We start from the raw sequence: 115343 nt of genomic DNA, 5'->3' as shown, positions 1-115343 counted from the left end.
GCCAGCTGGAGCCGTTTGTGGCGGTGTTCCCATCCCTGCTCCGCTGCTATTACACCAGTTACCACGGTGCGAACGTTTGTCCACACGACCTGAGTTTACATAGGAGTTAATATCATTGCCGACTGCGGAAGTCGGACGGTTAGGTCCCCCCCATCCATTACGGCCGGTATCAATTAACATGCCGAGCGAGCTTGGCCAGCCTGCATTGACAAAATCTCTATGCAAGGACTCTGCGAAATCCGATTCATCGAAATTAGGATTCCATTCGTAGAATTTGGACGATTTGATCGGCTGCCCGCCAATATTCAGGTTGGGATCAGGCAGATTCGGTTCTGTCAACGGTGAAGTATTGGCTGTATTCGTGATAAAGCCATCCACACTGGACAAACCTTTGCTAGTATCTTTGAAGATAGTGGTAAACAGAGATACCGTTGCTGCACGGTTGTTATCCCAACCTAACCAGCCAGAGTGACCGATATCCACGTATTTGTACACATTCGGAATCTCGTTCAGCTTATTCATTGTGTATTTAACGCCAGCCTCATAAATTCCTGTAGATTTGGCTTGTCCACATTGGGGAGTATCCAGATTGGTTACCAGATTTGGCAAACTGTCCGGTTCAATGATCGCTACGATGCGAATATCCTTATATTTGGGATTCGCAAAAATAGAAGCGATTTTGTCAATATAATCCTTTTTGTACGTTTCCAGACCTGCCTGAGTCAACGGCAATTCACCATTGGAAGCCAAGGCATGACAATCTCGTCCGGGCAGATCATACACAATGAATTCCGCAGTAATCGGCATGTTGCCTTTCTTTTGCGCCAATACTTGGTCCAAATGCGCTTCCAAGCCAAGCTTGCCCCCACCACCGTTAATAGCAGCAATACGATCAAGCCATACGGCTGTCGGGAACGTTTTGACCGTTTGCATTTTTGCCTTCAGGTTCGCATCTGTAACCTTGGCAATCGATGTGTCGACACTAGCCGCATAATCAGGGTTAACATATTTTGTCGCTCCTTGGTAAGGATTATCGACATGGGATTCTGCATGTATTTTATCCGTAAATCCTGCACCTGGTAGAAAGCTGCTTGCGACGAGTGATAGCGCAAAAGCATACTTCATTCCTTTACGAAGCACTTGCTTTGTTTTCAATTGCTTCACCTATCTTTCCGTAGATTTTGTTAATCTTCCTATGTCGGCACCTGATTGTTATATGATTAAATGTGTGTTACGCCTACTCTCTTTCCACAAAAAAGTGGCGTTCATAGCTGTAAAAGGTAAGCGCTTTCTATTTGTTCATACGCTTACATTTTCCCCTTTTTGTCACCTCCTATGTTAGATTATAGTGAGCTGGAAATCTCCTGTAAATTGAATAAATTAAGGAGTACATTTATTAATTAGGGCTATGAATTGCCACAACGACGGTTCGGGAAGGCCTCTTTTTTTCTACGATCCGTTCTATCTTTTGTTGAACTTCCCTACTATGATAAGCTCTCAGCGGATTCAAGGTCGACAGTCAAAAAGTCGAATCCTAAAAACAAGACTGTATTCTTTAATTTCCGTCAGCCCAAATCGACAATGATAAACCTCACGTTACTAGCTACGCTAAAATCGTTAAAACTATCGACAGCAAAAAGAGTGTTCCAGGCCTACGGCCATGAAAACACCCTTTTATCGTTGTACAGTCCACCTCTGCTCATAAACAGGTCCATAGAATGAGCGTTACTGCGATTGTACCAAGTAGCTGTTACGCCTTGCTGTTCTGTACTTTTTCGCGATCCTTGCCTTTGTCGGATTGTCCTGCATTTTTATTGGCGGCATCCCGATCCAGTTGCATTTCTTCAACCGTCTTCACCTTAAGTCGTGCTGCTCCCTCATAAGGCCGGGTTGGAATCAGATCGCCTGCAGCCAAACGTTGGCGCGCCTCGACAATCGCTGCTCCGTATTGCGGCAACCATGCTTCCTGTGCCACCAGCATTTCATCGACCATCTGCCAAATTTCTTTCGGATTACACACCGCGCCCACTAACGGGTCCATCATAAACGCTTGGCGCAGCAGCTTATCGTCACCATGTACAGCCGCTTCGACAGCCAAACGTTGGACGGAAATACTAACATTGCACACGGCAGCAGGACCGAGCGGCAGTTCTCCAACTTGCGGCATAGAAATGCCGTTCCGATCCACATATCCAGGAGCTTCAATAATCGCATCGTCCGGTAAGTTGGAAATTACACCGTTATTCACGACATTAAAGTGCCCCCGATATACACGCCCTGTTTCCAGGCTTTCGATAATGTATGAGCCGTGCTCTTCACCGCGATTTTCCGTCTTGTACTCCAGTGGGTCTTCCTTCATCCAGTTGGGGAAATCTGTTTCAAACCAGTTGCGTCCTTCCGTACATACACGCAGATAGCCGCCTGTCTCTCCGTTGATCCAGCTCCCCAGATCAATCCAGTCCAGAATTTCGCTCGGACGCTTCCGATACCAAGGCACATATTCACTAAGATGACCATTCGATTCTGTGCTGTAGTAGCCAAAACGACGAAGCATATCGATGCGTACCTTTTCAGTGCGGCTAAATTCAGGATGTTGTTCAAAAGCCTCCAGCAGCCCTGCTGTCAAATCCTTGCCTTTATGCGATGCCTGGACGTACCATGTTTGGTGATTGATTCCGGCGCATACAATGTCCACATCCTGCTTCTCCAGACCGTACACCTCGGCAATTTGGTGATGCCCATTCTGAACGCCATGACATAGACCAACCGTACGCACACCCCCGTACTTGTTGCAGGCCCAGGTCATCATCGCCATGGGATTCGAGTAGTTCAGCAATAGTACATCCGGTGCACTTAGCTCGCGGATATCCTTACAAATCTCCAGTATTTCAGCGATACCACGCTGACCATACATGATGCCTCCTGCACATAGTGTATCGCCCACGCATTGATCCACACCGTATTTTAGCGGAATATCCACATCGATCGCAAAGGCTTCCAGACCGCCGACACGGATTGTACAAATGACATATTTGGCATCCTTCAAAGCTACTTTTCGATCCGTAGAGGACTGTATTTGTATGGACAAACCATTTTCACGAATATCCCGCTGGCACAGTTCAGTAACCATATCCAGATTGTGCTGACTGATATCCGTAAAAGCTACTTCAATATCGTTAAACTCCGGTACCGATAACAGATCTCGCAAAATTCCACGGGTAAAACCGATGCTTCCTGCTCCAATAAAAGCTACTTTAAATGACACGGCATTCAACCTCCGGTAATTAGAATTGTAATATACCGTCATTGTAGCAACATGCCAGTAGAAAGCGTTATCAAAATCATGACCAGATTCGTACTTAAGTGTCAAAAATCCTAACTTTCGCATCAACAGATACTGCTTGCCTTGACGATAGCTGCGAATGCTACTTCTATTGCTGTATAATGAGTAGAGTATCTAAATATTCCCAAAGGAGCAGGACATGTCAAACCGTAAATGGACATTTATCCTTATCCCCGTCTTGCTGCTATTTGGCTGGCTGTTGTTTCAGTTCACTCTGTCTTCTTTTCAAATTCATCAATTTGCTGAACAATTGAAGGCGGTTTCACCAAAAGACAGGGGTTCCGATACCAAAGTGGTATTGATATCACAAGAGTTAGATAATTATTACTGGCGGTCCATCGAACAAGGAGCTCGAAAGGAAGCGAAGCAGTACGGTATGCGGCTCGATTATATCGGACCAGACCGCATTAATCCGTCCGAGCAGATCAAATTGCTGGACAAAGCCATCGCCAGTAAGGCGGATGCCATTTTAGTACAAGGGATAAATGATCCGGAGTATCGCCGGTTAATCAACAAAGCGGCCGGACTTGGCATACCTGTCATCACGATCGATACGGATGAGCCGGACTCCCGGAGGCTGGCTTACGTCGGAACGGATAATGAAGGAGCAGGAAAACAGATGGGCGTGCTGTTGGCGAAGGCTTCTGGAGAGCATGGCGACATTGGAGTGATGATCAGCAACGAGCGCGTTGAGAATCAGCGACTCAGGCTTGCCGGCTTTCGTTCCGTGATCAGCCGCTATCCCAATCTCCACATTGTGGAGATTCGCTCCTCCAATATTTCACGGCTTCAGGCAGCCCAGCAAGCTCAGAACATGCTCACCCGGTATCCGCAAATCCGCTACATGGTCGGATTCAGTGCGCTGGACGGCCTTGGCATTCTGGAGGCTTCAGAACGGCGCGGAGCGCAAAACTTACAAATTTTTGCTTTTGACGATATGGCCGAAACTTTGAAAGCTATCAAAGATCGCAAAATCGAACTGACCATTGTGCAACAGCCAGAGGAAATGGGGGCCAAGGCCATAAAATTGCTAAATGATTATCTAAAGGGGAGCCATCCTCAGGAATTAACATACACCAGAGTATATGAAGTGCATGCAGATACTTCCGACGACAAGTCCGGAGATGACAGACGATGACGATCAGAAAGAAGCTGCTTCTGTTCATCCCTCTTTTAGTTGTGTTTGCCAATATCATCGCTTATTTTGTATTCCAAAGCGGAAAGGTCGTACAACAAAGCTACGATGAAATGCTTGGCCGCATTCTTCTCATCGAGCAAACCTCCGAAGCGGCGGAGAGCAACTTAAATCTCCTATATGCCTTTCTACTCAATCCAAGAGGCGATAAGAGTGTGCAGGGACCGACAGAATACCAATTAAAGCAGTTGAAAGGCAAAATACAGGATGTCTCCGACTCGACCGACCCTTCTTTCGCCGAGGAGGACTACGTGAATCTGTTGTCCACATTTCTGGAACAGAAACAAGCCGCCGTTCTGGATGCAAAGGCACAAGAGCCTCAATCGGCTTTTGAACATTATATTGAAGCGGAAAAAACCGTCAGCTATATTCATGAGGAGGGGCAGCGACTGATCGATGCTGAACTGGCTTATTACCGGCCGATCATCGAGAACATTCGGAACAAGAATGAGCAAATGAATGGATTGGGAGTGGCATTGTTCGGCATGAACGCGCTGATGGGGGTTTTGCTAGCAATCTGGGTCTCGCGCAGCATTACCGTTCCTGTCGGCAAACTTGTCGGACTCGCCAAGCGGATTGCCACAGGTGATCTGGATATCAAGCCCCAACCGCGGCGGGATGACGAACTAGGCGTATTGGCAGACGCCATTTCGCAAATGTCTGCTGACTTGAGCATCCTCATCGAAAAGGATAAACAGAGTCTGGAAATGCAGCGGCTTGTAAAGGAGCTAGAGCTGCTGGCCCTGCAAAATCAAATTAACCCACACTTTTTATTCAATACCTTAAATGTGCTCTCCAAACTGGCGATCCTGGAAGGGGCGGAGAAGACCAGCGACCTGATCGTTTCGCTGTCCAATCTATTACGGTACAGTCTGCAAAAGCTGGACAAACCTGTAACGCTCAAGGAAGAACTGGATCATATAGGCGAATATGTAACCATCCAGCAGGCACGTTTCCGGGACCGAATTCGCTTTGATCTTCACTTTGACGCCTCTGTACTACAGCAGCAGATTCCGGCCCTGACGATCCAGCCGTTGATTGAAAACGCCTTTCTTCATGGTGTGGCAGATATGGAAAACGGAGCTATTATCACATTGATGCTGTCGAGAGTTGACCAGGATGTGCAAATCGAAATTTCAGACAATGGAAAAGGCATGGCGGAGGAAACCCGACTGTCCGTGCTTCGTCTTGAGGGCAGAGCTGAAAGCAGTAGTTCAACGGGACTTGGAATGCAGAACGTGTTTAGGCGGTTGCAGTTATTCTACGGAAAAGAAGGAATGGTTGAAATCAGTAGCAGTACCGGACGAGGTACTACCATAACAATACGAATTCCAGTCAAGCAGGAGAGTGAGCAGACGAATGTATCGGTTGTTAATCGCGGATGACGAGGCTTTGGAAAGGGAAGGACTGGAATTAACAGTGGAACGAGCGATGCCAGGGGTATTCCGGTTTATTCATGCCGGCAATGGCCGCATGGCAATCGAATGTGCGGAGGAACACCGTCCCCATATTGCCATTATGGATATCAATATGCCCGGAATCGACGGGCTTGAGGCGCTTCGTGAATTAAAGGAACGTCTTCCCGATACCCGATTTGTGCTCGTCACTGCCTATGATTATTTTGCCTATGCCCAAGAGGCGCTCTCTTTGGGCGTAAAAGAATATATTCTGAAGCCGGCAAAGCGAGAACTCATCATCGGCACACTGAAACGACTGATTGAAGAAATTGAGTGCGAGAAGCGGACACGTACGGAAGAATTGGAACTTAGGCACAAAATTTCACAGCTAATGCCGCTCGCGGAAAATGAGCTGGCCCTAATGCTTATGGTCGACCAGACGGTGGATTCGAGTGCTTCCCAGCTGTCGGAATGGCTGGACTTCCCTCTTGATCAGGGAAGCGCCATCATTACCGCCTTTGACGGATATACGGACGAGCAGGATAAAAAGAAAATTTACGACCATTTTCGAAGCTATGTAAAAACACATGGTCCAAATTCCATTGTAAGCTCCTTGATTGACCATCATGTAGCCGCTTTTTTACAAAAGCCGTCTACTACCAGCCAAGACGACTGGCGGCAACTGATTAAACACCTTGTTCAGCAGCTCTCCGAGCTTGCTCACCAGCAATTTGGCATCAAGGCGGCTATTGGAATCGGATCGCTGCATAGCGGCGAGGAAGGACTTCGCAAGTCCTATTTCGAAGCCGTTTTTGCCTCTACCCTACGCAAGCGCGATGGAGGTTATTGCTACTTTGACGAACTAAAGTCGTCAGAGACTGGAAATGCGTCCGTGCCTGCCGTCAAAGCGGAGAAAGGAATGCTTCAGCAAACGTACGTCATATCAGCACTGCAACGGATACGCGAACAGCGAGAGGTTCAAACACACACTATGCTGGGCAGGGCAAAAATGTATATTGAGGAACGGTTTAACGATGATCTTTCACTGGAAGAAGTGGCTGATTTCGTCCATTTGAATCCTCACTACTTCAGCAAAATCTTCAAGCAGGAATACGGAGAAACGTTCATCGACTTCGTAACCCGGCTAAGGATTGATAAAGCTATTGCTCTGATCAAGGAGGGCAACCTTGCGCTTAAGGAAATCAGCTTTGAAGTGGGTTATAAGGACCCGAACTATTTTAGCCGCGTCTTTAAGAAGATAACGGGCGTTCCTCCTACAGAGTTCAAAGGCCAAAAATAGCAGAAATTCATCCATGTCGACCCTCGACATGGATTTTTTTAAGCTCAAATGACAAGGTAATGCTAGCTTCGGTCCCTTCATCTCTAATTCGGGAATCGAAGTCAAAATCGTGCATGAAAAGGTCCGTTTATTGAAGACGATCACCGACCTTTCTTTTGAAGGTGCGTGTTATACTTCTCCTCGAAGAACGGAATGAGGTTCTAGGAATCTGAGGGGAGATGATCATATGGGAGTAATCATCCATAATGAAAGCGCTAAACAGAAAGCGCTTCAATCAGAAAAACCCAGTATGCTGTTTGTGACATTGGTGTCCATCGTAGCTGCTCTTGGAGGCATACTGTTCGGTTTTGATATCGCGGTTGTTTCGGGGGCAGTTGAATTCCTACAGCAGCGTTTTTCGCTGAGCGAATTTCAGGTTGGATGGGCGGTGTCGAGTCTGATTGTAGGGAGTGTTACAGGAGCGGCTCTCTCTGGCTACATGAGTGAAAGGATCGGCAGAAAAAAGGTATTGCTGGCTGCCGGATTTTTATTCGTTGTCGGCTCGATTTGCTCTGCGATTCAAGATTCGTTCACCGGGTATGTTATCTTTCGCATGATCGGCGGCGTCGGCATAGGAATCACTTCCACCATTTGTCCGGTGTATAACGCAGAGATCGCTCCCGCCAAATACCGAGGCCGTTTGGTTGCTTTAAATCAGCTGGCCATCGTAACGGGCATTTTCCTGGTTTATTTTCAAAATTCGTGGATCGTCAGCTTGGGGGATGAAGCCTGGGGTGTTTCAACCGCCTGGCGTTGGATGTTCGGAGTGGGAGCCGTTCCCGGACTAATCTTTATGCTCTTGATGCTCTTCATACCTGAAAGCCCGAGATGGCTGATCAAACAGAATCGACCTTATGAAGCGTTGCCGATTCTGCTAAAAATTCACGGTGAAGAAGCCGCTAAGCAGGAAGTGCGTGATATCAAGGAATCGTTCAAAAATGAAAACAACTCATTCAAACAATTGTTCACGCCCGGTATTCGGGTCGCTCTCTTTATCGGTATTGCGCTCGCTGTTATGCAGCATATCACCGGCATCAATGCCATTTTGTATTATGCGCCAGTTATATTTAAAGGAATGGGACTCGGTACGGATGCTTCTTTGACCCAGACTATCTGGATCGGGTTGATCAATGTGTTGTTTACCATCGTGTCCGTCTGGCTGATCGACAAAGCGGGACGAAAAGTCCTATTGATGATCGGCACCTCGTTAATGACCCTCTGTTTGATCATTATTGGAGCCGCATTCAAAATGGGGTTAACCACCGGACCACTCGTGCTAATCATGATATTAATCTACGTGGCCTCTTACGCTATATCGCTTGGACCAATCGTATGGGTTATGATCTCGGAGATCTTTCCAAACCGCATTCGCGGCAAAGCAGTCGCCATTGCTTCGATGGCATTATGGGCCGGCGATTATCTGGTGTCCCAGGCATTCCCTCCCCTGCTGGGTTCAGCCGGTCCGTCCAGTACCTTTTGGATATTCGGAGCCATTTCGTTGTTCGTCGTAGTCTTTATATGGCGCCAGGTTCCCGAAACCAAGGGGAGATCACTTGAACAGATGGAAAATATGTGGCTCGGAAAATGACACTATTTTAGCTCTCAAGAAGCCCCACACGTGTTATAATGCTTGAAATCACACAGCCTCTGAGTTCATACCGACCTAATCGGTAAGGGTTCAGAGGCTTCTTGTTATTAGCTCCCTCCCCCCTCCTCCCCATAGTTCCTCACATCGCGCTCGACGGCAGAGCGGTATTCAACAGGGGTTTGACCTGTGTGCTTTTTGAACAACATGTGGAAATACTGTCTACTGGCGACGCCAACATAATCAGCAATTTCTTGTATAGGAATGTCCGTTTGCTGAAGCAGCATACAGGCCTTGTCCATTCGCAGCATCGTTAAATATGCGGTAAGCGTTAGCCCTGTATGTTTTTTGAAAATTCGATGCAAATACCCCGGGTGCAGATTGACGGCCGCGGCCATGTCCTTGACTGCAATATCCCGATCATAGTTCAGATGAAGAAATTCAATGCATCGCTTGATGTACAAATCTGTTTGCTGCGTATTGCTGCGCTCTGCTTCTTCCCGCAGACGTGCAATTCGTACGAGCAATTGCATAAAAAGCATTTCTGCCATGGCACCTGGCTGTTCTTTACGTTGATCCAGCTCCAGCACGAGACTTTTCAGCGCATAATATACCTCTTCCGGGTCTGATAGCACCAGATACGGGAATGGACGTGACATAAAGGCCGTAAGCTCCTGTTCCTCTGCTGCTATTTGTTGGATAGACGGGCCTACCCTCACTCCTTCCTTAAAGCCAAACTCTACATTCAGCATCCGGCACGGTTGTTCTCCTTCCACCACCAACCGATGTGGGACACCTGCGTCCAGCATAATAAACTCGCCTTTGCGAAGTGTAATGCTCTCTTCCGTATCTTCTCCGGTTTGTACATCTACCCTGCACAAGCCGGAAATCATATACATGATCTCAGTGGAATGATGATCGTGATAAGACATCGTATAGTCACGCCATTGCTTGTAATAGTAAGCAAAAAAACGGGGAATATAATCCCCGTCCCGCAACCCTGGCTCAAACAGGCTTCCGTTCATCCCCGCACCTCCGCGAAATAGATCAAGCTAATATGGCAACGTATATTACATTACGTAATCCTTTACTCTGTGTAAACCATAGTTGAAATAGGGGCCATTGTAAATAAAAATACAAACCTGACGAGCCAAGCTCATACGGAACTAGTCTCATTATGCCGGATTTACCTATTAGGCTTCCGTTGTGCAAACTCTTGTAACATCCCTCTTATTTGTTCTACCAATATAGCAAGTGCTTTCTTAGGTAAACCTGTGTCTAAGTATATTTCGATGTTGCATACCCGTAAAAAAGGCATATTTAGAAAAGGAGTATCAAGGAGTCCTTTCTAAATATGCCTGTAGATCTGATCGAGCCAGCTTACGAGCTTTGTTTTCTTAACTGACCATAATATAAATCACTATAAAATCCTTTGTGAGCCAGCAACTCCTCATGAGAGCCTTGCTCGTCCAGACGGCCGTCCTTTAAGACCAAAATCCGGTCAGCCCGACGTATGGTATTTAACCGATGCGCAATGACAAAACTTGTACGCCCCTGCATGAGCCGTTCCAGTCCTTCCTGGATTTTCATCTCGGTGATGGTGTCAATGCTGCTGGTCGCCTCGTCGAGGACCAGGATGGAAGGGTTGGCCAAGATCGCACGAGCAATCGCCAGCAGCTGTTTTTGACCTTGGCTGATACCGCTGCCGTTCGCTTCCAGCACCTTGTCGTATCCGTCCTTCATCCGCATGATAAAGGAGTGGGCATTAGCCAGCTTCGATGCCTGTTCAACCTCCTCATCGGTGGCTTCCAGCCTGCCGAAGTGGATATTTTCGCGAATGGTCCCTTGAAACAGGAAGGTGTCCTGTAGCACAAATGCCATATGGGAACGCAAGCTTTCACGTTCTATGGTCGTAATGTCGCGCCCATCCAGCGTAATCGTTCCCTTATCTGGGCTATAGAATCTGGAAAGAAGCTGGATCAGTGTCGTTTTTCCTGCTCCAGTCGGACCGACCAGCGCGATCATTTCACCTGGTTCAGCTTCAAAAGAGATGGCTTCCAGCGTAGCGCTTCCCTCATCATAACCAAAGGAAACATCCGTAAACCGTACAGCTCCCTCTACATGCTTCAACTTGACTGCGCCGTGTTCATCCTTGGACTCTTCATCTTCGTCCAATATTTCAAATACGCGCTCAGCTCCGGCAATAGCGGATAACAGTGTATTCCACTGGTTAGCCAAATCGTTCAGCGGTCTAGTGAACTGGCGAGCATATTCTACAAATACGATAATCGTCCCGATAGTAATCGAGCCGTGAATGGCCAAAATTCCACCGATCCCTGCTACAATGGCAAAGCTAAGATTATTCAGTCCGTTCATCAGCTTGGGGATAAAGCCAGAAATCGTTTGCGCCCAGAAGCCCGACAGCCGAATACGATCATTACGCTCACGAAAACCACGGATGACTCTTTTTTCCTGTGAAAATGCTTTAATAATCTGCTGACCAGACAGCGTTTCTTCAATGTATCCGTTCAGTTCGCCCAAGTTTTTCTGTTTTTCCTTATATAAAGGCCCGGTGCGGCGTGTAATCCAGCGCATTCCGGCTGACATTAACGGCACCACGATAAAGGTTAGCAAAGTCATTAGCGGGCTTAACCACAGCATCACCGTGAGTGTACCGATCAGCGTCAATATACTGGAAAAAATTTGAATGGCCGAGCTGTTCAGCGTAGAGCTGACATTTTCGATATCATTGGTCAGACGGCTCATGATTTCTCCCTGCTGACGTTTGCCGTAGAAAGGGATAGGGAGTCGATGCAAATGTGAAAACAGATCGAAACGCATGCGGTACACCGTCTCTTGAGCAATCTCAATCATCCAGATATTTTGCAGCCAGGAGGTCAGCGAATTCAGCAGATACACAGCCGCTAATCCGAGGAGAAAATAAATCCATGTGCGCCCACCCGGACCTTCGAGAAAATCATCCACCGCTACGCCGACCAAATATGGTCCCAGCAACGACAGCCCGGAGCTGAGCAACACCATGAACAATACCAGCATTAGCTTGGCCTTGCGACGGGCCAGATAAGCCCAAATTCGCCCTACCGTGCCAGACCAGTTCTTCGCTTTGGCCTTGCGTCGTCCTTTAGCACCTGCCGGGTTTCGCAGTACACCGGATTCCGGTGTAGGTTGACGGAATGGTTCAATGAGTTCCTTGAGCATGCGACTCCTCCTTTCCGTATTGTGATTTATAGATACGTCGATACAGTTCTGAGCTGTTCATGAGATGCTCATGATCTCCGCTAGCGATCAGGCGTCCCTCATCCAGCAGTAAAATCTGATCTGCGGATGCCGTCGAGCTGATCTTCTGCGTAATGAGAAATGTCGTACAGGACAGGCCATCGAGTGCATTCAGCAATGCTGTTTCCGTCCCCACATCCAGCGCGCTTGTGCTGTCGTCCAGAATCAGCACCGCGGGCTGGCGCACCAGTGCGCGGGCAATCGAAAGCCGCTGCTTCTGTCCGCCGGACAGATTCACGCCACGCTGCCCGAGCATGGTGTCATAGCCTTGCGGCAAGCGTTCAATCATAGGATGGATTTGTGCCATGCGTGCGGCTTCCTGAATCTGCTCCAGGCTAGCATTTTCCAGCCCCCAAGCAATATTATCCCTGATCGAGCCTGTGAATAGCAGTACCTCTTGAGGGACATAACCAATCGCCTCACGGAGAATGGACCCATCCAGTTCACGAGCGTCCTTTCCGTCAAAGCGGACATAACCTTCATCTTCTTCATACAGACGTGTAATCAACTGCACAAGTGAGGATTTGCCCGAACCAGTAGCCCCCATAATAGCGATCCGCTCGCCCGGCCGTGCCCTAAAGGAGATATCCTTTAATACAGCCAAATCACTGCCCGGATAATGAAAGCTCACCCCATCCATTTCCACCTGTCCCTCAATCCGTGTGTTAGGTGTTGGAACAGCCTCCAACTCGCGCCCCTCTTCATTAGGCGTTTCCAAAACCTCTCGAATCCGCCCTGTGGATGCAGTTGCCCGGGAAAATACTACCACGATACCGGACAAGGCAGACAAAGCTCCAATTGTCCGCAAAGAATAATTGACGACTGCAACCACCTGTCCTACACTGGCATCTCCAGTGGAGATTTGAGCGCGCCCAAACCAAAGCACTGCAATAATCCCTACATTCATCGTAAATAAAATGAACGGCATTGTCGTTTCTGTCCAGCGTAGAGCGGACACCGTCCCTTTCATCAACTCGCTTCCGTAATGGGCAAAGCGTTCAATTTCATGCCGCATCCGCACAAAAACCCGAATAAGCCGAATGCCTGTCAGATTCTCCTGGATTACTCCATTAACATCATCCAAGCGCCGCTGAACACCCTTAAACAAAGTGACCGTCCTCCGCATCATTACAAGCACAAATACGAACAACACCGGAGCCATAACCGCCAGCAGCAGCCCAAGCCTAAAATGTACAACCAAGGCCATTACAATACTGCCGATGACCACCAGCGGAACCCGTGTCATAAATCGCAAGCTCATAAACACCGTATCTTGTACTTGCGTGACATCTCCCGTCAGGCGGGTAATCAACGACGAAGTAGCAAACCGTTTGAACACTGGATAAGAAAAGGATTGCACCTTTTGATACAGCTTTTCCCGCACATCATAGCCAAACCCCTGACTTGCATGCGATGCAAAAAAGGAGCTGGATATTCCCGCCACAAAAGCGATAACGGCACTGCCCACCAGTACACCGCCCCACAACCAGACGACAGGCAAATCCTGCTGCCGAATGCCCTCATCTATGATTTTGGAGATCAAATACGGCTGCGATAACTCTACCGTCAGTTCCAGCAACATCATCACGAGCGCCGCGATAGCTGGAACCCGATATTTTTTTAGAAAAGAGAACATCATTCCCACAAGCATTCCTCCAATTGCCCATAGCCGTCCTTCCAGATCAGCGCCTAATCGTTGTATGAATTCAACATGGGCGTAATACCATATACGCACTTTATATAGCACTATATTTTATTATACCCTTCTGAACGGCTTCGTTTAACCAGCAAATTGGAGACTCCAGCGAAAAAGACACAAAAAAAGAGAGCTCGTAAAATACAGCTCTCTTTCAAAAACGCGAAATTCAAATCAGACTTTCTCGACCCGTACATGTTGGTAAAAAGCCTGCCCGCCAAATACATTGACACCAAAATGCCCTGCGGCAAACGTATCATCTTCCAGGTCAATTACTTGTTCATCATCTATCTCTATACGCAGGCGTAATCCTTCTGCCTGGATTTTGACAGCATAGGTTACTCCCGGCAATACAAATCTTGGAACCTTAGCAAGCACCTGCTGCTGCTCAAATCGACCCTCTTTTTTATAAAAAAGACGAATCGATTTCATGTTCGGGTCCAAATTGAAATAATAGCCACTCGACCCGTCCGCGTTGGCACGGAAAATCAAGGAGCCAGCACTCCCATTCCCATCCAGCTTCATCTCAGCCCTATACGTAAAATCTTTCGCCTGCTCAGACGCCATATAATTTGCATCGCTGATATAGCTTCCGCGTATACCATCTGCCGTCACCATCCAGCGGGATGCAGCGACATCCGGCTCCCAACCTGAAAGGTTGGTATAAAACATCCCTCCATACACAGTAACCGAGGTACTTGCTCTCACCGTATCCCCCGTGACGGTGGCTGTAACAACAGCTTCTCCAGGGGAAAGTGCCTCCACGGTCGCAAAGCCCTCATTGCACGGGATTACCTTGACGACTGCAGAGTTGCTGGATTCCCAATTCAGCAAATGTTCTTTTTCCACAGAATTCTCCACACTCGCATACAGACGTTTCGATTGTCCTTCCGCAAGCTCCAATTGGGTGTAATCCATCATCAGTCTGATGAGTGAAGCCTCTGTAGCCCTCCAGCTATTGCGTAGCGCATACACATGAAGAGAAACCACTTTCACCTCACCACCTTGAGTAAACAAGCTCATCCCTCTACGTGCCGAATCTGGAAGAATGATATTGGAAAATACGACTTCCCCATGGTTACCAAACACCTCAACTGAAGATTCGTCCACAAATATACGCATTTGAATTCGATTCCTGGACGGTGCCAGCGATGCTTCATGAAGCGTTGAAAACAAGGTAGAGAAATCAGTAAGTCCTGATTCAGCACGGTTTACAAACATCTGTTGAACGTCTGTTTTATAGCCGACTACCGTTCTTTGCTCACCGCCTTCTCGTACATAAAACCCAAAAGTCGATGCCCTCCCAACGGAAGGGAATTCGAACTCCGCTTCAATCTCATAGGCACCCGCCTTCAAACCTTCCAGTATATTCGGAGAGGATTCCGTGATACGCTCATGTATTAGCGAAAATAAATGAGAACGCAGCGAAGTCAGCTCGGCTATCGGATGCTGTATCAAACGGATGCCTTCACGGGTTGTTTTTAGCGATAACTCGCGTGGGATGCTGAGCTGTCCCTTCCAGGGAGCAGTCGGAAAGCTGAACGGATAGTCCCAATTCGTCATCCATGCCAGCATAATACGCCGCCCGCCGGGCACATTAAAGAAAGACATCGAGGCATAGAACTCTTTTCCCCAATCGGTTTTAAGCACCTTCCCTGGTGAAAGATCATTTTTAAACTTCCCGTCAGCCGTCACTTCACCGATAAAATATTCCGCATCTGAGCCTTGAGTGTTCGTGCTGGCTCCGGTGCTAATCATCAAAACCCATTTATAGGTATTTTTTTCATCTACCGCCAGCCGAAATAAATCCGGACATTCCCATACCCCTCCGCGTATATACTCGCCATAACCAAAGTTATCCGTCCAGTTCCAATCTATCAGGTTGGTGGAAGTAAAAAAACGAATATGATCTCCTCCGGACACCACCATGATCCAGCGCTGATAGGCTTCGTCCCATACTACTTTCGGATCACGAAAATCCCAGTTGCCGGGATCATTTTCTTTTTGGCCCGGATTCTCTATTACAATCGAGCGGTCTACTGGGTATTGCCATGTCCGTCCCCGATCTGTGCTGTAAGCAAGGCCAATTCTCTGGTTTCCCCTGGGCTGATCGGGATTATAGGAGGTGTAATAAGCAATCAGCCCTTTCCCGCCATAGTTGGTGAACAAGCCGGAAGTATTAGTGAGATCAGCTACAGCCGAACCAGACCAGATATGGCCTAAATCATTCCACTTTAATGCCAAAGGAAGCCTTCTCCAATTCAGCAAATCCATACTAACCGCATGTGCCCATTGTCCACCATCCTGATGGAACAGGTGATATTCTCCCTCGAAATATACCAATCCGTTCGGATCGCTGGCTGAACCTCTGGCAGGGGAATAATGATACTGCGGACGATATTTTTCGGTATAGTAATTCGAGATAGAGGTAAGGTAGAAATCCTGAAAATAAGCCGTCCCCCCAATTGCCTTCATACCTGTAAAACCACAGGAATAACTGCTATCTACGATGTCCATCGCCGCAGATGTGTAGCCGTCCACAAACACGCGAATCCGCTCTCCGTGTGCAATGATTTCCAAACTGTGTTTACTGCCCGATGTATCCGGATACGTCATCGCCGAGCTTGTAATCAACGTTCCGTTCGCTTTTCTCAGATGTACCCGGACCTGATGATTCTCTCCTTGCACAGAAGCAATATAACCCTCTGTTCCCACTTGATTCCCTCTGAAAAATAGTCCTGCTTCCATGCCCGGTTGGGAAGAATTCAGCGACACACTGCCTTCCAGCACCAGGTCAGCAGCTGCGGCACCGTATATTTTGAGCGCACCTTCCATACTGGTTCCCTCGGCTCTCTGCCCTTTTAGGTCCGGTTGCCATTTCCCACGGGTCAAAAGCAGTTCACCTGCATTCGTATCCATATCACTGACTTGAATGTTTTGAAATAAAGCCGATCCATTCCAGACATTCAATCCCAAATATCCTGAGGCATACGTCGTATCGACCACATCTATAATCGGGTGATATCCTTCATCCCAGTATACTTTAAGCTGCGAGCCTTCTACCTTCACCTTGAGATGATAAATATCTCCTTCTTGTAATTCCACTGGCCGTTCCTCTTTGAGCCTTTCAATATCTCCAGCAGCATCGCGTAATCGTAATAATCCAGCAGCTGGCACGATTTGAAGCATATAGGAAGACCATCCGTCCCCGCTGGAACGGAATACTAGGGCAGCATCTGCCTGTATGTCTGTGACCATCACATCCGCTTCAAAAGTAAAATCCTGTGATGTGGTTCCAGACATAGCCATCACGTTTTCCCGTGGCTCCGATCTTAGCAAAAGTCCCTGAGCGTTATCCTCTATGCGTCCCTTCCCTTTAATCTGCCAGTCCGTCAGGTTCGTTCGCGTGTTTGTGAGCTCTATCCTCATCGCCAATTTCCTACCTTCCAGTCGGATTATGAAGAAAATCTCATTTCAGCGCATAAAGCTCCAGTGAAAATAAAGTGACCTGCTCTTCCGCTGAGCATATTTCAAGACCCTTAGCTTCTCTATTAGGAAATATTAAATCAGTAATGACTACCTGTCCGCGATTGAAAAACACTTCAATAGACGAGCGATCCACATAGAGGCGGATGTCCATTCGATCTGGCAAGATTCCTAGTGAGGCCCCATGTCTGCCTGCAAAATCTTCATGAAAATCCGAACAACCTGACCGTGTCCGGTCCACGTATACTTCCTGCGTGGCAGAAGTATAACCGACGAGTGTCTCTTGTTCATGTTCATCCGATACCCGCACCTTAAAGCCAAAGTCTCCGGCGGTTGCAAATTCAGCCACAAGTTCGTAGCAATCCAGTTGCAAGGCAGATAATGCGTTCTGCACTTCCTCACTAGATGGCTCTGTGAGTGACAGGACAGGAGTTCTTAATCCGTCCAGTTCCCGAACAGGGCGCTGAATAAGTGCAACTGTGCCCTTTCTCGTTTCCAGTGCGAGTTCACGCGGAATGGACATGGCACCTCTCCAGCGTTCCGTCGGTGTCTGATTGGCATATCTCCAGTTGCTCATCCAGCCCATAAACAGGCGTCGTCCGTCCTCTGCCGGAATACCCGACCAGCACACACCTGCGTAGTTATCTCTGCCATAATCGAGCCAGCGGACTTTTTCACTTTCCACATCTGCCACAAATGTCGTCCCATCAAATTCACCCGTAAAATACTGTGTTCTGGACCCTTCCCGAATCTCCGGATTATCCCCAATACTTACGAGCATAACCCACTTTACCTGTGACCTCTCCCCATCAACCCATAATGGAAATAAATCCGGACATTCCCACACCCCGTCATGGCTACCGATGCCGTGTCCAAATTCACTGGCAAACACCCATTCCTTCAGATTCGGAGAATGATAGATGCGAACCGTCTGACCGCAGGCCAGCACCATCACCCACTGCTCTGTAGGCTCATGCCAGAACACTTTGGGGTCGCGAAAATCAATGCAATGCTCATCTTCCAGCACAGGGTTGCCCGCATATTTAATCCAGCTTTCACCTGAATCTGTACTATAGGCGAGGCTCTGGTATTGGCGTATCTGATCCGTGTTTGGAAGCGAATAATGATGTGTGTAAATAGCTACCAAACCCGGCTTACCTTCAAAAAAACCGGACGTATCCCGCTCATCCACCACGGCGCTCCCGGAAAAAATCGTTCCTAGCCCATCCGGCTCCAAAGCAATCGGCTGCTCTTCCCAGTTCACCAAGTCAGTACTGACCGCATGCCCCCAATGCATAGGCCCCCACGTTGTGCCGAATGGATGATGCTGATAAAACAAATGATAACGTCCTTCAAAATAAACCATTCCGTTCGGATCATTCATCCATCCGTTTTTCGGTGAAAAGTGATAGGATGGGCGGTATTTCTCTTGCCTAACAACGTTCATATATTCCATCTCCCTCGAAAAAAGAATCATTTACTTGCGTTTCTGTCATAGCCCGCCTGTTTGATTTGTAACCATTCCTGTAATCCCAGACTATTCAGCTCCTGCAAATATTCCGGCCACTCCTCTTCGACCTTGCCATTCTGGTACCATTCCGTACGTTTGCGGAGAACATAGGCGAATAGATCGGTTTCAATGGTCGATAAGCGGTCCAGCTCATCTATAGAAAAAAACACTTTAGGGTAATTATGATCTGCTTGCATATGGGGAACCATCACCTTTTTGAGCAAACCCAATCGCCATGTGGCATCTTCTGGCTGGGTTGTGTATTTTCCGTAGTATTCATCCAATACAGCTAACGGTCCGCCAATGTTCGTCTTTTGTCTAATTTCCACCGGAGCCGAGCCTTCCAGCGGGAGATGCTTCAACATTCCCTTTGCCGCATCATACTCAAAGATATTTTTCTGTTTGGTATCCCCGTAAGTTCCCCAGTTGTTCTGTATGGACTGGATCGGATCATACAGCTGATCAATCCACTTGGCGGTCGCCTCCAGCTTCTTATTAGCACTGGTAATCACCATGCGCCCGCGATCGAAGCCAATGCCATTCGTCCGTGTGACATTTACATGTCCATTCGGTCCAGCCAGCGGCGGCATGAGATCGTATTTTTTATTTGGGCCTGTAATATTGGCCTTATCCCATGTAAAGTACAGACCATAGCGGTGATCCTTCCCTTTGGCTAGATAAGTGTTCCAATCCTGCTGGGAAGACTCTATGTCCACCAATCCCTCTTTGTATAAATCATGAATATATTTGACAGCTTCCTTATATCCGTTATCGGCTGCCGTAAATACGACTTTCCCATCATTGGTCACCACTGTATGATCCCAGTTCTCTCCCAGCCCAAAGGACCCATATAAAAAGGCCAAATCCTCGCCGCCAGGCTTATCGATAAACGATAATGGAATCTCGTCCGCCTGCCCGTTGCCATTGGGATCTTTGGTTTTAAAAGCAATTAAGACCTGCTTCAGCTCCTCGGTCGTTGTTGGCATGGACAAGCCCAGCTTGTTCAGCCACTCCACATTAATCCACGGCAAATCATCTACGGACTGGATTGCTTCTTTTCCTGTTCCCAATTCTTCAATCCACGGAAAGGAATAAATATGTCCATCCGGTGCAGTCAACATCGCTTTATATTCCGGTGATTGCTCCAATACCTTTTTAAAATTCGGCATATGCTGTTCAATCAAATCCTCCACCGGAATAATGACACCGTCTTTGGCCAGCTTGAGCAAATCGTAATCCGAGTAGCCCGCGTCGAACACCGCATCCGGCAAATCACCGCTGGCAATGGCCAGATTTCTCTTTTCCACAAACTGGTCACTGGTAAAGTTCTTCCAACGAATATGAATGCCCGTTTTTTCTTCCAGCCGTTTGTTGATCAGCTTGTCGTTCGGGTCTGCCGGAGCGAGTGGAGAACTTTGGGTTATAAAGTTAAGCGTCACTTTTCCATTCACATCTGTTGCATCGGTCTCATTAGAGGAATTGCTGCTGCCGCAGCCGGAAAGAACTAAGATCGCCGCCAGTGCGGCAAATGAGGCAGTTTTGACTGTTTTCATCTGGATGACCTCCATCGGATAAAGGTAAAATGCACGTGTAGCAGTGTGCGGCATCTTTTATTTTAAAGAGCCGACCATAACACCCTTTTCAAAATACTTTTGGAAAAAGGGATACATCACAAGTAGTGGAAGACTGGAGATGACAATCGATGAATATTTGATCATTTCCGAAAGACGTTTTAGTTCTGCCATCGCTAATTGATCACTAATCATGCCAGGCATCGTCTGGTTTTGGATCAGGATCGATCTCAGCACCAATTGAAGTGGATGCAGCTGTGCATTATCCAGATAAATCATGGCATCAAAATAAGAATTCCACTGACCAACAAAGGCATATAGCGCAATGACAAAGATAATGGGTTTGGACAGCGGCAGCACAATTCTAAAAAATATCGTCCAGTCTGAGGCCCCGTCCACGTTGGCAGCCTCTTTTAATTCATTAGGTACACCTTTAAAGAACGTTCGCGCCAAAATCAGATCCCACACATTGATCGCACCGGGAAGAAGAATAGCCCACACGGTATCCAGCATCCCTAAATTTTTGACCAGCAGGTACGTTGGAATCAGACCTCCACTAAAAAACATGGTGATGATAAACAATGTCATAAAGAAATTTCGCCCCACCAGACTGTTCACTGATAAGGCATAGCCAGCACAAATCGAAACGGTCACAGAAATCAAGGCAAAACACGAAGAATAGAAGACCGAATTGGCAAATCCACGAAGCATGGCTGGGTTGGACAAAATTTTCCGATACCCCTCCACACTCCAATCCGAAATACGGAAGGATAGCCCTTTGCTTAACAAAACGGTCGGGTCCATAAACGAAGCAATCACGATATAACCCAAGGGAACTACGATAATCAGTACAGCCAGAGTGAGCACAATATAATTCACGCCTAGGATGAAGCGGTCCAGATTGGAATGTTTGACATGCATAAAGAGGCTCCTTTCCTAATAAAGCCCTTCTCCCTCATTGAGCTTCTTGACGATAAAGTTAACGGTCAGCAGCAAAACCACATTAATCACCGAATTGAACAGCCCGACCGCCGCTGAATAAGCATAATTGCCGGATTGCAAGCCGACTTTATACACATAGGTAGGAATAATTTCAGAAGTAGGCAAATTCATGGAGGTCTGCATGAGATACGCTTTCTCAAACCCGATCGACATAATTCCTCCTGCAGCCAGGATAAAAACAATCGCCATAATGGGTTTAATGGTTGGCAAATCAATATGCCATATACGCTGAAGCAGGTTGGCTCCGTCCAGACTTGCTGCATTATGCAGCTCGGGATCAACATTAGCGAGCGCAGCTACATAAATGATTGAAGACCACCCCGCCCCTTGCCAAATTCCAGACAGGATATAAATCCAGCGGAAATATTCAGGCTCTGTCATAAAGATCACAGGGTTGCCGGTCACCGATGTAATGATTTGATTCAGGGGTCCTGTCGGAGACAAGAAAATAAACAGCATACCCACAATGACAACGACAGAGATAAAATTAGGGGCGTACAAAACAAGCTGGATATTCTTTTTCAATCCCGCCTTGCGGATTTGATTCAGCATGAGCGCCAACAGGATTGGTACAGGAAACCCGAGTACAAGTCCATAAAAGCTCAGTTTCAGCGTATTGAAGAAAATATCCGTAAAATTAGGTGAGTCTAAAAATTTAGTGAAGTATTTCAATCCAACCCAGTCACTTCCCCAAATCCCCTTGAGCGGGCTAAAATCCTTGAATGCAATAATCGCCCCGTACATCGGAACATACTTGAAAAGAATCGTAAGAATCAGCGCAGGCGCCAGCAGTGCGTAAAGAAAATAGTTCTTGCGAATATAGTCTAATTTACTGCGAATGGTCCTTTGCTCCCCCAGTGCGACACTTCTCTGAGCTGCCTTAGCCAAGTTGGCCATTTGCCTTCCCCCCATCTGTAATAGCTGTCTGTATAACGCATTTGAAAAGGCTTACAAATTTCATCTTCAATTTACCAAATCAAATCATCATCCGTCAATAACTTTTGTAAAATAAATTATTTACATTTGACCAAAATATTTTTCGATAAAATTCGATTTTGCAACCTTGGATAATACAATTTACTCCTGTATTTTGAATTTTTAAAGCTACCTGTGAACAATAATTGTTTTATACAGCTGGTATCACTCAGATTTTATATTTCCCATGTGCATTTGTCCCTCTGCTTGTTAGAAGATAGCTTTGAAGTTGAACTTTTAATTCGATAAAGCAAATACAAGTCATAAAATAAATTACATAAACGTAAAAATAATTTGTGCATTTGTAAAGTTAACATTGCTATTTTATGCGAACTATTATACATTTAGGATACAATTTAGGTCTGAACGGAGAGCTAGCAGAGGCAACTATACCTCTCAGGCAATCCATTTATTAAGTGAAGGTGGAACCTGTCTATGAAGAAAGAAAAAGTCACCATTCAAGACATTGCTGACGCTTTGGGAATCTCCCGAAATACCGCATCCAAAGCGATTAACGGTAGTGACAGCATTCCGGTTGATACTCGGAACAAGGTCATTAAAAAAGCGATCGAACTCAAATATAAGCAATTTGCCTATGTGGAAACAGACAGCATCATCCCTAAAAACCAAGGTAACATTGCCCTGTTTACATGCAATCTGCCGAACAGCTCGCATTTTGGCTCTTTTCTGATCAGTGGGCTGGAAAAAAGAATAAGTGCAGAAGGATATAATTTGTCGATTCATATTGTGCGAGAAAATGAAACCCAAGCGGGAATACTTCCCAATAATTTTGAAGCCTCCAAAGTTGACGGAATCATTTGTATTGAAATGTTTGATCCACAGTATAGTGAGCTCGTTACGAGTTTGGGACTGCCCACAATCTTTATTGATTGTTCGGTGGACATTTTTTACCCTGATTTGAAAGCGGATTTATTGTTGATGGAAAATGAACATAGCGTTTATTCTGTTACCAAAAGCCTGATTGATCGTGGTTTGACGCGGATCGGTTTTGTCGGGGACTATAAACATTGCAAAAGCTTCAACGAGCGGTGGGTGGGATATAACCGTGCTTTAATCGAAGCAGGTCTAAGTGTGGATTTATCTAGCTGCATTATTGATCAGGACCGAAATTATTTCTCCGAATCGGATTGGATGGATAAACAATTAGAGGGCATAAGCGTGCTTCCGTCTGCGTTCGTGTGTGCCAATGATTTTATCGCCGTCAGTGTCATGAAAGCGCTCAAAAATAAAAACTTGAAAATTCCTGAGGATATTGCCGTGTTTGGGTTTGATAACGCTCCTGAATCCCGAATTGTAGAGCCTCATTTATCCACCGTGCATATCTACAACAACGAAATGGGTGTTACGGCGGCTGAGATGCTATTGGCGCGGGTCAAAGATCCTTCCAGACCCTATCAGATTACACATATCAGAACAGAGCCGATATTTAGAGAATCGACTCCGACATTGAGCTAGATGGTTATAGTTCCGTTATATTCAATAACACGTCACGCGAGGCAAAGAAAGCTCCAACCTTCATTTGGCTGGAGCTTTCTTTGTTTTATTTCTCAAGATCATATCGTAGTTGAATGAATATTTTGTCATATGATACAAAAAAATTAGCATTTATGTAATGAAAAATTGACCATCGGACAAAAAATGGTTATATTTGTATAGGATTGCTATAATTTCTGGAACTCACATCTTGGCATACATACTCCATATCATGATTAAAACTTAGGAGGAAGTTGGATGGAAGAAGTTTTGGAAGGGAAAGATGCTACTTACTTATTAACGGATCATCATAGATTAGATAAATGTATTGAATTACTTCATTTGCGGTTCTCTCAACATGCCTGGGAAGATATATTGGCCATAGCCGACCATCTGCATAGCCTTGCTGAAAAAATGTATAACGATGCACAAGAAGCAAGCTTGAAAAAGTTACCTTATCTCTTTAAGGCTGAACGGCCTTTGGTATTTTATTATGGGTTCAGCTATCTGGCCAAGGGAACGGCTCTTCAAAAACTCCGTTTGTACGATCAGGCCAGAGAATACATTTTAAAGTATTCCGAATTGGGCTGGTTTTCGGGGTTGGACAAAATCGGCTGGGAAGAAGTCGAACGGTTCAAATTTTTTGCTAAAGCAAATCTGTATACCAATGATTTGCTGTCAGGAAAATTGAGCATTCTACCTGAATATGCTCAATTTTTAGAAGATAATCCAGAAGAATTATTACCTGGACTTGTCACGATCATGGAGACAGCTTCACTTCATTCAGTTAACGTAGATGATATACTTGAAAAATTCTCAGAAAAAATTGAGGATTTTGGAAATCTCGAAGACGCTACAAATAGAACTCACTATTTTAGATTCTTGTATCATCGTGCTGTTTACTATGCTAAACATCATAGGTATCAAGATTCAGTACAACTCATCTTACTGTTTTTAACATCATATAATATGATTAATAATGTGGATTTCAAAAAGTTTGTTGTACTATTTGAGGTTTATCGGCAGTATGCTTCAAATGAGCAAAAAGAGCAGTATCAAAACCTTTTTAAGGAGCTGTTGAAGCATGAAGAAGGCGTTAGTATCTGTAATGGTGATATTCGCTCTTATTAGCATTGTACCTCTAAGTGGCATAACCAGTAGCAATGCAAGCTCAATTACAATTTTTTCACCATCTAATCACGGCTGGAACTAATATGTGATTAGATGTAATGAGAACCATCAGTGTTGGGAAGTCCTCCTGACATCGATGGTTCTTTTATATTTAGGTTCATATGCTCAAAGTGTTGGATGAAGTGATTCGCTATACGCCTGATCCGAGCCTTTATACGTTCTGTCTGTAAAAAATCCGGATATAGATAGAGTCTTAGTCTTCAGCTAGTCGTTTTGACCCTCTGCTGGAACTACAGGAGCTGCTGGCTCTTCCTCTATTTTCTTCGCTTCGACCTCCGCTCCATCAACTTTCGTTTCATCGATAGTGCTTTCTTCAACTTTTGTTTCATCCACTTCTTTTTCATCTACCTCCGCTGCCTCTACCTCATCCGCTTCGTCACTGCTCTCTTCATCCATCAAGGCTTTTGGTGTGTAGAGCTTGGGAACGGGCACGTTCGCCCAATCCATATCGGAAGCAAAGTAAAAGCTCGTGTAGGACGGCTGATTATAGCCAGTATTTTGACGCGCCACATCCGCACGATACTGCGGGTCATGCATCAACGTATACAATTTATGCGTTGTAGGCTCGGTGCTCAAATAGATACGAATCGCCGAGCTATCTGCTGTACGGACAAGCATTTCCTCACGCCAATCTCCGAAAATGTCAGCGACCAATGATGGCGTTCCCTTGGTATAATTGTTCGTTTTGGTGCCTGACGCAGTTAATAATGTGCCTCGTTTCCAATCTTTAATGGTTGGGGTTACGTCGATCGCCCCGTTCACGATTTGTGTGGTCATATCAGCCGCCCATTTGATACTCATATTGGTACCCGGCATCTTGGTATCCAATGGTTTGCCCGCAGCGGTCCACAAGCCTATGGCCCAAGTCTCCAGTCCTCGCTGATTCGGGTCGATGTCACCGATCATCCCCCGACCTGTATCCTTACCGGAATATCCACCATAGATGACTTTGCCCGTTTTGGCATCCCGCAGCGAATAACCATATGGGGCATAGGTGCCGCCTTCATGCACCATAAAGATTTCTTTTCCCTGCCGATCAGGGTCAATATCAGTCACATGCAGTGCGTCACCGTGCCCTAATCTGGCGGTTTGCCCTGGAACTGCGCTTTCAGGAGGCATAACATCAAATGAGCTGTATAACAAGCTGCCATCATGGTCGATCGTGGCGGAGCCATATACAATTTCGTCTTTGCCGTCTCCATCCACATCTGCGACACTCAGCGAATGCGCTCCTTGTGTAGTCAATGTGCCGAATTTCGGGTCCGTTCCATCCCGTCCGTGCGGGCTATCATTAAACGGATTGGTCATCGGTGCCCAACCACTATCCACCATCCAATGTTTTTGGAGATGACGACCATCCCAAGTGTAAGTGGCCAAGGTGGAGCGCGTATAATAGCCACGTGCAAATACGGCGGATGGTTTGCGTCCGTCCAGATATGCTACTCCTGCCAAAAAACGATCTACACGATTAGCGGGTTCGATCCGGGCCATGGCATAATCTCCCCACATAAGACCATCGTCGTGGCGCTCTGGTTCATAGCGAATCGTCTCCAGCTCAGTGCCCGTTTGTCCTTTGAAAATGGTCAAATACTCCGGTCCATCCACGATGAAGCCTTCAAATTCTCTCAGCTTGTTTTTGTCGCTCCGCGCAGGAGCATACACATCCATAAAGTAATCCGTCAGACTTTCCGCATCCTTTCGGGATAACGGGTAGCTATACTTTGGAGCAATGCCAAAGCACTCCTCCAGCGTAGCAGGCCACTGCCCCTTAACCACTTCTTCATGCTTCGTCCAGTTCATAAACATGTTCACCACATGCTCATAATAATCCGTGCGGTTCAAACGATAATCGTCCTTATGTGTAATTCCAGCTTTACGATCCTCACGGGGCAGGGTAATATATTTTTCCTTTTTGGGCTTGCCCTTTTTGTCAAAAATAATCGTTTTGGTTCCAGGAGCGGTCTTGAACATCAGCTCGGCTTTGCCATCGCCGTCAAAATCATACACCAGCATCTGCGTATAATGCGCACCTGAGCGAATATTCACACCGAGGTCAATCCGATAAAGCGGCTTGCCCTCGAACGTATACGCATCGACATACGTATTTCCGGTATACCCTTTCTGAGATACGTCTTTGGAGTTGGAAGGGTCCCATTTAACAAAAAACTCATATAGTCCGTCTCCGTCCACATCCCCCACACTCATATCGTTGGCCGAATAAGTATAGGATTCACCTGCAGGTGTTACGCCGTCAGCAGGCTTTTGCAGTGGAAGCTCATAATAACCCTGCTGCCAAGGCTTCACTTTGGCACTGCGATCCTTTTCTTTCCCGTTAACGACTGAAGCGACTCTGTACACCGCATTTCGGTTTCCTTCCTTATCCAGATAATTGGTGCTGTTCGTCACCGTCGCGATTTTCTTGCCGTCACGGTATACGTTAAAGTCGGCTCCTGTCAGCCCCGTTGAACTGTAGCCATTCACTTCTTGAGCCAATAACCGCCAGCTTAAAAATATACCCTCTTGCGTCGCCGCAGCTACCAGTCCGCGATCCAGTTTTTCCAGCTGAATGCTGCCGCTACGGTTCTGTTCTACAGCGATTGATGATTCTGCCTGCAGCGTGGGTTCGGACAAGTCTTCCGCAGCTACTCCTCCAGTCGTGCCTGTCATCGCCAGCATCGCTGCCAACGCGGCGGTCAAGGTTCCCTTTCGCCATGCGCCTTTCCTTTGAGCCATCCCATTCGTCCTCCTCAATTGTATTGTGATGACAAGCAAATACTCAAAATGATTGCGCTTACATATTTTAAAATTCCTTATTATTATAGTTTTGCCGTTCCTCCAAACGCGTTTAAATATCCGTGCATTTCTCTACATAAATCCGTGTTGTTGTTCGTTTCAATTAAAATATCCCCATTAGCCCATTACTAACGGTCCATTTCATGAATCGACTATGTTAGTTGAAGTGAGCATGTCTGAATGTTATAAGATGATAAAATGGACGAGCTGTGATCAAAACATACATACCTATCAAGGTTTCACAAAAATGATGTCACAAAACGACCCGTTGCGATTGTTATATAGACATAAATACAAGGAGGTGAGCTCTTGCAGGCAACCATCCCCGGGGATCCAAAGGATAAATACAGCCAGATTGAGCTGGCCGTAGAGCGCGTCAAGGCTGGTGAACAGCAGGCTTATGAAATCATTATTCGACAATTCGAGCGGCAGATGTACACCTACTGCTTCTATATTTTGAAGAATCATGAAGCCACAGAGGACGCTGTTCAGGACATTTTCATCAGAGCTTATGAGAATCTTCATCAATACAGCAAACAGACCAGCTTCTCGGCATGGCTATACAAGATGGCCTATCATCACTTAATGAACATCAAAAGGAAACATAGTCGCTGGCTCAAACTGGTTCAGCAGGTCAAGGAACAAGAGCCAATCGCTCAGGTATCCCCTCATAAAAGTGTCATTGAAGAACTGTTGACTTATCTTACACCCGAAGAGCGTCATATTCTGCTACTGAAGGCTGTTGAGCAATACAGCTTTGAGGAGATTAGCAACATCATGGGTTTAAAGTCAGCAACCATCCGTAAAAAATACGAGCGGCTTCGGCGCAAGCTGCTGGACCAGAGAAGCAAAGGAGGACTTGTTAATGGACAAACATCCAACACCACCTTATGAGCGCGAAATGGACCAATTGGAGAATTGGATCAATGAATCAGTCATGCCTAAAGGCAGTATGAGTGATCAAATTATGAAAAAGATCGGAGAAAGATCCATGCAAAGAAAAACAGCGAAATCGAAATTTGCAAAACGGGCTGTCCTGGCGGCATCCGTAGTTGGCATATTAGGGGCAGGAGTGGTAGGCGCCGGGTTTGTATCACCCACGATGGCGGCCACACTCAAGCAAATTCCGGGAATCGGCGGTATTTTTTATGGTTTGAGTGCAGATGAAATTCAGACTGCTGTAGATAAGGGCATTCTCAGTCATCCTAATGAAACTGTGTCTCATGACGGGATTACACTGACCTTGAGTGATGTGCTGTACGACGGTACACGCCTGTCCTTCTCTATTGAACGTCAAGGCGAGAATATGCCGGAAGGCTCTGTGAGTCCCTATCTGCCTACAGATGTCAAAACTGAAAATAGCGATAAGGAATGGTTAAAGAAGCATAAAGTGCCTGAGAAGGATCAGCTTAAGGGATACTTTAAATACTTCCCCGAAGTATTGATTAATGGAAAAAATATAGACTCTCACCTAAAATCGTATGGTGATGATCCGAAAAAAATGAATTCAGTCATAGGTGAGTTCACGCAGTTGGACTCCCTGCCGGATGAGTTTGAGTTGACAATCAGAACTTCGATGACGGGTGTTGATGAACCCTATGAATTCAAGGTTCCGGTGAAAATAGACAACACCATGATTACTGTCAAGCCGAATGAAACAAAAAACAGCGGCAGCTTCAGCTATACCGTGAAGGAGCTGAAATCCACCTCAGCAACGACTCGTCTGGTGCTGGACAGTAAAGGTGAAGTACCTGCTTCTCCGGAGCAAACGGGAGAGTATGCGCCAACAATGATGTATTACGACATTGTAGATGATCAGGGCAACATGCTTAAGCAGCGCCAATTCGGTTATTTCCACAGCAAGCCTAGGACAGAATACCATGTGGATGAGCTGTATGATGCTCTTAAGCCGGGTACGAAATACGTGACGATTAAGCCGTTTACCTTGACCGTCAAGCCTGCCGACTGGAGCATCGTTGGCGAAGTGAATGATGAGCATGGCAACGAAGTAAAGAAAGGCGACAAAACGTATATCAAGGAACTTGAAATGAAGATTCCCCTGAATAATTAATTACAAATGATTTAATACAGGAAGTTCGCATCACAAGCTTTTTTTATGAAAGGGCGTATATCTAATGCAACCGACAAACTTTAAATTTACATTTCTAAAATGAGTATTACTTACAACATCAGCTATCGCAATATTGGGAACGGGGGCAGCAGTCCCAAAATTTATGTCCCCCATTGCAGCAACCGCTAGTAACACGAAACCCGCACAAGCCGCTTCTTCTAAGATGAGCCTGACGCAAAACGGGGTTACACTGAAACTCGGCGATGTGTCCTATGATGGCAAAAGCCTGTCCTACTCCATCGAACGGGAAGGCAAAAATTTGCCTAAGGAAGTCCTAAGCCCGTATATTCCAATGGATGTCAAAACAACTGATAAAAATCTCAAAAAGCGTATGGTTCCTGACAAAGATCAGAAAAAGGGCTATATCAAAATATTCCCTGAGATTCTGATAGACGGGAACAAATTTAAAAGTCTTGGTATGTTTGGGGATAAAATATCCGAAAAAAACACGGTAGAAGCTATCTACAGTAAGTTGGATTCACTTCCAGACAGCTTTAATATGACCATCCGGGTAGGCGTTACCGGAATCAGCAAACCTTTTGAATTCAAGGTCCCTGTCAAAAAAGTCAACAAAGGTTCCTGAGAATCATGCAGAGTACTGGTCAATGGGAGAGCTTACGCAATTAGGCTCTCCTGTACAACACCAGGAGTGTTATACAGACGGATGAGACAAGGCAAAGTCGCCGGATTATCCAATGGTAAGGATTAAATATTACAGCTTTCAGAGGAGATAATTTTAGAGTGCAACAGGCAAACTTAAAATCAACATTTCTAAAACGGGTATTACTGACAACATCGGCCTTCGCGATATTGGGATCAGGGGCAGCGATACCAAAATTCATCTCCCCCATTGCAGCAGTAGCCAGTGCCGAAGCAGCTGCCAAAACCGCTTCTTCTAATCTGAGCCTGACACAGGACGGGGTTACACTGAAGCTTGGTGATGTGTTCTATGATGGCACGCGGCTGTCCTTTTCGATCGAACGGGAAGGCAAAAATTTGCCTGACGGAGTCGTGAGCCTGTATATTCCAATGGATGCAAAGGCAAGTGAAAGCCTCAAGAAGTATATGGTTCCTGAAAAAGATCACAAGAAGGGCTATATCAAGAGACCTGAAATTTTGATTGATGGGAAAGCATTTAAAAGCTTTGGCTCGTTCGGAGATAAAGTATCCAAAAAGAACACCGTACAAGCCGAATACAACCAGTTAGGTTCACTCCCAGACGAATTTGAAATGACCGTCCAAGTAGGGGTTACCCGAATCAGTAAACCTTTTGAATTTAAAGTCCCTGTTAAAAAAGACGGCAATATGGTGAGTGTCAAGCCAAATAAAACCCAAAAGAGCGGATCATTCAGTTACACAGTCAAACAGCTTGATATTACCTCTCATACGACCCGTCTAGTGCTGGATAGCGAAGGTCAAGTGCCTGCGTCTGCCAAACAAACAGGAAAATTCGCTCCATCCATGATGTATTATGACATCATAGATGACCAGGGGAAGACGCTACAACAACGAAAAGCTGGCTTCTTCTACAGCAAGCCTAAAACAAAGTACCATATTGATGAACTGTACAGTGCTATAGGCAGCAAACCCCAATATGTGACGATCAGACCGTATACATTTACAGTCGATCCCACCAATTGGAGTATTGTCGGTCAAGGCAAGGGAGCTGACGGGAAATTTAAAACCGGAGATAAAACATACATTAAGGAGCTCGAAATGAAGATTCCCCTGAATGACTGATCACAAATTTATTATTCATTACATGAATTTAAAAATCTTAAGCTTTCGAGAGGAGAGAATGTCTAATGCAACAAACAAACTTAAAATCCACATTTCTAAAACGGGTATTATTGACAACATCGGCTTTCGCGATATTGGGATCAGGGGCAGCGATGCCAAAATTCATATCCCCCATTGCAGCAGCCGCCGCCAGTGCCGAAGCAGCTGTAAAAACCGCCTCTTCCAATCTAAGCCTGACGCAGGACGGGGTTACACTGAAGCTTGGCGATGTGTTCTATGATGGCACGCGGCTGTCCTTTTCGATCGAACGGGAAGGCAAAAATTTACCCGAACAAGTTATCAGCCCCTATTTTCCAATAGATCCCAAAGAGACTAATGAAAAAATCAAAAAACGCATGGTTCCTGAGAAAGATCAGAAGAAGGGCTATCTCAAGACCCCCGAGGTTCTGATAGACGGGAATAAATTGAAAAGCAGCCACTCCATGTTTGGAGACAAAGTAACTCAAAAGAACACCGTAGAAGCTGAATACAATCAGTTGGATGCACTTCCAGACGATTTTGAAATGACTATCCAGGTAGGGGTTACCCGAATCAGCAAGCCTTTTGAATTTAAAGTCCCTGTTAAAAAGGAGGGTAATATGGTGAGTATCAAGCCGAATAAAACCCAAAAGAGCGGGGATTTCAGTTATACAGTCAAACAGCTCGATATTGCCTCCCGTACAACCCGGCTGGTGCTGGATAGCGAAGGTCAGGTGCCTGCATCTTCCAAGCAGACAGGAAAGTACGCTCCATCCATGATGTATTATGACATTGTAGATGATCAGGGGAAAACGCTTCAACAGCAGAAAGTCGGCTTCTTAAACAAAAAGCCTAGAACAAAGTATCACACTGACGAGCTGTACAGTGCTATAGGCAGCAAACCCCAATATGTGACGATCAAACCGTATACATTTACAGTTGACCCCTCTGATTGGAGTATTGTCGGTCAAGGCAAAGGGGCTGACGGGAAATTTAAAACCGGAGATAAAACATACATTAAGGAACTCGAAATGACCATTCCCGTGCCAGCCCAATAACATCCCGTGCAAGAAGCGAGCAAGCCTGAATGAGAAATCAGGCTTGCTCGTTTTGTTTTACGTTAAGCCATTCCTTCTCCTGCTTACTTTACTGGTTCTACTAGTTATACTAGTGCCGAAGTGGCTTCAATTATCCGCTCACATTGCAACTGCACCAGTAATATCGGTAAAAAAGCTGAACACTGATCGAACGCTCTGACAAGAGCTTGTCAAGCTTGTACACATCGGCAGAGATAAGTTTAAGTTACCCTTAATTTGTGTACCCCAAATTAGTGAGAGACAAATGAACTAAAATCATCCCGACTCGACTGGTCTGCATGATAAAACATGACATCTCCGTCCTGTAAATGAAAGGCGTGTCCGTACGGGTCTTTTATCTCTCTGCGATAGCCCTCTAGTTGCCATTGGTTCAGTAGTGGACCATTAATATATTGCAAATGTGGATGCTCGGTGTTCCCCTGACGGAGTGACTCCAAATTAAAACGAACGACAATAAAGCCCGTCTTCTTGAATATATCTGTATGCTCATTTAGCTCCTGCCTACGGCTTTCACTACGTAAATCCGTTTCTTTGGTGACGGCATACACATTAGCAGGCAGACTATATTCGCCGTACCAGCGCTGTATCGCCGCATTCGCACGATCGGCATCAACCCCATTCGGCAGGTCTGTCTTGGGACCGATCAAGGTACGTACAGCCGCAGGTAGCATCAGCCAGTCATAGCGTCCAATCCAGGTCTTGCTGCGTGTAATACGCTGAGCATACAGCGTTATATAACGTTCCAGCGTTAATTGACTCCGCTCTGCCTCACTCAGTTCATGTTGATAGCGGTAGGCTGCTGTATCCTGCATTTCCTCCATAGGGACATTGCGTAACCTTTCATTCAAAATAACATATCGCTTCTCCCGATCCTCCGCTGATCCCAGACGGATAAATTTTCGGCTACCGGAATGAGTATACAGATCCACCTCTTCCCGCTGTCGCCCATCTTTGTTCACCCAATAAAATGACGGGGTGATGCGAATTCCATCCTCGGCGCTGAACATATTTCCCTTGGTTTTGAGATCAAACTTGAAATGATAGCCTGTCTTGACCGCCACATTTGCGTAACCTTCATGTGGGTGACTACCTGGGCGAATGGGCAATGTGAAGGGCTCGGGGTTTCCTCTTGGCAGCCCGTCAATATTACCGAGCCCTGTCCAATAAGACAAGCCGCTATGCATGGGACTTCCTTTTCGTTGCCGAAATACCCGCTCCCAATGGTAATCTGCAATATCCGTGATATGAAAATCATATATTCGTCCGATGACCTCAATATTCACCACATCATTGGCAACATGATGAACAATATCCTTGTTGGCACGGCGCTGTTCGGTGAATCCATCTGGTGCATTTTCGGCAATGGTGCGGAACTCGACTGTATAATTACCTTCATCGACCCATACGGGCAAATAAAAGTCAGTGTCTAGTTGCAGCACCGGAATGTCGATCCAAGTATCTCGCGGATAAAAATGCGTCTTCCCTTTGTTGTACACATCGAACGGAAAGCGCACCTGCTTGGTCCGTACGTATTTGGCATACTCCCGATCACCGTAGCCGGGAATATTCAAATGCGGACCTGCTGTCGAAATCGTTACCTGGAAAGGACGCTCCAAAATAAGCGCAGATCGCCCCTTCGTAGGTCGAGTTTTCTGATTATGAGCAGCATCATCCGATACACTAGACAGATTCACTACGGGAGTATGGACAGTCACCGTGTTGATTCCCTGGATCGGAAAAGTTTTATCCGCCCCTCCGTTGATATTCCCTTTAAGAACAGCGTAAGTGATGTCACCGCTACTGGGCGTATTGGATTTATTAATCTTGTGCTTATCAATCACATGATCCGGACTGTACAGCACATCCGGCCCAATTGCTCCGGAAGAGGGAATAACACCCGGTTTAGGACCATTTACCTTGACGCGCACCGGATTCATAATGGTCCTGTTCTCAAAGGTCAGAGTATCGTTTTCCACCTCTATTTCCTTAACAGCCTCCTCTGCCTTGGATTTCAGCTCACTGCGGTCATCGGGTACACTCGGCTTGCTGCTGCCGCCGTTTTTGCTGCGACTGCCGCCATCCACTGTACCCGGTGCAGGAGGAGGATAAAAGTTGCCCTGGGTCGCTGCAATATAGGATGGGGGTGTATAGGATTGCGGACGCAGGGTGATGGCTTCATTGGGTAACGCATAGTTTCGGAGCGCAGCCTCCTTAATGCCATATACCTCCAAATTGTTTATCTTCCAATAGGAGTATGGACGGACGATTTGGTAAGTATAAGTTCGCTTCACAGTCTCATTCCGCCGAGATTTTTTCTTAGGCCGCCAGCTCAACCGGTATTCTCGTTTTACATTCACCGTATATGTACACTGGCCCGTCATGTTCACAAATTTATGTTGAAAAAGGTATCTCTTGGCTTGCACATGACCGTACAGGCTTTCAGAGGTAGGAATACCTTTGGATACGTCAAATCGTTCCCGACCACGCTGGTCCGCTTTGATTACAGCAGATACTGACGGGTCGAGTTCAGCAGTTTCCAAGCGCAACCCAGGGACTGGACGAGAGCAGACAACACCTTTCGTTGGCTGTTCATTATCCTGACAATCTGAAGGTGCTCCTTCTTGACTTTCTCCAGGCTTCGGACAGCCCTGAGCTTTTCTGTAATACAAATAAGCGGTAAACTGCTCAAAAGAACTGTCGTAGGTAAACCCAGGTACAATCCCTGGCAAAATATCTCCACTTGGCGGTTTACCTGTCGTGCTTTTCTTGTAACCCACATACTCATATCTAGGGTTGGTTGGCGGGGTAAAATCATAAGGTTGATCAGGTTTTAGCTTGTCTTCTAATGGTGAAAATACGTTGTTAAGCGATTTACCGTCAGTGGTAAAATGCTTGACGATAAGTGCGCTCTCTAGTTCAATTTTGAAAAGGATGGGCTGGTAAATGCGGTATGCCTCTACTTCTTTGGCACAGGTAGGACAGGATTCATCCTTGATATTTTTTGGTCTTAAAGCATTCAATTTAATGCTTACAGTTATCGGAATAATTGTAGTATCCGTGCCGATCCCTTTCTTTTGAAAGGGACGAATATTCCCATCGGTTGTTCCGAGACTTATAGAATCACTGTATTCCGCGTAGCTATCTTGTCGCGAATCATTAAAGTATCTGGATAGATCTGATGCCGTATACAGCCGAGCCTTGACACTTTTAATCTTCCTTCCTGGAAATTGAAATTTGTACGTGAAAGTGGCCTCCCCATCCATATCTTTGTTGGGTTGTTTATGGTCAGTAACCCAAACATTATTGCTATTTTTCCACATGTCAAAGTACATCATACCAACAAAGTAGCGATCATTCTTATCTGCAAAATAGGAAAGAGGTGTAACTTCCGTATCTGCCGCTACTTTGTCAATGAAAAAATAGAAAGGCGGGAAATGTAATAGCAACAGAATTCCCGCCAGCAATACGACCAAAAGACGGCTGGCTTTCTTCATCAGCCTAATTTCCTTTCCACGGGTTGACCATCAACGGAATAAAGTCGTCTGCTGCCAAGCGAAATCCGATATATTCAATATCTCGCAACTTAAGAGATTTATAGTTCTTAACGCCATTAAAAAGCTCATCTCCTGATGAATAGATAGGGTAATATAACATTCTCGTACCATCACCGTTGTCCGTAGTCAGTCCTTCAACAGGATAACGATAGCGTGTGTCATTGTTTTTTGTGATGTAGAATAGATTCCCTGCGGTAGACGTAGTTTTAGCTCTAATTCTTAGGTAAGGTGTACCTTTTACATTGGTATAAGGTTCAATACTGTAGATGTCACGTACTAGCTTTAGTGGCAGGTCAGTAACTTTGAAAATCATCACTTTGTCATATGGCTTTCCTTGCGTACCTTTTAAAAGATATGGATTAGACGTGAAAGCCTTTTTATACGGTTCAATACTCACCGCCTGATGCCCTGTATCCTCCAGCGCAGCGATTTCCTTCTTCCCAATCCAGACCCAGCGGCTGACTTTATCCCACTCCACCGTCTGTCCCAACCCCTCACTTACTAACCGCAGCGGCACGAAAGTGCGGTTTTGCTTCAAAATAATTTTCGTCTCGTATGTTTTTGTCTGCCCATCGACAGTAGCGGTGTTTTTCCCCACTGTCATGTTAACGGCATGTGCATCATTTTTAATCGACACGGCTAACTGGCCGCCTGCTTTCTCCCAGTTCACCTTAGCTCCCAATGCTTCAGATACAAACCGGATTGGAACCATGACATAATCATTATTATCCTGAAAAGGTTTAGCATCCGGAAACTGTATTTTTTTCGCATTTAATAAAACTTCAATTGGTTTGGAATTGCTGCCTGTCGCCTCCGCTGTTGGTATTGTACTTGCCGCGCCCCATAGCAACGTGACTGCGGTCAAACTCAGCATCCATTTTTTTATCCCCATTCTCTCGATCTCCTTTGTCTTCTTCAACTTTAAAGCTATGTATATCATCTCTAATCTCATAAACTTATCGTATCCCCACTTTCGGAAAATACTGGATACAACTTATTTATTATAGGGTTTACCAATTACAAAATCTATAAGAAATGCTTCTAATATAAAGCATTCCAAAAATATAGACTCTTGAGCCCCCCTCCCCTTAAATCATAAAGCTGACTCCTTAAAAAAATTATATTTCCCGCAAAATCACAACAAAAAAGGGCTGCCTCTCCCTTAGAAGGAAGAAACAGCCCGTGTGCTTCACGCGCAAAAACTATGAATATATCAGTTCATACCCTATAAATTGTTCCAGCATCATCCAATATTTCTTACATCATAAATCATAACAGACTAAAAATCAAACGTTACTTTTTTCTCACAAAGCAGGAATCCTGGCGAGCTTTTGACGACCCTGCTCCCCATTCATCTCCCTCCCTTACACATAAGCTGGAAGCGATGTACCGTGCGCGGCAATCAGGCCGTCGCACAGAGCAACGATATCATCCATCGATAGCTCAGCTGGGGTGTGCGGGTCCAGCATAGCAGCGTGATAGATATGTTCTTTTTTCCCCGTCATCGCAGCTTCAATTGTTAAGAGCTGGGTATTGATATTGATATTCGTTCGGTTCAGTGCAGCACATTAGGGCGGCAAATCCCCGACAAAGGTCCCAAAGCAGGTGTCAACATACAATCGCCAAGTACATTTTTAGCAAACACCGTACTACCTGCACCCAGAAATGTAATCTTGCTCATACTTTGTCCCCCATTCACATTTTGTTCGCAGCTTTGCGCCTCAAATGCAAGGATACCCATCGCCATTCCTCCCTTTGCAGGGAGAAAGTGACGATGGGAAAGATTAGCGATGACTATACGTTGTTGCCTCCTACTCAGGACGCTCCCACTGATTTAGCTGGGCTGATCAGCAGAGCCGGCAAGGCAGATGTTACCGGGGATGTCGTAGTTGGCGGAGTTACTGAAGTCTCCGGGCTAACCGAAGTGGCCGGTGAAGCCACGGCCCCTGCCTCAATCACAGTCACCTTGGCCAATGCCTTCAACTCTGTCCCTTCCACTTTGCCCTTCAATTCAAACGAACCTGGAGCAGCATATTGTGCAGGGTCTATATCCTCCCATTCCACAGCCACCCATTTAGTGGAGCCTTCTCCATACGTAGCTTCTACTACGCTTGGCAGTTCAGACCCCAATCGTCTCCCCAGCCCCAATAGCCGTTGAAAATGTTGCGTTTGGATTTGGTATGCATCATCCAATCGTCAAATACCTTATCACGCAGATCACCTGGCACGTTCCACTGGGTTTTGTCTACCATAAAAGTAGCGTGCCGTTGCAACGCCTGATCAATCGGCTCAATGGCATAGAATTGTAAAACCGTTTTGTTGCCATTACCGTATTCTACCGTTATGAAGTTCGGGCCCAGCTTAGTAAATTTGAGCTCATAAATCTGATGTCCTCCAGCCTTGCTATCCGTCTGCGGAATAACGGTTCCGTCTGGATAGGTTACCTTGTTGATCGTTTGCTTGGTACGCAGATCCACCTTTGCCTTTTGATTCGTAGGCACTATCATGCCCGGTACGACTGTAGTATCCACCAAGTTTTCTTGATACAACGTATCTTTTACATCATGCTCGTCCTTTACCGCCAGGAACTTGAAGCCATAGTTTTTGCTTTTGCCGGGATTCAGGATCAGACTTGTGTTGGGCAGATACCCCCGGTTAGTGGACTTGATGACATTGGAATGAATATAAAATACATTCAGTCCCTCCAACCATTTGCCTTCGTTGGCCGGGTTCCAGGCCCACTTGCTGCCCGGATGCTCTTCATCCCGCCAATGGTCCTGATACTCAAAACCAGCACCTGTTGTGGAATCAGGGATCAATAGCAGGGAAGAACCAATGCCGCTGGGGCGCCCAGCTGTAATATAGGAGCTGTTATTGCCGATAAAGGAATGCGTCACAACTCTCGTTTCGTAAATTGCATCACCATAGGTCCACTGTTCATTAAAAGGTAGGGGCAATCCAAAATCGCCAATCTCCAATTTTTTGCCACTGGTATTCTGTACCTGTATATTCCACAACACCGAACCATTCGACTCCGCCGAATAGGTTTCAATGACTTTAAAATTGCGTATGCCTTCTGCGTTACTTGAGTTCTCGTAGGTGACCGTAACGCGGTTGCCGCTGGTCGTGATCTTACGCGCGTCTGCCGACTTATTCGTCCATGCCTTCGTCCAGCTACCTCCATCCAGTCGGTACGTGAACATCAGCTCTCCTAGCCACTGATGATCAGCCGTGTTCTGCTCAGGTGTCACCGTTGCATTCATGACATATTCAGTCGGAAAAGCATCTCCTTTGATACGAATAGACGAAATTTCTCCATGCTCTCCTGTCTGAATCGTTAGCTTGTCATTGGATAGTTCATGGGCCTCTGCCGTATGCGTCCCAAACAACAGAGACGCTGTGGTTAAAAACAAAAACGCCGCCAATATTCCCTTAAATTTCATCAACACGGCCTCCTTTTCGATCTCGGGGTCCTGGTTTGCTTGTCAATCACCTGAAGTCTCTTCATTTCGCCATAACCTCCTTGGAAATGTAAGCGCTACAACTCTATTGTACAAAGCCTTGTCCATTGGTAAAATCAACATTTTCAACCGATTTATATAGGATTTCAACCTAATCGTGGGATGAATCATTCATACCAACAGACACCATGTTTTGGATTAATGAATGGACAAACGGAAATAATTCACTCATACCGTCTGTAGGAGGGAACAACTTCATGAATTCGAATGATAATCCACCAGAGCAAAACGCTTATTTGGAAGAGCTGAATGCATTATTTATCCCATTGGATGGAATGGAGAATCTGGACCGCATGGTTAAGGCCATCGGAGATGCAGATATCGTGCTGCTTGGTGAGGCGAGCCATGGGACTTCTGATTTCTACCGAGTTCGGGCCGGGCTTTCGAAGAAGCTCATTACAAGCAAGGGTTTTAACATTATCGGTGTGGAAGGCGACTGGCCCTCTGCTTATCGGGTGAACCGGTATGTTAAAGGGATGGAGGGGGCCGATTCCTCGGCAGCCGATGCACTGGGTGATTTTACCCGCTGGCCGACGTGGATGTGGGCGAACACGGACATTCGTGATTTCGCGGAGTGGCTCAAGGAGTACAATGAGGCGAATCACGGCAGCGGCAGTACCCGTCCGAAGGTTGGATTTTATGGTATTGATATGTACTCGCTATGGGAATCGATGGAAGCGATTATCGGTTATTTGGAGGAGACCCATTCTCCCCAACTGAAACAGGCCCGCAGGACATACGCCTGTTTCGATCCATATAGCAGGGACCATCAGTCTTATGGCATTGCGGCAGGACTGCTCTCGGAGAGCTGTGAGAAAGAAGTGGTTGAGCTGCTACAGCAGATGCAAAGCCGGCGCATGGCGTATCCGGGAAGTGAGGAAGAGCTGAATGCGGAGGTGAACATGCTCGTCACTTCCAGCTCGGAGGCCTACTATCGTACGATGGTCCGGGGCGGCCCACAGTCCTGGAATATACGGGACAAACATATGGTAGAATCCCTGAAGCGAATCATGTCCTATTACGGGGCCTCGGCAAAAGCCATTGTCTGGGAGCATAATACGCATATCGGTGATGCGCGGGCAACGGATATGATGGCGGATGGCATGGTTAATGTGGGTCAACTGCTGCGGGAGGACCCAGAACATCGGGTGTTTGCCATTGGCTTCGGGACCTATCAGGGCGAGGTACTGGCTGGAAGAGCTTGGGGATCTCCGGTTGAGAAGATGACCGTCCCGCCCGGACAGCCAGGAAGCTGGGAGTATTACATGCATCAGGCGGGAGGCGGCCGAAATGGCATGATAATGCTCAACGATGCATCTTCCATGCTGCATACGACCATTGGCCACCGTGCCATCGGTGTGGTATATGAGCCTGCTCATGAGCGGTTCGGCAATTACGTTCCTTCCAGCATGGCGGATCGTTATAATGCGTTTGTACATCTCGATCGGACGGCCGCCCTTCAACCACTGCCTATCCTTCAGCCGTTTGCAACGGATGCTTTATTTTCAGAATAACAGCTCGCAAGAAACGTCTGTGGAGGCTGGATGGCTGGGTCGTAAGGCTTTGGAAATAACTATGAGATTGGCTCCAATACAAAAGCGGCAGGCACGGACTTTATTTTTATCAGTCTGAGCCTGCTGCTGTTCTATTGAACTAAACGTTCCGTTAGTTTTTATGCATTTCTCAAAAAAGGGATGTCCACCATCACGGATATCTGGAGATGCCCCCCTATCTCCTGCCTTTCCGTCTGGTGCATATGACGCCCGGACGGATGTGCCTGATTCCTTGCTCATTCCACAATTTCCGGGTCTTGGGAAGCGATCGCTACAACGCAATACATTTATGTCGTAGGCCTCTATTTGATATTGGCATTATTAGAAAAATACTACATTTCTTTCCCTCTATGCAATCTGCGTAACAACAAGGTGCGCGGAAACTGGTCTTGTTCCTCCAGCTAATGGAGTGATCGTGAGTGCCGCGGCATTGCCAGCAGGATTTCGCACTGTGAGTACTGAATTAATGACCGTTGTTTGCACAAGAGCCATTCCTACTATTTGAGAAGTACCTGTTGCACGCCCGACCACTGTATAAGCCAGGTCAGCGCCGTTGAGTGTTAAAATGAGTTGACCCGGTTCGTTTACACCTACCTGAAACAAAACCTGATAAGTGCCAATTGTAGCCAAGTTAAAAGAGCTCGCATTTATACGGGTAATTGCAGTCCCACTGATTGGACCATCTTGTGGAAAACTTACGTCCGTGTCAGGAGCAACAGTTGCTGCATTATCAGGAGGCATCAAGGCAAAGAAATCTGCAAAACCTAATACTCCACCTGCGGGTCCCGCTGGTCCTGTTGCTCCCGTTGCTCCTGCTGGTCCCGCTGCTCCTGCTGGTCCCGCTGCTCCTGTTGCCCCTGCTGGTCCTGCTGCTCCTGTTGCCCCTGCTGGTCCTGCTGCTCCTGTTGCCCCTGCTGGTCCCGCTGGTCCCGCTACTCCTGTTGCTCCTGCTGGTCCCGCTGGTCCTGCTGGTCCCGCTGCTCCTGTTGCCCCTGCTGGTCCTGCTGGTCCCGCTGGTCCTGCCAATCCAGCTGCGCCAATTGCTCCTGCAAGCCCTGCCAGTCCTTGGGGGCCAAGTGCTCCTGCAAGCCCTTCGGGGCCAAGTGCGCCAATTGCCCCTGCAATCCCTGCCAATCCTTGGGGGCCAAGTGCTCCTGCAAGCCCTTCGGGGCCAAGTGCGCCAATTGCCCCTGCAATCCCTGCCAGTCCTTGGGGGCCAAGTGCTCCTGCAAGCCCTTCGGGGCCAAGTGCGCCAATTGCCCCTGCAATCCCTGCCAGTCCTTGGGGGCCAAGTGCTCCTGCAAGCCCTTCGGGGCCAAGTGCGCCAATTGCCCCTGCAATCCCTGCCAGTCCTTGGGGGCCAAGTGCTCCCGCGAGTCCTTGAGGTCCAGCTTCTGCAATTGCTCCCGCAAGTCCTTGAAGTAATTGCTTTCCTTTAGGTGGGGGACACGGTACCCGCACTATTTTTTTAATAACTAGAAGACGTCTCTTCCTTTTTTTTCCTTTTGGATGACAAACAAATGCGGTTTTCTTTTTGCACGATTTTCTTTTATCCAGAAAACTCAACAGTTTCTTTTTTCTTTTCTTTTGGATAACAAACAATTGTGGTTTTCTTTTTGCACGATTTTTTTTATCCGGACAACTCAACAACGACACCTCCCTATAAATATGGTTCAGTGTACGTGAGTTGTTTATTTTAGGCATGGACGAATAGCCGGTTATTCGCTAGACTAAAAACCATTTTTAGAATATTGGGTGTTTAGTAGGGTGATGTTATACCACAAGCCACAACATTCTTTCAGTATGATTACATAATTTAAATCTTTCACTGTGTCAACCAAAATCACATTTGGGTCTTTTTTGTACCTCATAGTTCCCAACGTCCGGAAAGAGCTGAAGACAAGCAAGCAGGGGTGAAAAATGAACGCAGTACGTTATACGTCTAAGGAAACAATGATATGACCGACCACTTGTCAATTTGGAGATCCTTGTTCAGTCATTCTTTCGGTACCAAGAAAACCTTAATGATTAAACTATTCTGCCCGTTAGTTGAATCATTTCTGTGATCACTATCCTTCTTTTTCTTTGTTTTTTCACTTCACTTTTTTTAAGTAGAATTACGTATAATCAGCGAAGTCTTGTAGATTTTCGTTATAGGAGCAGATCGCATCCCCTTCAATCGTCGGGTAAGACATTCCGTAACATCCCTTACCATATCAGGAATACAATTGGTTAATGTGGTCAGTTCCGGATTAGTCATTAATCCTACAGGATGGTTATCAAATCCGATGACGGACATTTCTTGAGGCACTGATATCCCCTTTTGCTTTGCTGCTTTCAATAAACCAGTAGCTACAAAGTCACTACCTGTTATCATTCCATCCGGCAATTGATCAGAAGTAAATAATTGTTCTCCCAAGGCATAACCATCTTCCATAGTCATCAGGCCCGTATAACATTGTGATTTCATACAGGCAAGACCGAATTGTTGGTGAGCCAGTTGAAACCCATTCCATCTTTTCTCTTGCAGTTGTGTCAGGTGATCCATACAGAAAAACAGATGGCGGCGCCCCTTGGACAGCAAATATGCTGTCGCTTGAAAGACTGCATCTTCTTCATCCAATCGGAAGACATCGAGAAACTCTCCGTCCATCGCTTCGTTGCATATGACTCCAATGTGAGAACCTATATATTCTTTAACTTCTCTCTCCGAGAAATGGGAATGCGCAATGACCACGGCATCCATTTCTCGGCGTGCCAATCGGGCATACACCTCACGTTCATCCTCCCCGGATAATTCAGTCTGATAGATGACAAGTTGATACCCCATTGAGCCTAAAGATCGACTTAATGCACTAACAAGCTGACTGAAATAGGGATGTTCTACATCCGGGACAAGCACACCAATATGATTGCTTGCCTGTCGACGCAACTGAACCCCCTGCGTATTGCGGACATATCCCAGCTCCGTAATGGCTTTTTGTACTTTTTGTCTGCTTTCAATAGATACATGAGGATGGTCATTTAACACACGTGATACCGTTGACTTGGAGAGACCGCTTACACGTGAAATATCAATTATGGTGGGCAAAATTAACACCTCTTCTAAAGTATTGACCTGGGAACGTTCCCTGCAACTATGATATCGTTAACAAACTATGGGAGGAGTCACACTCATGAAAGTCATATATACCCCCACTGTAACCGAATATCTAATATTGTTTGATTTTGACGAAACGTATTACCCGCATGAATGTTTGCCTGAACAACTCAAAATGGTGTACGAACTAGAACAATACCTCCAGCAGCTTGCCAAAAATTATCAGGTAAAGATAGCTTGGGTCACCGGAAGTAGTGTTCAGCAAATACAAGCAAAAATAAAAATAGCCGGTATGACGCAGCTCCCCCATTTTATAGCGAGCAATCTGGGCACAGAGATGTGGGAAGTCACGCCTGACGGACAACTGGTCACTGTTCCTTCATGGGCAAAGATCACAAGGGCCTCCGGATTCTCTCGAAGAGATGTAGAAGATTTAATTAGCGAATTAAAATCAACATTCAATATTGTTCTTGACGAACAGACTCAATTTGGGCAATCCGGGTACAAAATGAACTACTATTATTATCCGGTATCAGCAGTCAAAACCCAATATGATATACGTATCATCAGGCATCTGGCTGCAAATCATAGAATCGGAATTAATATCAATATTTGCAATCCCAAGGCGGGTGATCCTGAGCATGCATATGATGTCGATTTTATCCCCGCAGGAACTGGAAAGAAAGCGGCTGTGCAATTCCTGATAGATTATAGTCGGGTCCCCCTGTCCAAAACATTGGCTTTCGGTGACAGTGGAAATGATATCGAGATGCTTCAGATGGTTGCCCATGGATATCTTCTCCAGAACGCAACGGCAGAGGCAAAGTCATGCCACAACAACGTTGCCCCTTATCCTTACGCCGAGGGAATTTTACATGTATGCAGAAATTTCTTTGGGGAGTAATTCAGATCTTGCGCACGAATTGATTCGTTCTTTTTTAATTTTTCTATACAAAAGTCACTCTATCCTGCCCGTTAGTTAAACAAAGGCAGCTAATCACTTTGATTGGCTGCCTTCTTGTTTGTATTGAATAGTTTTCACCTTGGTCCAGTCCATTTCTTATTTAGTAACTATAGGAGTTTTAGTTCCACTGCTCATTTTATTAAATAGTAAGATGGCAAGAATTAAAGCTATGCTTACAGCGGCAAAACCCAGCCAATTCAAATATAGGACAGATGTACGACTGATGACTAACCCGCCTAATCCAGATCCCAGTGCAAAACCAAATTGGATGAACGAAGTATTTACACTAAGAGCAATGTCCGGATTTCGAGGCGCCAGAGTAACCAGATATAGTTGCTGAGCCGGGGAAATGCTCCACGTTGCTAACATAAAAATCATTAAAACCATGATTAATACCCAGAGATTGACTCCGGCTAGAGCGAATAATAGAAGAGTCGCCCCTTGTAACATGAGCCCGAGACAAATGGTAAATTTCGATCCCTTTGCATCTGCCAATTGTCCACCTACTCTTGATCCAACAAAGCTGCAAATGCCCGCCAGAAACAGAACACCGCTAATTTCTGTCATAGAAAGAGAGGACGTGGCCTGCAAAAAGGGTGTAATATAAGTAAATAGTGTAGAATAGCCGCCGACATAAAATAACGTAATAACCAAGGCCGTCAATATGGTTGGATTTCTTAAAATAGAGAGCTGCATTCTGAGGGTGACCTTTTCTTCTTCTTTGATTGCCGGAACCTTTTGATAGATAATCAGTAATGGAAGAACACTTAATAATCCGATTAAAACAAATAGCGCTCTCCATCCAAACATCTCACTAAAAAATGTGCCCATGGGAACACCCAGCACTAGCGAGCTGCTAAGCCCCATCAAAATGATGCCGATGGCGTTGCCCCTTTTTTCTTTTTCAACGAGCCGTGTCGCCACTGCCATAGCTACAACCGTAGCGATTCCTCCGCTAGCCCCTTGGATAATTCGTATCCATAGTACTGTTTCATAAGCAAGATCTACCAACATAAGTCCGTTGCTGGCAATAAACACACCAAGGGTCGTCATTAGTAGTTTCTTGCGATCTGCATTGATCGTTAATGCAATTAAAATCGGAGCGACAATGGCTGCGGCAAGAGCAAACACAGTCACCAATAACCCGGCTTCCGAAGTAGATACTCCCAAGTCCACAGCCATCATCTCAATAACTCCCGTAATAATATATTCAATGGTTCCAATCAGAAAAACAGCCAGTGCCAGGACATAGATGATCCGTTTATTTTTCAATTTCCCCCACTCCACCTTCCTCAGTTATCTATTTATAATGGGAATTTGTATTTCTATGAATTGTGCATCTCGTTCTGAAGTTAACGGTAAATATAGTTCCCTACCTGATTCGTTTTCCTTGATCTGATAGTTATTTTTCTCAATCCATTTAGCTAAATGAACACAGGCTGCACAATCAAAACTAGCATTTGAATGAAAAGCCATTGTGGCCATCATCGGTTCAGGAGGAAGGGTCCGTAGCTGAAACGGTTCTGGAAATGATCGCAATTCACAGGTTAAAAAATAACCGATTTCAAACTCAAACTCATCCTCTTTTCCGTCAATCTCTTTCCATAAAACAACCTGAGGACCTTGAATCGATTGACGAATTTCTATTGTTAATAACTGATCAAATTGACGGAATAAATCTGGAATGTCCTCTTCTTTCCCGCATGTTTTCTGATAAAAAAACGATTGAGCACCATCTGCTTTGATTCTGATTTCTTGCCCCGTTTCGAATTGCCCCTCTTTTTCTATAAGCTGCATACGTTCCTCAATCCTGACGAGTTTGGCTTGTTCCGTATCGATGATATGCTGGATTTCGCTTCTTTTCAGCTTAAACATGCCTTGAATATTTTCTAATGAAATATCTTCCTGAAGCAGCTGGTTAATTTGGGGCAATGTAAAACCCAATTCCTTATAAATCAAGATTCGGTTGAGCTCAAGAAGCTGATCTGCGGAATAGTAACGATAGCCTGTATCGTGATCCACTTTTCTCGGCTTAAGTATGCCAATCTGGTCGTAATAACGCAGTGTTTTTAAGGAGACCTTGCTTAGCCTGGAAAATGCACTGATTTTGAACAAAATATCATCTCCAATCTATAACATAATGTGAGTATACAGTTTCCCGTGCAGGGGAAAGTCAAGGATGTGAACAATTAACATCGTCTTTTTTAGGATCTTATTGGTTCAAGCCTTAGTAATTGAGGTAATCTAGATTTTTTTCTTCTGACCACCAATAAAATAAAAAAAGCCGCTTTAATAGCGACTTTCAACAGGAAATGTCTATGTACATACTATTTTCAATCTTCCCTTTTTACTGGATATCCTATTTCCTGGATGTCCTCTTCAAGATCAGCGAGTTCCAATTCTTCATTTAGACCTTTAAGCATTTTCCCATCCAACGGCTCCATATCGAATATTCGTTGTACGAGCGGCCGGTGATCCCCTTCGCCGCCCCTCCTCGATGTCGGGAAGCATGCCAATGAAGTTTGAACCCGTCATGATCTATCTCTCCTCTAACCCGGGTCTTCTTTTATAACATCTCCATCTCCATTATAAACCATAATTCACCTACAACTTTAGATTTTATGGTGGTTATTAGGCCCGTTAGAGTCTCGTGAACGTGATGTAATCAACTTGAGCAGGCTCAGCCGATTCAATCCGAAGTGCCCGGTTGATCTGTCCTCGGTGATATTGCCCATGTAAGAGGACCTGCAACAGAATGTCCCGGGCGGACGTTCGGAACGCCCCCCCGCTCTGGTTCTCATAGTCAATCATCTCATCCAGTTCGAATTCCTTGAGCCCTTCGATATAGATGCGATATTGCTCGGCGTTTTCTTCGAACATCGCCCGGATCGCCGTCAGGTCTTCCGTTTCCTCCCACAACGAATATTGCGCGCTACCCTTGCCCTGCAATCGGTCCAGCCAGACTCGTTCCGCGACCGCAACGTGCCGAACCAGCTTCAGAAGGTTCTTGTTTTTCGTCTTACTCTCCTCGAGCGCGTCCAAGATGCGTCCGTCCGCCCAGTATAGGTGGTCCATCATGCACTTGATTGTCTTCATTTCGCTCTCCCCTCTTCTTTTCATCAATTACTTATACCTAATGTATCGCGTTAGTTTAACGACTTCAAACTTTTAATTACCTGATAAAGCGACGTCGTGTTCCCCCCGGGAGGCATACAACTTTTAGCTTTGTTTGAGTTTGCTAAAAACGGGCTTTCGTTCGGTCAGAAAGTACAGCAGGACCAGAGCCGGGAGAACTGTACCCAAACCAGCTGCAGTCTGCCAGCCACCTTGAGCGTATGCCCAGCCACCCAAGGAAGAGCCAGCTGCCCCGCCCAAGAAAAATAATGACATGAACAGTCCATTCAAGCGTCCTCTTGATTCTTTGCCAATCGAATAAATAGCGCGTTGACCCAATACCAGATTGCCCGAAACAGCCATATCCAGTGTAATTGCAGCGACAACCATCAGCAGTAAACCCACAACAGAATGACCTTTTACCAGTACGGCAAGCAGGAAGGAAAAAACAGCCACCACCAGGAATGTGCCGGTCAAAGCCCGGGTCCAGCCTTTGTCGGCTAATCGGCCACAAATAGGTGCGGCAATAGCGCCACCCACACCAGCTAAGGCAAACCAGGCAATCCCCTGCTGCGAGAGGCCAAAGTGATCCGCCAGATGCAGAGGAATAACGGTCCAGAACAAGCTAAAGGCGCCAAACAGACAAGCTTGATAGAAAGCGCGGCGACGTAGAACGGGTGTACGGACAAATAGGAAGCCAAGCGATAGAATCAATTGTCGATAATTTAATGTAGGTGTCGGTTTCCGTTGTGGAAGCACACGCGACAAAACAAGGGTAAGCAGGGCAATCAAAACCATCATTATAAACCGCAAAATTATTTTTTTATACTTTTTTCCCATGCGCCCCTAACGGATATACCTGTCTCCATAGCAGCGTGTTCTAAATCATGAATGTCCTTTTTTTCTAGTGTAAGAGTTATAGCAGTTAATGCATCGTCAATATGTGCTTCTTTGGTAACTCCTATAATGGGTACAGTCCCCTTTACAAGGGACCAAGCCATTGCTACGGGGGCCGGTCCAACTTTATATTTGTCCCCAATCTCGCTCATAACATTGATTAAATTTTGAAGTTTTCTCAGGGTTTCTATACTAAAGGCTTCTCCTCTTCTTGTATTGCTTTGGAACGGATGATTAGCATTATATTTGCCTGTTAGTGCTCCTTGTTCCAGAACCATATAAGAGAAGAAAACGATATGATTATCGTTACACCAATCGATAATACCTGCTTCTTCTGATTCCCTATACAATAAGCTATAGTGATTTTGAACGGCTGCAAGTTCCAAACCCTCATTTTCCAGAATGCTAACAGCCAATTTCAATTCATCCAAGTTATGATTAGATACCCCGATGTGTTTAATCTTATTTTCCTTTGCAAGGGGGATGATTTCTTGTATCCATTTTTCAACATTCCGGGGATTGTGAATCCAATAAAGGTCAATATTTTCCCTACAAAGTCTCTCCATACTTTCCTTTAATGACTTCCTCATGTTTTGCTCTTGGCCATCGAAGGGTGTGAACTTTGTAGAAATCAATATATCTTGTTCTTCCTTAATGAAATGGCCTAAAATGGTTTCCGATGCGCCATAACCATATACGGCTGCAGTATCCCATAAGGTAAAACCATGTTTAACGGCTTTTTCATAAACAGGTCTCAAGTCCTCCGCAGTATAGTTATTTCCAAAAACCCGGTCTCCACCGTTAACACCTGTGCCCCATGACCACGTTCCCAGTGCAATAGCCGGTATTTTGTCGTTTTTCATGGTTACATATTTCATGATGAACTCCTCGCTTTCCAAATTTTAAATCTCCTCCGCAATCGCTCTTCTGATTCTGCTCAACGACACGGGTGTAATTCCGATATAAGAGGCGACATAGGCTAGATTGATACGCTTCTCCAATTGGGGATACCCTTTTCTAAAATCCAAATACCTCTCCGTTGCACTTTTTAATAAAAAACTGCTCTCTCTTTGAATTTTATATTCCAACTTACGTTCCAATAATTTTGTATAAGCTTTCATGCAATATATATGATTCTCTATTAATTTTTTGAAATCATTACATGACATGGACATAACGACACTATCCTCCAAAGCCTCGATACAACGGTTTGAAGGTTTATGATCAAACAATATTTCATAACAAAGCACTGAACCCTCTTTTGAAAAAAATCTTGTGATATCATCCCCATTAACATCGATATAAAAGCTTCTTAATAAACCGGAGATAACAAAATATATTTCTTTTTGTACAACTCCCTGATGAACTAATAAATCTCCTTTAGCAATTTTCTTTTTTGTAAACTCATTCATTGCATGGTTAACGACCTCTTGTGGCAGCTTATCCTGCATAAGCAGTTCAATTGAATATTGGATTTGAGCGAATTCATCCTCCATCTGTTTCCTCCTTCACTCCCATACTTTATATTTGGTTGCATTCAGAATTCTACAACATCTGTCTAGATTATATTTCCATACTCACACCTTGTAATTAACAAAAGATAATAATATGTATATTAAGCAAGCCCACTTTCCTACACTCCGCAGCAGCGTTCATCCATAGGTTATCAATCATCCATTTTACATTTTTTGTAGGCTAACGGTGTCATGTTCATCGCTTTTCTGAATCTTTCTATAAAATAGCTGGTACTATTAAATCCGACCTTATAGGCAACTTCTGTAACGTTAGATTCTGCTTGTTGCAATAAGACCAAGCTTTTTTGAATCCGATAATCCATGACATAATTCAGCGGAGTTATCTTTAACACTCGTTTGAAATATCGGCAGCATTCAGAACGGCTCAATTGACCAGCTTTCGCAATATCATCTAATGTGACTTTTTCAGCGTAATGCAAATAGATCCAATTTAACATTTGCTTGATCCGCTGACTCTTTACCATTTCCGTCTGGTCATATTCTAATTTAAAGCCATTCGTGACCAAGTTTTTCCAGATCATTGTTAAATGCATGGTAATATCCATCTCAAAGTATGGTGATTTTTGTTGAATACATTGATTGATTTTCAAAATGGCATCTAAGATGTTTTTCCCCCAGAGCTCATTAGAATCTATATATACATAAGGTAAGTTAGTTGCTTGAATATAAGGGGCTACATAGGGGCTGTAAAGTTCTGGTGATAAAACGTAATGAGGAGAAGCGTTTAAACAGATATACACACAACCCGATTCATTCTGATCTTCCGCCATGTGTAGGCAGCCACTATTTATGAATAAGCCATCACCTTGTCGTACGATTTGTTTGTCTTCATTTATTTGAAAGATGGCTTCCCCTTTTACAACCAGAACAAATTGAATTTCATCATGCCAATGAAGAGGTATATGTCCATGTATATTTTGGCTAATCGTTGTTTCATAACACGCAACCGGCAGTACGACTGTCCGGTGCTCAGTTAGTTCTTTTAGGTTTTGGTCAACCATGAAATTTTTTATTTGCAAATCATCACAACCTCAATATATTTATATTTTTTTATCATATTCAAGTATTATTCGAAAAAAATTTCACCTATTATAACACTATTATTATATCTCAAGGTGGAGAATATTCATGAACAAATCAGCTAGAAGAACAGGATTACTTCTTGTGATCACAGGAGCTATATTTTGGGGTGTCAGTGGGACCGTTGCCAAAAAACTCTTTCAACAAATCGATGTCAATTGGCTTGTAACGATACGTTTGCTCATGGCTGGTGTTTTACTGTTGGCCGTGCAATTTTTGGTAAAGGAACGTTCTCAAATATGGGCTGTATGGAAAAATAGAAGGACCGCTTTTCAACTCATTGTCTACGGTTTGGTGGGTATGCTAGCGGTTCAATATACGTATATGGCATCCATCCAAAGTGGTAATGCTGCTGTTGCGACACTATTACAGTATTTAGCACCTGTAATGATTATCATCTATTTAGTTCTGCGAAAGCACATTGTCTTCACCCGAAAGGATCTGACAGCTATTTTCCTGGCTTTAGTGGGGTGCTTTTTCTTGTTAACAAATGGCTCTATTTCTCAACTATCCGTTCCGAAGATCGCAATCGTTTGGGGTATCTTATCAGCAATAGCCCTGGCTTTTTATACCTTATACGCAATACCTCTTCTGAAGCAATACGATTCCCTGGTTATTGTGGGTTGGGCTATGGTCATTGGCGGTTTGGGATTAAGCTTGATCCATCCACCTTGGCAAATCGATTTTAAAAGCTTGACACCAGAAACCTATTTATACCTAGCATTCGTTATTATATTCGGTACAATGATCGCATTTTGGTTCTATATAGAAAGTTTACAAAGTCTATCACCAAAAGAAACAAGCTTTCTAAGTAGTTTGGAACCGTTAGCTGCTGTTCTAACAACTGTGTTTTGGTTAAAAGAGCCTTTTGGCTTCTTCCAATGGATGGGTGTATTATGTATCATCGGACTGATCTTGTTATTGGCATTCAATAAAAAGCCTTCTTCAAATAACCAATCAAAAGAAGATAGCCCGCTTTCAGAGTGAGTAAATTTTACGGGTAGGCATTAGGATAGTACTGCTCGTTAATTGAGAAGACGACAGCCGTTACAATGGCTGCCGTCTCATTATATTGGTGAAGCTACGGTTTGGGTTTCGTTTAATAATACATCCGAACGTTAATTTGTTTTTTGGGGAGGTTGCATAATCATAAAAGGTATATTTTGTACTCCAACCATTCGTACATACGTAAATAATTGGCCTTTATGGTGAATCTCATGGTCTTTCGCCGTAGATAGCCAGAAGCTCCCCGTGCCAAGGAAGTTTTTAAATTCAATCTCCTTTTCTAGGTGTTGAGCATTTAATTCCTTCAATTCTCGGATTGTTTCCTCTGTCAATTGATCGACTATGCTGCGTATATCGGCTATTGTGTGATATTGGTCTATCTTTGCCGGTGGAGTGAAGGTACCATTTTTAACGGTTTTCACGAACATTTCCATAGAACTGGCTATATGAACAATTAGGGAACCCATAGGCATCGCATTGTCCCAGGGTTTAAAGTCAATATGTTCATCCGGAATCACTTCAACCAATTCTTGCAACACCAATCTGTGCCTTAGCCATTCCTGAAGATACTGAGCTACTACAGACATGCTACCAACCTCCAAAATTTAGTAGTTTCCTATAGGTATTAATTCTATACTTGCAACCCATTACCTTCTTTTATGAAAAGGATACAGATGAAATAGGAACGATTTATCATCCGATGGGCGTTCCATCAGGTAATTTAATATCTGGTTTCAACAAAACCACGTCCCCCTTTTCGGGTATTCCGCCAAGGACTAATACCTCTGACTTAAAGCCTGCTATTCGTCGAGGAGGAAAGTTGACTACAGCTATGATTTGTTCCCCTATCATCTCTTCAGCTACAATACCGCATCAAGAAAAGTAGTGAATTACTAACCTCAACGCAATATACCATAACTGAAATAGCCCACAGAGCGGGCTTCAATCACGTAAATCACTTCATTCAGTCGTTTAAAAAACGTTATAATAAAACACCTAAAGAATTCCGCAAATTTAGAAATGAATTCATGAATTAAGAATTGAAGTTGTTGATATTAGATCTATTAGTATACTCTGCAACTGCAAAAAGAGAGAACTTTATGTGAATGGGCTACATTATACCGTTAGATAGGCAATCGACAAAGCTCCTGTGAATCATCACGGGAGCTTTATTGTGAATGTAATACCTTTTACCTGTAACGTTCAGGATTATCTGTCTGACCAAGAATAAAGTCGATACTCACCTTGTGGAAATCCGCCAATTTGATCAAGACAACACTTGGGATGTCCAGGTTTCCATTTTCATATCGGGAATAGGTTGTTTGTGAGATTTGTAAGAAGTCAGCACCAAGTCGAACAAGAATCGAAGCGGACAGAATAGTGCTGTTCAAGCGATAACATTCACCTTTGTGCCCGAATTTCAAACTTTTTAGCTTGATTAAGAAATACGACCGCGTAGTGGCACCGCATGTACATTTTTAACTCAGCCTGTATACTAAAAAAGTTTTATGCGAATAACGCATAGATATCAATATGTATCTTCCATATGTAGTAAACTTTGCTTGGATGATAGATTTACGTGATAACAAAGACTTAACACAACAGTATTCATAGGAGGCAGGATAAAAAAATGATTTTGGAGGATATTTATTATTATGGGAACTGGCGTCCCAGTGAACAAGTAAAGTCAACCGACCCTGAATCTCAAAAAGTGAATCAAAAAATTAGCGATCTTATGGAAATGTTGAAAAATAAATTACCAGCAGTCGATTTTGAGCAAATTGAAGTCATGTTTGATTTATTAAGCGAGTCAACTTCCCTGCACTCCGCAGCAGCGTTCACCCACGGTTATCGGACGGGGGCATTAACGATGATTGAAGTATTTAGCAGTGAGAAAGAATGAGTTGCTGGTCATAAACGATAAGGAAAATGATGGAGAAAAGAGCACTTTATCAGCTTAAATAAGCCCAGTTTACAGCACGCCCTGCAACTACAAAAGGGAGATGGCGCTTTGCCATCTCCCTTTCTCTTATTCCTACTCACACTTCCTGCTTAAAAACATAGTACCTATACAGGTGGTCGGTGAGCGGAGCGGGCAGAATTGTTCTGAAGAAGCGGAGCGTTCGCCTTTGCAACGGGATTTTAACCTTACCAGGTGTCATATAAATGATAAAATCCCGTTGTAACAGCGATCGGAAGAATAATCTGCACGCGCAGCGCCTCCCCTCGGAACAACTATGTTTTTAATCCCCCACCCGATTCAAAAACACCTTCGTCCGCTCCAGCTGCGGATTGCCAAAAATCTGCTCCGGTGTACCAGACTCTGCAATTTCTCCGTTGTCCATAAAAATAACGCGATCCGCCACATCTCTCGCGAAATTCATTTCATGGGTCACGATGACCATCGTCATGTGCTCCTCAGCCAGCTTTTTGATCACTCGCAGCACCTCGCCTGTCAGCTCGGGATCAAGGGCTGAGGTCGGCTCGTCGAATAGCAAAATATCAGGGTTCATCATCATTGCCCGGGCAATCGCCACACGTTGCTTCTGGCCCCCCGACAATCGGGACGGATACGCATCAGCTTTATCCGCCAAGCCGACTTTAGCCAGCAACTCGGTGCTCTGGCGCCGCAGCTCAGCCTTGCTCACCTTTTTCACCAGCTTTGGAGCCAGTTCCAGATTATCCTGCACCGTCAAATGAGGAAACAGATTAAAATGCTGAAATACCATGCCCATCCCGGTAGTAATACTCTTAATATCACCTGCCGAAGCGTACTGACCGTTTTCCACCAGTGCCTTATCATGGATGCGAATCGTCCCGCCCGTCACATCTTCCAGGTGTACCAAACTACGGAGCATGGTACTTTTCCCTGAACCTGAAGGACCGATGACAGCTACAACCTCGCCCGCCTTAACATTAAAGCTCACTCTTTTCAGAACGTCGAGCTGGCCGAACGATTTTTTCAAATCGGTTACTTCTATTGCGTTTGTGTTCATATCCGACATTCCTTTTACTCAAATTTAAAACGTTTTTCCAGCGCCCTAAAGAATATGGTAAGCACCAAAGCCATCAACAAATAAATAACTGCTGCTACAACATAAGGCACAATCGTAAAATCGCGGTTTACAGCTGTATTCGCAAAATGCAGAAGTTCCGGTACCGCTACCGCATACAGCAAAGCCGTATCTTTCACCAGGGTTGTCGCTTCATTGGTTACCGCAGGCAAAGCAATCCGTACCATTTGCGGCACAATGACTCTAATCAGCGTTTGCGACTTGCTTAGGCCCAGCACTTGCGAGGCTTCGTATTGCCCTTTATCAATCGACAACATCCCGCCTCTAAAAATTTCTGCAAAATAAGCCGCATAATTCAGTACAAACGCCAGTACCGCTGCCGTTGTCCGGTCAAGTACCAGATATTCCCCAATAACAGGCAACATCGGCAAACCAAAGCAAAAGAACAATAATTGCAGCAAAAGCGGCGTACCCCTTATAACATAAATGTACGTGTGCATCAGCCAGGCAATAGGTTTAAACCGACTTTTAGCCAGCAGCGTAACGATAAATCCCAGCGGAATAGACAAGATGAGCGTAATGAAAAATAAAATAACCGTCATCTGTGCCCCTTCAAGCATAGGCTTCATAATTCGTAAAATATATTCCATACTCATAACCTTCGACTCCTAAACCCTTAGTTCAATACATTACGTATTAATTTAATACTTTATCTTCACCGAACCATTTTTTTGAAATCTCAGCCGCTTTTCCGTTCTTATGCAGCTCACCCAAAGCAGATTGCAGTTGCGTCAACAGCTCTTCGTTCCCTTTTTTCACGCCAATGCCGTATTCCTCAGGAGCCAGTGATTCATCAAGCAGCTTATACGTCCCTGGTTCCTTAGACATATAATACTTGGCAACAACCTCGTCAATGACAACAGCATCTAGGCGACCGGTTTTCAAGTCTGTCAAAGCGAGAACGTTGTCCGGATACTCGGACACTGACTTCAATTTACTTTTAATCGGATTCGCATCCAATGCATCGGCTGCTGAGGACAACGTTTGAAGTCCCACCGTTTTGCCCGTCAGATCAGCCAGCTTGGAAAGACTGGAGGCAGCCGGAACAACAATTACCTGACTATTTTTCAGATATGGCTTCGTGAACAGCACCTTTTCCTTACGCTCATCCGTAATGGTGTATCCATTCCAAATGAGATCAATACGTCCACTGTTCAGCTCGGATTCTTTGGCAGACCAGTCAATCGGCTGAAATTCCACTTGTTTGCCCATTTGTTCCCCGGCCGCCTTCGCATAATCAATATCAAAACCGGTTAACTCGTTATTTTCATCTCTAAAGCCCATCGGCGCGAATTTATCATCAATTCCAATAATCAACTTGCTGTTATCCTTACCGCCGGAACATCCGGCCAGCACGATCATAATCAACCCAATCATCATCGTAAACATGGCTGCTTTTCTCATTTTATTCCCCTCCAACAATGGTGACCCCCGTATTTAAGAATAGGCGGCAAACGCTTTAGTTCGTTAACACGTTATCAGAGTATCATCATACCATACCACAGGATACTCGTCGAGAGGAATCAGCGGAATCTTATTCTTATAAAAATGGAAAACTTGTGACGAAAATTTGACCTGTGTTCTATAATGTAAAACCTTACCTTGACATGTTAGCTTATCCGTTTTATTATTTTTCCTAGTATTCTTATATGCTTTTATACATTTCGGGGAATTTGGCAGCAATAGAATGTAAATCAGCTTGATAGACAGGAGAAATAATGTCCCATGTACATTTTAAAACGTCTTTTCACGATGCTCATTACGTTATGGATTATCGTCACTTTAACGTTTATTATCATGCACATCATTCCGGGAGATCCGTTCTCGAACGATTCCAAGACCATTCCAGAGACCGTATTGCAAAACATGCGTGCTCGGTACAATCTGGACAAACCGCTCGCTGTGCAGTATGTATTGTATCTCAAAAATCTGCTCGTGCTGGATATGGGGCCGTCTATTCAATCGAAAACAACAGATGTAAATATGCTTATCGCCAGAGGCTTTCCACCTTCTGCACTGCTGGGCATTCAATCCATCGTGGTTGCGATCGTAGCCGGTATTTCGCTCGGAACATTGGCTGCTTTACACCATAATCGACCACTGGATTATATCTCGATGTTTATTGCCATTGTTGGTATTTCTGTACCCAGCTTCATATTGGCACCACTGTTAATCAAGTATGTTGCCGTCAAATGGCATCTGCTTCCAGTCGCCTCATGGGGAACCTGGCAGCATACAGTGCTTCCATCGCTAGCTCTCACCGTTTCACCTCTTGCCGTTATTGCCCGTTTTATGCGGACAAGTATGCTGGAAGTCATGCATGAGGAATTCATACGCACCGCCAAAGCAAAAGGCTTGTCCTCCTGGGCAGTGGTTATTCGTCACGGTCTACGTAATGCATTGATTCCGGTGCTGTCCTTTATCGGACCACTATTCGCTTCTGTGATTACAGGTACTTTTGTCGTCGAAAAAATATTCGCTATTCCAGGCATCGGTAAATATTTCGTAGACAGTATTTTTAACCGGGATTATCCAGTCATTATGGGTACGACCATTTTCTACAGTGCCATTCTGGTCGTCACTTTGTTTTTAATTGATATTTCCTATCGCCTTGTCGATCCGCGAATCAAATTAGTCAGCAAAGGAGATTAACATGAAAGCAGCACCTACTGTCGAAAAAGACAGCCTGTTTAGTCTTGTAGACCGCAGTCAGATGCCCACCCCCGCATTAACCAGACCCCAAGAGTCACCATGGCGGGATCGGCTTCGCAGACTTTTCAACAACAAGCTTGCTCTGTTGGGGCTTTCCCTACTTATCATTATTATGGTGCTGGCGATTGTCGGGCCTTCCATGGTCCCTTATGCACCCAGTGATCAATCCCTTTTGAAGACGAATCTCTCTCCTTCGAAAGAACATTGGTTTGGCACAGATGATCTGGGGAGGGACGTATGGGCACGGACATGGGCTGGGGCCAGAATCTCACTTATGATTGGTTTTGCTGCTGCTGCCATTGATTTGGTGCTTGGCATTTTCGTCGGCTGTGTAGCTGGTTATTGTGCGGGCCATGGGAAAATGGGCGACCGAATCGACAATGTCCTGATGCGTATTATTGAAATCTTGTACAGCATTCCTTATCTGCTGGTTATCATTCTGCTGCTTGTCATTATGAAGCCCGGCCTGCTCACGATGATTATTGCTTTATCTATTACCGGATGGGTCGGTATGGCCCGGGTCGTACGCGGGCAAATCCTACAGCTCAAGCAGCAGGAGTACGTGCTGGCCGCCCGCAGCCTGGGGACATCTCATTCACGCATTATTTTCAGGCATCTGCTGCCGAATGCAGCGGCCATCATTATTGTGAACCTGACGTTCACTATTCCGTCGGCTATCTTTGCCGAATCGTTCCTGAGTTTTCTCGGTCTGGGGATTCAATCTCCTTCGGCAAGCTGGGGGACGATGGCTAACGATTCACTCGGCGTTATTTTAAGCGGTCAATGGTGGCGCTTATTCTTCCCTGGACTGATGATTTCTCTCACCATGCTGGCATTCAACACACTTGGAGACGGGCTTCAGGATGCACTTGATCCGCGTTCACAGCATTAACAACAGAGATATCCAATTGGACAAGAAAGGGGTGTCACTATGGTCCGCAGCTTCTACAGCTTCTCGCCGAACCGCAGAAAAAACGGCAATTCCTTTAAGGTGGTGCGCACACGCGGCATACCTGCCGGAAAGGAGGATGAATAGCTCCCGGTACGGTGTACTTTATTTTTTCGATAACTAACCATAAGCGATGGAGGAAAACGACGATGAAAAAAATGCATTGGATGACAATCATCTTACTTTTGGCTGTAACGGCTTTGGCAGGATGCTCTGGCACTGCGGACAAGACAGCAAGCAACGATTCGTCCGCTGCGTCTCAAGCAGATGTCCCGCAAGAAATTACAGCCAATCTGGCAGGTGGCGAGCCTTATACACTTGACCCTGCATTCGCATCAGATACAACGTCCTATTTTGTCATTGATAACCTGTATGAAGGGCTGTATACATACGACAAAGCCGGTAAAATCGTAGAAGGTGCTGCCAGTAAAGTAGACGTATCTCCTGACGGCAAAACGTACACCTTTACCATTCGTGACGGTGCAAAATGGTCGAATGGTGACCCGCTGACGGCTAAGGACTTTGAATACTCCTGGAAACGGGTACTGAATCCGAAAACGGCTGCCTACGATCCTTCTGCTCTCTACTACATTAAAGGTGCTGAAGCGTATAACACAGGCAAGGGTAAAATCGAAGATGTAGGTGTTACAGCTAAAGATGATAAAACGCTTGTCGTTGAGCTAAAATCACCGCTGAGCTTCTTCCCAACAATTGCTGTGGGTCACGCCTATTTACCTGTGAACCAAGCTGTGGTAGAGAAAAACGACAAATGGGCAGCTGAAGCTAACACAATTGTCGGCAACGGCGCGTATGTAGCTAAGGAATGGAAGCATAACGAGCAAATTACGCTGGCGAAAAACGATCAATACTGGAACAAAGATGCCATTACAATGGCAACGATTAACTTTAAAATGGTTCAAGACTCCACAACCTATTATCAAATGTACAAAACAGGCGATTTGGATCTGATCTTGAGCCTTCCCGTAGATACACTGGATCAAGAAAAGAGCAACAAGGAATTCCTATCGCATCCGTCTTTTAGTGTGTACACGTATTCTTTCAACGTAAAACAAAAACCTTTTGACAATAAAAAAATCAGACAGGCCATTGCCTACGCCATTGACCGTGAAGCCCTGGCTACCAACGTAACCAAAGGCGGCGAAACTCCAGCATACGGATATGTTCCATACGGGACAACAACACCTTCCGGCAAGGACTTCCGTGATGAAGCACCGAAAAAATACTATGAATTTGATGCGGCCAAAGCAAAGCAATTGCTGGCTGAAGGTCTAAAAGAAGAAGGTTTGACCAAGCTGCCTCCGATCACCTTTAAATACAACACGTCGGACAAGCATAAAAAAGTAGCTGAAGCCATTCAGGAAATGCTGAAAACGAATTTGGGGATTGAAGTGACGCTGGAGAATCAGGAATGGAAAACATATATTGATACCTTTAAGCAAAAGAACTTCCAGATTGCTCGTATGGGCTGGGAAGGAAACTTCCTTGATCCACTTGGCGTATTGGGGCATTATACTTCCAAAAATTCGAACAACTTTACCAACTGGAGCAATCCAGAGTACGACAAGCTGATCGAATCCTCAACCTTTGAGCTTGATCCGGCAAAACGCTTTGAACAGCTTCATCAGGCGGAAGACGTATTGATGGATGATCTGCCGATTATTCCGATTCAGTTCTCTGCGGATACAGCATTAATCAGTCCTAAAATTCAAGGGATCGTATTTGATGCTCGTTCGAACCCAGATTTACGTTTTGCAAAACGGGTCGAAAAATAATGATTTTACGTTTTGGAATCACTGCCCTGATTGTTGGTACCTTAGGATTTTTATATGCCGCGCCTCATCTCATCTATGGTCGTGAAAACCTGGCTACCGCGAATCTACTATTTCTATTAGGGTTGCTAGGCTTGGTGATCGGTGCGATCTTCCATGTTCTGCAAAGTGGCTTCCTCACCCTCTTCCTGCGGGGATTTGCCGACATCGGGCAGTTGTTCATTCGTCAATCCAAGGCATTACAGGAGGAAAATGAACGTTTGCGTTCCGATGAATCCCTGTCAGCCTGGAAAACATCCATGTTCCGCCACCTCAAGGTATATACCTCGGGGTGCGGGGCGGGACTTATACTTTGCTCAGTGGTATTAATGGGGATGAGTTAAGGAAATGAGAAGCTTTCTTGCGGTTGGTGGACGCTGCGCGTGCAGATTGTTCCTCCGATCGCCACCGCCCCCGGATTTCTATTAAACTAAAACCTGTAAAGGTTAAAATCCGGGGACAAAAGCGAACGCTTCGCTTCTCCAGAACAATTCTGCCCGCTCCGCTAGCAACCGCCAATAGAGCTTCTATACGTTTTAGTGATTGGTAATATGAAAAGAGAGAGTTCCGCAAAGCGTTTGCTAGCGGAGCTCTCTCTTTTTTCATTTTCTATATAACTTTGAAAAGTTTCTCATAGTACTACAAGACTTATTAGCCTTAATAAATGCGCTTTTCCTTCGCTTCTTGCAGCCATGACGGGAACTCGTTAAGTAATAGTTCGTATAGTTGATTGTCTTCCATTGATTCAATATCTTGTATTTGAAAGAAATTAGCGTTATCTACCACACGGCCTTCTATGTTGTCTAGCTTCTTTAATACGCCAAAGTCGGATTCACCCACACCGATAAATTGCCAAAAAATTGGCTCTCCTGATGAATCAATGACCGCGTTGTCAATGTTATCCCCTTTGCCACGCTTCACACCGCCATCATTAATAAAAATAACAAAAGCCGGATCTGAAGAGGTTTCTTCCTTAGTGTACTTGGCAATGACATCGCGCATCACTGGAGGCTCATCATTTCTACCAAACTTGGGCAAATAATCATTGGACAAAATATGTTTTTCAACATAGTTGTCAACGTCATTTTCGGTAACGGCTGGCAACCGTGAAAAACGGTGATCATACACCCACACATCCAGTACCCCATCATCATCCAAAGAACTTGCTACAGCAACAATTCTCTCCAACACTTTTTGGACGGTTCCATTTTTGTACAAACTTCTCATAGATCCAGAAATATCGAGCACTAATCCAACTCTTGCGGTCACATTTGTTAGATTCTTTTTAGTCAGTACCAATTGCGCATTCTTTTTAAGTAAAGAAATACCGCTCATGTTCCCCACGCTCCTCTATGATGTTTTCACTAGTCCGTCTAATCTACCATCTGCGTCGCCGATCGTCGCCTCTGAGAGGATAGTCGCTCAATTCTCCAAGTTGGTCATGTGCAGTCTTATAAATGCGGAGGATCGCTTGCACCTTGTTAAAATCATTATCCTCCGGACCGAATCCTTCCATATACATCCTTTGGATAATGTTTTGGAAAAAGTCTATACGCTCGTGGATCGAATCCTGCTCGATTTGCAGCACATCTTCAAAGCTATGTGTCTCAGCAAATTCAGACATCTCATCAACTTCCTGTTCCAGGTATCGCGCTCTCCGAGTTTCAGGATTGAGATCAATCGACGTACGCAGGGTGGACAATAAAATATTTTCGCGTGCCAGCATGACATGAAAATCTTTATTCTTTAACAGATCTGTAACGATCAGACGGCACATTTCCTTGTTCTGCAGCAGAATCCCGTCAAAAGGATGCAGCGTCCACACACCGTAGTTAAAAAATAAATTAAAATTGAAGCTGCTGCTTCCATACTGATATACAATGTTGATTTTCGATTCGTCAATGATTTCAAATGAAAATTCCAGCATGCATTCTCCTTTGGGATTCCAATATTTAACTCTATCCTATCAGAAAATGCATGATTTTCAATAAAAAAATTTATTTCACAGAATCATTTAACTCCGCAATGGAATCTGCTTTTTCGCTACTGGCAGCCACCAGCAAATAGACAATGACACAGCCCAAGATAAAGGACATTATACGCTCATTCTCTCCTTTGTCAGTTCACTTTTTAAGAGTTTATGCACGAGAATGTTATCTATGTTTATCATGTCCTTTAGGGTCCGCTGGCAAACCAAAAAAAGACGCCGTTTGGACTCACCATGGCGTCTTTTCATAGATTATTGTGTTCTCATAAATTAGCTATCAGTTCAAAAACGAGCTTAGCCCCTCAGCAGAAGGGTTACCCTTCAGCGGTTGGGATTGTTCTTTTCCTCCAATCCCCAAACGCTGGCTAAGGTTAGCATTGATTGCTGTCATTTTACTTGTATAATCGTGGCAGCTTTCAATAATTCGACGGTTCGATTTTTCAGACAGATCCAAAGCAGATACCAAATCGCCAATCGCCTGATTCACAGCCTCCAATGACATAGACGGCTTGCTAAGCAGATCCGTTGTTCTCTCGGTCGTCGTTTTGAGAAGCTTCGCATTTTCCTTGAATTGATCCTCAATCGTACGGTTAGTGGCATCAACGGCTGAAATAATTTTATCTTGATCCGCCAGTGCCATCGCGATCATAGCTGATACGGTGATTAGATTCGATGTTTTATCAATCGCATTATTAACGGAATCAATCAGTTTATCATTATTATCATTAATAATATCCGTTGCCGCAATCGCCTGATTGTATAACAAGATCATTTCAGTCATCGACTGTGTGCGAGTAACCACTTTGCGCAATCCCCGCTCCAGATGAGGCTTGCGATTTTCATTTTCCGGCTTAGCAATCTCGGTTTCAAACAGCTCTTTCAAGCGATTACCAAAGGCAATCTTCGTCTGCAAATTGTAAATTTCTTCGATGGAAGCCTTCTTCAACTGCCGCATGCTGACAATGTTTTCTTCCAAGTTATCCTTGCCATCTCTCAAAGCAGTAATGATTTTCTCGATGTTCGTCTTCACCGACTGATACTTATAAATGTAGTTTTTCAACGGACTTTTACGCAGGAGCTTGCCAAAAAAACCCACATCTTTACTCTGCTGAAGCGTTTCGCATTCATCCCGGAGTTTTAAGATCATATTCGAGACCTCAGCCCGATCACCAGACATGAGGTCGTTTACCGGACGATCCAACATTTTAAGGGTTTGTCCCGCCCGTTCCTGCGTTTTAACCCCCAGCTTACCGATGTCATCCATTAAGGTATCCAGACTCATAACATCGCTTTGTGCTACCTTTTGAATCAGCTGTGAAGCCTCCTCAGTCACCTTTTGTTCATCTTCTTTTTTCAATTCAGCCCATGGGGTCGCCATAATGCTAACCTCCTATTCTGAAAACAAACTGCTAAACCAAGGCTAATCAGTGTTATTCAGAGCTAAAAATTAAAAATCGCCTACAATTCGGAACTGCTATACCGCTGGTGAATAAGCTCTGCTTTGCTCTGTAATTCCATCAGATCCTTATGTTCCACCGTGGATACAATTACAGATATTTTGCTATCTACATCTCGCAATCCGTTGAGTAGCGTCCTGCGGTTGGTCCGTTTGGCATCGCCACTGAGACGAAGAAACGGGTTAATCAGTCCGTTCAAGTCCTTCAAAATCAATCTCCGAACCGTGTGATTCACTTCGCTGTTATTCAATTCGTGCAAAAGCGGTATGACCCGCTGCAAACGGGCAAATAGAGCCAGTGCTTTCTCGACAATCTCGTTATCAAGCGCATCTTTCTGTCCCTCGGAGATCACCATGTCCTCCAGTACATCCAAATATTCCATGACCTGAACAAATTCACTGGTCATCTGGTCCGACAAACGTGCTTGTCCTGTTATAGACTCCGGTCGACCGGCATCCTCCTTTTCATGCTGCTGTGTCTCACCGACCTGCTCCTGCACCACCGGAATCACGGAACCGGTCAGATTAGGTCGAGGATGGCGAACAGCCATGATGAGGCTGTATCCTCCCATACAAATGATCGGAATCGCCAAACACACAAACAACGGCAACCAATAACTTAGTAAAAGCGCAATCAGGTAGCTGACCACAGCAATCGTGGCACCCCACATTTTAGAAGTCATAGCTTGTACCTCCTGACGTAAACCCTTACCATATTGTAGAAAACAATATTTATCTATGTCAATGTAAGGATTGGCTTATCTTGATTGGCTGCTCGATATGACTGGCTAGAATGTTGTATTGTGGGTGTAGTGAACCGATTTCATAACCCAAAGCCGATTTTACCGCCAGATAGGGAAAATTGATACCAGACAAGCATGAGACATGAAGTCCTCCAGACATCCGCGGGTTGATCTCTAGCAACTTGGCTCGCTCACCGTTATATTTAACTTGAATGTTATAATTGTACGGAATGTGATACGCCTCAGCGACCTTCTCTGCCACTTTTAACAGCTCAGGATGTTGCTCCAGCAGTCGTAAACGTCCTCCTGCCTTCTGACGCGGAACGGCTGTTAACAATTTTCCGTTTCGGTCAGCCAAGCAGTCAATACTGTATTCGTATCCCTCCAGCAGTTCCATCACCATCAAATTGGGAAACGTCTCTGTGGAAGACAATACGCGATGTGCTTCCTCAAATGAAATATGGTTCAGCGCGTGGCCGAACAGTTCCTTCAGCGGGTTGCGTTCATTATCAATGATACGAAAGCCCATTCCACCTTCAGCATTACATGGCTTAAAGCATACCTTGTGCCCAAGTGCTATTAATGATTCGTATGCCTGTTTAAACTGCTCGGCATTGCTGGCAATGGCATAATCGGGAATCGCGACAATCCCCTTTTGACGGATGGATTCATAAAACAGATCCTTTTCCATCAATTGCTCCAGCAATTCGGTATCCCGGCACACCATTACTTCTGTCCCAATATCGTCGAATAAATAAAGATGCCTGCTAATATCGAGCATATTCCATCGCGGAATAAAGATATCAATTTGGTGCCGTCTACAAAAATCAGCACAAAATTGTGCGTACTCCACACCGCTTGTGCGCGGCTCTACTTCAGCTACATCACTGGCCTGCAGTGCCATGTGCTGCGGATCAGAGTGTGTGGCATAGATCTCGAACGTAATACCGTCCTCATTGTTACGAATAGCGTTTCATATAATGATACACTACCGAAAACCAGCGGTTAAAATACACTTTGACCTTCTTCACAGCGCCACGTCCCCTATGATTTTAATTATGAAGTACGAGCCGCTGACATGTTCCCGTGTACTTCATAGACATATTCCATTATTTCATCCGCTGCATAAACCCCCGACACTTCCGTAAATCGGTAATTGACCTCTAGCTGATCCCGCAGCTGTTCCCGATACAATTCACCATGACGCGGCGCAATCGCATAGTCGGCATAATCCAGCAGACAACGGTCCAGCAAAGAGTCACCGGATGCAACCACAGCTCCCCCATTGGTGAGGTTACGAATATGTTCCACGGCTGCCTGCTTATTCACGGCCGCAGGCACCAGATATACTTTTCGGCCTTGAATGGATACCTCCCAGCCCATTTCCTGCATCACCCGCGCCTTGTCCAGCACCTGTTCCAGCGGCATACGATCCCGGTCGATCACGAAAGCATAAAATAATTCATCGCAAAAACGCTCGCTTATGACCCAGTCCTCATGCAGCACCTGTCCGAATACTTGACGTGCTTCTTCCGCATGAGCACCATCACGGCGTACTTGTTCGTGAATACTCCGATTCCACTCTCGGTCCACCTCGCCTCCGACAATGATGTTTCCGCCATTACTCGTCACGGCATAGGCGGGAATCAATTCCGTCTGGAATACGGTGATTCGTTTATACTGCTCCATGGTCCGGGTCGTCACAGGCATAAACATGACATCTGCCGGTAGGGTCTTGAGCAATTGCAAAGCTTGTGCAGAAATAAAAGCCGACGTCACTCCGTCGATCTGTTCCGCAGGCAGCAGACCAGGGGATTCCAGCGGCACACCAAGCGAACGTTTGGAATAAATCAATGTCTGATCCAGATCACTTGCGTAGATCATTCTTGTCCCCCTTTTAGCGGCTTGATGATTCCGCAACAGGAATAAGTCAATCCTTCAAATACCTCAACAGGCACTCCACGATCCTTGGCCAGCAGCATAATATGCTGAAGATTCGGATTATCTTCACGGTCAATCAGAATTTTCCACGGCACCCTGCGGAGCAATACGCGGGTCGTCTCCCCCACTCCCGGCTTGACCAGATTGATATCCCGAATACCAAATGCCTGCTGAATCGCCTCAATATCCCGTAAGCCTTGCCACGTCACGGCAGGCGGGTTCAATGTCATCTGTTCCGCATGTGCAACCGCCGTTTCAGCCACGGCTTGAAAGTACCCGGATACCGTGTCCACAAACGTATTGGACTGATCCACTGACCGCCAAGATTCATAATATTTAGCCCCGTGAAAATCGTCCGGGCCTATCAAATCGTCGCGTAATACCGTCCGGCTCATCAGACCTGATACGGTTGAATTGAGACAAGCGCTCGGGATCAAATAATCCTCTCGTGTACCAAAGGTCTCCGAGCAGCTGCCTGGATCAGCCAGCACCGCCAGATCATCATTTAGGCGCAGCCCGTAATCTGCATTCATTTCATGGCAAGCCTCGATCAACACCTGACGAATGGCTCCTTTCCCCGTCCAGCCATCGACAAACTGAAGTTCAATTTCCAGCCCATGCTGCTGTAAAATATATAAAATAGCATTCCGGTCAATGCCTTTGCCACGAATAATAGAAATGCTGTAATGAGGCATAGATACGCCATACTTCCAGTCAATATAACGCTTGATCAGGATGCCAATAGGCGTTCCCGCTCTGGCAAGAGAAACAATCGCCGTGTTCAGGCCTCTTTTTCTCACAATCATCTCAGCCACAGAAGCTGCTGCTAATGCAACCTTTTGGGCAGATTGGGCAAGCGTTTGATGAAACAATTCAATATACTCTGCTGTGGGTTGGTATTCCACGGGCAGCATTTCTGAATAATGGACTCCAGACTGTATCGCCTCTTCGCGATCCTCCGTTCCTTGTTCCAACGCAACTCGGCTCAAATCCTTCAATAAAAAAGTAACATCCGAGGCAGGATAACTGCCTAGCGGTACGGGCGGATGAATGTTCTTCTGCTGTATTTGCTCCATAAGTGCTTGCTTCATATCCGCGCTCCTTTATTCTCCTGCTTAGTTAAACCGTTAAAATAAGCGACATGCACATTCTTGCAGCCCAGACAGGCCAATGCATCCAACATGGGCTTCATTCGCTCTGGGTCCGACTCTCTTTCCAGCAAAACGAATATTTCGTCATACTGACCGGGCTCTACATTATAAATAAAATTGCGTACCGTGCTGTCCTCAGGTGAAGGATAGGTCACACCACAAGCGACGCCATACCCTTCTTCCTGGTGGGGATATACCGGACTGCGTGTCGTCGATTGGTAAGAAACATCCGGACCTAACTCCGCAGCAATGCGCATAGGAATGTACATAAATTCACCCGTACCCATTACCAGTGTGCGTTGTCCTGAACGAAGTTGGTTCAGTCGTTCAGCTGTGCGCGCGATTTCTGCATCCAATGCTGGATTGTCGGCGGATTGTAGACCAAAACGACCAGTATATTTAAGATAAGGAGCTGTATTGACGTATCCATCGGTTGATAGAGAGCTGTGTGATACTCGCTCAAAAGTGGAAGCATCCTTTTCAAGATGGCAGTCAATTATTCCAGGAGAATCTTGATTAACCTCCACAGTACTAGTGGCCGCATGCTCTGCGTTCCCGGTCTGTCCGGCATATTCTGTGTGGTCCAGTATCGGTGCTCCCTGAATTTCTATCTTTCCTTTGAGCAAACTTAGAGGCGTAATCCTGATGCCCAGCTCTGCTTCCAGATCGGCAAAAGCCTGCTCGTCGCTGTCTGTCCGCCAGTCCAATAACGAAGCTATCACATACTGTTTGCGCGGAAAATGCTCCTGAATATCCCGTATAATATTAAGTGTTGTTTTTCCGGTCGTAATCTCATCATCTACCAGCACAATCGGTCCATCTCCGGCAAAAGCATCCTCATTCAGTGCATAGCAACGATGATCAACCGCGTGCGAATGCTCTTCTTCAAACCGAATAACAGGCCGAAGGTCCGGAATATCCTCGCGTGTCGTATGAATATATGTAGCACCGTCATCAAATAACCTATACATGCTGTGCCCGAGGGCTGTAGCCGTCTCGGCAAAACCAACAAACTTGATTGGCTCTGGAAAAGCAAAAGTCAAACGCTCATTCATTAGCTTTTCATAGGCCTCTTTCGCATAGTTCGGGTCAAGAAGTCCTCTCACGGCCTCTTGAATCAGTTTATCCATCTGTTGTCCTGACTGTGGGACAAGCTCCTTATATAGCAGGACTGCCAATGCTGCCCCACTTAACAGAGAAGTGTATGGATTTACCGGAATATGCTTGCCGAGCACCTTGCTGACAAACAAAAACGAACGCTTTTTGTTGACTCGTGCCGCCATCGCAAACAGCTTGTCCACAGGAAGACGGAATGGATTATGAGTTTCCGTAATTTTAACGCTGAAACGCTCCAGAATTGGCAGCAGATGTGTTTTCGTGGTTGGGTAAGAGACTGACAAATTGTTGTTGTTCATGTAACACCCCGTATACTTTAGATCTATTTATAATACGATGAGCCCAATTCAAATGAGGCTTAATTTCGTTCATTTTGTTGGCATAGGTGCTCTTGAATACACCCAAACTGCCGTCGTTACGCTCAACAATCTCAAGTGCATCCATATATTCTTCATGGGTCACCACATACATGGCCTGAACTGGCTTAATGTGGGACGGATGAATAATCGTTTTGCCGATAATCCCGTTCTCTTTGTCCATCATGACCTCTCGAATCAGCCCATCCACCGCATCTGAAATGAAATCCATTCGCAAGTGGCGCCCAGGCTTCCCAAATGCATTTTCAAAGGGTGACACTCTTAATTGAGGTTTAAAGATACGTTCTCGGTGAGAGAAATATTCCCATACAGGACCGGAAATGACATAACCCGAGTCCACGCGTCCGAACAAGTTCATAATATCCGCGATGCAATCCCGAATGACGGCGATTTCATAAATCGTAATATCCGGGCTGCGTCTCAGTCCATACAAGCTGGAGAAGTCAGTTGCTCCAATTCGTACATTCAGCACATATTCCTGATATTCGTCCAAAATTTCTTTAATCGACAGTAGCTCTTTCCAGCGGGTTTCCCGATAAATAATTTTAGAGCTTTCAAGAATCGGCAATCCATACAACACAGGTCTGTGGTTTGCGTCTCCTGCCCTTGTATGCATAGCCTGGTTATATTCAGCAATGAGGGCAAAATACGCCCGTCCATGATCAGAAGAAAACTTGGGGAGGACAAAGCCCGTGAGCAGCGCCAAGGTTTCGCCCAAGCTGTTCAGCAGTCGTTCCAGCTGTTCGACAGAGCGAACACGTACAAACAGTAAAGGTAATTGCTGTTCACTCATCATACCTGTGCGCACATAGGTCAATAGTTGAAGCAGTTGCTGTGCCAGCGATTCTTCGGCCTGTCCGACCTGCTGATCCCCTATAGCATCCTCCAAATCCAAAATGACCGTGGTTAGTCCTGCATGCTTTCCATTTTTGATCTCTTCCGCTACTTCCAAGCGGGTCGCCGGCATGTACAGAGCTGCCCCTATCGCATAAGCTAATATACTTTTGGGTGAACGGTTATGAAACTCCAATGGTGGAGTACAAAAGATGCTTTCTACTTCCTCAGAGGTTAAATCATTAAAATATTTCAGGGCCCTTCCCTCCTCTTGCTCTATCTCGCCTAACTGAAGCCCTACGCCTCGGGTATAAAAGAAATCCCCCCTTAGTTTCAGGAGGGATTTCGCTATACTTTGTACATTAAGCCTCTTTGTCGGCCTTTTTCTTTCTTTTCGCCGAGCTGAGAATCATTGTGCCTACAAAGACGGCAATCAAAATGCCGAAGAATAATACTTGCGACATATGAAAGCCAAAAGCAGCAGCCAGCATTTTACCCCCGATAATGGCGATCATAATAAAGGCTGTCTGTTCCAGTTCCGGAAATTTGTCAATGAGCTTGAGGAACAGTTGTGCGACACCACGCATCATCAGAACACCGAGTATACCACCCATGAACAGAACCCATACTTTCTCGCTCACCCCAAAAGCGGCAATGACGCTGTCAATACTGAAGGCAATATCCATCAGTTCGACCATTAATACGGTTTTCCAGAAAGAAGTAGGTTTGTTCTTCACTTCTCCATCACCCTCGGACTTGAACAAGCCCTTATAAGCGATATAAAGTAGATAAGCAGCACCCAGTACCTTAATCAGTGTAAATTTAATCAGGAAGGTACCCAAGCCGATGGCCAGGAATCTGAATAAATACGCACCTAAAATCCCGTAAAATAAGGCTCTCTTCTGCTGTTCCTTCGGTAAATGCTTAACCATAACCGCAAGAACTAAAGCGTTATCCGCCGACAAAAGACCTTCCAGCAAAATGAGAGTACCAATAATCCCCCAACTTACCGGGTCAGTAAACGTGCCTACCACATCACTCCATGAAAAGAAATGACCGTAGTTCTCGCTGATATTTTTGAATAAATCATTTAACATGAAAAGAGTGCCTCCGATAATTCAGTTTATTTACTACCCTGCGTCCAGCGCATGCCCCAGTTGTATGCCCGATCAAGTTCACGATGACCGCCATAGAATTGCACGAGTCTCTCGATACTGAACGTTTCATCGTTCACATTTTGGATCATCGCAATCGCACACATCCCTTTACGATTGTCATGTTCGTTCATATGAACAATAATGTCCGGCCCGTCCTTCTGGTACAGCGTGACCACCCCGTCTGCTTGTGACCAGTTCGTGACTCCTTCATAAATGAAGGTAAACACCAAAATTCGCTTAATCTCAGAAATTTTAGCCCCATTTATGCGGAGATTTTCCCCTGTTTTCACAGAGCCTGTCCGGTCGTCACCATCGAGGGCAATGTACGGGAAGCGATGGAGAGAACCGAATGCTTCCCCAAGCGCCTGAACAACCCCTTTATCCCCGTTCTTCATCTCATACAAGCAGCCCAGATCCAGATCGACACTCTTGGTGCCACGACTGAAAAATCCTTTGCTCTGCTGCACCTGATTCCAGTTCAGATTGATTAGGATTTCACCCAACCCGCTTGAGCCCTTTTTCAGGTTAATGGTGTCGCCCTTTTTCTTCAGCTCAATTTTCCGCAAATTCAGATTTACTGGAGTTGCAGCTGGCTCTGGCTTTGGAACAGGAGGTGCAGGTGGGGGTGTTGGTGCTGGTCGAGGCGCTGGAGGTGGCGTAGGCACTGGCGCCGGAGGAGCCGGATTATTTTCCACTTCAATACCGAAATTTGCACACAACGCATCCAATCCACCGGAAAAACCTGCACCTATCGCGTTAAACTTCCATTCACCGTTATGGCGGTACAGCTCGCCTATTACAATGGCCGTCTCGACTGTAAAACCACTGTCCAAATTAAATCGCAGAACCTCTCCATTAACCGGATGAACAAAACGTATAAATCCACCTTGAACCTGTCCAAAATTTTGTTGTTTCTGATCCGCATCATAAATGGTCAGCGTAAACGCGATCTTCTCGATATGGGCAGGTACTCTGGTTAGGTCCAGAGAAAATTGTTTTTTGTCGCCAAACTGTTGTCCATCTGAATAAGTGATAAAGGATGTGGTCGGATTATTGTAAAAGATCAGATCCTCATCGCCCGACACTTTCCCTCCAGCGCCTAGCAAAAATGCAGAAGTATCGAGTTCCAGAGCCGCTGAGGACTCCCAACCGATCCCTATATTGACAAGGCTCAGACCCGGATTCGTCTTGGTCAAATCCGCCTTCTGCCCCTTTACTACGATAACAGCCATGAGTGTGTCACCTTTCTGTCCGTTTGTCGTGTTCAGCGTACGCCATGCCAATGGCCTAAAAAGAAAGGGTAGCGCCCTTTGGACACCACCCCCAAGTGGATATTATTGAGCGTCCAAGCCATAGTTTTTAGCAAGCGCACCCAATCCACCAGCAAAGCCACTACCAATAGCCTGGAACTTCCAGTCCGCATTCTGACGGTAAAATTCACAGAATACCACAGCTGTTTCGGTGGAGAAATCCTCACCCAAATCGTAGCGTAGCACTTCACGATCCGTTGCCGCATCTACCACACGTACAAAAGCATTGGACACTTGTCCAAAGTTTTGCGCACGTGCCTCATAGTCGTATATCGTAACGGTAATCCCGATACGGTGGATGTTCGCTGGAACCTTTGCAAAATCAATAATAATTTGCTCGTCATCCCCGTCGCCCTCACCCGTGCGGTTATCGCCTGTATGAGTAACAGCACCTGCTCCACCTGTTGGGTTATTGTAGAATACAAAATCGTCAGCTGCCTTCGCTTTACCGTCTTCATACAGCAGAAACGCTGAAGCGTCCAAGTCAAATTCAGCGCCGCCACTGTATTTATTGGTATCCCAGCCAAGACCTACAACAACACGAGTCAAGCCTGGATTCGTTTTGGTCAGATCAATACGTTGTCCTTTGGAAAGACTAATGGTCATACTGCATACCTGCCTTCTTTGTGTGGATTTTTTAAGCTAAACCGTAATCGCGTGTCAACCCTGCAAGACCGTCCTGGTAGCCGCTGCCAATGGCATTGAACTTCCACTCACCGTTGTGGCGATACAATTCGCCTACCACGACGCCTGTTTCGATCGAGAAATCTTCTCCCAGATCAAAGCGAACCAATTCTTCGTTGTTAGCCTCATTTACGATACGGGCATAAGCACGGGACACTTGTCCAAAGTTTTGGTTGCGTTCTTGAGCCTCATAGATTGTAATCGTAAAGGCGATCTTTTCTACGTTAGCAGGCACGCTGCTCAGATCAACCTTAATTTGCTCGTCGTCTCCGTCACCTTCACCTGTACGGTTATCTCCGGTATGAACAACAGAACCGTTTTCGTTTTGTGGATTATTAAAGAAGACAAAGTTCTTTTCTGTTTCCACTTTGCCGTCCGCATTCGCCAAAAATACGGATACGTCCAAGTCAAAATCTTTACCGCCATCGTACTTATTGGTGTCCCAGCCGAGACCAACCGTGATTTTGGACAAACCTGGATTTGTTTTCGTCAAATCAATCTTTTGACCTTTGGATAAGTTAATTGCCATGAGTAAGTACCCCGTTTCTTATTAGTTTTGTAGGAGCAACCTAAAATTACATGTAACGCTCAGCCAGCACATCAATATGTACGGCGTGGGTACCTGCCCCGATTGCCGCAAACTTCCATTCGCTATTATGGCGATAGAGCTCCCCGCAGATCAGCGCAGTCATCCCCTCAAAATTATCAGATAAATTAAACGTCACCAGTTCCTTGGAGTTCGCACCGTCCAGAATGCGGATATACGCTTTCTCGATCATGCCGAAATCCTGTTTCCGGTTAACGCAATCATATATATTCACAACAACAAGCACTTTATCGATATTGGCCGGAATCCGTGCCAGGTCAATCATAATTTGTTCATCATCGCCGTCACCTTCTCCGGTCAGATTATCACCGGAATGCACGACTGAGCCGCATGGGCTTTTTTTATTATGGAAGCATACTACATTGTCCGACTGAGTTAGCTTCCCGTTGGCATCCAGCAAAATGGCAGAAGCATCACAATCAATATTGGGTTGCTTCTTGAAGCCAAAAAATCCTTTGGACTGTACAGGGTCCCATCCCAATCCGGCTATCACTTTGGTTAGTCCTGTGTTTCCCTTGGTCAGATCAATTTTCTGGCCCTTGACCAGATTAATTACAGCCACTGATTAACACACCTCCCTTCCATAAAATTTACAGACTAAATTCAGACGGATTCAAACCAAGCGCGCCACAAATTTCAGCAACAATTCGCCGCTCATCGGCATCAAAGTCACCGTCAGCTGCACCAATGGCACTGCATACACCGACGACAAGTCGGCCTACTTCAGGCTTGCCTTTCAGTTTACCAATCGCTTTCAATGCTTCCTGTTTGCCGATTTCAGGTGCAAATTCAAAGTTCGCTACATAGTGATTGAAACGGTTGATAACCTCACCCATGTCAAACACTTTCAATTCTTCACTGATATTTATGTATCCGGCCATTTTTGTTTTTTCTTCCGCACTAATAGTGCCGTCAGCAAATGCCACTAATGCACAACCAGCAACGACAGCTTCCATAAAATCTTTATTCTTAAATTTCTTAACCTGGTCACCAAGTCCTTTTTTAGTTGTATTCAACCAATTTTTAAATGTACTCATATTTCCCTCCACAATTACGTATTTGGGTATATTCTATCCTAGTTAATTTCTTCCTTTACTATAACCTGAATTACGATCTTATTCTACAATAATATACAAAAATGCGGTAAATCCGATCTACTTTTTATAGGTATCTTTTCTATCTTTAGCCCTACTTTCTGTCGAAAATGTGCCCCTTCCATTATCCCCCATCTGATAGGGCGATTGCAAGTTTGTAGAATGATAGGCTCGTGCAAAAATGGAAAGGCGCAGCCTTCCAATCTAACAGAAGCACTGCACCTTTTATCATAATCCCCGGTTTATCACCGCTTTTTTTAAATTTGTATAGAACGCTTCAAGGTCCGTGTGCTCAGGCAATCCCGAAACTTGCCCATCTCCCAATTCTATAATAATCCATTGCCCTGCTTGTGTACGAGCAATATCCATTGTGAAAAATGGATTTTGGATTTGACGTGCAATCTGAATAAATTCTTGCAAATCTGTAGGAACTGTCTCATATGCCGTCTCATCCCAGTAATTAACCGTAAAAACAAGCTCTCCGAACATAAAGAAAAGACGATATTCTTTAGACAAGGGCATACCACTTTTGGGGTGAAGGGTAAGAAATTCTAAAGGTACAAACTCCCTTAACACAATTCCTCCATTCAATTCCGTTCCCTGAAGTTCAATAAAACGACGAATTACCCGTTCCACATGCGCCTGATCTGACGCATCTGGGATATAACAGGCGTCCAGCCAATCATGTTTCCGTGATTTAACAAAATCCTTGACCATTATTGCTGTCGTTCCAAAAGGCACGACCGCCTCTCGAATATGCTCCGCATCCAATTGGTCCCGCTCCAGCCATACACTCCGAGGCGTAAAATTTTGAATTAACGAGTATGAATTGGGAAAATAGTGGCAGTTCCTATAACTCTCAGCACTTGTGAGCATTCTGATTCGATTTGCCTCCAAGGATGCAGTCCAAGCATCGTACACTTTCGGCCTTATCATCCATCCACGGTAAAGCGCGTTCACGTACTCGCTTCCCGGTATAGCAACATTTTCTCGCATATTCTTAGAAGCAATATATGGGTTAGCTCCTGACCTTTCTCGTTCATCCTCAATCAGATTATCGAAATTAACCAACCCTGTATCAAAACCAAGACTCCGTGCAACCTCGTACTCTTCACGGTAATCTATATCCACACTTTTAGAATTCAGAGGATCGCTACAAAATAGAAGATACATATGAGTTCCTCCTTTTAACAACCGTGTTAGGCATCAATTTAATTGACTAGAAAAATATATTCATTTTCTATTTAATTTGCTCATTTTATCTATAAATTTATAATCCCATCTCTCTGATCCGACCCGGCTTTTCAGCAGTTCTTTGAATTGTCGGTGCTCCAGTCTACTAGAAAAAACCCGTTTGGGAACCAATATAAACTTATGATCAGGCAACAATATATAAAAAGCAGTTAGCGTATTAATGACTCCCTTTACTTCATCCCAGCTATAACCCGCAGAGTACGTAAAATGGAGGCCTTCCTCTGAAAACTCATAATCTTTTTCAATAGGCCATTGTGGGTGATTTAGATAGTTAGCTTGCATATAGTAACATCCTCTCCCTACCCTCTCAAAACAACACGATACTCATATTTTTTTTACTATTTCCCCCTATAAAACTAGTAATTTAATCTTTTTCGAATTTTAATTTAAAATAACTTGAATATGTATTCCATCTATTTAATATATCGGTTTTCAGAAAAAAATGGTAAACAAAAAAATCCACAGATTTCCCCAGATAGCGAGTTTACAGTTACCAACTGCTTCCCACCTGTTTTAGAAAAAAGACTGTAGATTTAGTAGATACTGCTCGTTCTTAGCTTAAGACCTAGTTATAATCCTCCCAATAGCGATATTTCATTTTATTCTCACCTTTGGTAACGATAAACATATTTTCTACATGTCCGGTTTCTTTATTCGTTCGGTAGATCATGGTACGAGTTTCTCCCCCACCCGAAGACTGCATCCGCCCCTGCTCCACTGACGCCAATCCCGCGCGACAAAATATGACCCATTCCATACCCCGTAACGGTCTAGGCCGTTTCACCCAGAGCGTGCTCTCCGGCTGATTGAGTATGCTTTTGGACCCAGTCATCGTATTTGTCTGTATTTTACTCATAACTTATAACATTTCCTTTTTTATCTATCAGATATATCTGTTTTTCTTCCATCTTTACCTGTCAGTTCAGTGACGGTCACCAGGGAGTCTGATGTAACCTTGGAAATTTCTCCGGTATTGTAATCTGTACGAATCACCGAGTCCTCGTATTGCAGCCGCAGGACATTCATCTGGTCGTGGATTTTCTGCATGACCTGCTTGTCGCCGATGGTCTCCGCGTTTTTCAATAGTTCCTCATATTGATGATATTTCTCCGCGTCTGCCTGCTCCCACTCGTCTATATGCTTTGGTGAATTCACGATATCTTCAGCATGATTTCCAGTCTCTTCGCTGCCCGACAGCGCTGCACTGGCGTTCATCGCTGCTGCCAGGGCTGACCAGAAGCCACGTGTGCTCCCACCATCCGCGTTTCTAAATTTCAAAGCAATGCTTTTCAGCTCAATTTCAATGGATTGAACCTTATTTAATATAGAAGAAAGCGTATATTTAGCTGTACGATAGTCATTATAAAAACGGTTTCTCTCCATACCATCCCACTGGTTGTGAAGGCGGTTCATTGTGTTATCCAGACCGTTTAGCTGGTTATACAGTATGCCGTGGGCATTGGCAAATTGGGAGGCCACGTTATCCAGCTGCTCCGGTGTGACTTGGATTTTTGTCATGGTGATCACATCCCATCTATGAAAATAGGAGATAGGTATTACAGTTTACAGTAATCCTTATTTCATATTGTAAGCTATAGAAGTCAGACATTCATGAGGATTTATACGTATTTGTGTATTCAGAAACAGTTCCTTTGATATAATGAATCTGTATAAGTTTATTTCGACAATACATTATTGAAAGTCAGGTGTAAGGACATGTCAGACAAAAAAATTATTTTTTTCGATATCGACGGTACATTACTGGACGATGATAAGAAAATGCCGTTAACCGCCAAAAAAGCTATCTTTGCTTTGAAAGAGCAAGGCCATGAGGTAGCGATCGCAACAGGACGTGCGCCTTTTATGTTCAAAGATATCCGTGAGCAGCTAGAAATTGATTCCTACGTTAGCTTTAACGGGCAATATGTCGTGCTTCGCGGGGAAGTCGTCGCTACCAATCCGCTGAATCGAGAAGCCCTGCAAGCGATGACCGATCTGGCACTCACACATAATCATGCTCTCGTATATATGGATCATATGGACATGAAGGCCAATATTCCTAACGATGAGCTTGTAGAAAAATCGATCCAAACGCTTAAAGCCAAGATTTCAGTCGGATACGATCCGCTTTACTTCCAGGGAAGAGATATTTATCAGACGCTGTTGATGTGTACGGAAGAAGAAGAGCCTTTCTATGAAGCGGTATTCAAGGCATTTGATTTTGTACGCTGGCATCCAAGTTCGGTGGACGTTGTTCCTCACGCTGGCTCCAAGGCCAAGGGCATCCGCGAGATTACGTCCAGACTGGGCATTGCCGCTGAGAATCAATACGCTTTTGGTGATGGATTAAACGATGTGGAGATGATAACTACTATACATAACAGTGTCGCGATGGGGAACAGCTGTGATGAAGCCAAAGCCGCCGCTAAAATGGTCACAAAGCGCGCTGATGAAGACGGTATTTTGTACGGACTGCAAAAACTTGGCTTGTTAAGCTAACAAAATTGCTAACAGACTGGGCATGTTTCAGGAAAAATCATGTCGGTTTAATGACTAAGATATGAGAAAATAGGAGGTTGTCGTTGGTATGGAAACGGAAGGCTTACGCAATGTCGAACAGCTAGCCCTTAAGAAGTACAAAATTTACAAGCAAAGCCTGCTCCGGTATTTGGCGCGTTCCATGCTGGCGAGTATGTTTATCGGATTCGGTGTTATTGTCGCCTTCAAGACGGGCAACTTTTTTTACATGGAGCATTCTCCACTCACTTATCCCATGGCAGCGCTCACGTTCGGGGCAGCCATCATTCTGATCGCGTATGGCGGCGGGGATCTGTTCACTGGCAACACCTTCTATTACACCTATGCTGCGCTCCGTAAGAAGCTGCGCTGGGGGCAGGTACTCCGGCTGTGGGCTGCCAGCTATGGAGGCAATTTGCTGGGGGCGGGTGTGTTTGCACTCCTTATTTACTTGACCGGGCTGTTTGACTCCTCCAGCGTGAACAGCTTTCTGCTGAGCGTGGTTGAGCATAAAATGGAAGCGCCTGCAATGCAGCTGTTTTTCCGCGCTATTTTGTGTAATTGGCTGGTCTGCCTCGCCTTTTTTGTTCCGATGTTTATGAAGGAAAATGGCGCAAAAATGTTCGCCATGATGCTGTTTGTATTCTGCTTTTTCATTTCGGGATATGAGCATAGTGTAGCTAACATGTGTACTTTCGCGATTGCGCTCGTGCTGGATCATCCGGGTACGGTCTCCGTCGCTGGCGTCATCCATAATCTCGTTCCGGTAACGCTTGGGAATCTGGTAGGTGGCGTGCTGCTTATGGGGGTTATGTACTATTCCGTCAACCTCCCGTTTTTGGACGAAGAGGAACACTAAAAAAGAAGCCATGGAACCTAAGTTCCATGGCTTCTTTGCATTAATTCTAATAATAGCGTATGCAGTGTCTGCAGGTGTTTTTTTGCTGTTTATTCTGCTTGAGCAGGAAAATGGATAAATTCCTCCAAATCCTTGAACAGCTTTTTGGGATTGACGTTGTCAGGTACAACCAGAGTTAGCGGCTCATCCAGCTTGAGCACATACATGCCTAAAATGGATTTGGCATCTGCCATGCCGCTTTTGCCATGAATCCAGATGTCATACGTATAGTTGGATACGATTTGATTGATCTTCTCAATATCCTTAACGTTTTTTACCTTGATGGGTGTCATCATTGCACAGCTCTCCCCTGCGTTGAATTGGGGCTTACGAAACAAGCCTTAACATCACTATACCCTATTTATAAAGAACGTTGCACAAACTTATTTTAGAAAATGACATGCGGCGGGGAGCTGACCTTCCAGTAGCTGCCGACCTTTTCAAAATTCACAGTGATTTTCTCGTTTGCCTTCTTGGTTTCTGCCGGATACGGCACGGTCAGCAGGTAGCTGCGCTTCACCGGGGTCATGGTTACCATCTTCGCCGTAGCCCGACTGAACTCTAGCAAATTACCGCCATCTGCGTTCAACTGAGCTAGTCTGCCGTTGACTTCAACGAAAAATTTGCCGACAAATTGCTCACTCGCCTGTTTGGTATAAACCTGCGTCAGATAGTTGATTAATTTGGTCTTCGTGCCGATGTCCTCAGACAAATAGCGGTAACTTTTACCGTTCAACTGGAACGCTTGACCCAATGATTTGCCACCGCTGACGGCATACTGATAACGAGACTGCGCCTCGAGCACAAGCGGAACCGCACTCTCATGGTTCAGCTTGTCCAGCTGGGTTGGATTCACGCTAGTAGCTGTAGCTGCAGCTGGCGCCGAAGTGGACGGCTGCTGCGGCTTGATCGGCTTGGCAGTCGATGGTACAGACGGAGCTTTCGCTGGTGCTGCCGACGCGGATGGGCGCGGTGCTGGTGCAGACGGAGCTGCTGGTGTAGCCGCTGGGACGGAACCAGCGGCTGGAGCTGTTGCTGCTGGAACTGACGGCGCTTGCGCAGGGGCAGGCGTCGCAACAGACGCAGATGCTGCTGGTGCAGGCACCTGAGCCGGTACTGTTGCTGATGGACTAGCAACGTTTGGTTGCGCCGTGTTCGCTGGATTGGTCACCGCGGGTGCAGCAGCGGCGACCTGTGCCGCGCTCAAAAGTGTGGCCGCAACACATAGTGCGGATAGTTTCGTATTTATTTTCATACTCTTATACACCTCCATAATCATATGTCTGCATAAACTGCACACGTTTCTATTATAAGAATTTCGTTTCCCGATTAGGTTGCTAAATTGTTTCTTTTTGCCTTTTTTTGTTCATTCTGCACGAAGTTTGTCCGTATTTGCCGGGAGCGTAGGTTCTGACTGCTTTCCTTGCTTAACCTCGCTCTCTTTCAAGGATCGTGACAGTTGCTTCACAGAACGGTCCAGCTGCTCCAATCTACGATTAAGGGTGACGAGGATGTATTTTAACAGGATCAGACTTAATGCTGCAGGGAATCCGACATTAGTCACGAGCTCAATCATGCCTTCAATCGTTAAAGAACTCACAGATTCCGCCTCCTTTTTCATGCATATATCACTCAATAAGAACTAATGTTCCCGTTTATACGAAAATCATACGTTCTCGATGTACCCATAACAAAAAAAGCCCCATTAGTCTGGAGCTCTTTCTAATGATGTTCGTAACTTGCATTCACCTTACTACTGAGCTGCACATCAAGGAGTGTATATGTTCGGCTGCTGCGGCTTGGACATCCCTTCTCCCAAGTAAAATCCAGTATGCGGCGGCTGATTATAGGCTACGTTTTGCCAGGCCACACTCAGACGATACACCGGATCATGCATAAGTGTGTGGAATCGGTATTCAGACTCATAGGGTGTTGTGTAGATGCGCAGCGCCGAATTATCACTTTTGCGCCAAATGACTTCCTCCCGCCAGTCACCGAATAGATCCGCCTGCAATGACGGCGTTCCTTTCGTTCCGTTATTGGAACTCGTCCCTGTAGCCGTAAGCAAGTTGGAGGTCGTCGAGTTCGTATAGTTCCACTTGTCTATTTTACCGGCGCTTGATGAGGTATGATCCAGCAGTTCACGGAGGAGATCCCCATCCCACCAGATCCCAAAATTAATGGAAGACGGCATCGTGTTGGTAATGAGCTCCCCCTTGGCTGAACGTAACCCGATGCCTGGTGCCCATTGCTCATTCCCCTTCGTTCGCGGATCAATGTCTGCCGACATGCCACGTCCGGTATCCTTGCCTGTTTTTACACCCCATAAAATGTTGCCGTTACGCGGATCGTACATAGCGGCTCCGTAGGTGGCATTTTTGTCCTCGTTCACCTTGAACACTTCATATCCTGAGCGGTCCGGGTCCAAATCCCCGACATGAAGCGCATCTCCATGTCCCATCCCCGTGTTAGTCAGTTTCGCTCCATTATCGTCTACCACCAGTGAGCCATATACGATTTCATCCTTAGCATCCCCATCTACATCTGCCACGCTCAAACTGTGGTTCCCCTGTCCAGCCGTCCCGGCATTGGTGGAGTTGTTGCTGTCAAAAGTCCAGCGGCGGCTTAGATTGCCGTTCCGCCAATCATATGCGACCAAAACAGTGCGGGTGTAGTAACCACGCGCCATCACTATACTGGGACTCACACCATCCAGATAAGCAACCCCGGCCAGAAAACGATCCACACGGTTACCATAGTTGTCTCCCCAACTGGATACCGTCCCGCGCGGAGGCACATAGTCAATCGTACTGAGTGCCTTGCCTGTATCACCTGAGAATACGGTCAGAAACTCGGGACCTTTCAAAATGTACCCGTTCGTGTTGCGATGATCAGCCGAAGCATCGCCAATTTTTACACCTATACCATCTACCGTGCCATCTGCTGTCTTACATACGACCTCTGCTTTACCATCTCCATCAAAATCATAGACGAGAAACTGCGTATAGTGAGCTCCAGCCCGAATGTTCCGTCCCAGGTCGATTCGCCATTTGCGTGTTCCATCCAGCTCATATCCATCCAAAAATACATTTCCCGTATAACCGGATTGCGAATTATCCTTAGCATTGGAAGGGTCCCATTTCAGCACAATCTCATACTCGCCATCCCCATCGAGATCCCCTACGCTGGCATCATTGGCATTGTACGTGTAGTTCACATAATCCGGGGTTGTTCCTCCTGCAGGCTGCTGGATGGGAACGTCCAGATAGTTGTTGTTCCATACCTTTACCGCTGGAGAAGCGGCCTGCTCTGCTCCATTAACCACCGCACGAACGGTATACGTAGATGATGTCGTACCTGCCTTGTCCAGAAAGTTGGTTCTCGATGTAATCGGCGTATCGTTGACCTTGCTTGTCCCTCTGTACAAATTGAAGCCAACCGAATCCGCTTCCGTACCCAGCAAGCGCCAGCTCACCAGTACACCTTCTGGTACCTTCACTGCAACAGTTCCCCTGGTCAGCTTCTCCATTTGTCTCGCAGAGGCAGCTGTAACTGGGCTATCCATCGGAGTGGCCACCCCACACAGCATGACACCAAGACAGAGCAACACAGTATGCCGAAATCTTTTGTTCATCTGATCATTAGCTCCTTTCATAGTTTGTATTTTTAATAAATTTATTTTATCTGACTGATAATTTATTGTTGTTTAAATCTTATGATAGCGCTTACATGAATGTAAAGGGACGAAGCCGTCCTTTTTGTTCAAAAATCCGTGCTAATGCTTTAATAATCAGAGGTCCATGAATAATCGTTCTTCGTCAGCTATGCTTTGGATATCCTCCGAGCTAATACTGATATACTGGTAACCTCCTGCCTGTTGTTTTTTCAATGCCAGTTCCTTCATAAAACGTGGGCTTCCCTCTCCAGCATCCTCATCGTACACAAGCAATAAACCATCTGTTTTGCGGAAAAGGAGTTCATCTCGTGCCTTGAGTTGCCAGATTCCCTGATAGGGCTGGCGGCTGACCACTCCCACGTAATCAACTCCGGCGCAAATCTGCTGAAAGTATTCCTTTTTGTCCTCCTTCCACTTTTCCTCCATATTTTGATAAGCCATCATAATAGAGCATTTTAGGTGAGGATATTGCTGCTTTAATGCAACGACGACCTCGCAAGCCCACAAGTCCACCCCGTATTGGCCAGGGGTAATCACCCATTCCAGCCCATCTTCGATCAGGGGAATCAGCCTGCCTGCAATCGCCTTTTTAATGTAGGGAATGCCTTCATGCTTTTGACTGAAAATATTCAGCTCATGGGCACGGTAGCCTGAAACGAGCAAGTTTTTCATCATCTCATCGTCCTTCTGAAATTATCATAAAGCTTATTGTACCATTTCAGAGCAGGTCGCTAAACACTTCATTTTTTGGATGAACAAATCAAATATAGTACAAAAAAACGAACCTCTGCCCTATAGGCTAAACAAGGTTCGTTATTTGGGATACTGGGTGTTCATTTACATTTACTTTATGGTGCTTAATGAATTCCTATTAATATCGGTGACTCACTCCTCCGCCGAGTTTACACGCCGATCTTGGATTCTAATATTGCTGCTAAACATGCCGGCATCGCTACTTAGTTTGAACGACGGGTAACTAGGATCTGCCTCAAGCCGCATTCTGCTGTCGAACTGCTGTTCCTGCTGACGATCAATCCAAAAAGAATACGAATTGGACTGAACTGCTATATCGGTTGCATTCGGCGCATCGACCACCAAGATGACAAGTACGCCGTTGCATCCACAATCTTCTGTATCATAAAACAACTTGAACATACCCGGCCGTCCTGAAAGGACCGATGCTAGCCTTTCAACCGACAAGGAATCCAACTCTAAATGTATACTCATGAGATAAATCCTCTCCTTTGCAATCGAAACATTCGGATATATTGGGAACTAACAACTCCAAAAATCTAAATATAAATTATATTTTCATTATAATCACTTAAAATCTTTAAGTAAAAGGAGAACATTAATTATGCATTCAACAAATAAGAACATTTATTTCTTAATTTGTTGTGTATTTATCAAGTTTAAACCATTGTTGAAATTCAATCTGGCTCATTTTTTTAACAGGTTTCACTTTTTTGCTGTCCATTGAGTATCTGTATAACTTCTTTTGGTCAGATGGATACTCACTTATATAGTCTATATTTTTTCCACTTTTATGCCATAAAATCAGACTTGTGCTAATGTAATTCGTTTCCCTAGGAAGATATATAAAGGCATCCTTGTTTGTATTATAAATGGCTATAGAGCTGCTTGATGTATCGCCATACGAAAAAGCAATTTGATCTTCTTTCGGTGACCAGTTATAAGCAGTGATGGATTCTATATTTCTTTTGCCTTTAGCCTTCAAAAGATCATTTACAATGATAGATTTTCCGGTTGCAAGATTGATCAGTAACAACGTATTTCCCGCGCTGCGCTCTGCTTGTATAGCCAACCATGTATTAGAAGGAGATACTGCTACGCTAGATATATCACGCAGTTTATCATTATATCCATCTGTTTTAAGGGTGTAATTTTTATCTCCTTTTTTAATGGTTATGGATGTAATGACACGTTTCTCAGAACTTGGTATATTTTCTCGCTCAATTTTTTTTGCCACTAACGTAATGTTTTTTTCCGTCCAAGTCAATTGATTGGGGGTTTCGCTCTTTTTAAACTTCGTTATAGACTGATACACAGATGGATTTACAGCATGAACCGAACTTTGAACATAGGTATTAGGATGCAACGTACGATTAGCGTTGACGATAGAAAAGCCACTTACACTTCCCACCAGCACTATACCTGACAGGAAAGCAATAGCGTATTTTAATGTTAAACTTTTCATTTTAATTGCTCCTTTGTAGAAGGTTTATTGTTCTTATGATTCATTATAGAAAGAGAAAACGGTATACCTTCTATTTTGAAAAGGATAAAGATAATGTATGGACAATTGTTTCCATTGACTGATTAATCATTCGAATCGAAGAGAAGACGTACTGATAAAATCAGAACGTCTTCTCTCCTTTAAAATTTATTTGAACAAGTTCTGCAGCAAGAAGGATACATTTTGTCAAGAGGGTCCACTTGTACAGGGAAAATAAAGTATTAGACTGGCACACCTAACTTTGAAAAGCTTTTATATACCAAGCATCCATAGTAGAGTGTTCAGAACCTGGTAGAGGTTCATGTAAAAGTGTAAATCCAAACTTTTCATATAATAAACATGCAGTTTTTAATTCATGCATTGTTTCTAAATAGCACTTTTCATAATGTTTAGAGGCAAAAGACAAAGCTGTTTCCATAAGTTTCTTGGAAAGCCCTAAACCTTGAGCTTTTGGACTTAAGTATAGCTTTTGTAATTCGCAAACTTTATCATGTTCGTTAAATGGTGCTATGCCAATTCCACCAACAACTTCTCCTTCCATTTCCACTACCCAATAGTTCGCATGTTTTAAATTATTATAATATTGGTGTAGGTCATTAAGTTGAGGGTCAAAATAAGCTGTTCCAGGGATCGCTAATCCAAGTGATTTTAATGAATCTTGTATAATTTCTTTTACTTTTACATTGTCTTCTTTTTTCATTTCTCGAATAATCATATACGATCTCCTTCAATTAAATCTCAAAATCGAGAGCATACTGCCGGTAGTCCTTTCGGTCTGTGGTTCGGTATTACAGTTCGTGATTCGCCGGACAAATGAACATATTTCGCTCGGCGTCAATAACCCGCATCAAGTGCTACGGCTTCGACCTTAAATTAAAAAAACCTAACTCCCACCTGTTGTCTTACGTTTTTTGATGGAACACCAGAAATGAACGCCTATCTTGTTGGTTCGGAATCAACCATTTCCCGTGAAGTAGAGGCGAGTGGGACAGCACCTAGTTCTCCCCCGACTATCATCATCTTAAAACACCTATTAAAATAGGCCAATCAAATTTGGGGTTGACCTAATAATACGTAATCATACTTGAGAGAAAACCGCCTTTTGCTCATATCGAATCATTCTTTAATAAGAAGCTCGCCTAGCCGCTGTTGCAACTGATGGGCATAGAACGATAGTTCTGCTTCAGCGGCCAAATCCCGCAACAATGCCTGGATCAAAAACGCTCTAGGCACCTCATTTTCCAACTCTTCCTCAAGCAACACGGTCACTTGCTGCAGTTCCTTCTTTCTGGCATTCGGGATATACAAATCAGGAATAATCGACAAGATCGCTTGAAACAAAACGGAAATCCTCGCTGAGCTTGTCGGGACAAGTGACTCTAAATCCACTTCTTCATACTCTTTCATGAACTCATAGGTTAGCAGAGGCTGTGGTGTACATTTACTCAAACCTTGCACCAAATCATCCATACGTTCCGCGATAAATCCTGCTAGTTTTTCGACGGTGATTGGTTTGTAGGCGAATAGCAGATGAAAAGTATACTCCCGGATCATGCCGCTAAACATGGCAGTTACGTCCCATTTCCAATCCAATATGGCAGAGCCGTATTGGCGCATCAGCAGGTTTTGGTAATAGCTGAACATCTGAATCTGAATCTGATGAATGAGGGTAGAGATGTTGTCGTTGCTCGCCGAGGGAAATTCATTGTAATCTCGGGAAATATAGTAGCCGTGACGGCCAAAGAATTGGAACAAACCCATAATTTCGGCCAGATACGTTTCCCGGCGCGGTAATGCCATTTTCCGAATTCGCTCCACCTCATCCATCATATACTGCTGGCGTTGCTTCAATATACTGACGAACAACTCTTCCTTGGACTCAAAAAATTTGTACAAGGAACCTTTGGCGATACTGCAATCGTCGGCGATATCCTGAATTGAGGTCGCTCTATAGCCTTTCTCCATAAAAAGGCGGACAGCAGATTGGACGATTTTTTCCTTTATTAAACTCATGCTTATGTCTCCTTATCACTCGTTACGGACAGATGTGATTTTTATCAAAGTTCCTTGATCAAGTATAGCCAATATCCAGCGAGCAAAAAAGAAGGCGTCGTGCCAAAATGAGGCGTCCGATCCACTCCATAGTTCTCAGTAAAAGCGTTCTCCCTTACATTAAAGCGATACATAGCATACAAATATGGAGTAAGGCCAGCACATAAATAAGCCTCACAACAGTGACAAGCCAATTTCGGATTATGAGCAACACGGTCATCAAGGCTGGAAAACCAAAAAGACCGCCCCATCGACTGACGAACCTGTCGGCTTGTCCATTCATGAAATGAACAGGGATCTCCAGAGGAGCAGACCAGACCACTATCATGGCAGCAAGCCACGCAAGCACCGTGACAAAAACGGGAGTTTTAGGATGAAAGAGAATCTTAATCAAAGCATTGCCTCCTTTTTTATCTTATTTGGGAATAGTGAGCCAGAAAGTCCAGTGCCAGTCTACGAATTCCACCAACCAGCCGGATAGTACCATACTTAGCGCGGGAGCGAGAAGCATTGGAATCCCAAGTAAACTGATGATCGCCCCACGCTTATCAGGTGACGCAAGGCGGTATAGCATGGTCATTCCAATCGGGGAAACCATATCTCCCCCTAAACCTTGAATGATCCGAAAAAAAATCAGTTGTCCGGAATTTTGCGCGAATGCAGATAATGTGGAACCTAGCATGAAAAATCCAATAGAACAAAGAAACACCTTCTTAGCACCGCATTTGTCCGAGAGCCATCCTGCCAACGGAATGACCGCAGAAAGTGCTAGTGTATAGGCGTTTACCGACCACTGGGTGGTCTTGAGCGAAACTCCAAATTCCCGCACCCAGGTCGCGAGGGCCAAGTTAAGAGCTGTGCTGTTTAAAATCACCATAAACGTCCCTATGACGATCGCAAGCGTTGGTGAAAAATATGGACGGAATACAAATGAGTCTTCCTTAGAAGATTCGTCAATAACTGCATGATGAGACATATACAAATAACCTGCTTTCTCTAGAAATGAACGAAGGTTGAGGACTGAGCCTGCTTCAAACTAGCTCGTCAAGGCTCTTTTTGACCAATTAGTTTTATGAGAAACTTTAAGGTTTCCAACTCATCATATCCTTGAGAGCCAGGTGTGTCAATCCTCGATATAAACAGATTTATTCGAATTATGAACTATTAGTCCTTTACAAAACCAGATAGTCAAAATAAGATAAATGTCGGGGTTTGAAACATAAAGCATTGATATAGTCATGAAAAAACAGGGATTTTTAAATGAACGGAAGGAAAAGAATATGCAAAAAAACAATCATGAGCACACCGCTGCACTCTATTTTGATGGCTTGACCAACTTCAGGGATTTCGGAGGCTATGCCACCACGGATGGGAAGAAAGTAAGAAAGGGATTCCTGTTTCGCTCCGACGAATTGTCAAAGTTATCAAGAACCGACATGGCACGAATGGATCAAATCGGCTTCAAGCTGATTTGCGACTTGAGAACGGAAACGGAGCAGAAATCGAACAAGAGCCGCATGCTGAACCAGGGAGTCGAAGTACAGAATTTGACCATGCAGGATAAAAGCCAGGAGTTTACCCGTCTCGAATTTATAAGGTATCTAATTAGACATGGCAAAGATATCGATTTTGAGCAAACGATGAAAGACATGTATCATCATATGGGGACTGGCTCTAAGTCTACGTTACAGAAACTTTTCACTCTGTTGTCCGAAAAAGAGAAGTTTCCTGTCCTGATTCATTGCACTGGGGGCAAGGATCGAACTGGATTCATCGTGGCGATTATTCAGCTGTTTCTGGGAATTCCCTACGAAAGCGTGATTGAGGACTACTTGCATTCCAATATATGCATCGGGCCACGTATGAAAAAAGCCGAGAAACTGATCCGACTGATGAGCTTTTACCGAGTGCCTGCAGAGCGGATCAGACCCATGCTGGAGGTGAAGCGCGATTATCTGGAGGACGTGCTAGAGGGAATTATGAGCCGGCATACAAACATTGAGGGATACTTAAAAAACGAATGCGGCGTTTCGCAGCAGCACCTGGAACGCTTCAAAGAAGTCGTTTTAGAGTAACGAGATGGACTAACTTAATTGAAGATATTTGGGATCATTCTGCTGAATAAGGCGGGGCATTAGATTTCCGAAGAAAATAAAGTTTTAGACTGACTCCAACAAAAAAACGAGCGGCAGCCTTGAACTATAAATAAAGTCCGAGACTACCGCTGTCTTATTAATGTCGTCTTATGTTTATTACATGATTTTATACATATGGTTCAACAATTCAACTATCGTTTCTTTCGGATAAAGGAATTGCATCCGAGCCATTTCAATAGTTCGGTAAATATAGGAGGCAATCTCTTCAATTTTGTCCTTTTCGATATGAACTTGCTCTAGTTTGACCGGAGCACCGATACTAACAAACCAGTTGGTTGACGCCTCGATGCCTGCTTCCGCTGTTGCAAGTCGAATACATTTCGTGCAAATTGTTCATATCTTGTTGGATTCATGGGTAGATGCCAATTCATCCATGCCGGATAAACGACTGCGAGACCAGCACCATGGGGAACATCATACAAAGCTGAAAGAGAATGCTAAATTAAATGGGTGTCATAGCGATTTCCCCCACCCCGGCGAATGTATCCTGAATACAGAACAATTTGTCTGAATGACTGATAGGTCAAATCCGTAATTGGCACAAGTTCATCGTAGATTTGCCTATGTATCGCAGCAAAACCCCCTAAGAACTATCTTCTGATCTTGAGGCCCCCATGTAGCCAATTAGACACTCTCTCTTATCTTTGGCATCTAATGCCAACATAATCTATAACAAAGAACAGGCAATAGACGCTAAATTTCCTGCGTTTTGACGGTACGACTGCCTATACAATCCCTTTCCTACATCCATATCATAGAAAATACCTTATGTGTGAAGGGGGAGAAAATTTGGCAATCATACGCCAAGGATCTTGTATCGGGGTATTGTATCGACCGACCGCGGACGGCTGTATAGCATCGCAATGTCAAACGTACTCAGGCGGGTGTCACTGTGTCCATAATGGCAGGTTGGTGGGAGCAGTAAAGAAACTGGGTAATACACTGATCCACATTTCCAAAACGTTAGATACGACGAATTTGAAATCACTGGATGGGATTTTGCTACGGCACTGGAACATTCGTAACAGTAAAGACAAAAACTCGATCTTTCTTGAAAATTTATTTATTCCTATATCCCGATTGGAAGCAGTACAAATAACACCTTTCAGAAATCTTGATCGTCCTGTGCCTAAGCCGGGCAACCCGTGTTCTCAACCGGCACCTGGCACGGTACGCAAACCAAACATCATTTATCCGGGGGATTGTATGGGCATCCGTTTTCAGAAAATCAACCATTTATGGGATATCAAGAATGGCAAGTTTCTCTTTTGGCAAAAGTCCGGAATTCCTCATTGCCAATGGAATACGAAACTGCAAAATAAACCAGACAGGGTGTGGTACGCTCACTGGATTGTCAGAAAAATGAGTCCTCACTTTCAATCCGTTGCCTCAGATCGTGGATCTGCTTCAGCCGGGAAGGAAACAAATATCACTCTCCACCCAATCACCGGCTTCAACCCCAAGGAGGGGACGACTGTAATAATTACAAGGTTGAATCATACCTCGATAAAACGAATATTGACCTATCATTGACCACCATTTGTGCAATTTGTTGTGGCTTTAAAAACAACCGCAGAGCAGTTGACTAAAATCAATGACAATTGTGAGGGATTACATTGGTAGACACACACATCGAGACACTAACTGACATTTCGCTAAAGGTTTTAAATAAGAGGCTTGCGAATCAGAAGAACCCGAACTTTCAATTTGTTTTTTTGGGTGACACGTGGTTTGATTGGGGAAACGCCATCTTGCAGTCATTCACGAAAGCCAAGCAGGATGCGATAAGAAGATACCAGATTTTTTTATCGTGCTTGGACAAAGCGAGCAAGCAAAAGCCAAAACCCCTGTTTATCTTATATGGCGGAGATGGCGTATTTTCAGGATCTGCAGAACAGCTTATGTTCTTTAAAAATGCAGTGGAAAAATTCGTCAGGAAAACGAACATCGCCTTCTTTATGGTGCCCGGGAATCATGAAAGAAATGGTGTCAATGGATCATTGGTTAATTACCAAAATATCATCGGTCCAAGAAAAGGCAACAAGACTGTACAGGAAAATGGACTGAACTATATCATTAACACCCCGAAATTACGGATGGTTATGCTAAATGATGTTGGACCAGTCGCGAAACCGACCAGGTATGGAATTACCAATAGCGCCTTAGCTACCTTCAACAAGGGGATAAACACAAAAAAAGACGTGGTCGTGGTGATGCATGTTCCGCCAAAAGCAGGGTCGTTCAAAAGTTTCCCTAGCAGTGAAGCATTTCCAGTCACAACGCCGAATGATAAAGCATTTATAGCCAATCTAAGCAAATCAAAAAGTGTAAAGCTTATCCTGGTAAGCCATATTCATGACATTCTCTTAAAAGGAACAATTGCAGGAAAAACCGCTGTTTTAAACGGAAATGGCGGTGCGGGTACTGATACCCGCCCAACACTAAATCCGGTAATTTCCTCTTTTACCTTTATCAATAAGAATAAGTCTATTAGATTTGATGGGCAGCGATCCGTAACAGTAAACACAAAAATAAGGCCGCGAAAGGTATTTATTTTGACCAAGGACGGAATCATCAGCGTTCCCATCGTGTAATGAACGCAAGCTTTTTTACAAGAAAGGAGTACCCCTATCTGGATGGCTATAAGCTATTCGGACATCCTAATTCACTTATTATCCGATCAATCACACCACAAAAAAATGCCTGGCATGAATTAAGCAGACATTTCATTCTCATGTAACCGTGATGCTTGCGCATCATGGTTACCCCGCCAAAGGCCGACGGCGGCCACGACGAGGATTCATATCGAATTGGCATCTTTCTTACATACCTCATATCTGCTTTCTCATCACCCGTCAGCGTCTATTCCATATCCCCCGCACTTCTGAATCAGCTCCAGACTCGTCTTTCTTCATCAATTAAAGTGTATGCCTGCCCACATATTGGTAAGTACCCTTCGGGTAAACAAGCCACTCATCCTGTTGATTAAAAATGGGCGATCCGCATGTTATACCTTGTTTACGCACAAATGTCCCTCCTTGAGGAAACAATTGACCCTGCGAATGAGGCTCTCCAAGCACATCTACCTCAATTCCAGAATATTTTAATACATATGCAACCGTATTAAACTCGCTTGGGTTATAGAAATGACCCTCTTGATTAAAATAGGCAACATTTGTCACACCCATGAAATCGTAAAAGTTGCTGTTTATGATCAGATACGGTATTAATGGATTAACCGGATATAGTGCTATGCTGGACACGTTCATGCGATTCGTGTTTTTCATGAATTGGTGAACCTCCAGCTCATATCCTTCTATTTTATAAGAAAAATCACATTCCTGGTTGCAGAACAATTGCAGCACGATGCGACCGTCTCCACCATCGACATACTGTGAAAAGAACAAAAGAAAATGCCTCCTGTAGTTCCTAATGAACCTGAATATAGTCGCTCTGCCAGCCATTCCTATGCCCTACTTAAGCTGCTGCTCAACAGGACTGTGATTTACATTCACATCAGCAATAGAGCCAGTCACTGTATAGGTGAAAAATACGCTCGCTCTGCCACCTTTTCCATCCTCTGCCGTCACAAACACCTGTGTGCTTCCTGCTGATTTGGGCTTTAACATAAGCTGTTGACTTGCTATTTCTACTTCTGCTACGTATACATCTGAAGTAACCGCATGATACGATAACTCATCCTGATCGGCAGCCAAAAATACATTTTGTAAATCCACTAGTGTATCACCAGAACCTATACTGCCATATTGATCGGAAGGAACTGTGGCTGTGACAGGTACATACTTAGGTATTGGCATTGGTATTGGTGTAAGATTCGTTGCAGAATTACCATCGCCGCCAGAATCGGTAAAAGATACTATATTCGCTTTAGTCACAATTACTGACGTTTCCCCTTTCGTTTCCGCATGAACAAAGTTGTAGTCCCCATACTATACTTGCCAGCAGCGTCACGATTAGCGCTTTCTGCATTCTTTATTTGTTGCTTGCTCATCAGTTTCCCCGTAAAACGGTTCATTCTTTTGTTAGTGAAAAGATCTTATCATCCGCTTCTGAACCGATTCTGAACAATATTAAAATTTTATTTATTCACATTTGAAACTTGATAATAAAAAAAGAGCACTTAGCCGGTTGGGGCTGAGCACTCTAGAAAGTTGGAATACTTATGTATAAAAAACGGGTTAACGAAAAGATCCAGAAAACCTGAAAAGCCCCCTGGAAGCAATGTGATTATTCGAACGGATACCGAAGTCCCCACTGTGAACGAATCTGATCCATTAATTTCATAATTCCTAATGATTCATCCAAAGAGATCGTAGAACTTTCGAGCAAACCTTCGTTCAAGCAGCGCCCGACTTCTTCTGCTTCAAAAGCATAGCCTGTAGAGGGGCGATCATCCTGAAAGTTTTGTGCCTCTTCACCGTCCACAACTAAAGTAGCCGATGTACTATTCAGGAATGATGGAATGTGGATATAGCCCTTGGTCCCATGGATATATGCCTCATTCGTCAGTCCGAGACGAACTGCTCCGTTAAGCATAGCCGTGCGACCTTTTCCGTAATCCAGCATGATCGAAAATGTCTCATCAACGCCCGTTTCCCCGATATGAGCAGTACTCCATACACGTTCTGGTTCAGGGCCAAACACCATCGAAGCAAAAGAAACGGGGTAAATTCCTGCATCTAATAATGCCCCTCCGCCCAGTTCAGGATTCAATAATCTTCCCTCTGGGTTCCAATCTACGCGAAAACCGAATTCCGCCTTCACCAACTTCACTTCACCAATACGTCCCGCATGTATCCACTCCTGCACTTGGCGAATCGAGGGCAAAAAACGCGTCCACATGGCTTCCATTAAAAATAGCTTATGGTCACGCGCGTAGCTGATTAGTTCCTCCAACTCTTTGCTGTTGACTGTGAAGGGTTTCTCACACAAGACAGCTTTGCCCGCTCGAAGAGCCGCTAGAACATTTTCTTTATGAAAAGGATGAGGGGTTCCAATGTAAATCGCATCGACTTCGGAATCCTGCACTAATTCCTCATAGCTACCATATGCCTGTGCCATTTGATGCTTGGCTGCAAATTCGGTAGCGCTTTCAACATTGCGTGATCCAACTGCGTATCCTTCCCCATTCGTAACGTGCTGCAAATCCGCAACAAACTGATCCGAGATCCATCCCGTACCGACAATTCCCCATTTAATCTTTTTGCTCATACTCTTCTCCCTCCCAGTTGTAAATTCAACGTAGACTTACACGATCTTCTTCATTCTAGCAAACACCTACCCTAAACAAAAGAAATTCCTGTTCGGCAACAGTTTGTATTGCGGCTCGGCAGAAAAGCGGCGAGGCGAACACAAAGTCAATTTTAGCAGGAATTCCTTCAGAATCATCTTGGCTAGGCTATTTATTGAATAGTATATTTGTAAAACTTTTTATCCACTTTCATAACTGGAAAGCCAATTGGCAATTCATCAAGAGCTATACTAACAAATCCATTCTTCTCATAAAATCGATGAGCGGCTACGAATTGCGGTGTAGTCCCAAGGTAGATTCCTTCAACAGACCGTTCCTTGGCCCATTCTATGGCATACTGTAGTAATTGATTCGAAACATTCAAGGCTTTGCCTCTATAGTTTTGTTTTACAAACATCTTTCTGAGCGCCGTCTTATGGTTTCCGATATCTAGCAAGGCAACCGTCCCTACTACTTCGTCTTCGCTAAGAGCCACCCAGAAGTTGCCGTTACCATGTTGATAGAAGTTTTCAATATCGAGCAGATCAGGCTGATCTTCCTTGGTTATGGCGATATTATATTCGTTTTGTTGAATATGTAAAATTAAATCGACAACTTGCGCTTGATACACAGTTGCGTACTCTTTTAAAAGGATGCTATTTATCATTGCTGTATTCTCCTATTATCGTCAATTGTGATGCCATAAGCTTTTCATTAAAATATAGAGATAACTCTCTACGCATATCTTCTTATACGTGGCCATTCGTACGTGATATTAAATAACTCAACCTCCGCAGCTAAACTGAGCTTCCGTCTATACAGTCGATGATTGGAAACCTTGTCTAGGTGCGAACGTTGAGTTAATTATAAACTTCTCTATACCGGAATTTCTATTTTACGCTTGAAGCTGTTCAAGAATTTGTGGGTCCTTGATCTTCTGATCCTCAGCCAACAACGTGATTTTGGATAAAATCTCGGCTGTTCTTGGATCTTCATCCAGGAACGGCAGGAAGATGCGTCCACGATGCTGCGAATGCACCGGAATAATATGCAGTGCTCCCTTCGCTTGCTTGTAGACACCCCCGCTTCCGAGGTGGACCGCATACTCACCAAGACTCCCGTCTATACGTGCATAATTCCCATCTAAGCGTACATTGCTGATTTTTAGCAGACGAAGCGATTCCTGCACAATGACCCTACGCATCTCAATCGTCGTCAGACTGGCCTCTGGATCAACGCCGCCTACATGAGCAACACTGACGACCAGATCGACGTCCCGCATAACTTCAGAGAACAGAACAGGTGGAACTTCCTCCAAAGGCACGCTCTTATAGGTTGCCCGATCAAAAAACTGCACCGTCTCCAGTGTAGGAGCTTCAGTATCCGCTGGTGAGAACCAGTCAGCCATGGCATACAGGTTCGCAATCAGATTTTCGGCATAGTACACCTTCTGGAGTCCGTCTTCATAACTGACCGTCCATTGGCGACCTTTTAGTAAGGATACCGTTTTATTCGGCTGCACCTGGTGTCCCGCATACCGACGGGAAACTGTCGCGTTGGCACGTTCATCAGCATTTAGCAGATACAGCTCACGGAACACCTGTTTAAATGGCTGGCGTATCTGACGGTCAAATAGGTCCTTCTGGAATTCACTCCAACGACCACTTTCGTACAAATGAAGTGGATGTGCGATAATCAGCTTATCTTCTTCTTTAATAGTATGCTGTTCAGCAGGAGGAGCAGTCAACGCTAATGTATCCCCGTTAAAATATCCGAGATGATCGCCAGCCTTGAAAACCAGTGTGCGCACCAGCGGAGCAAGCACAGGATTACCTAGCAGTCCTCTCAATTCCTTTACCATAAAGGTGGTACCAGACTCCATAGAGCGCTCCAACTCTTTGCGAGCTCTGCGATATTGATCTACCAGATCAACTTTAAGCTCTTTCAAGGATGTAACATACTCATCTTTCTTGAAACGAGCCGGAATGGATTTCAGCGTCTTCCCTTTGCTGACAATTTCAATATCTGCCGCTCCTTCATCATCAATGACGAGTTGTATCGTTGTAGTCTCATCCAAGGCATGGGGCTCAAAATAAGACCGGAGGTCATCCAGCTTGCGAGCTTCCATATCCCAGACGAGACGAGTTACGTCATCATAACCTGCGTTACGTGCCAAATTTCCAAGTGCAATTCGTGAAACCAGTGCCTCACTGGCCTTACGTTGTGCCCCGAATTTCTTGCTTTGTTCCAGAAACCTCTGAATAAAATCATAACGTTGACGGACATCTGGTTCAGGCGGCTCTGCAAGTGGAATCAAACTATAGGTCAACAAATGGTCTTTGTTTCGCTTGTCTTCCACTGATTTTTCCATTTCACTCCGTTTCAGCTTACCTAGCGTCGCATCCGCAAACAATTGGGAGCGACGATGATTGGCTCCAGCCGAAATATACTTGGCACAATCGTACAGCAGATCAAATCGTTCCTCGCCCAACGTCTCATAAGCCTCATGAAACCAGTGGATATCGAAGGCACCATCATTAAAATCCTGCGGGGCTATCGGTGAGTAATGAGCTACAATCGTTTCCTTCTCAGCCGAAAAGCCTTCATTGATATGCGCATGGAAGTACCATGCCGCACTGCGAAGTCCTTCCCATCCGAGATAACCTGCTACAATCTCAATCCACTGCGGAGCATACATTGCCGCCTCCAGCAGACGTTTATCTGTAATTTTAGTGTGCTTCAGCTTTTCCTTGAGCAATGCAGCATCCTCGCCGTCACTTGGATAACATGCCTTGAGCAAGTGGCTGAACGATTCTTTTTTGGTAATACGATCACCGTAGCCATACACATAACCACGCACGAACGTTTCCTTGTCGAGCCCCCCCAAAATACGGATAAAATAATCCATGCCTTCAATCCGACTCAAACCCATCACCTTTGGCGTAGCCTCGGTAGGCAAATCGCCTCGAACCAATTCAATCTCCAGCAGTCGATCAATAACTGTACGACGTATCTCCAAAAACTCTGGCTTGCTGGAAACCCATGTATTACGAGCATTAGTTAAGGTGCTCATATGACTTCTGCTATCACTACTGGCCAGCAGTTCACGATACACTTCACCTACACCGATCAGCCCTTTTTCATAGGCTTTGAAGTAATCCTCCAGATTCAGCGGAGAATAAAAACGATTTTCCATTCCTGGCCATTCTGCGTAGTTCACAAAAGTATGGAAAAAGCGCCTAAAGGTCTCATCATCATGGACTCGCCCCTTTTCTAATGCCACCCACGGGCCGGACAATAGATGAAACATTCCCATATCCTCTGTTGGTCTATCCTTAGGCATGCTCTGCATTAGTGAATTTAAAGCAAAGTCGATTACGTCAAATGTTTCAGCTCCAGCTGTGTCCATAAAATAGGCATTGATTAATGTGCTTACCTGATCGGAATAGGTCAGCTCTGCCATCCATTTTTGAACCTCGTTAATCCGCTCTAAAGGATACATTTGTTCGGCGAAGTCTTTACGCCATCCTTCCAGCAGCTTTTGCTTGTTTTGTTCTTGATAGCCAAAGTTAAATGAGAAATATCGATAGTAGCGATCCAACGTACGGTCCATAGGCTCTAATCGATCATAAAAAACAAGCTCCAGCAGTTCACGCGCATCTATGCCGCTTTCCTGCAAATAACGGTCCCACTCCTCATAAAGAGGATATAAAGACAGCCTGGAATCCACTACTTCATCGACCTGAACCATCCGTAGAGGGCGAAGGTTCGTTCCAATAAGCAATGTATCTTTGTAGCCTGAATAATACTCCGCAGTATATTCCACATCCCGATGATGATGAACCAGTTCATCCAGTCCATTCAAGAACTGCTTGAGCTTGTCCAATGGACTAACAAAAACATCGGCCATTCGGAAATCACCCAGATCAACTCTTTCTTCCAGCCAAGCTTCCTTGACATTCGGATCGTACAGGCCATAGCCGTTTGTACCTGTATAAGCATCCTCCTGTCCCAGCTTGGACAGCAGTTGCACCTCTTTGGCGGTGGGTTGCTGAATGATATCCGCCAAAGCCCGCAGATTTTCATACTGCTGAGCACGATCCGGATCTGCATATATCTTCGTCAATATTTCCAGTCCACCCAATCGTTGCAGTTCCGCCTTCGCACGAAGCAAGCGTTCCAAAGAGCCAGCAAGCTGCTCTTCCGCTTGTGAAAGCAACACACCGATGACACTTTGTCGCAACGAGCCTGTCTTGAGCTTTAATAAGGCTTCCATTTGCTGCATTTCTGGTTCCGACAGCGTCAGCTTACGCGCCTTGGCCACAGCGAACCCACGGATACTCATACTTTTGTCAGACAAACTGGAAAAAATAAAATCGCGCTGTACTGTATCCTCAGTGTTCTGCACAAAATGATTCAATATTTCGCCGCGCAGATTTGGGCTAATCTCTTCCTTTAAGGCTATGATTTCTCCAATCCAGGATGCGTCCATATCATAGCCAGCGAGATAGAGCATTTTTTGAATAGGTGCATCTGAGCGGTGATACAGATTTACATAATCCAGCACCTTGGAGGACTCGATAGACTCACCCTTTTTCATATGTACAAACAGGTTATGAAGTCGTTCAAAATCCTTACGCCGTTCGTCTTTGCTCTCCAACAAAGGAGTGCGCGCCACTTTAACGATTCGATTCGCGACCGTCCCGCCTTCTACCCATTCATAAAAATAATCGGTTGTATAGTTTGTGAGTATCCAATAGCGAAGCTCTGGGTCAGTTTCATCTAGATATTCTCTAGCAATCTCGAGGCGCATATCCTTGTTTTTAGTACTAGACAGTACATACTGGGCTACAATCTTCTGGTAAGCCGCCCCCTGCTCCATAAGTTGGCGAACCTGTCCATACAAGTCACGTTCCTCATGCACTGCTGTAGCCCACAAACTCATATATAGTTCGTTAGCATTTGAACTGATCAGCCATTCCTGGCGCAGTTCACTGGAAGTCAGTGCATCATATGCCTGCTCAATCAATTGGCGAACAACCCGCTGATTGGCGGATTCCAAGCCCATGCCCGTCCATACTGCAAGCGCCCGCACCACCGAACTGTAACGAATGAAGCCTTGGTCAATGATCACCTTTAACAGATAAATGAGTGCTTCTGGAGTTCCTTCATCCATTTGCTCCACAATGCTTTGACGCAATCCCTCCTGAAGCTTGGCCGCTGCCAGCAATTCGCCAATCATATGGTAATTCTCTTCTTGATGGCTCAGCAGCATGCCTTTAATCATATTGCGCGTAAGTAGAGCCGCCTGATTATCCCCATAAATAATAGCTTTTAGCGCCTCAAGCACCTGTGAATTGCCGTTGTCTAGCTCGTAAGCAATCCAATCACCAATCGTTTCCTGAACCCGGTAATCCCTGCCTGGTTCATAGTCTTTTTTCGTTAAATAATCCATTATAGAAAATCCGATACAGTCCATTCGGATCAACTGCACCATTTTTTTATAAACCCGGGAAGTATGAGCTGTAATATCCGAAGTGCGAAACGGTCTGCGCTCATACCCGGTGCTGTATGGATATTCAGTCACATGCTCTGTTAGATGTGCGAACACATCGCCAGTCATTTGTCCAATTAGAGCACGCAGTACCTCTGCCAGTGGCTTGAACAGCGGTTGTCCGCTTTCTGCCGCCCGTTCTTTCAGTATTCGCTGACATTCGATAAATGGCTCTTCAACCTCTTGTATGTAATGAAGCTTACCCAGTTCCACAACATACTGAGCCAACTCCTGTTGTTGTCCACCCAGTTGCGCTGCGCGCTCTTTCAGTGTGGCGAAATATTCTTGCTCATTGTTCTCCTGATGCATATTTCGTCTCCCCCTCTACCATAGGCCTCCAGCCAACATTGTGAAGCGTATAAATACAATCTCATCCCCTGCATGAAGTGACAAAGGCGCATCCAGCTCCATTGCTTCCTCATCACATATAAAAACCCTGTATAAACCATCTTCAAAAGCCTGTATCGCCGTATTTACGGCAGCCTCAATATTAGGAACACCATCATTATATATGGAGCCGAATCCTACTTTGCCTGTCTCGCCTTGTGCCTGGATTTCCTCTCCCGTAAGGAACGGAATCAGCTCGACACTCTCCTGCTTTTCCCGTAGCTTTTGAACATTCAGGGCAACGGTTGCAGTAATTAAATCTCGCAATGTTTCTGGGGTGGGGCTTAGATCTATTTCCTGTTGTGCGAGTGCGGGCTTGCGCTTCCCCAGACTTTTTACAGTTACAAACAGCTTCATATCGTTTCCCTTCCTTGTTTATTCACACTTTTGACCCGTTGTCAGCTGAACTTCTCGACCCTCATACAAACATCATTAATAAAGTACAAGACGAATGTTTGTTCGTATAATTATTTTAATATGTTCCTTATCATTACTCCATCACCCTTTATGACCAAAATTCACAGCGTTGTAACACCCCAAATCTTAAAAAGTAAGACTTTGTGCCCTGTTTTCGATGAAATTCATCCATATTAAGGATAAAAAAGAGACCTGCACAAAGGAGATCATCTGTTCTTCACAGACTTCACTCCATTATACAGGTCATATATCATCATAAAATAAGGTTTGAATACTTATTTATTTAGAATGCTGGAACTACACTATCCTTATAGTTGTCCTCAAAAAATTTACGTACTTCCGGACCAGTCATCCGCTTTGCCAGCTTTTGAATGGCATCGGAATCTGCATTATCCTTACGTGCTACCAAATTAATGGCAAAGTGCGTATCGTCCTTTTCAGTAATCAGCGCATCCTTCTTCGGTGTCAGACCAAGCGGTTTGGCATATGCGGGATACATGGCAGCCATGTCTACATCATCCAGTGACCGCGCCAGCATCAACAAATCCACTTCTTTAAACACAAACTTTTTCTTATTCTCAATAATATCAGCCTGTGTAGCATTATAGCCTACACCTTCTTTAAGCTTGATCAAACCGTTTTGCTCCATCATGACCAAAGAACGTCCAGTATTGGCCGGGTCATTGGCGATAGCAATCGTCGCACCTTCGGGCAGGTCTTTAATGTTCTTGTATTTTTTGGAGTACGCGCCATAAATGGCGTTGTAAATTGGTTTTACCGCTACCAAGTCAGACTTGTTGCTTTCATTATATTGTTGCATAAACGGAGCATGCTGAAAGAAGTTCGCATCCACTTCATGGCTTGCCAATGCGTTGTTCGGTTGGATATTGTCTGACAGCACGACGACTTCCAGGTTGACTCCGTCCTTTTTGAGCAGTGGCTTCACGATATCCAGTACATCTGTCATCGGTGGAATTAGCGTAGCTACCTTCAAGGTTACTTCTTTTTGCGAAGCTGCTTCCTTAGTTGTTGTTTCTTGTGCAGCCTGCTTCTGACCGCCGCATCCGGCAACCAGTAGCATAACCACTGCAAATAGTGTAAGTAATTTCAAGTTCGTTTTCATGTTGTTTTTGAGACGCATTCGATGAAGAACCTCCAAATTAGTTGTGATTGGGAAGATGTTAATGAGTTACAGTAAAGCCGCAGCCGCTTCGCGAATGATTTGATCTTACGATCGCTGTTAAAATGGGATTCTCTCTGATTTTTAAAGTAATTTATAGGTTAGAATCCCATTTCAAAGGCGAACGCTAACGCTTCTCCAGATTCAAATCCTTCTCTCCGCTTTTGAGATACTGTAAAGTCATTTTATTTCCCATAGTGAGTTGTGTAAGTGAATTGCCATACAACCTACCATTTACCGCTTGTCGATCCGGCGGGAGATGGTGCTTCCGGTGAACTGGATCGTTTGTACGAAAATAATCATGACGACGATGGTGAACGCCATCAAGCCTGTTTCAAACCGCTGGTAACCGTAGCGAATAGCAAAATCGCCTACCCCGCCGCCGCCCACAATCCCCATCACTGTGGAGTAGGAGATGAAGCTAATGGTGGATGTGGTCAGGCCTAATACCAGCCCGGAACGGGCTTCCACGTATAGAAATTTAAAAATAAGCTGGAGGGTGGATGCTCCCATAGACGTAGCGGCTTCAATCACACCCTTGGGCACCTCAAGTAGTGATTGCTCCACCAGCCTCGAATAATAGGCAATGGCCACCACGGACAAGGGAACGGTAGCAGCCATCGTGCCCAGTGCCGTGCCCACCACCAGACGTGTAAATGGGATCATAAACACGACGAGCAGCAAGAATGGAAACGAGCGGATAACGTTGACCAGACTGTTCAGTATGGTGAAAATCAGTCGATTTTCATACTTTTGTCCTTTACCACACAAATATAAAATCGTTCCTGCCGGAAGCCCTAACAGTACAGCTGCTGCGATCGAAATTCCCACCATAATAAATGTCTCTCCGATGGCCTTCCATATCTCTGACTGATACTGTGCAATAATGCTTAACATGTCATTCATCAGCATCACCTGCTTCCACTGTTGAACCTACCATAGGGGCAGCTACATGTTTCGTTGAAAGCAAATGCCCGTCCCGCATTTCGGATACACGGGTACAAATATTGCGAACCACGTCCATATCGTGTGTGACGATTACAATCGTAACTCCCAGTTCACGGTTAATCTCCCTTAGCACACCTAGAATATCCGCGGTCGTCTGCGGGTCAAGCGCTGAGGTCGGCTCATCACAAAGCAGCACCGCAGGACGATTCGCCAAAGCTCTGGCAATCGCCACACGTTGCTTTTGGCCTCCACTTAGCTGTGCCGGATACTGTTCTGCCTTATCCGCTAAACCGACGAATTGCAGGCATTCGCGCACGCGTTCCACTCGCTCTTTTTTCGCGACACCTGCCAGCTCCAACGGCATTGCTACATTTCCACTTACCGACCGATTGTGAACAAGATGATAATGCTGAAAAATCATCCCTATGGATCGGCGCGCCTCACGGAGACGTTTTTCCGGCATGCGAGTCAGATCTTCCCCGTTCACAACCACATTTCCCTCATCCGGCCTTTCCAATACATTCATCAACCGGAGCAACGTAGACTTGCCGGCACCGCTGGCACCTATGATACCGTGAATTTCCCCTTCCTCCACTTGAAGAGACACGGATTGAACCGCATGAAATAGGCCGCTTGAGGTGGTATAATGCTTGTTTACCTGATGCAGCTTAATCATGAAACTTGGCCTCCTGATGATCCATTACTGCGGGAAAATGTAATAAGCCCGGCAGCCCAGGCGGGTCTGTCGAGCCGTCAATTCCCATTGCATTAATATACCACAGAGCAGAAAACGGGCAAAGCCTTTTGGTAACAATTAACGTACATCCGATACGCCTATATAAGGAAAGGAGGTACCCATTCCCCAAGCCAGCAGCAGCATCACCACAAAATATAAAATAAATATGATATCTACAGTCGAATAACCGATCGCATAATAATACGTGCGCTTCGTTTCGTTAGCAAACCCCTTAGCTTCCATGGCGATAGCAATGCGCTGCGCACGCCGGATACTTTGAGCAAGCAGCGGAATTGCGTACCTGCGGAGCGTAGCATACATATTCCATTTGGACACATGCTGATGCAAACCTCGAATGCGGTGGGCGTGTCTCAATGCCTGAAATTCCTCCACCATCATCGGCACCAACCGCATAGCTGCCAAAAAGCTGTATGCATACTTGGGCGGGAGCTTCCATTGCTGCATCAGTGAATAAAAAAGGTTAACCGGACGAGTTGTTAGACCAAACAGCAACCCTACCGCGGCCATACTCAATGCACGAAAGCCCAGATGCATGCCTCGATAAAAACTTTCCTGTGTAATGTGGATTAGACCCCATGTCCACCATGTCGTTACTCCTTTGCCGAACATCATCATGCCTGTTGAGGTTGAAATAAACACCAATATAAAGGGAGATCCGTACAGCAGCAGTCGCTTCCATGGGTGTCCTGACCAGACAAGCAATAGCAGCATAGCACACGCAACATTAAACATAACGTTCGGATCATGGATAACGATAACGACCACAAACAGCATGGAAAACATCACGAGCTTTAAGCCAGGATTCACACGATGCAGCCAAGTTTCATGATGGGGAAAGGACAGGTTCATACTGTAGTTCCCCTTTCTGAATCCGCCATATATCGGTACAATACCGACGGACAATCTCCGGGTCATGCGTAACCATCACGATGGCCGTGCCTGCCGCTCTCAGCTGCTCCAACATATCCAGCATGACAAAGGTATTGCGCGCATCCTGCCCAAAGGTCGGTTCGTCCAGCAGCAGCACTTCGGGCTCCCGGATCATTGCCGTAGCAATACTCAACCGTCTTTTTTGACCCAACGAAAGCTGATACGGATGACGCTCATCCAGCCGCTCCAGTCCGAACTGTACGAGCATTCGATTTACCCGTTGTCCACGCTGTTCAGCGGTAAACAAGCCCTTCGGTAACGAATACTCCAGTTCCCTTCGTACGGTGTTTGCTACAAATTGCAGCTCAGGATTTTGAAACGCAAACCCAATGCGCTCTGCCAGTTGTTCCGTGCCGCCTGCCTCAATTCCATCCACACAGTAACGCCCCTGTGTACGGAGTAAACGCATCATAGAGAGTAGCAGCGAGCTTTTGCCAGCCCCGTTTTCACCGACCACGCCAATCCAATCACCAGGCTGCGCCAGCGCTTGCTCCACATATATGACTGAGCTTACACCCCGAAGTCCGCTAAAATGTTCCAGCTCTAGCAAATTCGTTGTACGTGTTAAGGTAGATGGACAATCCGCAAGCAACACACCCTTCTGCTGAATCATAGATTCATTCCAGCGTGGTGAAGACGATTCATCCCAAACTCCCGGATACCACACGCCGTACTCGGACAATGCCTGCCGATGCGTATGAAATACTTCTTCCGCGCTTCCATCCGCAATGATTTCCCCATGAGCTGAAAGCACCACAATCCGATCCACATCATGGACAATTTCATTAATTTTATGCTCTACGATCACCAATGTTTGGTCTGCCGAAATGTTGCGAATGGTATCCCACACCTGTGTCGTGCCCTCCTCGTCCAACAAAGCCGTCGGCTCATCCAGAAAAAGCACTTCCGGCTCCATAGCTAGCACAGATGCAATCGCCAACCGCTGTTTCATTCCCTGTGACATGCTGGCGATCGGCATATGTATATCATCCGTCGGTAGACCCACCTGCATTAGCAGCTCACGAATACGGGATGGCATCTGCTCCCTTGGAATCTGTTTGTTTTCCAACACAAAAGCCAGTTCCTCGTCTACATACGACATACAAAACTGCGTATCGGGATCTTGAAATACAATACCAGAGAGACTCGGGATCACGGCAGCATCGCATTTCATAGGCACTTCTATCGTGCGTGGAATCAGACCACTCAGCACCTGAAGCAGCGTTGATTTTCCACAGCCGCTCGGCCCTAGCAGCAGCAGCTTTTCCCCTTTGTGGACAGTTAAAGACATATTGTGAAAAAGCAGCTCTTGCTCACCGGGAAATTTCAACCGAAGACGGGTGATCGAAGCCGCCACATCTTCGTTTGCCGGGCTCATCAATCTAGCCCCTTATAATCTTGTTCCGTTGCAGGTCTCAAACTTCGCGTAACGCCGGTTACCTCCAGCGCCTTAGCCAGATAGTAAGCGAATACCCCAGCAATCACAATACTGCCAATCATCCGAAATCCAATATACAAAACATAGTTCCAGGTCGATAGCTGATCAATGTACCCGTAGCTGAAGTCTAAAATCAAAGAAGTGACAGCCGCCCCTACCGCAGCGAGCGAAGCGACCCCTAAGTTTGCATTTCGATACAGAAAAATCGCAAAGAACAGCTCCGCTCCCAAGCCTTGCAGTAGACCATAGTACAAGGTGGACATGCCCCATTCGCTTCCTAAAAAAGCACTGACGGTTGCCGCCGCTACTTCTGCCAGAATCGCAACTCCAGGCTTGCGAATAATAAGATAAGCGAACGTGCCAGCCATAAACCACATACCGTACATCAGTTGCTCGGCATGCAGACCGAATGGTTTCATTAAATCATAGACAGGTCCCCATATTTTGTAGACCAGTCCAAACACCACGGAGATTACAATCGTGACCAAAATATCAGTCAGCTTCAGCCCTTTGGACGTTCTTACATTCGTACTCATTGTTGATACGCTCCCCTTTTTCGTTAAAATAGGCCTTCTGACCATAAAAAAAAGCCTGTCTGGAGCTGAATCTCCAGGCAAGCTTTATGCGCAGTCATAAAATGATCACCATACAGTACCAGTTCTCGACATATCTCATATAGCACAGTGGCCTACTGCACTGAAACCAAGCTAAAGTCAGGTGCAAAACAAAACGCCCTTGCCTGTCTGCAATTTTTTACAGACCCGCAGCTCATTAGCTTGATATAGGATATGAAACGAATTCATCGACTAGCCGCCACAAATAGGCGGTAATCCTGCTTTTTGTATCGTGTTCTAGGTTTCTCTACGCTGGCATTACCCAGATCAGATTTCACGGTCGGCGGCAAGGGCCACCCTCTCAGCCTGACTATCTCAAGCTCCCGACAATGCTTTTTAATTCACTATAATATATACCACATCTATGGCTTTGACAATCCTATAATCCGAAGAAACGTTTGGCTGTTTCCGTCGTCGCAATCTCGATTTCCATCATGCTCCGACCTGTACACTCGGCAATTGTTGCGGCAATATGAGCGAGATACATCGGCTCATTACGCCCTTCTTTGGGCTTCACAGGCAGATTGCGCGGGGTCAAAAATGGAGCATCTGTTTCAATCATCAACCGGTCCAGCGGGATATCCCTCACCAACTCACGCAGATGCTTGCCACGCCGCTCATCACAGATCCAGCCTGTAATCCCGATATACAGTCCCATCTCCACATACGTATGCAATTCCTGTGCAGTGCCGGTAAAACAATGCACCACCGCTTTATCAACAAGTCCCTGATGCTCTCGCAACATAGCGACAAAATCCTCATGTGCATCTCGTTCATGCAGAAATAACGGCATATGCAGTTCACCCGCCAGTTGAATCTGCTCTCCAAACCATCGGCGCTGTACATCACGCGGAGAAAAATCACGGTTATAGTCCAACCCGCATTCTCCTATGGATACGACCTGCGGCTGAGCCGCAAGTTGGCGAAGCTGCTGAATCGTATCTGTGCTGCAACTTTTGGCATCATGGGGATGCACACCAGCTGTAGCATACAGTTGACCAGGATAACGTGCTGCGTACTGAGCAGCCTCTCGGCTACTGCGGACACTGGTTCCAGTAATAATCAACGGTGTAATCCCTACAGCCGCTGCTCTCTCTACCACCTGTTCCCGATCTGCATGAAACGAACGGTGCATCAAGTTCACACCAATATCAATTAACGGTGTACCCCTATCCATCTCAATCCCTCCTTCGTAAACTACAATCTCGGATCAATCGGCTCCGACTCCAAAGATAGCGCGGCCAGGACGCATTCATGAATACGGTCTACCGTATCCTTGCGGACAAAACGTTCTACGCCCTCCATCCCAAGCGCACCTCCCATCAGGGCATGACGCTCCTTTTTATTCGTTCGACGCTGCTTCAGACGCTTTAAATTCTCAGGGGCCAGATAATCCATACCGTAAATGATGTGCAAATACTTCCGGCCTCTCACCTTGATTGCAGATTGGATCATCTTGTCGCGATTTTTCATCAAAAAGCGTTCCGGCTTGATCACAATACCCTCATGACCATCCTCTGTCATCTCACTCCACCAGCGAATAACCTCTTCCTCGCTTGCTTCATCCGTGATGACACGATACTCTGTCTCCATAAACAGAGTGGACAGTCCTGCCAGCTCCCGGTTTTGCTCCATATGCCACATATGAGATTGGTCAAAAAAAGTCCGGCTGCTGTGTGCCAACGTATGGAAAGGTGCAATACGAATTTCATCCAGACCGTCTACATCCCAGCAATATTTTTGAAAAGCCTCTTGAAACGTTACCGCATTCGCATATTTCCGTTTCATTTCCTCCAGCCAGTCTTCAACCTCCCGACCTATAGCCTTCGCCTGCTTCAGCTTGTCGACCAGCTTACTGCGATCCAGCAGAGCTGCTTCACCCACATGCGCATATTGTGCAGCAATTAGTTCCCGAGCCTTGAGATTCCACGGTACAATTTCCGCATCCAGCAGCACAAAATCTGTCTGGTTCCGCTCAAAATATCCGGCAGTCTGTAGATCCGCATTCAGCTTCTCCAGCACCTGCTTCCCGAGGTCTGGCCCAAAGAAAGGTCGTCCGCTTCGGCTGTAGATCGTGCCCAATGTCGGATAGCCTACATATTCAACAGCAGCCTGTTCGTTTTTGAATAATAACAAAATCGCCCGGCTACCCATATGCTTTTTCTCCGCTACCATCGTTTGTACACCTTGCCCGCGATAATAAGCCAGCGCCTCACGCGGATGCTCCAGATAACCTTCCTCTGCGGAAACCGTGGGAGCAGGGCTCATCGTCGGTGGAATGTATACCAGTTCCTCCATCGGTACTGTCACATGTGATACGGCATCTATATCGGATTTGACCGATTCTCCTTGTACGCGCACTTCACCATATGATTCTGTCAGCACACTGTAACCAGCGATGAGCTTACGTAAATTCGGCGGGGAAAACCGTTTTTTCTGCCACCGGACAAGTGGGCTATCCGGGTCATTTGCATAATTCTCATGAGCTGGAACGCTGACAAATTCCTTTTCCGGATAACGATAAGCGGTCAGCATACCGCCAAATACCACACCCTGATCAATATTCACCGTCTGGTTTACAAGGGTCGGCTGCGGTCTCGGATCATGTCCCCATACTACTATTTCTCCCGATTCATGTTCCACGAACCAATCTTTGCGGATGGGCTTTCCATTCGCATCCTGACCTTCCGTATCTCCATAACGACAGTAATCCGAAATACGTGCCGACTGTTTGCCGATAAAATGATCCTTAATCCCGGCATGAGTTACAACCACGTGCCGCAACCCATTTCTGCCGAAAATAAGATGAGAGGGTGCATGCAGCAGAAAATCTCTCAGCTCGCTTCTAAGCTGTTCCGCTGCTGCCTTGCCCGCTTGGTGCTCATATTGGGTCAGCTCCGCTGCAAATCGTTCATCTCCATGATTGAGAGTCACCTTTCTCCCATCAAGATAACGACCGATTTTCCAGCCATGATTGCTGTCAATCATGTAGGCGAGTCCGGCGTCCACGTGCTTTTTCCAGAACTGCACCGCTTGTAACGATGCTGGACCACGGCTCATCACATCCCCGACGGATACCAGTCTTCTACCGTCTGGATGATGGTATAACCCTTCCGGATCTTCTATATATCCTAGCTGCTCTATCACTTCCAGCATCTCACGATAGCACCCGTGAATGTCACCAATGATATCAATGCCTGTCCCTATATCATGAAACAGCGGTTGAGCACCACGGGCAAAGTTTATTTTTTCTACATCCTTCAGGATATAGCAAGCGTTAAAGCCTTCCTGCCGGATACCGCGCAGATTTCGCTTTAACAGCTGCGCCTGCTGCTTGACCCGCTGACGGCCACGCGGATGCTCCCTGCCTAAATCACGTTCCAGCAGCACAGATTCGGGTACATCCAGCACCAAGGCTATCACAGGAACGTGTGCCTTGGCTGCTAGCTGTACATATTTCTGACGGTCCTCAGCATACAAATGGGTGGCATCCACAACCGTCAGCTTATTCAGACGACAGCGCATAGCCAGAATGGTATCCATCGCTTCAAAGGCCTTGGCTGACATCTGCTGATACTCATAGAACAGCACGTCCGATTCCAGCCTAGGAAGTCCACGCCAGTCTATAAATTCTGTATCTCCAACCAGCTGGCGAAAATGATCTGAGGATACCACTTCCGTTTTCAATAAGACCCCTTCGCTCACCAGCTTGTCCAGTAAAGTGGTTTTGCCGCTGTTCGAGGCTCCCACCAACACAACCAGTCCAGCGTGGGGGAATTCAATCGTTCGTTCGGATGAGATGCTCATGCTTCCTTCAGCTCCTTTCTGCGCGTAAATACAGCCATTTGGGTCGGTTGTCCAAAACCTTCGACCTCTTCTCCGATTCCTTCCAGCGCTAATGAATAAGGAGCTTCCTCAATCCATTGCTCGCATCGTTCACGAAACTCGCTTCTGCTCCATTCAAAACGGTGATCGCTATGTCGCAGCTCTTGCTGATCCATACGATATACTTCATTATATTCGCGATTGGGAGTCGTCACGATCAGCACACCTGGCTGATATTCGGTCACAATCGTATACATCACCCGGTTCAGACGATGCTCATCCACGTGCTCAATGACTTCACACAGGATCATCACATCTTTTCCTCGCAATTGTTCATCATAATAAAAGAGAGAGCCCGTCATAGGGATAGGGCTGATTGCGTCGGCATGCCTTTCCAGCTTGGCAAAACGTTCTATAGCCCTCACCTGTGCATATGCAGACGGCTCCACCGCCCAAATCTCTTCAATGCCCTTCATTCGGGCCAAGCGAGCCGAAAGCTTCCCTTCCCCTGAACCAAAATCTACGATTTTCTGTCTTCGGGGCAGCTTGCGAATCACATCCATAATGGCTTGATACCGCAACTCATTGAGCCGTACCGCAGGCTGTTGTTTCTCTGCCTCCAGGGACTGTTCTTGCTGCTGAACCTGTTCGTGGCTATTATTTCGTTCTTGGATCGCCTGTTTTTCAGTAGTCGCTTCAGCAGCCTCCAATTGCTCAAACTGCTCAATCAGATTGGTAAAATGAAGCGTGCGTCGAATGATGAGCTCGCGCAGCGGATGCGCTGACAGCCAGCCTTCACCGTAACGTTTCAGCTTGTCCAACTCTTCTTCACTGATATAGTAATGTTTATAATTATCCAGCACCGGAATCAACAGCAATAACTGACGTAGCGCATATTGCACCGTCTGTTGGCCACTTAGCGTGACATATCTGACGGTGCTTCGATTTTTTAGCTGAAAAGCATAATCCGCTTTCCCTCGTTCTATGGTCACTTGATAGCCCAGCGGTGCAAATAGTCCCTCCACCACAGCATCGGGCAAATCCGACGCAACAGGTCCAAACGATAACTCCAGCGCGAAAGGATGCGTCACCCATGCTGCATAGTCTTCCTTGGGTTTGCCATTCAAAGCCGTGCCGAGCGCGCCACGAATATAGGTGCAGAACAAGCTGCTGGTTACAAACTCCCGGTCATTAATATATTGTGTAATGTCATAGCTGTCCGGACTGTTTTTGACCAAATCTATCGAATCTGGCGAAGCCTGAATGACGATCTCCGCCTCTTCCTCGGTAAAAACGGTGTACACCATGCGTACACGTGCGCCTTTCTCCGTGCGATCATACGTATTGTGGGGGTTCTTGGCGAGCAAATGTGAAATCATCCCGGCATTTGTGCCAGTTGCTTTTAGTGTGATGTGCATACTTCTCTTCTCCTTCCCGGCTTACGATTCCCATACTTCCTTCACCGCAGCGCGAAACATCTCGTCCAATTGCTGGTCACGTCCACTTTCCTGATGATGAAGCAAAGGCGCTTTATGTTCAAAATAAGCAATCTGCTGCTCGATAAAATCATTCACCACCGAAAGCTGCGGCTCTATATCCAGTTCCTCACCCGCTTTTTTACGTTGCAGTAAATGACTGATTACCTTAAAAAGTTTGGTACCTGCCGGAATGAATTCCTCCATCAATTCTACGAATTCCATCGGAGGCATGCTGTTGTATCGTTCAATCCAGCCACAGGCCAGCAGCGGGCGGAGCACGTAAAAATACTTTTTGATCTTCACCTGTTCACCTTGCAAATAATCCCGATAGTTTCCCCGCGCCATGTTCAGATAATGGTACATACAGGACTTCGGAGAGAAGGTTAAGGGCGAGATCGCACGGATCTGATCAGCCACTGAATATTGTTCCAGATAGGGAATCGGAGATTGCAGCCATTCCAGCAAAGGCGGATTGGATTTGCGAAACAAACGGAGTGCCTTTTTCAAATCCCAGCCGTTCATATCCAGCATATTGCTGATTGGCCGCTCAATCACATCCCGCTTATCAAAAATGGACAAATACCATTCTACCGGTCTTACATAGATAAATCGTACATCATAGTCACTATCCTGTGAAGGAAACCCCCATGCCCGACTGCCTGATTCACAGGCGTATATAATGCGCACCTGTTCCGCCTGCTCCAATGCGCGTAGCTCGCGCAAAATCATTTCCCGCATTTCCGGTTGAATGAAATCCCGCCCATGCTTCACATCTTTCATGTTGTTCCCTCCCTTGTCATTAAAGTATTTCCCGAATCTGTTCTCTAATCGACTCCTCCGTTTCATCTACAGATAAGCGACGAAGGTGCTCTGTCGCTTTCACTCCCCACATCTCTGAAGGCCATGCCTTGAGTACATGAAGCGCTGCGTGACGATTAGAAATCACCGGACTCCAAAGCCCAGCAGCAACTAGCTCTTGTCCTACTCCTTCGTAAGAAGACAAAAGTTGAAGCAGCACACCTAGACATTGATGCGCTTCATACTCCGGTCCAAAGCCTGGCACATCAGCGGGACCAGAAGCAATCTCTCCCAGAGGCAGGTGTTTTTCTGCAAAATCTACCAGCTTACGAGCCCGCTGTTCATCCTCTGTCTTGATGAGTTCAAAGTATAGATTAGACTTGACTGGTTTTTTGCTTAATTGATCAAATAGCACAGGCCATACATCTAGCGCTAGCATTCGAGCTGCGCGAATGGCACAGTGGAGATGCGGTGAATCTGCATGCAGCAGCTCCTGCTCTACCCGCTTTACCCACTGCGGATCATCCATCATCTGCTGGCAAATCGACGCATAACGTTTACGCAATTCCGGCGTCCATTCATACTCATAACGTGCCTCCCATGAATCGTCTTCTTCACCCAGAAAATCTGCAATATCCATGATGATCGTAAAATGCTTCACAGTCGTACACATGGTCTTAGCATGACGAAGGTAGTTGCCTATAACCATAGCGGCATGCTCATAATCATCTATACTTTCCGCAGGTCCACCT

Annotated in this window: 98 protein-coding genes and 7 pseudogenes (2 of these 105 cut by a window edge); 25 read left to right on the top strand and 80 right to left on the bottom strand. The window is 45.4% G+C overall.

What is annotated here, in order from left to right; all coding sequences use genetic code 11:
• Together FKV70_RS01065 and melA are read right to left on the bottom strand one after the other, a co-directional pair.
• Positions 1-1164, bottom strand: partial view of a glycoside hydrolase family 6 protein gene (locus FKV70_RS01065; protein ID WP_142611552.1) — the 5' portion only. 1005 nt of this gene lie to the left of the window's left edge; the window shows 1164 of its 2169 coding nt (coding positions 1-1164); the start codon lies at positions 1162-1164; its stop codon lies beyond the left edge, outside the window.
• Between the two features lie 586 nt (positions 1165-1750).
• Positions 1751-3265 carry an alpha-glucosidase/alpha-galactosidase gene (gene melA, locus FKV70_RS01060; RefSeq protein ID WP_142611551.1) on the bottom strand — a complete coding sequence of 505 codons (1515 nt, stop codon included), beginning with the start codon at positions 3263-3265 and terminating at the stop codon, positions 1751-1753.
• Positions 3266-3482: 217 nt separating this feature from the next.
• Here melA and FKV70_RS01055 point away from each other — a divergent pair, with 217 nt between their 5' ends.
• From FKV70_RS01055 to FKV70_RS01040, 4 genes are all read left to right on the top strand, one after another.
• On the top strand, positions 3483-4481 hold the full coding sequence (locus tag FKV70_RS01055; protein WP_142611550.1) for a sugar-binding protein: 999 nt from the start codon (positions 3483-3485) through the stop codon (positions 4479-4481).
• Complete coding sequence (locus FKV70_RS01050; protein ID WP_142611549.1) at positions 4478-5923, top strand: sensor histidine kinase; 1446 nt, start codon at positions 4478-4480, stop codon at positions 5921-5923. Before FKV70_RS01055 ends, FKV70_RS01050 begins: the two co-directional genes overlap by 4 nt.
• On the top strand, positions 5898-7235 hold the full coding sequence (locus tag FKV70_RS01045; RefSeq protein WP_142611548.1) for a response regulator: 1338 nt from the start codon (positions 5898-5900) through the stop codon (positions 7233-7235). The genes FKV70_RS01050 and FKV70_RS01045 overlap by 26 nt, the downstream gene beginning before the upstream one ends.
• A gap of 226 nt (positions 7236-7461) precedes the next feature.
• Positions 7462-8862 carry a sugar porter family MFS transporter gene (locus FKV70_RS01040; protein ID WP_142611547.1) on the top strand — a complete coding sequence of 467 codons (1401 nt, stop codon included), beginning with the start codon at positions 7462-7464 and terminating at the stop codon, positions 8860-8862.
• A 107-nt stretch (positions 8863-8969) separates the two neighbouring features.
• Here FKV70_RS01040 and FKV70_RS01035 read toward each other — a convergent pair whose 3' ends face one another.
• The 8 genes from FKV70_RS01035 to FKV70_RS00995 all read right to left on the bottom strand — a co-directional run bounded on the left by FKV70_RS01035 (position 8970) and on the right by FKV70_RS00995 (position 22318).
• Positions 8970-9884 (bottom strand): AraC family transcriptional regulator, encoded by a 915-nt coding sequence (locus tag FKV70_RS01035; protein ID WP_142611546.1) that lies wholly within the window; start codon positions 9882-9884, stop codon positions 8970-8972.
• Positions 9885-10239: 355 nt separating this feature from the next.
• Entirely contained in the window at positions 10240-12078 is a 1839-nt protein-coding gene (locus tag FKV70_RS01025) for an ABC transporter ATP-binding protein (RefSeq protein ID WP_142611545.1), read from the bottom strand.
• Positions 12059-13795, bottom strand: coding sequence for an ABC transporter ATP-binding protein (locus FKV70_RS01020; protein ID WP_142611881.1), 1737 nt, complete (start codon positions 13793-13795; stop codon positions 12059-12061). Before FKV70_RS01020 ends, FKV70_RS01025 begins: the two co-directional genes overlap by 20 nt.
• Positions 13796-14026: 231 nt before the next feature.
• Positions 14027-17281 carry a glycoside hydrolase family 32 protein gene (locus tag FKV70_RS01015; RefSeq protein ID WP_142611544.1) on the bottom strand — a complete coding sequence of 1085 codons (3255 nt, stop codon included), beginning with the start codon at positions 17279-17281 and terminating at the stop codon, positions 14027-14029.
• Positions 17282-17321: 40 nt separating this feature from the next.
• Positions 17322-18785: a glycoside hydrolase family 32 protein gene (locus FKV70_RS01010; RefSeq protein ID WP_142611543.1), complete on the bottom strand. Its 1464-nt coding sequence runs from the start codon at positions 18783-18785 to the stop codon at positions 17322-17324.
• Between the two features lie 26 nt (positions 18786-18811).
• On the bottom strand, positions 18812-20401 hold the full coding sequence (locus FKV70_RS01005) for an ABC transporter substrate-binding protein (RefSeq protein WP_142611542.1): 1590 nt from the start codon (positions 20399-20401) through the stop codon (positions 18812-18814).
• A gap of 57 nt (positions 20402-20458) precedes the next feature.
• Entirely contained in the window at positions 20459-21340 is an 882-nt protein-coding gene (locus FKV70_RS01000) for a carbohydrate ABC transporter permease (protein WP_013369666.1), read from the bottom strand.
• 15 nt (positions 21341-21355) lie between these two features.
• Entirely contained in the window at positions 21356-22318 is a 963-nt protein-coding gene (locus FKV70_RS00995; protein WP_142611541.1) for an ABC transporter permease, read from the bottom strand.
• A gap of 513 nt (positions 22319-22831) precedes the next feature.
• Between FKV70_RS00995 and FKV70_RS00990 the strand changes: the two genes are divergently transcribed.
• Together FKV70_RS00990 and FKV70_RS00985 are read left to right on the top strand one after the other, a co-directional pair.
• On the top strand, positions 22832-23872 hold the full coding sequence (locus FKV70_RS00990; RefSeq protein ID WP_142611540.1) for a substrate-binding domain-containing protein: 1041 nt from the start codon (positions 22832-22834) through the stop codon (positions 23870-23872).
• 276 nt (positions 23873-24148) lie between these two features.
• Positions 24149-25021 carry a DNA-binding protein gene (locus FKV70_RS00985; RefSeq protein ID WP_142611539.1) on the top strand — a complete coding sequence of 291 codons (873 nt, stop codon included), beginning with the start codon at positions 24149-24151 and terminating at the stop codon, positions 25019-25021.
• A 264-nt stretch (positions 25022-25285) separates the two neighbouring features.
• Here the strand turns inward: FKV70_RS00985 and FKV70_RS00980 are convergent, their stop codons facing one another.
• A complete protein-coding gene (locus FKV70_RS00980) occupies positions 25286-27814 on the bottom strand; it encodes a rhamnogalacturonan lyase (RefSeq protein WP_142611538.1) in 2529 nt (842 codons plus the stop codon).
• A gap of 369 nt (positions 27815-28183) precedes the next feature.
• Between FKV70_RS00980 and FKV70_RS00975 the strand changes: the two genes are divergently transcribed.
• The 5 genes from FKV70_RS00975 to FKV70_RS00955 all read left to right on the top strand — a co-directional run bounded on the left by FKV70_RS00975 (position 28184) and on the right by FKV70_RS00955 (position 32821).
• On the top strand, positions 28184-28768 hold the full coding sequence (locus FKV70_RS00975; RefSeq protein ID WP_142611537.1) for an RNA polymerase sigma factor: 585 nt from the start codon (positions 28184-28186) through the stop codon (positions 28766-28768).
• Positions 28740-29945: a DUF4179 domain-containing protein gene (locus FKV70_RS00970; RefSeq protein WP_142611536.1), complete on the top strand. Its 1206-nt coding sequence runs from the start codon at positions 28740-28742 to the stop codon at positions 29943-29945. The genes FKV70_RS00975 and FKV70_RS00970 overlap by 29 nt, the downstream gene beginning before the upstream one ends.
• Before the next feature lie 163 nt (positions 29946-30108).
• The gene (locus tag FKV70_RS00965; protein WP_208738384.1) at positions 30109-30588 is read left to right on the top strand and encodes a hypothetical protein; all 480 of its coding nucleotides are present in this window, start codon (positions 30109-30111) and stop codon (positions 30586-30588) included.
• Between the two features lie 158 nt (positions 30589-30746).
• The gene (locus FKV70_RS00960) at positions 30747-31745 is read left to right on the top strand and encodes a DUF5643 domain-containing protein (RefSeq protein WP_162305657.1); all 999 of its coding nucleotides are present in this window, start codon (positions 30747-30749) and stop codon (positions 31743-31745) included.
• A 65-nt stretch (positions 31746-31810) separates the two neighbouring features.
• Entirely contained in the window at positions 31811-32821 is a 1011-nt protein-coding gene (locus FKV70_RS00955) for a DUF5643 domain-containing protein (protein WP_162305656.1), read from the top strand.
• 269 nt (positions 32822-33090) lie between these two features.
• Here the strand turns inward: FKV70_RS00955 and FKV70_RS00950 are convergent, their stop codons facing one another.
• The 6 genes and pseudogenes from FKV70_RS00950 to FKV70_RS00925 form a co-directional block, all read right to left on the bottom strand.
• The gene (locus FKV70_RS00950; protein WP_142611535.1) at positions 33091-36354 is read right to left on the bottom strand and encodes a DUF5704 domain-containing protein; all 3264 of its coding nucleotides are present in this window, start codon (positions 36352-36354) and stop codon (positions 33091-33093) included.
• A 4-nt stretch (positions 36355-36358) separates the two neighbouring features.
• Positions 36359-37306 carry a stalk domain-containing protein gene (locus FKV70_RS00945; protein WP_142611534.1) on the bottom strand — a complete coding sequence of 316 codons (948 nt, stop codon included), beginning with the start codon at positions 37304-37306 and terminating at the stop codon, positions 36359-36361.
• A 472-nt stretch (positions 37307-37778) separates the two neighbouring features.
• Positions 37779-37979 (bottom strand): annotated as a pseudogene (locus FKV70_RS00940) (family 4 glycosyl hydrolase); the annotation flags it as partial.
• The gene (locus FKV70_RS27045; RefSeq protein ID WP_208738389.1) at positions 37970-38155 is read right to left on the bottom strand and encodes a hypothetical protein; all 186 of its coding nucleotides are present in this window, start codon (positions 38153-38155) and stop codon (positions 37970-37972) included. The pseudogene FKV70_RS00940 and the gene FKV70_RS27045, both read right to left, overlap by 10 nt.
• Positions 38156-38229: 74 nt before the next feature.
• Positions 38230-38478, bottom strand: coding sequence for a hypothetical protein (locus FKV70_RS00930; protein WP_244310635.1), 249 nt, complete (start codon positions 38476-38478; stop codon positions 38230-38232).
• Between the two features lie 56 nt (positions 38479-38534).
• Positions 38535-39857, bottom strand: a pseudogene (locus tag FKV70_RS00925) (DUF5695 domain-containing protein); the annotation flags it as partial.
• 275 nt (positions 39858-40132) lie between these two features.
• Here FKV70_RS00925 and FKV70_RS00920 point away from each other — a divergent pair.
• Positions 40133-41449: an erythromycin esterase family protein gene (locus FKV70_RS00920; protein WP_142611531.1), complete on the top strand. Its 1317-nt coding sequence runs from the start codon at positions 40133-40135 to the stop codon at positions 41447-41449.
• 387 nt (positions 41450-41836) lie between these two features.
• On the opposite strand, the gene FKV70_RS00915 is transcribed toward FKV70_RS00920, so the two are convergent.
• Both FKV70_RS00915 and FKV70_RS00910 read right to left on the bottom strand, forming a co-directional pair.
• Positions 41837-42949, bottom strand: coding sequence for a collagen-like protein (locus tag FKV70_RS00915; RefSeq protein WP_244310604.1), 1113 nt, complete (start codon positions 42947-42949; stop codon positions 41837-41839).
• Between the two features lie 646 nt (positions 42950-43595).
• The gene (locus tag FKV70_RS00910) at positions 43596-44588 is read right to left on the bottom strand and encodes a LacI family DNA-binding transcriptional regulator (RefSeq protein WP_244310603.1); all 993 of its coding nucleotides are present in this window, start codon (positions 44586-44588) and stop codon (positions 43596-43598) included.
• 76 nt (positions 44589-44664) lie between these two features.
• On the opposite strand from FKV70_RS00910, the gene FKV70_RS00905 reads away from it, so the two are divergent.
• Entirely contained in the window at positions 44665-45492 is an 828-nt protein-coding gene (locus FKV70_RS00905; RefSeq protein WP_064795748.1) for an HAD-IIB family hydrolase, read from the top strand.
• Positions 45493-45648: 156 nt separating this feature from the next.
• Here the strand turns inward: FKV70_RS00905 and FKV70_RS00900 are convergent, their stop codons facing one another.
• From FKV70_RS00900 to FKV70_RS00865, 7 genes and pseudogenes are all read right to left on the bottom strand, one after another.
• Positions 45649-46824 (bottom strand): MFS transporter, encoded by a 1176-nt coding sequence (locus tag FKV70_RS00900; protein WP_142611529.1) that lies wholly within the window; start codon positions 46822-46824, stop codon positions 45649-45651.
• 24 nt (positions 46825-46848) lie between these two features.
• On the bottom strand, positions 46849-47667 hold the full coding sequence (locus tag FKV70_RS00895; RefSeq protein WP_142611528.1) for a MerR family transcriptional regulator: 819 nt from the start codon (positions 47665-47667) through the stop codon (positions 46849-46851).
• Positions 47668-48192: 525 nt separating this feature from the next.
• Entirely contained in the window at positions 48193-48648 is a 456-nt protein-coding gene (locus FKV70_RS00885; protein WP_142611526.1) for a DinB family protein, read from the bottom strand.
• A gap of 123 nt (positions 48649-48771) precedes the next feature.
• A pseudogene (locus FKV70_RS00880) lies at positions 48772-49461 on the bottom strand (MFS transporter); the annotation flags it as partial.
• A gap of 20 nt (positions 49462-49481) precedes the next feature.
• The gene (locus FKV70_RS00875) at positions 49482-50462 is read right to left on the bottom strand and encodes an aldo/keto reductase (RefSeq protein WP_244310601.1); all 981 of its coding nucleotides are present in this window, start codon (positions 50460-50462) and stop codon (positions 49482-49484) included.
• Between the two features lie 3 nt (positions 50463-50465).
• Positions 50466-51059, bottom strand: a complete 594-nt coding sequence (locus tag FKV70_RS00870) for a Crp/Fnr family transcriptional regulator (protein WP_142611524.1) — start codon at positions 51057-51059, stop codon at positions 50466-50468.
• A gap of 170 nt (positions 51060-51229) precedes the next feature.
• Positions 51230-52117 (bottom strand): AraC family transcriptional regulator, encoded by an 888-nt coding sequence (locus FKV70_RS00865; RefSeq protein ID WP_142611523.1) that lies wholly within the window; start codon positions 52115-52117, stop codon positions 51230-51232.
• A gap of 109 nt (positions 52118-52226) precedes the next feature.
• On the opposite strand from FKV70_RS00865, the gene FKV70_RS00860 reads away from it, so the two are divergent.
• Positions 52227-53165, top strand: a complete 939-nt coding sequence (locus FKV70_RS00860; protein WP_142611522.1) for a DMT family transporter — start codon at positions 52227-52229, stop codon at positions 53163-53165.
• A 131-nt stretch (positions 53166-53296) separates the two neighbouring features.
• On the opposite strand, the gene FKV70_RS00855 is transcribed toward FKV70_RS00860, so the two are convergent.
• Together FKV70_RS00855 and FKV70_RS00850 are read right to left on the bottom strand one after the other, a co-directional pair.
• Positions 53297-53770 carry a DinB family protein gene (locus tag FKV70_RS00855; RefSeq protein WP_142611521.1) on the bottom strand — a complete coding sequence of 158 codons (474 nt, stop codon included), beginning with the start codon at positions 53768-53770 and terminating at the stop codon, positions 53297-53299.
• Positions 53771-53876: 106 nt separating this feature from the next.
• A pseudogene (locus tag FKV70_RS00850) lies at positions 53877-54047 on the bottom strand (tRNA-binding protein); the annotation flags it as partial.
• Between FKV70_RS00850 and FKV70_RS00845 the strand changes: the two are divergent.
• Positions 54044-54220: pseudogene (locus FKV70_RS00845) on the top strand (helix-turn-helix domain-containing protein); the annotation flags it as partial. The pseudogenes FKV70_RS00850 and FKV70_RS00845 sit on opposite strands and share 4 nt — an antisense overlap.
• Before the next feature lie 153 nt (positions 54221-54373).
• Here the strand turns inward: FKV70_RS00845 and FKV70_RS00840 are convergent.
• Positions 54374-54574 carry a helix-turn-helix domain-containing protein gene (locus FKV70_RS00840; protein WP_142611520.1) on the bottom strand — a complete coding sequence of 67 codons (201 nt, stop codon included), beginning with the start codon at positions 54572-54574 and terminating at the stop codon, positions 54374-54376.
• Between the two features lie 239 nt (positions 54575-54813).
• On the opposite strand from FKV70_RS00840, the gene FKV70_RS00835 reads away from it, so the two are divergent.
• Positions 54814-55086 (top strand): DUF6809 family protein, encoded by a 273-nt coding sequence (locus tag FKV70_RS00835; protein WP_142611519.1) that lies wholly within the window; start codon positions 54814-54816, stop codon positions 55084-55086.
• 340 nt (positions 55087-55426) lie between these two features.
• On the opposite strand, the gene FKV70_RS00830 is transcribed toward FKV70_RS00835, so the two are convergent.
• Genes FKV70_RS00830 through FKV70_RS00820 form a run of 3 tightly spaced genes read right to left on the bottom strand, consistent with a single transcriptional unit; the run spans position 55427 to position 57661 of the window.
• Positions 55427-56179 carry an amino acid ABC transporter ATP-binding protein gene (locus tag FKV70_RS00830; protein WP_063210847.1) on the bottom strand — a complete coding sequence of 251 codons (753 nt, stop codon included), beginning with the start codon at positions 56177-56179 and terminating at the stop codon, positions 55427-55429.
• A 14-nt stretch (positions 56180-56193) separates the two neighbouring features.
• On the bottom strand, positions 56194-56853 hold the full coding sequence (locus tag FKV70_RS00825; protein WP_017426315.1) for an amino acid ABC transporter permease: 660 nt from the start codon (positions 56851-56853) through the stop codon (positions 56194-56196).
• A 40-nt stretch (positions 56854-56893) separates the two neighbouring features.
• A complete protein-coding gene (locus tag FKV70_RS00820; protein WP_142611518.1) occupies positions 56894-57661 on the bottom strand; it encodes an amino acid ABC transporter substrate-binding protein in 768 nt (255 codons plus the stop codon).
• Positions 57662-57982: 321 nt separating this feature from the next.
• On the opposite strand from FKV70_RS00820, the gene FKV70_RS00815 reads away from it, so the two are divergent.
• From FKV70_RS00815 to FKV70_RS00800, 4 genes are all read left to right on the top strand, one after another.
• Positions 57983-58909, top strand: coding sequence for an ABC transporter permease (locus FKV70_RS00815; RefSeq protein WP_142611517.1), 927 nt, complete (start codon positions 57983-57985; stop codon positions 58907-58909).
• A 1-nt stretch (position 58910) separates the two neighbouring features.
• The gene (locus FKV70_RS00810) at positions 58911-59861 is read left to right on the top strand and encodes an ABC transporter permease (protein ID WP_142611516.1); all 951 of its coding nucleotides are present in this window, start codon (positions 58911-58913) and stop codon (positions 59859-59861) included.
• 206 nt (positions 59862-60067) lie between these two features.
• Positions 60068-61711, top strand: coding sequence for a peptide ABC transporter substrate-binding protein (locus tag FKV70_RS00805; RefSeq protein WP_142611515.1), 1644 nt, complete (start codon positions 60068-60070; stop codon positions 61709-61711).
• The gene (locus FKV70_RS00800; protein WP_142611514.1) at positions 61711-62091 is read left to right on the top strand and encodes a DUF3899 domain-containing protein; all 381 of its coding nucleotides are present in this window, start codon (positions 61711-61713) and stop codon (positions 62089-62091) included. The genes FKV70_RS00805 and FKV70_RS00800 overlap by 1 nt, the downstream gene beginning before the upstream one ends.
• 313 nt (positions 62092-62404) lie before the next feature.
• On the opposite strand, the gene FKV70_RS00795 is transcribed toward FKV70_RS00800, so the two are convergent.
• The 19 genes and pseudogenes from FKV70_RS00795 to FKV70_RS00710 all read right to left on the bottom strand — a co-directional run bounded on the left by FKV70_RS00795 (position 62405) and on the right by FKV70_RS00710 (position 78976).
• A complete protein-coding gene (locus FKV70_RS00795) occupies positions 62405-63082 on the bottom strand; it encodes a vWA domain-containing protein (protein ID WP_142611513.1) in 678 nt (225 codons plus the stop codon).
• 43 nt (positions 63083-63125) lie between these two features.
• Positions 63126-63674, bottom strand: coding sequence for a hypothetical protein (locus tag FKV70_RS00790; RefSeq protein WP_142611512.1), 549 nt, complete (start codon positions 63672-63674; stop codon positions 63126-63128).
• A 337-nt stretch (positions 63675-64011) separates the two neighbouring features.
• Entirely contained in the window at positions 64012-65112 is a 1101-nt protein-coding gene (locus FKV70_RS00785) for a toxic anion resistance protein (protein ID WP_142611511.1), read from the bottom strand.
• 80 nt (positions 65113-65192) lie between these two features.
• Positions 65193-65873, bottom strand: coding sequence for a hypothetical protein (locus tag FKV70_RS00780; protein WP_063210857.1), 681 nt, complete (start codon positions 65871-65873; stop codon positions 65193-65195).
• Between the two features lie 58 nt (positions 65874-65931).
• Positions 65932-66964, bottom strand: a pseudogene (locus FKV70_RS00775) (ATP-grasp domain-containing protein).
• A gap of 25 nt (positions 66965-66989) precedes the next feature.
• Positions 66990-67817 carry an HAD family hydrolase gene (locus FKV70_RS00770; protein ID WP_142611510.1) on the bottom strand — a complete coding sequence of 276 codons (828 nt, stop codon included), beginning with the start codon at positions 67815-67817 and terminating at the stop codon, positions 66990-66992.
• A complete protein-coding gene (locus tag FKV70_RS00765) occupies positions 67814-68965 on the bottom strand; it encodes a cysteine protease StiP family protein (RefSeq protein ID WP_142611509.1) in 1152 nt (383 codons plus the stop codon). The genes FKV70_RS00770 and FKV70_RS00765 overlap by 4 nt, the downstream gene beginning before the upstream one ends.
• Positions 68962-70308: a phosphoribosyltransferase family protein gene (locus FKV70_RS00760; protein ID WP_142611875.1), complete on the bottom strand. Its 1347-nt coding sequence runs from the start codon at positions 70306-70308 to the stop codon at positions 68962-68964. Before FKV70_RS00760 ends, FKV70_RS00765 begins: the two co-directional genes overlap by 4 nt.
• 52 nt (positions 70309-70360) lie before the next feature.
• Entirely contained in the window at positions 70361-71548 is a 1188-nt protein-coding gene (locus FKV70_RS00755) for an HpcH/HpaI aldolase/citrate lyase family protein (protein ID WP_142611508.1), read from the bottom strand.
• Between the two features lie 166 nt (positions 71549-71714).
• Entirely contained in the window at positions 71715-72449 is a 735-nt protein-coding gene (locus FKV70_RS00750) for a TerC family protein (RefSeq protein ID WP_063210867.1), read from the bottom strand.
• A 26-nt stretch (positions 72450-72475) separates the two neighbouring features.
• The gene (locus tag FKV70_RS00745; protein ID WP_142611507.1) at positions 72476-73741 is read right to left on the bottom strand and encodes a TerD family protein; all 1266 of its coding nucleotides are present in this window, start codon (positions 73739-73741) and stop codon (positions 72476-72478) included.
• Between the two features lie 102 nt (positions 73742-73843).
• On the bottom strand, positions 73844-74425 hold the full coding sequence (locus FKV70_RS00740; protein WP_025717139.1) for a TerD family protein: 582 nt from the start codon (positions 74423-74425) through the stop codon (positions 73844-73846).
• Between the two features lie 31 nt (positions 74426-74456).
• Complete coding sequence (locus FKV70_RS00735) at positions 74457-75032, bottom strand: TerD family protein (RefSeq protein WP_064795729.1); 576 nt, start codon at positions 75030-75032, stop codon at positions 74457-74459.
• Positions 75033-75078: 46 nt separating this feature from the next.
• Positions 75079-75672: a TerD family protein gene (locus tag FKV70_RS00730; RefSeq protein ID WP_063210873.1), complete on the bottom strand. Its 594-nt coding sequence runs from the start codon at positions 75670-75672 to the stop codon at positions 75079-75081.
• 28 nt (positions 75673-75700) lie between these two features.
• Entirely contained in the window at positions 75701-76147 is a 447-nt protein-coding gene (locus tag FKV70_RS00725; protein WP_142611506.1) for a tellurite resistance TerB family protein, read from the bottom strand.
• Between the two features lie 285 nt (positions 76148-76432).
• Positions 76433-77377, bottom strand: coding sequence for an ATP-grasp domain-containing protein (locus FKV70_RS00720; protein WP_142611505.1), 945 nt, complete (start codon positions 77375-77377; stop codon positions 76433-76435).
• Positions 77378-77437: 60 nt separating this feature from the next.
• Positions 77438-77740, bottom strand: a complete 303-nt coding sequence (locus FKV70_RS00715; protein WP_244310599.1) for a YcxB family protein — start codon at positions 77738-77740, stop codon at positions 77438-77440.
• Between the two features lie 283 nt (positions 77741-78023).
• Entirely contained in the window at positions 78024-78314 is a 291-nt protein-coding gene (locus FKV70_RS26320; RefSeq protein WP_244310597.1) for a hypothetical protein, read from the bottom strand.
• Positions 78315-78334: 20 nt separating this feature from the next.
• On the bottom strand, positions 78335-78976 hold the full coding sequence (locus tag FKV70_RS00710) for a WXG100 family type VII secretion target (RefSeq protein WP_231887433.1): 642 nt from the start codon (positions 78974-78976) through the stop codon (positions 78335-78337).
• 198 nt (positions 78977-79174) lie between these two features.
• Between FKV70_RS00710 and FKV70_RS00705 the strand changes: the two genes are divergently transcribed.
• Positions 79175-79957, top strand: coding sequence for a Cof-type HAD-IIB family hydrolase (locus tag FKV70_RS00705; protein WP_142611504.1), 783 nt, complete (start codon positions 79175-79177; stop codon positions 79955-79957).
• An 88-nt stretch (positions 79958-80045) separates the two neighbouring features.
• Positions 80046-80834 (top strand): formate/nitrite transporter family protein, encoded by a 789-nt coding sequence (locus tag FKV70_RS00700; protein WP_063210882.1) that lies wholly within the window; start codon positions 80046-80048, stop codon positions 80832-80834.
• Positions 80835-80923: 89 nt separating this feature from the next.
• Here FKV70_RS00700 and FKV70_RS00695 read toward each other — a convergent pair whose 3' ends face one another.
• The 11 genes from FKV70_RS00695 to FKV70_RS00645 form a co-directional block, all read right to left on the bottom strand.
• Positions 80924-81169, bottom strand: a complete 246-nt coding sequence (locus FKV70_RS00695) for an HPr family phosphocarrier protein (protein ID WP_013369603.1) — start codon at positions 81167-81169, stop codon at positions 80924-80926.
• A gap of 92 nt (positions 81170-81261) precedes the next feature.
• A complete protein-coding gene (locus FKV70_RS00690; protein WP_142611503.1) occupies positions 81262-82128 on the bottom strand; it encodes a DL-endopeptidase inhibitor IseA family protein in 867 nt (288 codons plus the stop codon).
• 111 nt (positions 82129-82239) lie between these two features.
• On the bottom strand, positions 82240-82473 hold the full coding sequence (locus FKV70_RS00685) for a hypothetical protein (protein WP_063210886.1): 234 nt from the start codon (positions 82471-82473) through the stop codon (positions 82240-82242).
• Between the two features lie 168 nt (positions 82474-82641).
• Positions 82642-84507: a rhamnogalacturonan lyase gene (locus FKV70_RS00680; RefSeq protein ID WP_482811950.1), complete on the bottom strand. Its 1866-nt coding sequence runs from the start codon at positions 84505-84507 to the stop codon at positions 82642-82644.
• Positions 84508-84663: 156 nt separating this feature from the next.
• On the bottom strand, positions 84664-85221 hold the full coding sequence (locus tag FKV70_RS00675) for an SLOG family protein (RefSeq protein WP_064795886.1): 558 nt from the start codon (positions 85219-85221) through the stop codon (positions 84664-84666).
• Positions 85222-85434: 213 nt separating this feature from the next.
• Entirely contained in the window at positions 85435-85776 is a 342-nt protein-coding gene (locus FKV70_RS00670; RefSeq protein ID WP_142611502.1) for an iron-sulfur cluster biosynthesis family protein, read from the bottom strand.
• A gap of 160 nt (positions 85777-85936) precedes the next feature.
• The gene (locus FKV70_RS00665; protein WP_142611501.1) at positions 85937-86767 is read right to left on the bottom strand and encodes a hypothetical protein; all 831 of its coding nucleotides are present in this window, start codon (positions 86765-86767) and stop codon (positions 85937-85939) included.
• A gap of 274 nt (positions 86768-87041) precedes the next feature.
• Positions 87042-87521: a GNAT family N-acetyltransferase gene (locus FKV70_RS00660; protein ID WP_142611500.1), complete on the bottom strand. Its 480-nt coding sequence runs from the start codon at positions 87519-87521 to the stop codon at positions 87042-87044.
• Between the two features lie 401 nt (positions 87522-87922).
• Complete coding sequence (locus tag FKV70_RS00655; RefSeq protein WP_142611499.1) at positions 87923-88819, bottom strand: TetR/AcrR family transcriptional regulator; 897 nt, start codon at positions 88817-88819, stop codon at positions 87923-87925.
• A gap of 154 nt (positions 88820-88973) precedes the next feature.
• Entirely contained in the window at positions 88974-89252 is a 279-nt protein-coding gene (locus tag FKV70_RS00650; protein ID WP_063210896.1) for a DUF1648 domain-containing protein, read from the bottom strand.
• Positions 89253-89273: 21 nt separating this feature from the next.
• Positions 89274-89834 carry an MFS transporter gene (locus tag FKV70_RS00645; protein WP_064795876.1) on the bottom strand — a complete coding sequence of 187 codons (561 nt, stop codon included), beginning with the start codon at positions 89832-89834 and terminating at the stop codon, positions 89274-89276.
• Positions 89835-90138: 304 nt separating this feature from the next.
• On the opposite strand from FKV70_RS00645, the gene FKV70_RS00640 reads away from it, so the two are divergent.
• Positions 90139-90933 carry a tyrosine-protein phosphatase gene (locus FKV70_RS00640; protein ID WP_142611498.1) on the top strand — a complete coding sequence of 265 codons (795 nt, stop codon included), beginning with the start codon at positions 90139-90141 and terminating at the stop codon, positions 90931-90933.
• Between the two features lie 317 nt (positions 90934-91250).
• Here the strand turns inward: FKV70_RS00640 and FKV70_RS27160 are convergent.
• A pseudogene (locus tag FKV70_RS27160) lies at positions 91251-91439 on the bottom strand (hypothetical protein); the annotation flags it as partial.
• A 364-nt stretch (positions 91440-91803) separates the two neighbouring features.
• On the opposite strand from FKV70_RS27160, the gene FKV70_RS00630 reads away from it, so the two are divergent.
• Positions 91804-92547, top strand: a complete 744-nt coding sequence (locus tag FKV70_RS00630) for a hypothetical protein (RefSeq protein ID WP_063210901.1) — start codon at positions 91804-91806, stop codon at positions 92545-92547.
• Between the two features lie 83 nt (positions 92548-92630).
• The gene (locus tag FKV70_RS00625; protein ID WP_162305654.1) at positions 92631-93608 is read left to right on the top strand and encodes a metallophosphoesterase; all 978 of its coding nucleotides are present in this window, start codon (positions 92631-92633) and stop codon (positions 93606-93608) included.
• Between the two features lie 324 nt (positions 93609-93932).
• On the opposite strand, the gene FKV70_RS00620 is transcribed toward FKV70_RS00625, so the two are convergent.
• The 17 genes from FKV70_RS00620 to FKV70_RS00540 all read right to left on the bottom strand — a co-directional run.
• Entirely contained in the window at positions 93933-94421 is a 489-nt protein-coding gene (locus FKV70_RS00620; RefSeq protein WP_142611495.1) for an RTX toxin, read from the bottom strand.
• Between the two features lie 66 nt (positions 94422-94487).
• Complete coding sequence (locus tag FKV70_RS00615) at positions 94488-94910, bottom strand: hypothetical protein (protein WP_244310595.1); 423 nt, start codon at positions 94908-94910, stop codon at positions 94488-94490.
• Between the two features lie 352 nt (positions 94911-95262).
• A complete protein-coding gene (locus FKV70_RS00610) occupies positions 95263-96246 on the bottom strand; it encodes a Gfo/Idh/MocA family protein (protein ID WP_142611493.1) in 984 nt (327 codons plus the stop codon).
• A 191-nt stretch (positions 96247-96437) separates the two neighbouring features.
• Complete coding sequence (locus tag FKV70_RS00605; RefSeq protein ID WP_142611492.1) at positions 96438-96932, bottom strand: GNAT family N-acetyltransferase; 495 nt, start codon at positions 96930-96932, stop codon at positions 96438-96440.
• Positions 96933-97160: 228 nt separating this feature from the next.
• Entirely contained in the window at positions 97161-102128 is a 4968-nt protein-coding gene (locus FKV70_RS00600; protein ID WP_142611491.1) for a DUF4132 domain-containing protein, read from the bottom strand.
• 15 nt (positions 102129-102143) lie between these two features.
• Positions 102144-102563, bottom strand: a complete 420-nt coding sequence (locus FKV70_RS00595; protein WP_142611490.1) for a hypothetical protein — start codon at positions 102561-102563, stop codon at positions 102144-102146.
• A 343-nt stretch (positions 102564-102906) separates the two neighbouring features.
• A complete protein-coding gene (locus FKV70_RS00590; protein ID WP_064795866.1) occupies positions 102907-103764 on the bottom strand; it encodes a MetQ/NlpA family ABC transporter substrate-binding protein in 858 nt (285 codons plus the stop codon).
• A 273-nt stretch (positions 103765-104037) separates the two neighbouring features.
• The gene (locus tag FKV70_RS00585) at positions 104038-104709 is read right to left on the bottom strand and encodes a methionine ABC transporter permease (RefSeq protein WP_142611489.1); all 672 of its coding nucleotides are present in this window, start codon (positions 104707-104709) and stop codon (positions 104038-104040) included.
• Positions 104702-105427: a methionine ABC transporter ATP-binding protein gene (locus FKV70_RS00580; protein ID WP_063210919.1), complete on the bottom strand. Its 726-nt coding sequence runs from the start codon at positions 105425-105427 to the stop codon at positions 104702-104704. Before FKV70_RS00580 ends, FKV70_RS00585 begins: the two co-directional genes overlap by 8 nt.
• 138 nt (positions 105428-105565) lie before the next feature.
• Complete coding sequence (locus FKV70_RS00575; RefSeq protein WP_142611488.1) at positions 105566-106357, bottom strand: energy-coupling factor transporter transmembrane component T family protein; 792 nt, start codon at positions 106355-106357, stop codon at positions 105566-105568.
• Complete coding sequence (locus FKV70_RS00570) at positions 106332-107816, bottom strand: ABC transporter ATP-binding protein (protein WP_142611487.1); 1485 nt, start codon at positions 107814-107816, stop codon at positions 106332-106334. The genes FKV70_RS00575 and FKV70_RS00570 overlap by 26 nt, the downstream gene beginning before the upstream one ends.
• Positions 107816-108412 (bottom strand): ECF transporter S component, encoded by a 597-nt coding sequence (locus FKV70_RS00565; protein ID WP_063210983.1) that lies wholly within the window; start codon positions 108410-108412, stop codon positions 107816-107818. Before FKV70_RS00565 ends, FKV70_RS00570 begins: the two co-directional genes overlap by 1 nt.
• A gap of 457 nt (positions 108413-108869) precedes the next feature.
• Positions 108870-109667 carry a TatD family hydrolase gene (locus FKV70_RS00560; RefSeq protein WP_063210925.1) on the bottom strand — a complete coding sequence of 266 codons (798 nt, stop codon included), beginning with the start codon at positions 109665-109667 and terminating at the stop codon, positions 108870-108872.
• A gap of 20 nt (positions 109668-109687) precedes the next feature.
• Positions 109688-112297 carry a polynucleotide kinase-phosphatase gene (locus tag FKV70_RS00555; protein WP_142611486.1) on the bottom strand — a complete coding sequence of 870 codons (2610 nt, stop codon included), beginning with the start codon at positions 112295-112297 and terminating at the stop codon, positions 109688-109690.
• Positions 112294-113733: a 3' terminal RNA ribose 2'-O-methyltransferase Hen1 gene (locus FKV70_RS00550; protein ID WP_142611485.1), complete on the bottom strand. Its 1440-nt coding sequence runs from the start codon at positions 113731-113733 to the stop codon at positions 112294-112296. Before FKV70_RS00550 ends, FKV70_RS00555 begins: the two co-directional genes overlap by 4 nt.
• Positions 113734-113754: 21 nt before the next feature.
• A complete protein-coding gene (locus tag FKV70_RS00545; RefSeq protein ID WP_142611484.1) occupies positions 113755-114573 on the bottom strand; it encodes a nucleotidyltransferase domain-containing protein in 819 nt (272 codons plus the stop codon).
• Between the two features lie 19 nt (positions 114574-114592).
• Positions 114593-115343, bottom strand: the 3' portion of a protein-coding gene (locus FKV70_RS00540; protein ID WP_142611483.1) for a limonene hydroxylase. 818 nt of this gene lie beyond the right edge of the window; the window shows 751 of its 1569 coding nt (coding positions 819-1569); the start codon falls outside the window, past its right edge; it ends in the stop codon at positions 114593-114595.

Origin of the sequence: Paenibacillus ottowii, from assembly GCF_006874425.1 — a bacterium.
Lineage (GTDB): Bacteria > Bacillota > Bacilli > Paenibacillales > Paenibacillaceae > Paenibacillus > Paenibacillus ottowii.
Note: the sequence above shows the minus strand (reverse complement) of the source record. Positions and strands in the feature narration are given on the sequence as shown.

Excerpts from the sequence above, each read along its gene's own strand:
- FKV70_RS00800 (WP_142611514.1), top strand. The coding sequence starts at position 61,711 with ATGATTTTACGTTTTGGAATCACTGCCCTGATTGTTGGTACCTTAGGA.
- FKV70_RS00965 (WP_208738384.1), top strand. The coding sequence starts at position 30,109 with ATGTCCCCCATTGCAGCAACCGCTAGTAACACGAAACCCGCACAAGCC.
- FKV70_RS00570 (WP_142611487.1), bottom strand. The coding sequence starts at position 107,816 with ATGAGCCCGGCAAACGAAGATGTGGCGGCTTCGATCACCCGTCTTCGG.
- FKV70_RS00720 (WP_142611505.1), bottom strand. The coding sequence starts at position 77,377 with ATGTATCTTCTATTTTGTAGCGATCCTCTGAATTCTAAAAGTGTGGAT.
- FKV70_RS00820 (WP_142611518.1), bottom strand. The coding sequence starts at position 57,661 with ATGAGAAAAGCAGCCATGTTTACGATGATGATTGGGTTGATTATGATC.
- FKV70_RS00665 (WP_142611501.1), bottom strand. The coding sequence starts at position 86,767 with ATGAAAAGTTTAACATTAAAATACGCTATTGCTTTCCTGTCAGGTATA.
- FKV70_RS01045 (WP_142611548.1), top strand. The coding sequence starts at position 5,898 with ATGTATCGGTTGTTAATCGCGGATGACGAGGCTTTGGAAAGGGAAGGA.
- FKV70_RS00680 (WP_482811950.1), bottom strand. The coding sequence starts at position 84,507 with ATGAACAAAAGATTTCGGCATACTGTGTTGCTCTGTCTTGGTGTCATG.
- FKV70_RS00690 (WP_142611503.1), bottom strand. The coding sequence starts at position 82,128 with ATGAAAATAAATACGAAACTATCCGCACTATGTGTTGCGGCCACACTT.
- FKV70_RS00805 (WP_142611515.1), top strand. The coding sequence starts at position 60,068 with ATGAAAAAAATGCATTGGATGACAATCATCTTACTTTTGGCTGTAACG.
- FKV70_RS00640 (WP_142611498.1), top strand. The coding sequence starts at position 90,139 with ATGCAAAAAAACAATCATGAGCACACCGCTGCACTCTATTTTGATGGC.
- FKV70_RS00655 (WP_142611499.1), bottom strand. The coding sequence starts at position 88,819 with ATGAGTTTAATAAAGGAAAAAATCGTCCAATCTGCTGTCCGCCTTTTT.
- FKV70_RS01055 (WP_142611550.1), top strand. The coding sequence starts at position 3,483 with ATGTCAAACCGTAAATGGACATTTATCCTTATCCCCGTCTTGCTGCTA.
- FKV70_RS01050 (WP_142611549.1), top strand. The coding sequence starts at position 4,478 with ATGACGATCAGAAAGAAGCTGCTTCTGTTCATCCCTCTTTTAGTTGTG.
- FKV70_RS00980 (WP_142611538.1), bottom strand. The coding sequence starts at position 27,814 with ATGGCTCAAAGGAAAGGCGCATGGCGAAAGGGAACCTTGACCGCCGCG.
- FKV70_RS00700 (WP_063210882.1), top strand. The coding sequence starts at position 80,046 with ATGGAAACGGAAGGCTTACGCAATGTCGAACAGCTAGCCCTTAAGAAG.
- FKV70_RS00695 (WP_013369603.1), bottom strand. The coding sequence starts at position 81,169 with ATGATGACACCCATCAAGGTAAAAAACGTTAAGGATATTGAGAAGATC.
- FKV70_RS00780 (WP_063210857.1), bottom strand. The coding sequence starts at position 65,873 with ATGACTTCTAAAATGTGGGGTGCCACGATTGCTGTGGTCAGCTACCTG.
- FKV70_RS01000 (WP_013369666.1), bottom strand. The coding sequence starts at position 21,340 with ATGCATGTCAAACATTCCAATCTGGACCGCTTCATCCTAGGCGTGAAT.
- FKV70_RS00560 (WP_063210925.1), bottom strand. The coding sequence starts at position 109,667 with ATGGATAGGGGTACACCGTTAATTGATATTGGTGTGAACTTGATGCAC.
- FKV70_RS00605 (WP_142611492.1), bottom strand. The coding sequence starts at position 96,932 with ATGATAAATAGCATCCTTTTAAAAGAGTACGCAACTGTGTATCAAGCG.
- FKV70_RS01020 (WP_142611881.1), bottom strand. The coding sequence starts at position 13,795 with ATGATGTTCTCTTTTCTAAAAAAATATCGGGTTCCAGCTATCGCGGCG.
- FKV70_RS00990 (WP_142611540.1), top strand. The coding sequence starts at position 22,832 with ATGAAGAAAGAAAAAGTCACCATTCAAGACATTGCTGACGCTTTGGGA.
- FKV70_RS00970 (WP_142611536.1), top strand. The coding sequence starts at position 28,740 with ATGGACAAACATCCAACACCACCTTATGAGCGCGAAATGGACCAATTG.
- FKV70_RS00555 (WP_142611486.1), bottom strand. The coding sequence starts at position 112,297 with ATGAGCATCTCATCCGAACGAACGATTGAATTCCCCCACGCTGGACTG.
- FKV70_RS00590 (WP_064795866.1), bottom strand. The coding sequence starts at position 103,764 with ATGCGTCTCAAAAACAACATGAAAACGAACTTGAAATTACTTACACTA.
- FKV70_RS00565 (WP_063210983.1), bottom strand. The coding sequence starts at position 108,412 with ATGAGTACGAATGTAAGAACGTCCAAAGGGCTGAAGCTGACTGATATT.
- FKV70_RS00760 (WP_142611875.1), bottom strand. The coding sequence starts at position 70,308 with ATGGCGGCACGAGTCAACAAAAAGCGTTCGTTTTTGTTTGTCAGCAAG.
- FKV70_RS01025 (WP_142611545.1), bottom strand. The coding sequence starts at position 12,078 with ATGCTCAAGGAACTCATTGAACCATTCCGTCAACCTACACCGGAATCC.
- FKV70_RS27045 (WP_208738389.1), bottom strand. The coding sequence starts at position 38,155 with ATGGGTATCCTTGCATTTGAGGCGCAAAGCTGCGAACAAAATGTGAAT.
- FKV70_RS00600 (WP_142611491.1), bottom strand. The coding sequence starts at position 102,128 with ATGCATCAGGAGAACAATGAGCAAGAATATTTCGCCACACTGAAAGAG.
- FKV70_RS00580 (WP_063210919.1), bottom strand. The coding sequence starts at position 105,427 with ATGATTAAGCTGCATCAGGTAAACAAGCATTATACCACCTCAAGCGGC.
- FKV70_RS00670 (WP_142611502.1), bottom strand. The coding sequence starts at position 85,776 with ATGAGTATACATTTAGAGTTGGATTCCTTGTCGGTTGAAAGGCTAGCA.
- FKV70_RS00735 (WP_064795729.1), bottom strand. The coding sequence starts at position 75,032 with ATGGCAATTAACTTATCCAAAGGTCAAAAGATTGATTTGACGAAAACA.
- FKV70_RS00710 (WP_231887433.1), bottom strand. The coding sequence starts at position 78,976 with ATGACAAAAATCCAAGTCACACCGGAGCAGCTGGATAACGTGGCCTCC.
- FKV70_RS00770 (WP_142611510.1), bottom strand. The coding sequence starts at position 67,817 with ATGATCTACGCAAGTGATCTGGATCAGACATTGATTTATTCCAAACGT.
- FKV70_RS00705 (WP_142611504.1), top strand. The coding sequence starts at position 79,175 with ATGTCAGACAAAAAAATTATTTTTTTCGATATCGACGGTACATTACTG.
- FKV70_RS00860 (WP_142611522.1), top strand. The coding sequence starts at position 52,227 with ATGAACAAATCAGCTAGAAGAACAGGATTACTTCTTGTGATCACAGGA.
- FKV70_RS01035 (WP_142611546.1), bottom strand. The coding sequence starts at position 9,884 with ATGAACGGAAGCCTGTTTGAGCCAGGGTTGCGGGACGGGGATTATATT.
- FKV70_RS00585 (WP_142611489.1), bottom strand. The coding sequence starts at position 104,709 with ATGAATGACATGTTAAGCATTATTGCACAGTATCAGTCAGAGATATGG.
- FKV70_RS00835 (WP_142611519.1), top strand. The coding sequence starts at position 54,814 with ATGATTTTGGAGGATATTTATTATTATGGGAACTGGCGTCCCAGTGAA.
- FKV70_RS26320 (WP_244310597.1), bottom strand. The coding sequence starts at position 78,314 with ATGAGTAAAATACAGACAAATACGATGACTGGGTCCAAAAGCATACTC.
- FKV70_RS01005 (WP_142611542.1), bottom strand. The coding sequence starts at position 20,401 with ATGAAAACAGTCAAAACTGCCTCATTTGCCGCACTGGCGGCGATCTTA.
- FKV70_RS00660 (WP_142611500.1), bottom strand. The coding sequence starts at position 87,521 with ATGATTATTCGAGAAATGAAAAAAGAAGACAATGTAAAAGTAAAAGAA.
- FKV70_RS00575 (WP_142611488.1), bottom strand. The coding sequence starts at position 106,357 with ATGAACCTGTCCTTTCCCCATCATGAAACTTGGCTGCATCGTGTGAAT.
- FKV70_RS00715 (WP_244310599.1), bottom strand. The coding sequence starts at position 77,740 with ATGCAAGCTAACTATCTAAATCACCCACAATGGCCTATTGAAAAAGAT.
- FKV70_RS00675 (WP_064795886.1), bottom strand. The coding sequence starts at position 85,221 with ATGAAAAACTTGCTCGTTTCAGGCTACCGTGCCCATGAGCTGAATATT.
- FKV70_RS01010 (WP_142611543.1), bottom strand. The coding sequence starts at position 18,785 with ATGAACGTTGTTAGGCAAGAGAAATACCGCCCATCCTATCACTTTTCA.
- FKV70_RS00945 (WP_142611534.1), bottom strand. The coding sequence starts at position 37,306 with ATGGGGATAAAAAAATGGATGCTGAGTTTGACCGCAGTCACGTTGCTA.
- FKV70_RS00905 (WP_064795748.1), top strand. The coding sequence starts at position 44,665 with ATGAAAGTCATATATACCCCCACTGTAACCGAATATCTAATATTGTTT.
- FKV70_RS00870 (WP_142611524.1), bottom strand. The coding sequence starts at position 51,059 with ATGGAGGATGAATTCGCTCAAATCCAATATTCAATTGAACTGCTTATG.
- FKV70_RS00545 (WP_142611484.1), bottom strand. The coding sequence starts at position 114,573 with ATGAAAGATGTGAAGCATGGGCGGGATTTCATTCAACCGGAAATGCGG.
- FKV70_RS00790 (WP_142611512.1), bottom strand. The coding sequence starts at position 63,674 with ATGCTGGAATTTTCATTTGAAATCATTGACGAATCGAAAATCAACATT.
- FKV70_RS00745 (WP_142611507.1), bottom strand. The coding sequence starts at position 73,741 with ATGGCTGTTATCGTAGTAAAGGGGCAGAAGGCGGATTTGACCAAGACG.
- FKV70_RS00595 (WP_142611490.1), bottom strand. The coding sequence starts at position 102,563 with ATGAAGCTGTTTGTAACTGTAAAAAGTCTGGGGAAGCGCAAGCCCGCA.
- FKV70_RS00610 (WP_142611493.1), bottom strand. The coding sequence starts at position 96,246 with ATGAGCAAAAAGATTAAATGGGGAATTGTCGGTACGGGATGGATCTCG.
- FKV70_RS01040 (WP_142611547.1), top strand. The coding sequence starts at position 7,462 with ATGGGAGTAATCATCCATAATGAAAGCGCTAAACAGAAAGCGCTTCAA.
- FKV70_RS00995 (WP_142611541.1), bottom strand. The coding sequence starts at position 22,318 with ATGGCCAACTTGGCTAAGGCAGCTCAGAGAAGTGTCGCACTGGGGGAG.
- FKV70_RS00855 (WP_142611521.1), bottom strand. The coding sequence starts at position 53,770 with ATGTCTGTAGTAGCTCAGTATCTTCAGGAATGGCTAAGGCACAGATTG.
- FKV70_RS00950 (WP_142611535.1), bottom strand. The coding sequence starts at position 36,354 with ATGAAGAAAGCCAGCCGTCTTTTGGTCGTATTGCTGGCGGGAATTCTG.
- FKV70_RS00815 (WP_142611517.1), top strand. The coding sequence starts at position 57,983 with ATGTACATTTTAAAACGTCTTTTCACGATGCTCATTACGTTATGGATT.
- FKV70_RS00885 (WP_142611526.1), bottom strand. The coding sequence starts at position 48,648 with ATGAAGACAATCAAGTGCATGATGGACCACCTATACTGGGCGGACGGA.
- FKV70_RS00830 (WP_063210847.1), bottom strand. The coding sequence starts at position 56,179 with ATGAACACAAACGCAATAGAAGTAACCGATTTGAAAAAATCGTTCGGC.
- FKV70_RS00920 (WP_142611531.1), top strand. The coding sequence starts at position 40,133 with ATGAATTCGAATGATAATCCACCAGAGCAAAACGCTTATTTGGAAGAG.
- FKV70_RS00750 (WP_063210867.1), bottom strand. The coding sequence starts at position 72,449 with ATGTTAAATGATTTATTCAAAAATATCAGCGAGAACTACGGTCATTTC.
- FKV70_RS00765 (WP_142611509.1), bottom strand. The coding sequence starts at position 68,965 with ATGAAGCAAGCACTTATGGAGCAAATACAGCAGAAGAACATTCATCCG.
- FKV70_RS00550 (WP_142611485.1), bottom strand. The coding sequence starts at position 113,733 with ATGCACATCACACTAAAAGCAACTGGCACAAATGCCGGGATGATTTCA.
- FKV70_RS00955 (WP_162305656.1), top strand. The coding sequence starts at position 31,811 with ATGCAACAAACAAACTTAAAATCCACATTTCTAAAACGGGTATTATTG.
- FKV70_RS00645 (WP_064795876.1), bottom strand. The coding sequence starts at position 89,834 with ATGTCTCATCATGCAGTTATTGACGAATCTTCTAAGGAAGACTCATTT.
- FKV70_RS00810 (WP_142611516.1), top strand. The coding sequence starts at position 58,911 with ATGAAAGCAGCACCTACTGTCGAAAAAGACAGCCTGTTTAGTCTTGTA.
- FKV70_RS00740 (WP_025717139.1), bottom strand. The coding sequence starts at position 74,425 with ATGACCATTAGTCTTTCCAAAGGACAACGTATTGATCTGACCAAAACG.
- FKV70_RS00985 (WP_142611539.1), top strand. The coding sequence starts at position 24,149 with ATGGAAGAAGTTTTGGAAGGGAAAGATGCTACTTACTTATTAACGGAT.
- FKV70_RS00785 (WP_142611511.1), bottom strand. The coding sequence starts at position 65,112 with ATGGCGACCCCATGGGCTGAATTGAAAAAAGAAGATGAACAAAAGGTG.
- FKV70_RS00825 (WP_017426315.1), bottom strand. The coding sequence starts at position 56,853 with ATGAGTATGGAATATATTTTACGAATTATGAAGCCTATGCTTGAAGGG.
- FKV70_RS01015 (WP_142611544.1), bottom strand. The coding sequence starts at position 17,281 with ATGAGGATAGAGCTCACAAACACGCGAACGAACCTGACGGACTGGCAG.
- FKV70_RS00725 (WP_142611506.1), bottom strand. The coding sequence starts at position 76,147 with ATGAGTACATTTAAAAATTGGTTGAATACAACTAAAAAAGGACTTGGT.
- FKV70_RS00795 (WP_142611513.1), bottom strand. The coding sequence starts at position 63,082 with ATGAGCGGTATTTCTTTACTTAAAAAGAATGCGCAATTGGTACTGACT.